Source organism: Rhizocola hellebori, from assembly GCF_016862955.1.
GTDB lineage: Bacteria > Actinomycetota > Actinomycetes > Mycobacteriales > Micromonosporaceae > Rhizocola > Rhizocola hellebori.
In genome coordinates this window covers 107,808-196,468 of the sequence record NZ_BONY01000011.1, presented here as the reverse complement: position 1 = coordinate 196,468, position 88,661 = coordinate 107,808, and the positions used below count along the sequence as shown (strand labels likewise).

Sequence of the window (88,661 nt, the reverse complement as noted above, 5' to 3'; positions counted from 1 at the left end):
TAGGTGCCGTGGGAGTAGTAGGCGAAGGCCGGTGGAAGCAGCGCAGCGCAGCGCTGCGGGGCGGCGAGGCCGGCGGCGGCAGGGAGATCCCACAGCACCTACATCTCTGCTTCACTGCCCTTACGCAGAGATGTAGGTGCCGTGGGAGTAGTAGGCGAAGGCCGGTAGAAGCGAGCGCGGCTCGGTGGGCGGCGAGGGCAGGCGGCAGCGGAAGGTGCACGGCAGCTACATCTCTGCCTCACTGCCCTTACGCAGAGATGTAGGTGCCGTGGGAGCAGTAGGCCAAGGCTGATCGAAGCAGAAGGAGCGGCTGGCGGCGAGGCCGACGGCGGCGGGGAGATTCCACGGCAGCTACGTCTCTGCCTCATTGTCCTCACGCAGAGATGTAGGTGCCGTGGGAGTAAGGGTCGGCACAAGCAGACGTGGCGCGGCGGGCGGCGAGGGGCCGGTGGCGGAAGGTCCGTGGCGGCTGCGTCTTGTCCCACGGCGGAAATCAACGATCTTAGATCACGCATCATTGACGTGATCGATGCGATGTCGCCCGGCTGGCAGTGGCTTTCGCTGTCCGCCAACAGCTTGTGCTTCGTCGGCGGACGATCCTCCGGCATGCGTACCGCCAAGTGCTGGGGAAGACTCGGGGTATGAGTGGTGAAGTGCGGCTGCGCGATGTGGAGCTGGCCGACCTGGAGACCTTCTGGCGACAGGAGCAAGACGAGGAGGCGACGCGGCGGTCGCAGTTTGCGCCGCGTGAGCACGACCGGTTCATGGACCATTGGGCGACCAAGGTGCTCGGCGAGCCTTCGGTCTTTGTGCAGGCGGTGACGGTTGATGGCGAGCTGGCTGGAAGCGTCGTGGCCTGGTGGCAGGAGGGCCGGCGTTATCTGGGCTATTGGCTTGGCCGCGAGTTCTGGGGCCGTGGCGTGGGCACCAGGGCGCTTGAGCTGTTCCTGGAGCGCGAGAAGGCGCGACCGCTTTACGCCGACCCGTTCATCGGTAACACGGCATCGGTGAAACTGCTTGAGCGGCATGGGTTTACCCGCGAAGGTTCCGTCTTCTACGACCAGACCGAGTGCGTTCTGCTGATGCTGCGCTAGTTGTCCAGGTTGATACGGATGGTGAGTGGAGCGGTGGCCATGCGGCGGCCGATCCAGGCGTCCCAGCGGTAGGGGAGCGCGCGGGAGCGCGCGTCGACGTCGTCGGCGGGCAGCGCTTCGGCGGTGCCGTCGCGCCAGATTCGGTTCACCTTGACCCGCACGCGTGGCTCGCGTAGCAGGTTGCGCACGTAGTCGGCCTGTTCGCCGTGGGCGGCCACGAGCCAGAAGGTGTTGCCGGAAAGGCCGTTGCCGACCGGGGTGTGCCGAGGCAGGCCGCTGACCCGGCCGGTGGTTTCGAGCAACGCGAAAGCCTTGGGCGCCAGGCCGCGGCGCAGGGCCCAGCGCGTGAGACGGTTGTTGACGCGTTCCATCCCGGTGATGAGGCGGTATTTCGAGGTGCGTTTCACGATGCGCATAGTAGTAGCCTGCCGGGATGCCGCAGACTCATCACCTAGAGCTGGCCGAGGGCGTGCTGGTCAAAACGTTCAGCTCGTGGGACAGGGGAGAGCACCGTCGGGAGTGGACGGTGCTACAGCTCCTTTCTTCTCATATTTCTCACCTGGTACCACGGCCAATCGATTGTGATCTTGAAGCGAACCCGCCGTGGGTGTCGATGACACGGCTGCCGGGCCAGCCGCTGACCGGCAAACTCACCGCGGCACAGCTCACCGGGCTGGAGAGTGCGCTGCGGCAGATGTGGGCGGTGCCGGCGCGTCAGCTGCCCCCGCGTCGCTACTCGCGGGCCGAAGCCTATGCGCTCGGCGAGGCCTGGTTCGCGCAGGCTGTCCGGCCGCCGGGGATAGCCGGGCAGGCCGTCGACGCGGTGCGAGCGTTTCTGCGGGAGCCGCCGCTGCCCGAGTCCGGCGAGGCGATCTGCGGGCACAGCGATCCCAACCTCGCCAACTATCTGTGGGACGGTGAGCGCGTGCGCATCGTGGACTTCGAGGATGCCGGACGTTCGGATGTCGCCTATGAGCTGGCCACCCTCATCGAGCACCTGAGCGCCCGCGACACGGACTGGACCGGTTTCGTGGCGCGCTGCGACGTCGACGCGCAGAGTTTGCGCCACGGGAGGATCCTGGTCGGGATGCTCTGGCTGAACCTGCTGCTGCCCGGCAACAAGGCCCACCAGCGCAACCCGCCGGGAACGCTGGAGGCGCAGGCGCGACGTTTGCTCGATCTGATCGCCGGCTAGGCCCGCGTCCACAAATTAGCCGAGCGAGCGAGGCAACCCAACCGATGCCCGGTCCGGTCAAGGAGGGGTGCAAGCAACCGGAATGAGGGGAGTCTGCGGGTGACCGAAGACCTCACACACGAGCTGAGCACCTTCATCGACGCAAGGTATGTCCACTTGCGACGGACGGCCTATCTGCTCTGCGGCGACTGGCATCGGGCCGAGGACCTGGTGCAGACGGCGCTGGCGCGGGTGGTGGTGGCCGCGCGGCGGCGCCGGGTGGACAGCCTTGACGCCTACACGCGGCGCACGCTGCTGCGCGTTTACCTCGACGACAGCGCCAAAGTGCGCTGGCGGCGCGAGCGGTCGTGGCCCGAGCTGGCCGAAACCGCTGCGCCGCAAGGTGATCGCGATGTGGCCATCACCGTGCTCGCGGCGCTGAAGGCGTTACCGGCCCGGCAGCGGGCGGTGGTCGTGCTGCGGTACTGGGAGGACCGCAGCGTGGAGGAAACCGCCGAGGCGCTGGGGGTCACCCCCGGCACGGTGAAGAGCCAGAGCGCGAAGGCGGTCGTGACGTTGCGTCAGCTGCTGACCGATCTCCCGGAGAAGACGTCGATGAGTGGAGGGGCGCAATGACACAGGAAAGTCCGATCAAAGCCGCGCTTGAGTCGGCGGTGCTGGTGGCCGAGCCACCGGCGCCGGACGTGAAGGCCGCGGTGTTCCGTCAGGCGGGCCGGATCCGGTTCCGGCAACGGCTCGCGGCCGGGGTGTCCGCGCTGGCGACGGTGGGGGTGGTGTCGGCGGTCGCGCTGAGTTTGGCGAACGGGGGCGGCGGGCAGGGCAGTGAGCCCTTGCTCATGCCCGCGGGCGATCCGCCTTCGGCCACGGCGACCCCCGGCTCGACGCCGGTGCCGGGTCTCAAGGACGGCGCGGCCATCCTCGCCGCGCTGCATTCCCTTGTCCCGCAAGGGATCACGGTCACCGACAAGGATTCCCAGGACGGCTACGGCCACGTGCTGCTGACCGAGCCGGGCGGGCAGACCACGCTCAAGGTGAACGTGGCGGCCAACTACCCCGAGCCGAGCCTCAAGCCGGACTTCTTCCACTGCGATGCGCAGAGCGAAGGGCCGGGGGTCACCTGCGAGCAGGTCACCCTGAGCGAGGGAAGCCTGATGGTGATCAGGCAGGGTCCGACCGGTGACCTGCCCCCGGCGCCGGGGGTGGTGTCCTGGACCGTCGCGGTGCTGCTGCACGGCGGCCTTCGGGTGGTGGTGACCGAGTTCAATGCGGTGCAGGTGAAGGCCGGTCCGGCCACCCGCCCCGAGCCGGTGCTGACCGTGAAGGATCTCAAGGCGCTGGCCCTGGACAAGGTGTGGCTGGGCTGACCCCGGGGTCAGATCAGCGAGAGGCGGTCGGCTGGATTCAGCCGGCCGCCTCTTTGCGTCGCGACCTGCGTAATAAACCAAAGGGTTGACAACGCGTTTCGGCGCGGAGCATACTCAACCTATCAGTTGATAAACCGATAGGTTGAATGTGATGACAGAGGCTACGGACCAGCTCAGCAATGTGTTCGCCGCCCTCGCCGACCCGACTCGCCGGGCCATCCTGGCGCGGCTTGCCGACGGCGAGGCCTCGGTGAACGAGCTGGCCGAGCCGTTCCCGGTCAGCCTTCAGGCGATCTCCAAGCACCTGAAGGTCCTGGAACGGGCCGGGCTGATCACCCGCGGCAAGGAGGCGCAATGGCGTCCCTGCCGGCTGGAGCCCAGCCCGCTCAGGGAGGTCGGGGAGTGGATGGAGCAATACCGGCGCTTCTGGGACGAGCGCTACGAACGGCTCGACACCTATCTGCGGCGCATGAAGCCGCGGGAAACCAAGGAGGAAAAGGAAAATGGGCACAAAGAATGAGCTGACCGTGACCATGCAGGGCGACACCGAAATCGTCATGACCCGGGTGTTCGATGCGCCGCGTCAGGCCGTTTTCGAGGCACACAGCTCCTGTGAGCACATCACCCAGTGGTGGGGGCAGCCCGGTGACAAGCTCGGTTGCGAGATGGACTTCCGTGAAGGTGGGCGCTACCGCTTCGTGCAGCACAAGCAGGACGGGTCGGAGCTTGCCTTCCGCGGGGAATATAGAGAAATCAAGCCGTTTGAGCTTCTGGTGCAGACCTTTGAGTTCGAGGGCATGCCCGGCCACATCGCCGTGGAGCGGCTGGTCTTCGAGGAGCACGATGGCAAGACCACGGTGATCTCCACAACCGACTACGGCACGACCGAGGACCGGGACGGCATCGTGGCTTCGGGCATGGAGACGGGCGCGGCGCAGGCCTACAACCAGCTTGAGGAATACCTGCTCGGCCGTCACTGAGCGGCGTCGGTCGAGCCTATGCTTCGCGGATGCAGATAGCGCTCGTCACCGGCGGTGGCGGCGGGATCGGGTCGGCTGTCGCGCGGCGGCTGGCACGTGAAGGCCAGCACGTTGTCGTGGCCGACATCGACCTGCCCGCGGCCACCCGCGTCGCGCATGCGGTACAGGGGACGCCCGTCCGGCTGAACGCGGGCGACTTCGACGACAACCACCGCCTGGCCGGCTGGATCACCGAGCACTTTGGACAGCTCGACGTGGCCGTGCTCAACGTCGGCATCAACTCGGGCCAACGCGGTGCCCAGCCGCTGGACCCGGCCAGGTATCGCGACTGTGTCAACGTCAACCTCGACAGCATCGTCTTCGGCATCGACGCCGTCACGCCGCTGATGGCAGCGGGCGGAGGCGGCCTGATCATGGTCACCTGCTCGCTGTCGAGCCTGTGGCCGGAGGTGTCGAACCCGGTCTACACCCTGACCAAAACCGGTGCGCTTGGCTACGTGCGGGCCATGGCCAGGCTGCTCGCCGAGCGCGGCATCGCGATCCACGCCCTGTGTCCCAGCTCGGTGGACACCCCGATGATGGGCCCCTCCCGGGGACGCGCGCTGGCGCAAGGATTCCCGCTCATCAGCCCGGATCAGGTAGCCGAGGCGATGATGACGATCGCGGAAACCCCGGGCGCCGCCACCACCTGGTCGCTGGTGGCCGGTCAGCCGCCGATGCCCTACGAGTTCGCGCCCGTGCCGCCGACACTGCGCCCGGACGGAACAGTGGTGCCCGTCAATTGAATCGGCAACCGCCTGCTGGTGATCTGGCTCGGGCTGCTGGCACTGGGCATCTACCTGCTGCGCACCCGGCCCGTTTACGTGCTGCTGGTGCCGGTCGCGTCGGCGGCCATCTGGTTCGGCGCGATCTCGGCCGGCGAGGCGTGGCTCAACTGGACGGCGTAGCCGCCTCGCTATAGCTCGGGGAAGATCACGGCGAAGAAGAACACCAGCGCCATCGCCCAGATCAGCGATCCGACGAAGGCGGTGACCCAGGGGGTCCGGCTCTTGACGATCAAGAACGGGGCGTGCACCAGGAAGGCGAACACCTGACCCAGCGGCCCGCCCAGCTCTTTGATGACGTTGAGCAGCTGGTCGGAAACGGTGTCCAGATGGGTGGTCTGCAGCTTGGCCTCCATCCGCTGGGCTACCAGGCCGTAATAGCCGAACACCGTCGGGAAGATCCAATATGGCGAGATCTGCACCAGCACGGTCTCGGACAGGCTGTTGAACATCACCGTGTAGATCACGACGGCTGAGCCCAGCCCCAAAACCATGAGCGTGACGTAGAACGCGCGCTGCAGCTTGTTGATCGGCCGGGGCGGCTCCGCATTGGCTTGCACCGCTGAGGATTGCACCGCTGAGGATGGCATCGCAGAGGGTGGTGCGGCCGGCGTCAGCGGCACGTGCGGGCAGCCGCAGCGGGGGCAGGCAACAGCCTCCACCGAGATCTGCCACTGGCACGCTCGGCACGGGCGAAACTGCGGTGCCGCCGCCGATGGTGGCGGAGATGGCGCTGCGTTGCCGGCCACCGAAGCGGACACCAGCTCGGTGACGGCGCGGCGACGGCGGGGCAGCAGCAGCACGACGCCCGCGCCGATTCCCATGACGGCGATGGCCAGCATCCAGTTGCGGTTCTTCTCCGCGCTCACCTGACGGTCCAAGGTGCTTTCGGCGTAGCGGGCGAAGTCTTCCCGGTCTTGTGGATCGGGCTCGGAAACGGATTGCCGGAGCTGCCACGCGCGGACATCGGCTTCGCGGGCCGCCTCCTGCCACGACGTTATTCCGAGCATCAACAGTGGAAAGCTCAGGACCAGCAACACAATGCCAGAAGCGCGGTGCGACATAGGTCTCCCCGGATGGACGGAAGGCCGAAGTATGTCAGCTTGCTCGATGCCTCGGAAGTGGCCGAAGGTACCGCCACGGGTGCTACGCCTGTCCGGCCCGAAGCGGTGACGGGTCGTCGCGCAGCCGGCTGTAGAGGTATCCGTCGCACCAGCGGCCGTCGCGGAACTCGCAGGCCCGGATCACGCCCTCCAGCTGAAATCCCGCTTTCACCAAGGATTTCTGCTCCGCGATATTTTCCGGATGGGTACCGGCTTGGATCCGCTGCAGCTGGGTATGCGTGAACAGGTAGTCGCACAGCATCGCCTGGGCCCGCCAGCCGATCCCCAGCCCCCGCCACTGGGGCAGCAGCGCGATGCCGATCTCCCAATGCTTGGTGGGGCCGCCGAAGTCGCGCAATGTCCAGCCGACGAACCCGGCGCAGACCTTCTCCTGCTCGACGTGAACCATGAGCCGGCTGCTGTCCGGCCCGAGGTAGCCGTCGAGCGCGAAGCGCCGCGCCGGCTGCTGGGCATCGGCGAACCCGGTCCAATCCAGACCGATCAGGTACGGCTCGGTCAGGAAACGGCGGAACATGGCCAGGTCCTCCTCGGCCACCGGCCTCAGGCTGATCGAAACGTCGCTCATCTCATGCCTCCGCTGCTCGATGCTGCCAGCCCACTATGCTGGGCGGGATGGCCAGGTACTTTGACGTCCACCCGGACAATCCTCAACCGCGGTTGCTAGCCCAGGTGGTCGATCTGCTGCGCTCGGGCGGCCTCATCGCCTACCCGACCGACTCCTGCTATGCGTTGGGGTGCCGGGTCGGCAACCGCGACGGGCTCGAGCGTATTCGCGAGATCCGCAAGCTCGACGACAAACACCATTTCACGCTGATCTGTCAGGACTTCGCTCAGCTGGGTCAGTACGTGCAGATCAGCAACGCGGTGTTCCGTCTGGTCAAGGCGAGCACGCCGGGTGGCTATACCTTCATCCTGCCGGCCACTCGCGAGGTGCCGCGCCAGTTGTGGCATCCCAAGAAGCGCACCATCGGGGTGAGGATTCCGTCCCACACGGTCACCCAGGCCCTGCTGGCCGAGCTGGGTGAGCCGCTGCTTTCGAGCACCCTGCTGCTGGCGGGCGAGGACGAGCCGATGACTCAGGGCTGGGAGATCAAGGAACGGCTCGACCATCTCCTCGACGCGGTCATCGACGCGGGCGAGTGCGGCACCACCATGACCACCGTCGTGGATCTCTCCGGTGACGACGGGCCTGAGATCGTGCGCCTGGGCACCGGCGACCCGGCGCCCTTCGAGTGACCGCCGCGCCCTAGCTGCCCTCGCCGTCGCTCCGGGAGTACTTCTCGAAGTAGCGCAGCAGCTCGATGGGGAAGGGCATCACCAGGGTCGAGTTCTTTTCGGCGGCCACCTCCACCACGGTCTGCAACAGGCGCAGCTGAAGCGCGCCCGGGGTGTCGGCCATGATGCGCGAGGCTTCGGCCAGGCTCTGCGCGGCCCGGTGTTCGCCGTCGGCGGTGATGACCCGGGCCCGGCGCTCACGTTCGGCTTCGGCCTGTTTGGACATTGACCGTTTCATCGACTCCGGCAGCTGGACATCCTTGATTTCCACCCGATCGATGTGGATGCCCCACGCGGTGACCGGCTCCTCCAGGATCACGGCAAGACTGCGGTGCAGCTCGTCGCGGTTGGCGAGCAGATCGTCGAGCTCGGCCTTGCCGATCGTGGATCTGAGCGAGGTCTGCGCCAGCAACTCGACGGCGAAGATGTAGTTCTGCACCTCGATCGCGGCCCGATAGGGGTCGGCCACCCGGAAGTAGACCACCGCGTCGACCCGGACCGAGACGTTGTCACGGGTGATGCCCTCCTGGGACGGTACCGGCAAAGTAATGATCTGGACGTTGATCTTCTGCATGCGGTCGATGAGCGGCACGATGATCGCCAGGCCGGGCTGGCGGATGCGGCGGCGTGCCTTGCCGAAGCGGAACACAATGCCGCGTTCCACCTGATTGACGATCCTTACCCCGCCAAGGATCACCCAGAGAAAAATCACCGCGAACAGTCCACAACAGACTGTTCCCACCACGCCGCCGGTCGTCAGGCCATCGATTAGCTCGGACACGCCTTCACCATACGAAGGCTGTCAATGCGCTATTTGGCGTAGTTGCTTGCGCCCCACCAGTCCACGACCACCACCGGCTCGTCGCCGACCACCCAGGCGTCGTGGCCCTGCGGCAGCGCGGTGACCTCACCCGGCTTGGCGTCGAACTCGGTGCCGTCGGCCATCTGCACGCGCAGGGTTCCGGCCACGTGGTACTGGAAATGGGGCGCCTCACACCACTGGGTGCCCGCCGCCGGTTTGACGTGAAGCGACCAGCGCCAGCCCGGCTGCAAGGTCAGCTGCCCGATCTGCGACCCACCTATCTCGAGCAGGTCCAGCCGGCCGTAGTCGAACTCCCGTGTCTCGTCCGGCTTGGTGAACGCTTTCTGCTCCGCGAGCGCCATTTCTCGTCACCTCTCCTAGTGCTTTGTGCTCTGGGTTGATCCTGCGCCGGTGACCTTGCACTAGGTTTGCACTGTGGCGGTACGGATCCGGCTGTTGGGCGGCCTGGACGTCGAGGGCGTGGATTTCGGCCAGCTCGGCAGCCGCAAGCAGCGGACCGTGCTGGCCCGCCTCGCCCTGGCCCGCGGCGTGCCGCTGGCCGCTGACGTCCTGGTGGAGGCGATCTGGCCGGGGCCGGATCGCCCGCAGCGTCCCGGTGATCAGCTTTCGGTGCTGGTGAGCCGATTGCGTTCGGTGCTGGGCGCCGATCGCCTGCCCAGAGTGGGACGCGGGTACGCCCTTCACGCCGATTGGCTCGATTGCGACGCGATGGCCGCTTTGGTGACCGAGGCTCGCCGCCGGCTGACCGCGCGCCAGCTGGCTCCGGCCCGTTCGGCGATCGACGCCGCCGTCGCGCTGGATCGCGGGCCGCTGCTGCCCGATGAGCCGCCGGGTGATTGGCTCGACGCGGAGCGGGCCGCCGCCGCCCGCACCGCGCTGACGGCCAGGCTGACCGCGGCCGAGGTGGCATTGGAGTCCGCCGATGCGTGGACGGCGGCCGAGGCGGCGTGGGCGGCGCTGGCTGCCGAGCCCTTCGCGGAGGAGGCGTTGCGTCTTCTGCTTGCCGCGCTTGGCCGATCCGGGCGCGCCGCGCAGGGGGTGACCGAGTATCTGGCCTTCGCCACCCGTCTGCGCGACGAGCTGGGCGTGGACCCGGCAGCCGAGACGACGGCCTGTTATGTGCAGCTGCTCAAGCAGCCCGCGCCGGTGGCCGTGGCGGAAGCGCGCAGCGCCCAGGCCGTGCTGCCGGGTCGCCTGGAACAGTTGCGCCAGCTGGATTCGGCCTGGGCGCAGGCGTGCGCGGGGCACACCGTCGTGGTACAGGTCCTTGGCGAGCCCGGCATCGGCAAGACCCGGCTGCTGGACTCGTGGGCGGCTAGCCTTCCCGGCGATCTGGTGCTGCTGCGCACGACCGCGCCCGAGCTGGGTGCTGTGCTGCCGCTGCAGCCGCTGCTGGATGCGTTCGCGCTCTGGCTGCGCGGCCAGCCCCCGCAACGCGAAGCGGACCTGCTGCGCGGGCCGGCCCGCTGGCTGGCGCCGCTGATCGCCAGCCATCACGACGACGAGACCGCCAGCGACCGGATGCTGACCATCTTCACGGGCCCGGCAAGCGCCGGATCGGGGCTGCTGCAGACCGCGGTCGACACGGTTCTCAGCCGGCTGGCCGGGCAGCTGCCGGTGGTGCTGCTCATCGACGACGCCCACTGGCTCGACCGGGCGACGACCGCCTGGCTGCACCGGGTACAGGCTCGGCTCGCCGATCTGCCGGTGCTCATCGTGGCCGCGTTGCGCCCGGACGAGAGCACGGCACGCTGGCCGCTGGCCAAGACCATCACGTTGGGCCCCTTGGATTTGGCGGCCGTCACCGAGGTCGCAGGCGCGGACGCGGCAGCCGAGCTCTATGCGCGCAGCGCGGGACATCCGCTGTTTCTGGTGGAGCTGATGCACGCCGGCGAGGGGGAGCTGCCGCAGTCCATTCGCGACGCGGTCGCCGATCGGTGCGACCGGGCCGGGCCGGCCGCCGCGGCGACCCTGCGCACGGCGGCGGTCCTTGGCACCGAGGTCGACCTGGACCTGATGGCGGCGGTCCTCACCGAGCCGCCCGAGGTGCTGCTCGACCACCTGGAAGAGGGCGTACGCCGGCACATGCTCACCGAGCACGTACAGGGCTTCCGCTTCCGCCATCAGCTGATCCGGGAAGCGCTGTGCGCGGCCACCGGGCCTAGCCGCACAGCGCTGCTGCACCGGCAGGCCGCGCGCTGTCTGCAGGCCCGCGGGCATCGGGCCGATCCGTGGGATGTGGCCCACCATGCCCGCCTCGGCGGCGACCTGCCGCTGGCGGCAACGGCTCTGGCCGAGGCGGGGGAGCGGGCCGCTGCCCGGTTCGACCACGGCGAGGCCTTGCGCCTGTTCGACGACGCTCTGTCCATTCAGGACGGTCCACAGCTGCGGCTGCGCCGGGCCAGGGTTGCCCTGCCCGCGGGCCGGTTCGAGCAGGCGGCCGGCGACGCCGGGGCGGCCCTGGCCGGTGGCGTGGGCGCGGAGGGGATGGAGGTGGCCGCCATCGCCGCGTACCTGTTGCGCGATTTCAAGCGCTGCCGCCGCCTCGGCGAGGACGGGGCCCGGCTCACCGACGATCCCCGGCTGCGTACCAGCTGCCTGGCGCTGGCCGGCCGGGTGTCGCATGTGGACGGAGAGCTGGCCGACGCGGCAGCCCTTCTGCGGCAAGCGATGCAGGAGGCTCCGCCGGAGATGCAGGCGCTGGCCCGCCTGTGGAGCGCGCCGCTGCACACCGATCTGGGCGATCCTGCCACCGCGCTGCAGCTGCTCGACCTGGGCGTGCAGGCGGCGGAACGGCACCCGTTCGTCCAGCCGCACCGGCACCTGGCCGCCGCCGAGGCGCTGGGCCAGCTGGGCCGCCCGGAAGCGGCGCTGGCCGAGCTGAAACTGGTCGACGAGGTCGCCGCCCAGCAGCGAACCGAGCGGTTCACGGCGCGGGCGGACAACTGCCGCGCCTGGATCCTGCGCAACATCGGCGCTTACGCGCAAGCCGATGAGCTCAACGAGGCGGCCTACGCCCGTTCCCTTGGCGCGCCAGGGATGAGCGAGCCGGTGGCCGACGCGCTGCTGGGCCTGGCCGAGGGACGCCTGCGCGCCGGGGAGCCGGGCCGGGCGCGGGAGCTGCTGCACCGCCTGGACAGCCAGGCCGGCGAGCCGCATCCGTTCGCCTGGCGGCATCAGCTGCAGATCAAGCTGTTGCAAGGGGCGTGCGCGCTGGCCGACGGCGACACCGAAACCGCCCGCACGCACGCCGACGAGGTGCGGGCCGAGGCCGATCGGCTGGCCCTGCCCCGATTCCAGGTGCTCGCCAGAACCCTTGCCGCACAAGCGAATGGGCAGCCATTGCCGGTGCAGGACCTGCAGCGGGTGACACCACTGGAAGGCGCCTGGCTACTCGACCCGGCCGGTCAGGATCGGTAGCGGCAGGGGCGCTGAAGCCGGTCGCGGCTCCGCCGCCGCAGTTAGCGTCCTGGTTTACTTGGGCCGGGCGGTCAGGATCAGTAGTGGCAGCGGCGGTGCCGGGATCGGCTGCAGCGCCGCAATGGTTTGCGCGCGCACCAGGTCGGCGGTGGCCGGCGGTAGGGTGGCCAGCCACGTCGCCACCGCTGCCATGCCAAGCCGCCACCCGGCCAGCGCGGGCGCGTCCAGATCGTCGAGGCCGACCCGCACCGCCACCACCTCAGCGGCCAGGCCCGCCTGCCGGGCCAGGGTGGCCAGCTTGCCCGGATCACCCACGCGCCCTTCGCCTTCGCGCTTCAGCTTCGTGTACCAGTCAGGTGCGCGATATCCCCAATCCGCCAGAACCGCGTCTGCGGCCTGCTTCACCGGATGTTCCGCGCCGGCCGGAAACGCGGTCGCCACCACCGACCGTCGTGCCACCCGGGCCAGTTCGGCCAGCGCCGCCTGTGGCCGGTCAACGTGCGAGAGCACCAGGCACGCCACGCACGCGTCGGCGGCGTTGGTGCGCAACGGCATCCGGCAGATGTCGCCGACCACGGCCGGTGGCGGCGCCAGCCTGAGCATGGAAGCCGAGGTGTCCAAAGCTATCGTGCGTGCGCCGCGGCCGCGCAGCTCGCTTGCGGCAGCGCCGGTTCCGGCCCCGGCGTCGACCACCACCGCGCCGCGCAGGTTCCCCGGCAGCAGGTCGAGGGCGGCCGCGGCCAGCCGCCGATAGACCCGTTCCGGCCCAGCCGCCCAGGCCGGGCCGGTGTCATAGCGGGAAGTCATAGCCGGGAGTCACAGCTCACGGGCCACCGGAACCACCCGCCGCACCCACCACTCCAGCTCGTCGGCATCACCCGTCTTGGACCAGCCCAGCTGGACGAAAGCGCCCAGCAGCGCGAGGTCGAGCTGGCGTTGCCACCACGAGCCGGTGGCTATGGCATTGCCCTCCAGCGCCGTCCGGTACGCCGCGATGGTGTCCTCTTTGGACTCCGGCAGCCGGTCGCAGTTCACGGCGAGGTACCAGGCCAGGTCCACCAGCGCGGCGGCGCGCCCGGGCCAGCCCCAGTCCAGCAGGATGGTCCGGCCGTCGGGATGGCTGCCCAGGTTGCCCGCCTTCCAGTCGCCGTGGATGAACGTGGCTGGGGTGCGTTCCAGCGCGGCCACCAGCGGCCGGGGATCCTGGGCCAGGGCCAGCGCGTGCCGGTGTGCTTCGGGCGCGGCGTCGGCGAGCGCCTGCCAGCCCCCGGCCAGCGCCCGTGGCACCGGATCGTCCAGCTCGCGGGCGCCGGTGGCCGGGGTCAGCGCGGTGTAGCGGTTTCCCGGCGGCAGCAACCCGATGTCGTCGGTGAAGCCCCAGAACGCGGTGTGAAAATCGGCCAGGTGAGCCAGGAAACGGCGATGCTGGTCCATCGGCAGCGGCGTCGATCCCGGCGGCACCAGCCACTGTCCCACGTCGCGCAGCAACAGGGCCGGCTCGTCGCAGACAGCGGCGATGGTGTGATCGATCTGCTTGGGCAGGGCGGCCAGCACACCGTGACGCCACAGCTTCACCACGAAGCATTCCCGATCGCCGAGCGCGCGGGCCAGCCAGTCGAGCTGGTAGCCCACATACTTGACCAGATAGGACTCCCCGCCGATGATCACCCGCTCGAAGGGCGATCCTGACAGCGAGTCGGCGGTTTTGGTCAGCGGCTCGCGCAGGCTGGCCCCGGCCACCATCTCCTGCACCGAGGCGTAGACGGGTTCCTCGCTAGGCATCGGCAGCCTCCGCCATCTGAGCCAACAGGTTCGCCGGCCACCTGCCCCCACAATAGACGGTGTGCTCGGCTATCCGGCCCGACAGCACCCGCAACACGTGCGCTTGATGCGCCGCGTGGGGCACTCCGTGCTCGGTCCAGGTGAGCAGGAACTCCACGAGTTCCCCGTCGGGCAGCGGCATCCGGCGCAGCTCGTCGTAGCGGCCCGGGTCGGCGTACCAGCCGGAGAACAACTTGCGGATGGCGTCGGCCCCGCGCACCTGCATGCGCCAGTTGGGTACCGTCGCGTCCACCACCGCGTCGCCGGCCCAGGCCTGGCAACTGTCTATACCGGCCGTCTGCGCGGCGGCCAGGAACTCGTCGATCGGCGTCATGGTCCCACCGTGCGGCCGGGGTTTGCAGCCGGTTTGCACCCCCGGCAGGATCGAGCACCGCGAAGTGCTCGATCCTGCCACCCCCGTTCAGTCCAGGACGGCGGTCACCTTGCCGGCGGCCACTGTCCGGTTGCCCTCGCGCACGGTGAAGCCCAGCCCCGGCGTGAGCGCCACCGGCGAGCCCAGCTGCACGCCGACCTCGAGCGTGTCACCGGGGCGCACCTCGGTGACGTCGCCGAGGTCCATCGAGCCGGGCACGTCCGTGGTGCGCAGGTAGAACTGTGGCCGGTAGTTGGCGTGAAACGGGCTGTGCCGCCCGCCTTCTTCCGTGCTCAGCGCGTAGAGCTGGGCGCGGAACCGCTGTCGCGGCAGCACGCTGCCGGGCGTGGCCACCACCTGCCCGCGGCGCACCTGGTCGCGCTTGACCCCGCGCAGCAGCACCGCGGCGTTGTCACCGGCCTGCGCCTGCTCCAGCGACCTGCCGAAGCTCTCCAGGCCGATGACCACCGTGGACAGGGTGTCGACGAGCCCGACCACTTCGACGGCCTCGCCCATCCGTATCACGCCGCGCTCGACCGCGCCGGTCACCACCGTGCCGCGGCCGGAGATGGTGAGCACGTTCTCGATCGGCATCAGGAACGGACCCTCCAGCTCGCGAGGCGGGACGGGAACGTAGCGGTCGACCGCGTCGAGAAGGTCCACAATGGACTGTTCCCAGCGCGGGTCGCCCTCCAGCGCCCGCAGCGCGGACACCCGGACCACGGGCACCTCCTCGCCCGGGAAGCCTTGCTGGGTAAGCAACTCCCGCACCTCGAGCTCGACCAGGTCGAGCAGTTCCGGGTCGGCCGCGGTGTCCGCCTTGTTCATGGCGACCACCAGGTACGGCACCCCGACCCGGCGCGCGAGCAGCACGTGCTCCCGGGTCTGCGGCATCGCGCCGTCCTGCGCCGACACGACCAGGATCGCGCCGTCCACCTGGGCCGCACCCGTGATCATGTTCTTCACGTAGTCGGAGTGGCCCGGCATGTCGACGTGGGCGTAGTGGCGATGGGTGGTCTCGTACTCGACGTGGGCGATGTTGATCGTGATCCCGCGCACGATCTCCTCCGGCGCCCGGTCGATGCCGTCGAAGGCCACGAACCGGTTGACGGCCGGGTCCTGTGCGGCGAGCACCTTGGTGATGGCGGCGGTGAGCGTGGTCTTGCCGTGGTCGACGTGACCTATCGTGCCGATGTTGAGGTGTGGCTTGGTGCGCAAAAACTGGCTCTTGGCCATGGGAAAGTCCTTTGACTGATTCGGCTGATGGGGACGCGAAGGCACCCTCCTGCGGCGCGGTGAGAAACGCGCGTGGTGCAGGAGGGTCAGCTATCCAGCCGGTCAGCGCACACGGCGGCGGCGGCGACCGGCGGGAAGACACCCGCGGTCACAGCGAACTCAGCCGTGGCGAACATGGCGATCAACCTAGCCAGCGAAACCGGGCCACGCAACCGAATTACGCAGAAGGGCCGAACGAAAGCAGCGGAATATCATACATTTGCGGGTCTCGCTTCCGCCGCAGATTTGGGCTCGTTACCTCAACGAAAATCAGTTCGGTGAGGAGCTGGACGCGCGCTTCGAGCAGGTGGCTGGTGTAACCGTTGGCACTGTGCTCCTTCAGACCGACCGCGACATGGATATGCGGCTCGATCTGGCCGCTTTCCGGGTTGTACGCGACAACGCCGCCGCCGATGGCCTCCGCGTTGGTCAGGTGCACATGCGACCGCACCGGTGCCACCGGGTCGTCGAGCTTCTCGCAGGTGCCGACCAGCTTCACTGCGGCGAAACCGGCGATGAAGGTGGGGATGTAGCCTTGGCGAACGCCGTTTTCGGTGCAGAACTCGGCCAGCGCGGTGAAAAAGTCGTCGCCGTGGTCGAATGCGACCGCGAAGGTGCGGCCGGTCTCCAGTTGGTGGGCACGCATTCCTTGCTCCTAGGGATGTTCGGCTGTTGGGTGGTCGGTGTATCCGGCTGCGACTGTGACGGCCTGGGTGATCACCACGCCGTCGGCCAAGGCAGCGGATATCGCCTCCGCGAGGGCAGTGATGTCATCGAAGCCGAGGGACGCGCCGGGCAGACGCCGGAAGTCGTCCACGCTGATCTCGATGCCGGTCTCGGCGAGACCCGGGACGGCGGCGATCAGATCCTCGGCGGACAGGGCCGGGATCACGCCGCCAGTTGAGGCCGGGGTCATCGCAATTGTTCCGCCGAGCGCGAAGACTGCTACTCGGCGGACCTCATCGGGCATGGGCTGATCCTTATCTGCGAGGGCCGGTGATGGTTAGAGCCTATCGACTCAGGCCGCGTCCGCCACAGGGCGCGATATTTGTCCACTTAGGATGATCGTCAGCTGGCACGTCGCCAGCGGGGCGTCGAAGTGCGCATTTGCTTGGCAGCCAAGCACATTGCGTTAGCCCGACGTTACGGTTGCCGGTCTTGTCCAATTAGTACATGCGTGCTAGCCTTGTTGCTGTGACTGGGGCGGGGGCCTTGTGGAGCATGTCGGACAATGAATTGTCCGACGAGCTCGTCCACCTGTGGGCCACCGAGCAAGCAGTCGCCGCACGTCGGCTTGGCGTGATCCGTGAGATCGATGGCCGTGACCTGGCCCGCCGTGACGGCGCCACGTCTGTGGCGGTGTGGTTGCGCGACAAGCTGCGCATCGCGGTCAGCTCGGCACGTCAGATGCTGGCCCTGGCCCACGCTTTGGACTCGTCCTGCCGGGCCACCGCCACCGCATTGGCCGATGGTGTGGTCAATCAGCAACAGGCTCAGGTTATCGCCAACGCGGTGACCGGCCTGGCCGAACACGGTCCGGCCGTGCAGGCCAAAGCCGAACAGGCGCTGCTCGACGAGAAATGCGTTGTGCTGGAGCCGGCGGCGCTGGCTGTGGCCGCCGATCGGGTCCTGGAACACGTCGCGCCCGAGCTGGCCGAGGAGCAGCAACGCAAAGACCTGGAAGCCGCCGAAAAGCGTGCCGCCCGAGACCGAGCCTTCACGATGAACCCCGATGGGACAGGCCGGGTCCGGCTATCGGGCTGGCTCGGGCACGAAGCCGCCGCCATCGTCGAAGCGGCCATCGACCCGCTGTGCACCCCGGCCGGCAAGCACGATGACCGCACGGCGACGCAGCGGCGCGCCGACGCGCTGACCGAGGTGTGCCGCCTAGCCAGTGCCACCGGGGAGCTGCCCGAAAACGGCGGCGACCGCGCTCAGCTGATCCTGACCATGCGCCACGACGACCTGCTGGCCCGCATCGGGCACGGCATGCTCGACACTGGCCTGACCGTGTCGCCAGACGTGGTGCGCCGCATCGCCTGCCAAGCCAGCATCATCGCTGCGGTGCTGGGCACGCCGGGTCAGGTCCTGGATTTGGGCCGGCAGCGGCGCCTGTTCACCGGACCCATCCGCCGCGCACTACCATAGACGGCCCTGATTGGGCCACCCTTGCCATCAGCAGCCGCAGCACCATCCATCGCGCCGAATCACTGCCGTCTGGCCACTAGCCGCCGCCCTGTGCCGCGCCGCCCACGCCATGGCGGCCGCGGCCGATGAGTTTGCCGCAACGGCCGGCGGGCAGTGGGCAGAATTCCAGCGGTGCAGGGCGGCGCGGTGGCCGCCCTGCACCGGTGCGCTAGAACCCGTCGCGGTGCAGGCGGGTCACATCTTCCGGCAGCCGTCCGGCTACGCCGAAACGGTTGCCCTGGTTGGCTTTCACGCCAGCGTAGCTGGGGCTGCCGCCCAGCCTGACGATCATCGCGTCGGCGTCGCGGATGAGGGTCGCGCGGACCTCGGCGTTGGGCACCAGGGCGGTGTCGGCGGCGAGCGCCTTGAACTGCTTGAGCAGGTTGATGGCTCTCGTGTCGTTGCCGCCCGCTTCGGCTTCGCGGACAGCGGTCAGCTTGTTGCTCAGTTTTTTGTGCGCGTTGGCCGGCAGCCAGCTCGTCGCCTTGAACCTGTCGAGCAGGAACTGCATGTCCCTAAACGATGTGGTGACGAAGAAACGCACCGTGGTGGTGGTGACATTGCCCGCCCGGTCGGTCGCCGTCACGGTCAGCTCGTGCAGGCCCAGGTACAGCTCGAACATGGCCTGCAAAGTGCCGCTGGCGTAGGGGTTTCCGTCCAGGCTGCCGATGGTGCTGGCGATGCCGGAGAGCGGGTCAACGGCCTGGAACGTGACCCGCACGTCCTGGCTGTCGCCGTAGAGCTGCCCGTCGGCCAGGCCGGAGACGATGACCGTGGGCCGGACGCTGTCGATCTTGATGATCGCCGACTTGAGCGTCTCGGCGTTGCCGGCGGCGTCGGTGGCACGGTAGAGCAGCTCGTGCTGCCCGTCGCCGGAGACCGGAACCGGTGCGGCGTAAGGCGTCCAGGCCCCGCCGTCGAGCGAGAACTCGACGACCGCGACCCCGGAGCCGGTGTCGCTGGCGTTGAGGGTGACCGGGACGGCCCCGTTGTGCCAGCCGGCGTCGGTGGGCGGGGCGAAGGTGGCCGTGGTGACCGGTGCCGTGGTGTCGATGCGCACCGGCACCGACTTGGTTTCCTCCACGTTGCCGGCGTCATCGGTGGACCGGAACGACACCGTGTGCACGCCGTCTACGGAGACCATAATCGGCTCTGTATAAGGCGTCCAGGCTCCGGTGTCGAGCTGGAACTCGGTCAGGGCCACCCCGCTGTCGTCGGTGGCGCTGAGCGTGACCGTGGCCGCGCCCGTGTACCAGCCGTTGCTCAGCGGGCCGGTCACGGTCGCCGTGGTCACCGGAGCGGTGTCGTCGCCCCCGGCGCTGAGATGGAAGTAGTCGAACGAGACCGTCTTGCGTTGCAGCTGGGCCGCGCCCAGGCTGAACAGGCCCACCTTGGCCGCGGTGGCGACCGCCGCGCTGGTGAGCGGCTCGAACGAGGTCCAGGCCACGCCGTCCATCGAGTAGGACGCGGTGTAAACGTTGCCGGACTTGGCAAGCCGCAGATGCCACACCGCGCTGGTGAGCGGCGTCGCCTGCGGTTGCGGGTTCTGCACGTTGCCACCGATCTCGCTGCGGAATTCGATGCGCCGGACCACCGGCTGCCCCGCCGTGTTGTCGGTGATGTAGTCGAGCTTCAGGTAGTTGTCGTCGTCGGTGTACACGATCAGGCCGGCCTGTTGATACTGCTCGTTCATCAGGCTGCCATCCACCTTGGTTTGAATGGTCCAGTCACCCTCGGGCGCGTTCTGCAGCATGAAGTTGGTCGGCCCGGAGTTAGGCGTCGCGTAGATGTCCCCATTCGAGATGTCGATGTTCAGCGATCCGCCCGAAACCCGGTAGGCCGAAGGATCCTCGCGAACGATGGCGCCCCAACGGCACTTGTCGAGCGTTGTTCCATCAAATTCATCATTTGGTACCGGGGAAGCGCCCGAAGAATCCGGGGTGACCTGGAACCAGTCGAAGGCCGCGTTGACCACCGGCGCGGCAGTGCCGCCGTTGACCGCGAACAGGCCCACCTTCGGGTTGGTGATGCCGGCAAGGTCGGCGCTGCGCCCGACCGGCGTGAACGTGACACCGTCGGCCGAGTAGGCCGCCGTCAGCATGGTGCCGTCGCTGGTCAGCCGCAGATAGATGACGTCGCCCGGTGGCGCGGTCGCGCTGTCGGCGCCTTCGTTGCGCGGCACGGCCGCGGTCTCGCGGATGAACTCGACCCGGCGCTGGCCGGAGAAGAGTACATCCAGCTTGGCGTAGTTGTCGTCATCCCCGTAGAGCAGGATACCGGCCTGTTGATAGTTGGCCGTCGTGGCCAGCGACACCTTCGTGGTGGTCTGCCAGACTGCGCCCGGAACAGGTTGCAGCACAAGGTTTGTCGCGTCGTTGCGCCCGCCGTAGAGGTCGCCAACGCCAGCCGGCAGCAGCAGGTTGCCCCCCGCGACCGAGTACATCTGGTTCTCGCGCACGATCGTGCTCCACCGGGTGCGGTCGAGCGTTGTGCCGTTGAAGTCGTCGGAACGCCCGCCAAGACACGACGGGTTGGGCGCCTGGACCCGGACTGTCACTGACGCGTAGGAGAACGCGCCGCGCGAGTCGGTCACGGTCAGGGTCGCCGTGAAGGTGCCGGCCGTGGTGTAGGTGTGGGTGGCATTGGGCGTGCTGGCCGTGCTGCCGTCGCCGAAGTCCCACGCGTAACCGAGCGGGAGATCGCCCTCTTCGTCGGCGGCTGTACCGGTGAGTGCCACCTCAAGCGGGAAGGTGCCGGCGGTCGGGCTGGCCGACACGGAGACCGCCGGCGGGGCGTTGTGGGTGATGCCGCGGCCCAGGAAGTCGACCCAGTTCACGTTGAACACCCCGCCGCCACCGGTGTCGCCCACCGGGTTGCGGGCCACGAAGAACAGCGGACCCGACGTCGTGCTCGGGGCGGGCAGCGTCACATTGGTGTCCACATAGGACTGCCAGTCGCCCGTCCCGGCAACGGTTGCCGTGGCAAGCAGCATGCCGTCGGGCGACCCGCTGCGCACCTCTATCCGCCCACCGTTGGCGCCCGAAGCCGTCCGGAACCGCAGACTGTCGATGTTGACCAGGCTGGTGGGGGTGAACGACCACCAGTCGCCGTCCTCGATGAACCCGATGTTCTGGAAGCCGCCCTGGGTGTCGCCGGTGGTTTCCCGGACCACACCCGGATCGCCGCCGCCCAGGCCGTCGGGCACCCGGCCGGTCGCGGCGAAGTACTCCGCCTGCTTTCGCTTGGGCTGCAACTGTTCCAAGGCCCGCCCGGTCAGCGGGGCCGACCCGGCCGCGCCGCCGTTGTCGGTGTAGGTGGCCTCGAAGACCGCGAACACGTTGGCCTCCGCGCCGTGCCCGGAGGACAGCGAGGTCTGCACTATCCCGGAACAGCCGGTATAGCTCTGCAGCGGGTGGGCGTGCGCATCGTGGCCAAGGTAGGTCTGCAGGGTGACCCGGTTGCAGTCGATCGTGCCGTCCTCGGGGTCGGTCACCGTCACCGTGTAGGCGACCTGATCTCCCCAGTTGAAGAAGCCGCCCTCGGGCGGGAAGGTGATCGTCACCGTGGGCGCGGTGTTGCCCACCGTGATCGGGACGTTGGCTATGCCGGTGCGGCCCGAGGTGTCGGTGACCGTCAGCTGGGCGGTGTAGTTGCCGGCCGCGGCGTAGGTGTGCGCCGGGTTGGCCTGCGTGGAGGTGGCGCCGTCGCCGAAGGCCCACGAGAACGTGATCTCCTGACCGTCCGGGTCACGCGAGCCCGCGCTGGAGAAGTTGACCGTCAACGGGTTCGGGCCCGAGGTCGGCTGGCCGCTGGCCACGGCGATGGGGGCGCGGTCGCCGGCGATGTAGTCGATCCGGTACACGCCGGAATCATCATTGTTGCCACCGAATCCGGTGCCCCACTCGATCAGGTAGAGCGCTCCGTCCGGGCCGAACTCGAAGTCCATCGGGCGCAGGAAGGTCATCCCGGTCAGCAGCTGGTTGATGTCGACCACCGAACGCACGTCGGGCGCGGTCTGGAAGGTGTACATCTTCGACTGGTTCCACTCCCCGAAGATCGCCTTGCCGTCGTAGTAGCCCGGCCACTTACGATCCGAGGTGCTCGCCGCGTTGAAGCGGTAGACCGGCCCGCCCATCGGCGCGCCGCCGCCCCCGATCTCGGGATAGAGGGGGTTGCCGCTGTAGTCGTAGTCGATCGTGGCCGACTTCGCGGGCGGCAGGTTGGCCAGACCGGTGTTGTTGGGGGAGTTGTTCACCGGAGCCGCGCAGTTGAACGGCGCACCGCTTGGGCCGGAAGGGAATTGGAAGTCGTTGTAGGCGTAGTTCGCGCCGTGGCAGTAGGGCCAGCCGTAGTTGCCCGGCGTGACGATGTTCCACTCCACGGTGCCTTCCGGGCCGCGGTTGGGATCGGCCATCTGCGCGTCCGGCCCGTAGTCGGCGACCACCAGCGTGTTGGTCAGCTTGTCCATGCCGATGCGGAACGGGTTGCGGAAGCCCATCGCGAAGATCTCCGGCCGGGTCTGCGCCATGCCCGGGGCGAAGAGGTTGCCCGCCGGAATGGTGTAGCTGCCGTCGGTTTCGGGGTGGATGCGCAGCACCTTGCCGCGCAGATCGTTGGTGTTGCCGGCGGTCCGCTGCGCGTCGTAGTCCTGCCTTCCGGCCCGCTCGTCGATCGGGGTGAACGAGCTGGACTCGAACGGGTTGGTGTTGTCACCCGTGGCCAGGTAAAGGTTTCCGGCCGAGTCGAAGACCATGCTGCCGCCCGCATGGCAGCAGGTGTTGCGCTGCGTGGTCACCTGCAGCACCCGCACTTCGGAGGCCAGGCTTATCGTGTCGCCGGTGACGGTGAACCGGGCCACGACGTTGCGGGCCATGCCGTCGTTGGGGGCGTAATACAGGTACACCCAATTGGTGGTGGCGAAATTCGGGTCCAGCCGGATGCCGATCAGGCCGTCCTCGTTGCCGGTGAACACATCCAGGTCGATCGCGGTCACGGTGAGCCCGGTCTGCGGCTTGATGATCTGCACTCGGCCGTCACGCTCGACGTAGAACACGCGCCCGTCCGGCGCGATGTCGAGCTCCATCGGGTTTTGTGTGTTGCTGTCCAGCGTCACTTTCTCGAAACTGCCGGTCAGCGAGGCCGAACAGTCGGCGTCGACGGCCCCGGCGGTGGTCTGGATCCCGCCGAGCACATGCGCCCGGAAGCTGGCTTCGGCATAGGACTCGATCGTGTGGCCGCTTCCCGTGTACCAGGCACGGCCGCCCTCGAAGTCATGACACCAGGCCGTGGGATGGTCCGCGCCCATCGCCCCGGTGCCCGGCGAGTAGCTGCGCTCGTCCAGGCTCGCCAGCACGTGCACGGCGGCGCGCGGGTTGGCTCGGAAGTTGTACCACTCGTCAAAGCGCGACCAGGTCGCGGGCAGGCCCACCGTCGACGGATGCGCCGGGTCCTCCACCTTGATGGTGGCCTGCTGGTTGTTGGGGTGGGCGTTGAAGTACGCGCCGACCAGCTGGCCGTACCAGGCCCAGTCGTACTCGGTGTCCGAGGCGGCGTGGATGCCCACATAGCCGCCGCCGGCGCGGATGTAACGCTCGAACGCGGCCTGCTGCGCCGAGTCGAGCACGTCGCCGGTGGTGGAAAGCCAGACCACGGTGGCGAACTGGGCCAGGAAGGCGTCGGTGAAGCTCGCCGCGTCCTCGGTGGCGGTGACCGAGAACCCGTTGGCAGCGCCCAATTCCGTGATGGCGGCGATGCCGGCCGGAATGGAGTCGTGGCGGAAACCGGCCGTCTTGGAGAACACGAGCACCGAATACGGCTCGGCGGCCACGGCCGGGGCGGGCCCGGCCACCAGCTGGCCGGCCAGAAGGATGAGGCTGGTGAGGAGGCCGCGCCAAAGCATGCGTCGGCGATGGTTGAACACTTGAGGGCTCCTTCGTCTGTCGCAGACAGTCACAGGGCCTGGGCCGGCTCGCCGAAAACCGACCCGGAGGCGTGCGCAGAGAATAGCAGCCCATCGATTGACGCGCTTCCCTTGGCAGGGCGTACTATCGCTTGACCTTTCCCTCGACCATATTGGACTTCTGACGTGGCATCGGATACGACTGAGACGCGAAGCGCGCGTCTGCTTGGATCTGGGGCGGGGACCCAGCTCTTCCTTGGCCTGCTCTGGCTTGGCATCACCGTGTGGACGACCAACGCCACCATCACCAACACCGAGCAAGACATTTCCGGCACCATCGGCCAGGCCGCCGAGGCGCTGCCCGGCATTGTGGCCACGACGATCGTGACCGGGGCGTCGATCGCCTCCGCGGCCGGGTCGCGATTCGATCGGGCCCTGTCCCGGCTGCTGATCGGCTTGATCGCGGGCGCCCTGTTCGGGGTGGCGGTCGCCTTCGGGTTGCGGCTGGCCTACGGCTCCGAGTCCTCGATCACCGTGCTCGCGGTCACCGTGGGCCTGGCCAGTGTCGTCGGCGGCGCGTTCGCCGTGCTGCCCAACGCGGTTCTCGAGTCGGGCCTGTGGGCGGTCTCGTGGGTCTTCTTCGCCTTCCTCATCCTGGGTGTCCTGCAACCCCAGCTGATGAAGTGGCTCGGCGGCGGCCCCACCGCTGACGAGGCCGCGCAGGCCACGGCTGGCACGCGGATCCTCTACCTGATCCCGATAGCCGCCGGCGTCTTCGCCGGCATGCACGCCTACCGCAGCCTTCGCATCGAGGGGGCGTCCGCGTTCTGGTACGTGGTGACCGGCGCGCTGCCCGGCATCATGCTGCTCGCGTCGGAGGGGCTGACCACCTTCGGCGGCCAGTCCCTGGTCGAGGTGGTGCACGGGTTCACCGCCAACGCCGCGCAGCTGCCCGACCTGACCAGCTGGCCCCGGGTACGCGACGGCCTGCTCGTGCTCGCCGCCGCCAGCTTCGTGAGCCTGCTCGGCGGGCTGCGCGCCATCCAGGTGGCCAAGCGGGAGGCGGCCGAAGAAGCCGCCAAGGAGGCCGAGGAAGCCGCCCGCGAGGCCGAGGAGGCCAGACGCGAAGCGGCCGAGGAAGCCGGATTCCGCTGAGGCAACAGCAAGTGCGGCCCGGTGCGCTGGCGCACCGGGCCGCTTAATCAATGCCGGGCGAAGTTACCTGGCCGTGCAGGTGGGTGTCATGCCGGCTCCGGTGCCGGTGGCCTGGAAGCCCCACTCGATGAACTGGCCGGCGCCGATCGCGCCGTTGAAACTGACATTGGTGAACTGAACCGCTCCCGTGTTCCCGGTGCGGTTGGCGTTCCACGCGTTGGTGATGGTGGCGCCCGCCGGGAGGGTCATCGCGACCGTCCAGCCGGTGATCGGCGCGGAACCCGCGGTGACGCGGATAGTGGCGACGAAACCACCGTTCCACTGGTTGAGCGACACCGACGCCGAGCAGCCGTTCGGCGGCGGGGTGGTGGGCGGCGGCGTGGTCGGTCCCGCGGTGGGGCTCGCCGTCGGCCCGGCCGTCGGGCTTGAGGTTGGACCGGAGGTCGGGGTCGGGCCGTCGGTCAGGGTTGGTGTGGTCCAGTCCCGCCACTCGGCCAGGTTGCCCGGCTTCCTGCTTGAGATCCTGAAGACCCCGGCGGTGTTGCCGGTCTTCAGCAGGAACTTCTGGATGTGCTGCGTCAGCGGGGTTCGCCATTCAGGCCTTGCGGCGCAATGGGTTCCGTCTGCGATGTCGGACCAGTAGGTGATGTTGGCACCCGCGCCGAGCGCCTTGTAGATCTCGGCGCCGCCCAGCGCGGCCACGCTCCCGGACCGGGCACTGAGCCAATCGATGTGCGGATTTTCCATGATGAACAGGCCGCGCGGCGCGATCATGCCCACCATTTCGTGGGTGTCGACCGGCAGCGCGCCCGGGTTGCCGGTGAACGAGCCGAACGCGTCACCCAGCCAGGGCTGCTCCCCGTAGGCGCTGCTCAGCGGCTGAGCGCCCGTCTCGCCGGGGATGCCGCGGAAGATGGGAGCGCCGCCGCTGCCCGACTCGATCGGCATGGTCAAAGCGATGCGCTGGTCGAAGGCGCCGATCACGAAGGTGCCCTTGCCATAGCGCGAGCAACCGGTGACGCCCATCGCGTCGGCTCGCAGGATGCTGCCGCCCGACTGCTCGATGACATCGATGATCCGGCTCACCCCCCAGGCCCAGGCCAGCAGCAGCCCCACACTGCTGGTCGCGCCGTAGATGCTGTAGAACGCGCCCTGCTTGTTGTTGCGTGGGGTGCCCTCGCGACCGACGGCTAGCGGGTCGTAGTTGATGATGGCCGCGCCGGCCGCCCGGATGGTGGCGGTGTCCGCGCCGAAGCCGCCGACCACGACCACGGCCGGGAACGGGCCGGTGCCGGTGGGCAGCTGGACGCTCGCCGAGAAGCTGGAGCTTCTGCCCTGGTCGGTCACGTTCACTGTGATGTTGGTACCGGAGACGGTCCCGGTGACACTGGCCGGCCCGGCCGGCTTCTGGCCGTAGACGGACCGTTCCGCCAGCTCTTTGATCTCAGCCCGGCGGCAGCGCCAGTCGGACTTCGCGGTGATGCGGTTGCCGTCCAGCTTGCGGAATGGGTCGGGAAGCCTTGCGCTGGAAGGCAATGAGCCCGGTACGGACACGGCGCAGTCGGCGCCCTCGTCCTCGACGGGGACGGCGGCCAAAGCGGCGGTGGTGAATCTGGCGACCACCGCCACGGCTCCGACGGTCGCAAACACCGCCACGGCCAACACTATGATCATTGAGCGAATCTTGGAGCGGCCTAAGGTAGTGATCACCAGAGTTCTCCTTCCGGAGCGGAATAGGGGGAGCGGGTGCGCGTCAAGGATGTTCCGGAAACTTTCGGTAATTCGCGCCTATTCAAAGGGTGCTCCTTCGTCAATCGCGGAACTCCGGGCAGCCACCGTCACGCCGCACCGGCCAGAGGCCGGCCCATGACGGGGAAGTGCTCGGATAGCCGGGTTCAAGGCGGTGCCCGTGGTGAGGGCAATGTGGACGGTCACCGCCTTGCCCGGCGGGGAATGGGCGTCGACGTCACGCGATGCGGACACAGCTCCCGGCGCTGTCCTCGATCAGGCTCCCGAAAGCCGCCCGCGGGAGTCGAAACGTTACCGGAAGAATACCGAAACAGTTCCAGAGGTTCAACTGCTGCCCGAAGGCGATCAAATTCGGTCTTGTCGGGAGTGGATGTTGCGTAGGATGCGACGATGACCAGGGAACTGATTGTGCTGGGGACGGCCAGTCAGGTGCCGACCCGGCAACGCAACCACAACGGTTACCTGTTGCGCTTCGACGATCAGGGCATCCTCTTCGACCCGGGCGAGGGCACCCAACGCCAGCTGCTGCTCGCCTCGGTGGCCGCCTCGGACATCACCCGGATCTGTATCACCCACTTCCACGGCGACCACTGCCTCGGCCTTCCCGGCGTGGTTCAGCGGCTGTCCCTGGACGGCGCGCCGCACGAGATTCCGGTTCACTATCCGCAATCGGGCGCTGAGTACTATGCGCGGCTTCGGAATGCGAGCATCTTCTACGACCGGGCCCACCTCACCGAGCAGCCCATCGACGCCGACGGTCCCATCGCGACCGGCCGGTTTGGACAGATCACGGCCCGCAAACTGCGCCATCCGGTGGACACCTACGGGTACAGGCTGGCCGAACCGGACGGCCGCACCATGCTGCCCGACCAGCTCGCCAGGGCCGGCGTCACCGGGCCCGACATCGGGCGGCTGCAACGCGAAGGAATCCTGCGCCGCCAGACCGGCGAGGTCACCCTCGACCAGGTGAGCAAGCCCCGCCGTGGCCAGATCGTCGCGTTCATCATGGACACCGGCGTGTGCGAGGCCGCCGTGGACCTCGCCGCCGACGCCGATCTGCTTGTCATCGAGTCGACGTTTCTGTCCACAGAGGAGGAAGTGGCCGCCGAGTCGGGTCACCTTACGGCCGCTCAGGCCGGGCAGATCGCCGCGCAGGCCGGGGTGCGCCGCCTGGTGCTGACCCACTTCTCGCAGCGGTACACCGAGCTTGGCCCCTTCGCGCAGGAGGCGGCCAAACACTTCAGCGGCGACATCCGCCTGGCCGAAGACCTAGCCCGGATCCCCCTTCCGCCCCGCTGACCCGCCTTATTCCAGATCGTCCTCGAAGCCTTGCTGGCGTCGGGACAGCCGCAGGCTGCGGCGGGTCGCCAGGGTGTCGGCGTGCATGGGGCCCAGGGTTTGCTGCTGCACGGCGAAAACGTGTTCAAGGATCATTTCCGCGTCGGCGTGGCGCCTGGCCAGGGACAGCAGGCCGGCCAGGTTGTAGTGGGCGGCCAGGGTGTGCGGGTGGCCTTCGCCGAGGACCCGGCCCATCTCCGAGGCGACCAGCTCCAGGAGGCTCAACGATTCTTCGACCCGGCCCTGGTGGAAACCGGCGATGGCGATGTTTTGCTGTGTGCCAAGCAGCTCCGGGTGCGGGTCGGGCAGGACCTGTTTCTGCGCGTTGAGTATCTCGTGATATTCGTGTTCCGCGCGCGCATAGTCGCCCGAGCTCGCCAGCAGGTTGGCGATGTTGTTTCGGGCGCCGAGGATGTCGGCGGAATCCACGGCGAACCCGAGCACGGTTCGCAGCTCCCGCTCCGCTTCGCTGGAGTGGCCCATGCTCGCGAGCACCACCGCCAGGTTGTTGCGGGTCAGCAACGTGTCGCGGTGGGCCGGACCGAGCAGGCGCATCCGTGCCGTGAGCACCTGCCGGAACACGGCTTCGGCCTGTGCGGGATGGCCCTGGCTGTGCAGGACGCGGGCCAGGCTGTGCATGGTGAGCAACACGTCGGCGTGCTCGTTACCCAGCTGGGCGCGTTGTGCCTGCAGCGTTGCCACCAGGTCTCGTTGCGCCTCATCGAATCGTCCCCGCCGCCAGGCGATGACCGCGAGATCGTGCCGCGCATGGCAGGTGTCGGGGTGGTCCACCCCGAGATGGCTTTGCCGCACCTCGATGACGTTTCGCAGCTCCGCCTCCGCCGCGGACGTCTCGCCCTGCTCGGCGAGGATCATCGACAGGGTATGGCCGGTATCCGCAGATTGAAGATCGTATGCGGCGGACTCGCGGCCCGCTTCGGTTTGGCTTGCCTCGCGGGGCTTGGGTGCGGTCGACGCCGCGGCCACATGCCACAGTGTGCCAAAGTGGTCAAGATCTCCGCCGAGCGCTTCCACGACGCCCTCGACAAACCCCCACCTCGGCAAAGAGTTACAGGACAGCACTCTGCCCACGGTCACGTGCGAGGTGGGCCTGGGCGCGGCCGGGCCACTGGTGCTGGTCGAGATCAACCGCGCGATGTGGCGAAGCGAAGGATTTCCAGCTTGAAGGTGCAGGTCTCGCAACTCGCGGCGCAATTTCTGCAGCGGTTCTTCTGCTGATCTTGCGATGTCAGCGAAGGTGTTCACTTCATGCTCCGCGTGGATTGAGTTCCGCCGGGATGACAGACTGCCATGGATTCTATGCATCGTCCACGATGCGGGCACGCACCACCAGCCGCAGACGGGAGTCCGCCAATTGGGCATGATGAGCACGTGACCCCAGACCAGCGACTCGGATCGATCGCCGGTCGCTATACGTTGCGCCGCCAGCTCGGCCACGGCGGTATGGGCCGGGTATGGCTGGCCCACGATGAGGTAGTAGATCGCGAGGTGGCGGTCAAGGAGGTCTCGCCACCGAGCGAAATGAGCCCCGAGGAAACCGATCTGCTCAGATTCCTGATCTACAAGGAGGCTCGGGCCGCGGGGCGGATCAACCATCCCCACGTCGTGAAGATCTACGACGTGATCCAGACCGAGCGGTGGCCTTGGCTGGTGATGGAGTACGTGCCGTCGATCAATCTGCATCGGCTGGTGCACGAGAGCGGCCCGCTGAGCCCGGTGGTGGTGGCCAACATCGGCCTGTCGGTGCTGGAAGCCCTGATCGCCGCGCACGACGCGGGCGTGTTGCACCGCGATGTCAAGCCGGGCAACGTTTTGCTCGCCAACGACGGCCGGGTGGTGCTGGGCGACTTCGGTCTGGCGTCCCTGGAGGTCGATGGTCAGGTGACCCGTACCGGCCAGCTGGGCACGCCGCAATATGTGTCGCCGGAACGGATCCGGCACGGGATCTCCAGCCGGGAGGCCGACTACTGGTCGCTGGGCGCCACCCTGTACACCGCGGTCGAGGGACGCGCCCCTTACGACCGGCCGACGGTGCTGGCCACCCTTGCCGCTCTTTCCGCTGAGGGGCCCGACCCGATGCGGCTCGCGGGCCCGCTGGCGCCGGTCATCGCGGGCTTGCTGCAGCGCAATCCCGCGCATCGCACAGACCCCGAACTCCTGGCCGAGCAGCTCAACGCCGTCGTCGCGGGTATCGCCCCGGCGGGGATCCTCACCCCAGCCCGCGCCGGTCGCCGGAGTTTGGCCCGCGTGTTGGGTGGCATCACCGGCAGGCTGCGCGGCCGCCGCGCGAGACCGGCGATCGCCCCCAGGGCCAATGATCGAGAGCCGCTAGCTCCTTTCTCGGCGGAGACCGGCGAGGCTCAGCCGATGAAACCGTGGTGGTGGGTGGGCTAGCCCGCGTGGTGTTGTCCACACAGGACGGTCCGGTCGCCGGGCCGGGCCGTCCTAGCCCTGCGCGGCCTGGCTGATCCTGCGCAGCAGACGGGCAACGACACTAGCGTGGATGCCCGAACCGATGACCAATTGCCGGTAGACACCGCCGCTGAATCCGGGGAATTCTGCTTGGGTACGGGCAAGCAGCATCGTGCCGTCGGGTTGCTCGGTCAGCGTGAGGATGAGGGCGTAACGCGAGAACCGATGCCGGCCGGTGAGCACCAGCCGGTGCCCGGGAACGACCTGTGCCACCTTGAACCCGGGCAGCGTCGCGCCCTGCTCCGGCGGCGTTCCCCACACCGCCTGCGGTTGAGCCCCCAGCAGCCTCGCGAAGGAGCCGGAGCTGGCGAAGCGGGGAATCTGCGCGGTGAGATGCCGCCACACCACCGGGGCCGGGGCCGGCACGAGCAGCCGATGCTCGTCGACGAAGGGCAGGTCGTTTTCCATGTCCAAAGAGTACGAAGGGTTCGCCCGCGCCGCGTTTCCCGGGCTGGCTCTGGCGACCTTCGGGCGTTGGCCCTAGCGTCACTTCATGGATATCGAGCTGCGTCACCTTCGTGTGGTCTGCGTCATCGCCGAGGCGGGTAGCCTCACCAAGGCGTCCGCTGTGCTCGGCCTGGCCCAGCCGGCGCTCACCGCTCAGCTGCAACGCATCGAGCGGGCTTTCGGCGGGCCGCTTTTCGAACGCGACCGCCGTGGCACGCGGCCCACGCCGCTGGGCGAGCTGGTGCTGGCCCGCGCCCGGCTGCTCATCCCGGCGGTCAAGGGGCTGCGGGAGGAAGCCGCTCGCCTTGCCAGCCTTGGCGAAGGCATGACCCGGTACCGCATAGGAGCCACCAACGGCCCGATCACCGGCGGTCTGGTGCAGCGGCTCAGCGACGCGCACCCGGATGCCCATGTCTCGACCTTCACCAGCTGGTCGGCGGAGGAGCTGGCCGACATGGTGTTCGACGGGCGGCTCGACTACGCGCTCGTCGGGGTCTGTGGCGACTCACCGCCGCCGCTGGAGGGCGGCCTGGTCTGGCATGCCGTCTGCGTCGACGCGGTGGGGGTGCTGATGTCCGATCAGCACCCGGTCGCGGCCTCCGACGAGGTCGAGCTGGCCCTGCTCGCGACCGAACAGTGGGCCAACGCGCCCGGTGACGGCTGCTTCAGCGACTGCTTCGCCGCCGCCTGCGCCCGCGCGGGTTTCACGCCGCGTCACGTGTTCGAAACCGATGTGGGCGGCTGCATCGACCTTTTGCAGAGCGGCGCGGCCGTGGTGCTGGCCCAGGGCACCTTCCGGCACCTGCCCGGCATCGTCATGATGCCCATCGCGGGCACGCCGCTGCGCTGGCGGCATCTGCTGGGTTGGCATCCCGACAGCGCCGCGGCGCAGGCGGCGGGCGAGGTGGTCGAGCACTCGATCGGGGCCTACCAGGAGACGGTGGCCCGGCGGCCCCGATACGAGAGCTGGTTGCGCGGTCATCCTCGGCTGGGTGCGCAGCCGGGGCTACACAGCAAGGGTCCAGGTGTCGAGGTAGCCGGTGTCGCCGGAAAAGACGTCCTGTACTCGTAGCTGCCAACCGCCGCCCGCGGTCTCGGTGGACAGGTTCACCGAGTAGGTGGCATTGACGTTGGCCGCGCTGTCGGAGGAGCTGGAAGCCTTGAGCGTGTAGGCGGATCCGTCCGGGGCCACCAGCGTCACGACAAGGTCGCCGCGGTAGGTGTGGACAATGTGGACTTCCACCGTCGAGCTTGCCGACGCCGGGCGCGAACATCCCGAGACGGTGATTGTGCTGGACACCACGGCGCCGGTGTCCGGGACGGTGACGTTGGTGCCGTTGGTGCCACCGCACCCGCTGGGCGGTGGTGTCGTGCCGCCGCCGCCACCACCGCCGAGGACGGTCTGCACCGTGATGGTGACGTTGCTGCACGAGGCGGCCCGCGACGTCAGCGAGCTCTTCTCCGCCGAGTCCACGGTCAGCCCCCAGCGGGTCTTGACCGCCGCCCACTCACCCAGGTAGCGGCAGTGCACGCTGGACACCGACGGCATCCACTCGGCCGGATCCTGGTCGCCCTTGGACTGGTTGACGTTGTCGGTCACCGCGGCCAGAGACCGGCTGTCACCCAGGTCGTTGGCGTAGGACTGGCGCTGTGCGGTGGTCCAGTTGCGTGCGCCCGAGTCCCACGCCTCGGCCAGTGGCACGAAGTGATCTATGTCGACATCAGCGGGAGCCGTCCAGGTGGCACCGTCGTAATAGGAGAACCAGCGCCCGCCCGACAGCGAGCAACCCGAGCCGATGGTCGGCGTGGTGGTCGATTCGGCGATCAGCACCTCGTAGCGGGTGTTACAGCCGTCCCCGTCGGCGTCTATCCAATGGGGAAACAGATCCCGGTTGTAGCCTGTGCGCACCTCCGAGGCCACCGGCAGATCGGCAATCATGGTGCGCAACGGCTTGGACACGGTGGCCGCCATCGCAGGTCTAGCCAGCACCAGACTGGTACCTGCCACGGCTAGCACGAGGGCGACGCCTAGGCAGGACCAGGCGGCACGATGGAGTCTTGGCATCGGGGGCTCCTTGAACGGCTGAAACTATAGGTGGGGGTCCGGTTGTTTCTAGCCGTTGCGAAGCGCGGGGCGATACTCCCAGCGCGGTCATACCACCCGTGCGGTGCCGGTCACGAAGGTCGTGGCCCGGGGTCGCCGGGACGGTGATTCTTGTTGGCGTACATGCGTTTGTCGGCCAGGTTGAGCAGCTCGGCGGCAGAGGCGGCGCCGTGGCTGCTGGCCACGCCGACGCTCACCGTGACCTCGATGTCGTGACCGGCGACCGTCATCGGTTCCGCCAGCACCTCCTCGAGCCGTGCCTGCAGCGCCGGCGCCGCCTCGGGTGGCAGCACCGCGCACACCACGAACTCGTCGCCTCCGATGCGACCGACAAAGTCGCCACCGCTTAGGCGAGACATGATGCGTTCGGTGATCCGCACCAGCACCTCGTCACCGGCGGCGTGGCCGTGGCGGTCGTTGAAGTCCTTGAACCGGTCGATGTCACAGAACGCGAGAACGCAGGGGCCGCTGGACACGGTGGCGGAGAGGCGTTGCGCGAAGGCGCGGCGGTTGAGCGCTCCGGTGAGCGGATCGTGGTCGGCCAGATGCCGCAGCTGAACCATGGCCCGGCGTCGCTGTTGGGCCAGCAGGCCGATGCGCAGCATCACCAGGGCCGCGATGAGGCAGCCGCAGATGGCGACCAGAACGGTGCTCGCGGGATGCCGGCTCACCGCGGGGACGGCGGCGGCGACGGGCATCGCGGCCAGCGCGAGCCCGAGCAACACCAGCCGTGGCAGGCTCAGGTGGTCGTCCGGTTCGAGGCCGGGGGTGATGATCTCTCCCACCGACGAGCCGGCACAGAACAGCCCGATGGCGGTGTAGGCGCCGATGAAGCACCAGTAGGCCCCGAAAAGCGCCTGCGGGCCGGAAATGGCCAGCACGCAGTTGCCGGCCAGGGCGAATCCCACTGCTACCAACAGAATTCCCAGGGCTCGCTGGTAGGCCCCGGCGGTGGTCCACAGCCGCATGAGCGCGCCGACGACCCCGAACAGCAGGACTATGTTGACGGCGACGAACATTCGCGAGGCCGGCGAGGTGGGGTTGTCGCGCTGGGCGGGCAGAATCACCGTCAAGCACAGCAGGCCCCCGACGCCCACGGAGAAGATCACGACCTCCAGCAAGCCCCCAAGATCGTGACTTCCGCGGCGGAACACGACGATCATCGCCGCCGCGAGCAACAGCGCGTTGCCCGCAGCGGCCGTGAGCGCCAGCGGCGGGCTCACCGGTTCCGGCTGAACCCCGAGGACGCGGATCAGCCAGGCCGCATTGCCGAGCAACAGCGCGGCCGCCAGCAACACGAACGGCAGGCCCTGCGGCAACGGAACCCTGCGCACAGCCGCGATGGCCCACAGGAACGCCGCCCACGCCGCGGCCATGAAGATGACCCCGCGCCAGGCGGGCGACACCACCAGATAGATCAGGGCGGCGGCCGCGGAGAGCACTGCGTAGGCCGTGACGATCGTGGCCGGGACGGCGTACGAGTTGCTGGGTTCACGCTGAGCCATCGCCCTCAAGCCTATAGATCCTCGGCCGAGCCGGTCCGTATGCTGGTAGGCGTGGCACAAATCGTGCAGCTTCTCGCGTCGCCGGTGCACCGGTTCGGCGGGCGGCCCGCTGACGGCCCTGCGCCCGCGCCTCCCCAGGAGCTTGTTGACGAGATCCACATCCGGGAGGGCATGGGCATCGTCGGCGACCGCTACTTCGGCAAGCAGGCCCACAGCGAGTCGGGCGTGACCATCATCGCCCAGGAGTCACTGCCCGCGGGCGCCGACCTGACCCAGGTGCGGCGCAACATCCTGGTCGCCGGGTTGGCCGTGGACGACCTCGTGGGCTCGGTGCTGGTGCTCGACTCGGGCGAGGGCCCGGTGCGGCTGCAGGTGGCGCGGCCCGCGCACCCGTGCGCTTGGATGGACGTGACCATCGCCCCGGGGGCGTGGCGCGCCTTGCGCGGCAAGGGCGGTGTCCGCTGCATTCCGCTCACCGACGGCGTCCTGCGGGTAGGCCCGGTCGAGGCGTGGGTCGCCGGCTAGCTGGTCCCGATTGGACAACTCGAAGTCCCTACCCGCGGCTGCGCCGCTGAAGACCGCCCCTCCCTAGATCATCAGCCGGTTTGCTCGTGTGCTCGCGATGCGAGAATCGTTTCGTGGGGATTGATGTCTGTGAACTGCTGGCCGTCATCGATGAGGCGCGGGTGCTGCTTGCCCAGCCGGACAACGACTTCACCTGGGCCTCGTTCAGGGACACCGAGGCGGCGCTGAGCGAGCTCGACGAGCTGGCCGCCAAGGTTCGCCGCGACGGCGAAGTGCCGTTCATGCTGACGGTCCTCTTCGCCCCCACCGGGCCCATCCAGGAGGTGTCGCTCTCCAGCGGCTGGGGCAGCGAGTTCCTCGCCCTCGCCAGCCGCTTCGACACCGCCCTCGGCGTCGCCAAACCCGTGTAACGGTGAAGCCGGGCGGGTCGGCCGTCACCGACTTTGCCGGCCGCCGCGATGCCGGGCGCGGCTGGCGCTCGCTGAGGGCAGCAGGCTGGCTGGTAGGGCGCTGACGAGGCAGGCGCTTACCACGGCGGCCAGGGCGGGCCAGGAGACGATCAGCGTGACGGGGTGACCGATCTGCTGCGACAACCCGGCTCGGATGGCGAGTAGGCCGGGCAGTGCGGTGGCGATGCCGAGCAGCGCGCCGAGCGCGACCACGAAGGTGGTCTCCAGGCAGACGAGCTGGATCAGCTGGCGGGCGGTCGCGCCTAGGCGGCTCAAGGCTGTCAGCTCGCGGCGGCGGGCCACTGCCGCCATGAGCAACGTGTTGGCGACCGCGATGATGGTGAAGCCGCCGGCCATGCCGACCAGGACGAGCGTGAACATCCAGACCAGACGATCCTCCTGCGCGTCGGCGAGGGCGGCGTATTCGGCGGCGCTGACCATCTTTGCGCCCGGTGTCGGCGAAATGACCTCCTCGGCGTGCAGATAGACCACCGAGGTGAGCGCGTCTGGGTCGAACGATCGTGCGCTGTCACGGGAAACCAGGATGTCGGCGGGCGCGGCGTCGGCGATCTCGCCGACGGTCAGCCGCACCATATGTCCACTCGCGACAGTCAACGGCACCACGGAGCCGACGGTCCAGCCGCGCTGCTGGGCCAGCGACCCGCGAACGACCATGCGGTCGGGCGCGCGCTGAGCGGAAAGGCCGAGCGCCGTCAGGGGAATGTCGCCGTGCCAGACGGTGGTGGGCAGGACAGAGGTCGCCCCGGCGGAAACGGCAGCATTGGTCAAGCCCGGGGTGCCGTCGGGAATCAGCGCCGCGGTGCCTGGGATCTGGGCCTCGCGGCGGGTGGCATAGGCCTCGGCGCCGGTCTGCACCATGCCGGTCACGAGAACAGTGAAGGCGACGGCGAGCATGACCGGGGCGGCGGTGGCCGAGGTGCGGCGCGCGGCGGTGAAGGCGCTTTGCCGCACGAGCAGGCCCAGCGGCCCGGAAGCGAAGGGGGACAGCAGGATTCGGGCGAGCGGAGGAACCAGGGCGGGGGAGAGCAGGGCGATCCCGGCGATGAGAGCCATCACTGTGCCACCGGCGAGGGTGGGAATGGACAGCGCATCCGCGGTCGCGGTGGCCAGGCCCAGCAGCGCGCTAAAGGCGATCGCCAGGAGGCCGAAGACCCAGCGGCTTCGGGTCATGGGACGGCGTTGCGCATCGGCGGCGCGCAAGGCGGCCAGCGGCGCGACCGAGGCCGCGCGGCGCGAGGCGAGGACGACGCCGGTGAGCGCGACCATTAATCCGGCGAGGAAGGCGCAAGCCATGGGCCAGAAGGTGAAGCGGACCGTGAACGACGGTGGCTCGAAGCCCGCGTGGACCAGAAGCGAGCCGAGCAGGGGAGCTGCGAGCGCCCCGAGGGCCACCCCGAGCGCCCCGGCGAGCAGGCCGATCAGCGTGGCCTCGCCGAACATCATGCGCCGCAGCCGGCCCGGGGTGGCGCCGATGACGCGCAGCAGGCCCAGTTCCCGCGTGCGCTGCAGCACGCTGAACGAAAACGTCGACGCGACAAGGAAAATGGCGACGAACCCGGTCAGCGCCGCCATCGCGGTGAGCACCTGCAAGCCGATCCAGCGGGTACGGGCGTCGGCCGGCGACTCCAGCGCAGCGCGGTCAGCACCGGTCAGCACCTTGCCCTCGCCGTTGACGGCGCGCTCGACCCGGGCCAGGTCGACCTTGCCGTGGGTGAGCAGGCCGATGGCCCGTACCCCGGCGAAAGGCTTGAAAAAATAGATGCCGTGAGCGGTTCCGGTGACGGTGTAGTCGTGCGGGCCGGCGGCGGTCAGGATGGTGACGCGCTCACCGGGCACCCGGCCGGGCATGACGACCTCATCGTCACGGGTTGGCGCGACCCCGGCGGTCAGCGGGTGACCGGCAAGGGCGGCGGCGGGCCACGAGTTGCCTTCGGTCGCCGCTGTGGGCTTGCCGTCGACGAGCGGCTGCGCGTAGACCGGCGTGTCCGGGATGGCCGCGACCACACCAGAAATGGCCGAAAGCTCGGCCACCAGACGCTCCACTTGCGACGGTGACCACGGCCGCCGGGGCAGAAAACTGTCGGCCGGGGCTAGCGGATCGGGGCTCTGCACGACGATCGCGGCGGCCGAAAACCGTTGCGGCATCTGCGGTTTGGCGGAGGTGAGCAAAAGCCCGGTCATGGTCAGCATGATCACCCCCAGCAGGAGCGCCACGAAGCTGCCGAAAAGGCTGGCCCAGCGGGCCTTGAGGGAAGCCAGGCTCAGCACGCGATCACCCCGTCGGCCATCTGCACCTTGCGGTCGGCGTAGCCCGCGGCCACCGGATCATGCGTGATTATGATGAGGGTCTGCCCTTCGTCATCGACGAGCTTGCGCAGCAACGTCAGCACCTCTCGGGAGGTCTGGCTGTCCAGAGCGCCGGTCGGCTCGTCGGCGAACAGCACCGCCGGGCGGGTGAGCAATGCCCGGGCGATCGCGACGCGTTGCTGCTCACCCCCGGAAAGCTCGGAGGGATAGTGCTCGCCGCGCGCCTGCAGCCCGACGGCGGCAAGCGCGGCAGCCAGCTCGCTACGCGAGGGCTTGCGCCCGGCCAGGCGTGCGGGCAGCGCCACATTCTGGGCCGCGGTCAGCGAGGGCACCAGGTTGAAAGCCTGGAAGACGAAACCCACCCGGTCGCGGCGCAGCAGGGTCAGCGCGGTCTCGCCCAGGCCGGTCAGGCTGGCCCCGGCCAGGATGATCTCGCCGCTGTCGGCGCGGTCCAGGCCGGCCGCGCAGTGCAGCAACGTCGACTTACCCGAACCGGAAGGCCCCATCACGGCGGTGAAGCTGCCCGCTTCGAAGCGGGCACTGACCCCGTTGAGGGCCACCACGCCCCGGCCATAGGTCTTGCGAACATCGCGAAGCTGCAAAGTCATGGCGCACAGTCAACGCCGGGCACCGGTGCTTGGCATTGGCGCAGCCGCGAGAGCTTGGGGTATACCCAGCACTACTGCCGGCGGGCCGCGGCCGCGCTACCGTCAACCCATGATCGCCCGCAGCTCGCTCGATGCCCTGACCCGGGCGCCGCTGCATTTCCTGCGCTCATCGTGGCCGTGGCGGTCGCTGGCCTACCTCTGCCTGAGCGCGCTGCCCGCGGCGGTGGTGGTGGGCGGCGTCGTGTTCGCCGAATCGGCGGGCATCGAGGCTTCGGGCCGGGGGCGTGAGCTGGGCGTGGCAGGCGCCGCGGCGCTTCTGCTCGTCACCCCGCTGATCGCCGGCTTCGAGCGCTGGCGAATCCGTTTCGTCGATGGCGATCCCGTGCCGGCAACGGCCAAAACCGGTCTGGCCGCCCGCCTGCGCGGCTCGGACATCTGGCGCGAGCTGGCCCATGCCCTGGTGGCGGCGCTGGCCCTGTGGTGGATAGACCTCGCTCTAGTGGCGATTTCCTTGGGGGTACCGGGAACGCTGCTCTCGGCTCCGTTGCAGCCCGGCGGCACCGGTCCCATCCCGGCCACCCTGCTGGCGCTGGCCGGCCTGCTGCTCATCCCGCTCGCCGCCTACCCGATCACGGCCTGGGCCGGGGCACGGGCCGCCATGACCCGGGCCATCGTCAGCCCGCGCGACGAGCTGGTCGAGGTGCGCCGCTCCCGGGCCCGCCTGGTCGGGGCGTTCGAGGTGGAGCGGCGGCGCATCGAGCGGGACCTGCATGACGGCGCGCAGCAGCGCCTGGTCGCGCTCACCATGAAGCTCGGCCTGGCCAAGCTGGCCGTCGAGCCCGGCTCGGCCGCGTTCCGGGAGATCGAGGAGGCCCACGAGCAGGCCAAGCTGGCGCTGGCCGAGCTGCGCGAGCTGATCCGGGGCGTGCACCCGCAGGTGCTCAGCGGGCGCGGCCTCGCGGCCGCCATCCGCGACGTCGCCGGAAGATCGCTGGTGCCGATCGCCGTGACCGCTCACGTGCCGCGCCTGAGCGAGCCGATCGAGGTCAACGCCTACTACGTGGTGGCCGAGGCGCTGGCCAACCTCGCCAAGCACAGCAAGGCGAGCCAAGGCTCGGTGAGTGCGGCCGTGTCCGGCGGCACCCTGCGCCTGGAAATCCGAGACGACGGCGTCGGCGGCGCGCTCGACCGCCCCGGCGGTGGCCTGGCTGGCCTGGCCGACCGAGTGTCCACTGTGGACGGAAAACTGTTCCTGTCCAGCCCCCCAGGCGGCCCAACCGTGCTCCGCGTGGAAATCCCATGCGAATAATGCTCACCCCCAGCCGATCCGGTGCCCGACCGCGGCGAAGGGTGGCGGTGCGGCTGATGCTTGCCTCCGGCCTCGGCGGCCGACCGCGGCGAAGGGTGGCGGTGCCGTGCGGATAGTGCTTGCCTCCGGCCTCGGCGGCCGACCGCTGCGAAGGGTGGCGGTGCCGTGCGGATAGTGCTTGCCGAGGATTCGGTGCTGCTGCGTGAGGGGTTGGCGGGGTTGCTGGCGCGCTTCGGGCATGAGGTGGTGGCCGCGGTCGGAGATGGCGCATCGCTTGTCGAGGCCGTCGCCGCCCACGAGCCGGATGTGGTCATCACCGATGTGCGGATGCCGCCCAGCTTCACCGACGAGGGCTTGCGCGCCGCGCTCGTCCTGCGCGCGGTGCGGCCCACGCTGCCGGTGCTCGTGCTCAGCCAGTACGTGGAGCAGACCTATGCCGCCGAGTTGCTCGGCTCCGGCCGCGATGCCGGGACAGGCTATCTGCTCAAGGACCGCATCGGCGATGTCACCGAGTTCGCCGAAGCGGTAGCCAAGATCGCGCAGGGCGGCACCGTCGTCGATCCCGAAGTGGTGCGCCAGCTGCTCGACCAGCGGCGAAGCGGCCTGGCCCGGCTCACCGCCCGTGAGCTCGAGGTGCTGGGCCTCATCGCCGAAGGCCGCTCCAACGCCGCGATAGCCCGTGCGCTCGTGGTGACGGAAGCGGCCGTCGCCAAACACATCGCCAGCATCCTGGCCAAGCTCGATCTGCCGCCCGATTCCGACGACCACCGCCGGGTCCTCGCCGTCCTCACCTATCTGCGCGGCAGGCCGTAGAAGCTTGTCCATGAATCCGGAAACCGTTCGCGGCCGGGGGTAGACTGCGTAAAGTTCGGTTTGAACTGTCCTGAAGCCACCGCATTCTTTGCTCTCAAAGGAGCCGCCATGTCGGACAAGTCTCCGCAGAAGGACAGCAACAAAAAGGTTGGCAAGTCGCTGAAAGAAAAGCGGGCCGTGAAGAAAGCCAAGAAGGAAAACAAGACCGACTTCCTGGACAAGTAACCGAGGCGCTCGCCGGCGCGGCGGCTCCTGTGCTGACGTGACGGCGGGCCAGTGGTCTGCCGAAGGCGGGCCGCCCCATTGCGCTTGACCTTAGGCGCTAGTCTTCGTTTCCATGACTGATCAAGGGACTCCCCGGCTTACCTGCCCCCTGTGCCAAGGCACCGACTTTCAGCAGGAGACCGGACGCCTCGACAGCACCTGGGGATTCACCTCGCACAAGATGACGCTGCTGATCTGCGTCAACTGCCGCTACATTCTGCACTTCTACGACCGCAACTCCATCTTTGACTTCGACTGATGGGGTTTCTGCGGCGTGAGATACCTGGCTACATGCTCCGGGCACACGTAAAGGGTGAGGTCCTCCGGAGTGGTGATCTTGGATAGGCCACCCCACTGTCTTTTCGGATCGAGAGCAGCGAGCAGCTGTTCAAGAACGCGGTACTGGGCGTCGGTCTCCGCCCGGGCCGACGGTGTGGACCAGCTGTCCTCGAGCAGGTCGCCGAGGTCTTGAAGGGCCGGGCGGTTGGTCTCGACCAGTGGCAGCGCCGGCGCCGGGATCCCCGTCGCTGCACCAGCGATCAATGTCGGCAAGCTTAGTGTCTTGGCGGCTCTGTTGTAGTTGCGGTTGAGGGCGTGGCGCCACTTGCTCAGATCGGCGATGCGGTAGCTTCCCGCGCCTTCGGGAAGCGGATGCCAGGCGCCGGGCTCTTCGCAGTAGAGCTGGAGCTGATACGTGGTCTGGCCCGGTTTGGCAAGACCGGCCACAGTGTCCTTCACCAGCGTCAAGGTGAACACGCACGGGCAGCGGGCGTGTTCGGCGTTGACCATCTTGATGAATTCCCGTTGCAGCAGCTCGGTTTGGCCTTGCATCTGGTGGGCGAGCTGGTCGAATCTGGCTTGCATCTGGGCTGGATCGTCGGTGCTGGCCGGGGTAAAGCCATAGAGCAACGCTGCGATACTGACCTGTTCGAGCGAGCTGTCACACTCGACATTCAAAATGCCACGTTCCGCGCGCAGCAACAGCTTGTCGTAGGCGTATTGGGTGGTGCAGTCTTCCGCGCAGTGACACGGCACGGCCGCGGTCAGCCGCAACCCCGGATAGCGGCTGAAGGTGACCTTCAGGCCATCGTCAAGGATCGAGAAGAACGCGGCGGGCAACGGCCCGCGCACGGTCAGGTCGATGGTATTCCTAGCGGTGTCAACGCTGATCAGTCCGAGATGCTTACCGTCGTGATGCTGGCGCAGCGCACCGGTCCGCCACGGACGGAAATGCTCGGTGCTGAAGCGGTGCGACCGAGCGATGAACCAGGTCGGGATGCCGGGTGGGATCGCGCCGTCGATGGTGTAACGCAGCCGGATTTGCCTGCTGTTGGGCGGCGCGAGCCGAGCCCAGGCCTCGTGATATGCCGGTGGATCCCACGGCAGCCGTTCCACCACGATCGCCGCGATCTCGGCATCGTCCACCCGATAGGACACGTCGAAGGTGTCCATCATGGACAGTAGATGGCGACGCAGATCCAAACCCAGATCCCGCCAATGGGCGGTGACGTCCTCGTGGTGCAGCAGCCCTGACCTTTCCTCGACCGGTTTGCTGTCAAGGATTTCACTCATCCGCACCCCTAGCCATTGCGGCTTCAGGATGACAAGCTCACTCAGCTCGCGGTCGTGGGTGTAGTGCAATATTTCGCCCAGCTGATGGAGCACGCCGGTGAACACCAATTGGTCTGACTCGGCGGTCATCCCCGCTTCCCCAAGCACCTTCTGGAATTCGGCCAGGCTTATATGGGTACCAGGCAAATCGCGGCATGCCTGAAGAGCAGCCAGCCACGCGGCCGGCCACGGGGCACCCATGAGCGGCAACCCTGCCGCATACTCGCCGATCAGGTCCCGCAGCTCGTCAATGCCGGCCCGGGTTTCGTTGTCGACGCTGACCCAGGCCCGCACGGCGGGATACGCCGCCGCCAGCTCCGCCTGGGGAAGGTCGGGCGCGCGTTCGGCGGTCTGGGTCGCCACAACGATAATCGGCGCTCCCGGCTCTCTCGCGCTGATGAGATCGAGCCAGTAACGCAGGCGGCTGTATTCATAGCCCGCGCCCGAGCTCCACACCAGCACGAAGAGCGACTGCCCGGTGAGGAAAAACTGGTGCGTCGCATAGTAAATCTCCTGCCCGCCAAAGTCCCACACGGCCAGCCGCATCCTCACCTCCTCGCCGACCACGTCCGGCAACGGGTGAGCAAGCTCCAGCTGGCTGACATTCAGCCCATGCGTAGTCGGCTCCTGAGCATCGTGGGGCTTGCCGGAAAGTGCCTTCACCAACGAGGTCTTACCCGCCCGGCCCTGCCCCACCACCAAAACCTTCGACCGCCACTGCCTCTCCGCCCGCTGCCGCCGCGCTCCCAGGAACGCCAGCACCGCCTTAGTTCCCTGTGCCAACACCGATGGCGGCGGACTGACGAGATCATCGTTTCCGCTGATTGCCAACCGATCGAGATGGGGGAGGTCGCCGATCCAATCTGGCAGCACGGTCAGGTGGTTGTCGTTGAGGTACAAGACGTTGAGTCGGGTGAGGGTGCCGAGCTGGTCGGGCAGGGCTGTCAGCTGGTTGCCGGTGAGGTACAGGAAGGCGAGTTCGGTGAGGGCACCGATTTCGTCGGGCAGAACGGTCAGGCGGTTGTTGCCTGCATTGAGGAAACCGAGCCCGACCAGGTTGCAGACTGCATCGGGTAATGCGGTCAGCTGGTTGTGGCTGAGTTCGAGGATGGTCAGGTTGGTGAGGTTGCGGAGCGTGTCGGGTAATGCGGTCAGCTGGTTGTCGCTGAGTCCGAGGGTGGCCAGGTTGGTGAGGTTGCCCAACCAGTCGGGTATGGCGCTCAGCTGGTTGTTGCCGAGTTCGAGGATGGTCAGGTTGGTGAGGTTGCCGAGCGTTTCGGGTAGTGCGGTGAGCTGGTTGGCGTCGAGTCCGAGGGTGGTCAGGTTGGTGAGGTTGCCGAGCGTTTCGGGTACTGCGGTCAGCTGGTTGCTGCCCAGTTCGAGGGTGGTCAGGTTGGTGAGGTTGCCCATCCAGTCGGGTAGCGCGGTCAGCTGGTTGCCGCCCAGTTCGAGGGTGGTCAGGCTGGTGAGGTTGCCGAGCCAGTCGGGTAGGACGCTCAGCCGGTTGTTGCGGAGGTTTAGTCGGGTCAGCGTGGTTACCGCCGCGAGCTCTGCAGGTATTTCGCGCAGCTCAAGACCAGACAGGCTGAGAGATGTCGCTCGCGTGCGTTGTGCCTTCTCGATGCGGAGGAGTGCTTCGCTTGACATGGGTCCCCACTATTGATCACCTAGTCGACCGGGCCGATGGGTATCGTGCCAGGATCGTCGGTGGGTGGGAATAGGGGGACCGTCCACATGTCACCCGTAGCGGTTACTGTCCTATGTAGAGGATTGCGTCGACTTCGATGTCGATTCCCTTGAGGGGGACCGGAATCGTGGTGCGCACCGGCAGGTTCTGCTCCCCGAAGAATTCGATGTAGATCTGGTTCATCGCGGCGAAGTCGTCCCAGTCGCGCAGGTACACGCCCACCCGCACCGCTTGGGACAGGCTCGCGCCGGCGGCTTGTGCCACGGTGGCCAGGTTGGCGAAGGCGGCGCGGGCCTGGTCGGCGAAGGGGGCGCCGCCCAGCCGGGTGCCGTCGGGAAGCACCGGGACGCTGCCGGCGAGGTAGACGTGGTCACCGGCGATGACGGCGTGCGAGTAGGGGCCGCCGGGAGGCGCGGCGTGCTCGGCGAAGACGGTCTTCTTGGGCATGGTGGGCGTCAACCTCCGTGTCGTGGGAACTGTTCTTCCAGGCCGTCCGGGTCGACCAGCGGCTCGGTCAGCAAGCGGCGCACGGCCTGCTGCTGGTGCGAGAAAGCCGAGCGCTGCGCCGAGGTTAACGGAACCCAGGGCGGCGGCGGCTCAGGCGCGACGGCCGGCAGCGGTTGCCCGGCCACATAGGTGGCCTCGTTGTGCAGGCGAAGTGGCGAGGTGCGCCGGTTGCCGTGCACGTCGACCAGCTCGAACCTGCCCTCCACCACCGTGAACACGGCCAGGTCGGCGCGCGAGCCGACGGCCAGGGTGCCCACATCGAGGTCGAGCAGGCGCGCCGGGCCGGCTGTGGCCGCTTGTACGACCTGTTCCAGCGGCATCCCGACCGCCAGCATCTTGGCCATCGTGGTGGGCATGTCGAAGACGGGCCCGTGCACGCAGCGGCTGTGCAGGTCGGTGGAGATCGAGTGCGGTGGCATCCCGGCGGCCAGTTGGGCTTCCAGCACGTCGAAGGCGAAACTGCCCGCGCCGTGGCCGATGTCGAAGGCGACGCCGCGCTGATAGGCCTCCCGCATCTGGGGCGTCAACAGGTTCGGCCCGGCGGCTATCCCGCTGGCGCAATGCGTGATGATGTCCCCCGGACGCAGCAGGGGGACCACATCCTCCGCGTTGGGTGGCCTGTCTCCAATGTGGACCATCACCGGCAGCTGGCACGCTGTGGCCACCTCGATTGCCCGGTGCAGCGGCTCCAATGCGTTGCCGCCGACCGTGCCGCGGGCCATCCGCACCTTGATGCCGACGATGTGCTCCCGATTGGCCTGGGCGGTGGCGATGGCGGCGGGCACGTCGAGGTGTTTGAGGTCTCGCGCCTCGCCCTCCTGGCCGGTGAGCCCGATCGCGGAGACATGAAGAAGGACAGGGACTTTCACTTGGTACCCAGAAAGGCGTTCCCGGAAAGCGGGAAAGTTGTAGGCGCCGCTGGAGCCGGCGTCGACCCATGTCGTCACCCCGCTGCGCCACGCGATCGGAGCCGGATCGATGCCCCAATAGCCGCCCCCGGCGAACACGTGGGTGTGCAGGTCGACCAGGCCAGGCGTGATCACCTTGCCGGTCAGGTCGAGGTGGCGCACGGCGTCGCCGGTCAGCCGCGGCGCGACCGCGGCCACCCGGCCCGACTGCACGGCGACGTCGAAACGGCCCACGTGACCACCGCCGACATCGATGACCTCGGCGCCGGTGAGCAGTAGATCCCAGCCCATGGTCTGCACGCTACCTTCGTCAGTCGCCCACAGCCGCCTCGGCCTCGCTGACCCGGCGGCGGGCGGCTGCGAGCGCTCGCTGCGCGGTGACGTGAGAAGCCTTGCGCTCGTTGAGTTCCTCCGCGGCCGCCTGCCTCGCCTGGCGCAGCCGGGTCAGCTGCTCGTCGATGTCCTCCAATGCGGAGGCGGCCTGCGACTCGGCCTGCGCCGCCGCCTCCATTTCGGCCTGTGCCGCCTGCTCGGCCTGGTGCGCCGCACGCAGATCCTTGCGGGCGGTGGCGCTGTCGGCAACCTCGGGCGTGGGCAGCTCGCCGAACCCGGCATAGGAGGCGGTCTTGAGCAGGCGGCCGGTGCGCAGCTGCCGGGCCACCTCCTCGTCGGCCAGCGCCGCGTTCAGCGTCGCCTCGATGTCGGCCAGCGGAGGTTTCAGCTTCGGCTGCTCCTTGGCCGCCAGCTCGACCGCGGCGTCGACCAGCGAGGTGACCACGGTGCGCCGCTGCCGGGCCAGCTCGCGAAGCTGGGCGCCCTTCAGCTCACGCTGGGCCGTGCGAAGCTCGCCGGCAAGCTTGGCCAAGCCGTCGACCAGCTCCGGTTTTCTGATCGCCATCAGGTTGATCACCCATGCGGCGACGGTGGGTTTGCGAAGCTTGGCGATCGCGGCCGCCTGCGCGGGATCGCTTGCGGCTTTGGCCGCCTGCTCCCTGGCGGCCACAAAGCCCTCGGGGGCGGTGGCGTAGAGCCGGTCGGCTACTTCGTCGGGTACCTGAGCCATCAGGCCATAATCTCAGGATGGAAGCCTTGATGCGGGAGCTTGCCCCTCAGGTGCTCGGCATCCTCGTGCGCCGCTACGGCCAGTTCGACAGCTGCGAGGACGCCGTCCAGGAAGCGCTGCTGGAAGCGGCCGTGCAATGGCCCCGCGACGGCCAGCCCGACAACCCGAAAGCGTGGCTGGTCACGGTCGCCACGAGGCGGCTGACCGACCTGTGGCGGGCCGACTCGGCGCGGCGGCGGCGGGAGGAGGCCGGCTTTGTCGAGACCGTCGCGCCCGCCGCGGACTCCGACCGCCCGGGTGACCGCGACGACACGCTGACCCTGCTCTACCTTTGCTGCCATCCCGCGCTGTCGCCCGCCTCGCAGGTGGCGCTCACCCTGCGCGCGGTCGGTGGGCTGACCACCGCCGAGATAGCGCGGGCCTTCCTGGTGCCCGAGGCCACCATGGCCCAGCGGATCAGCCGGGCCAAGCAGCGCATCAAGGCGACCGGGAGCGCGTTTCAGCTTCCGCCCGAGCCCGATCGCGAAGACCGTCTCCAGGTCGTGCTGCAGGTGCTCTACCTCATCTTCAACGAGGGCTACACCGCCACCTCCGGGCCGGACCTGCAACGCGGCGATCTCACCCTCGAGGCCATGCGGCTGACCCGCCTGGTGCATCGGCTGCTGCCGCACGACGGGGAGGTGTGCGGGTTGCTCGCGTTGATGCTGTTCACCAACGCGCGCCGGGCCGCTCGCTCCACACCGGACGGTTCCCTCGTCCCGCTGGCCGAACAAAACCGCGCGCTGTGGGACAGCGCTGCCATCGCCGAGGGCGCCCGGCTCATCACGTCGTCTTTGGCGACCTCCGCCCTCGGCCCGTACCAGGTACAGGCGGCCATCGCCGCGCTGCACTGCGAGGCTGAGAAGGCTTCCGCCACCGACTGGCCGCAAATCCTTGCCCTGTACCAGGTTTTGGAGCGCATCGCGCCCAACCCGATGGTGACGCTCAACCACGCGGTCGCGGTCGCCATGGTGCACGGCCCGTCGGCCGGCCTCGACCAGCTCGCCTCGGTACAGGAGGCGCTGAAGGGTCACCATCGCCTCGACGCCGTCCGCGCCCACCTTCTCGAGCTGGCCGGCGACGCTCCGGCCGCCCGCGACGCCTACCTGCTCGCGGCCCGCCGCACCACCAGCCTTCCCGAGCGCCGCTACCTGGAGTCGCGCGCCGCCCAGGTGTGTTCCTGACGCCCGGGCGGAGGCGTCATTCTTGCGGAGCGTCCGCGCCCAGGCTCAGCTCGGACGGCCGGGCGGCGAGGCCATTCTTGCGGCGCGGCCGCGCTCTGGCTCAAACCCTGACGGCTAGGCGTGGCCGAGGGGAGGGGACACCCTTGGGGCGCGGGCGAACAGCTCGACGATTGTTGCCAGGACGAGCACGGCGAACGTGGTCCACAGCACCGCCGCGATGCTGGGCCGGTCGGCCACGACCAGCAAGATGACCGCCAGCACCACTAGACCGCCGAGGATGTAGGGCCGGGCCGCTCCCAGCGACCGTCCCACCGCGCCCACCCACGATCCGGCGCGGGCCAGCAACCGTGCGATGGCGTCCAGCCCCCGGTTGACCAGCCGCCGGATCGCCTTGGCCGGATGGCTCGGACCGAACAGCAGCAGGGCGATCAGCGCGATCAGGCAGACCACGAGCAGCGTCTGCATGGCGGCCACCAGGTAGCGCAGCATGGTATTGACGATCACGGTAGCGGCCTCGGGCGATTGGATGCCGGCCGGCAGGTTGTCCAGGTAGTAGGACTTGGCGACGGAAAGCGCGCCGAGGAACAGCGCGGTCGCCAGGCCCAGCATCACCACGCCGACGAGCAGGCCGCGCCGCCGGTTCGGGGCGGTCAGCATGCCCAGCGCCAGCAGGGCCAGCGCCACGAAGGGCAGCCACGTGCCGGCGGTGTCGAGCCACTTGGTGTAGGTGCGCAGCTTCGGCAGCTGGTCGGAGTCGACCAGCTGATAGGGGATGGACACGTCGGGGATCTTGTCGACGAACGACATCCCTTGGGCGGCAAGCCGTTGTTTGATCGCGGTGAGGATGGCCCCCAGATCGACGGTGACGGTATCGCCTTTGCTGTTGAGGAATTGGCCCTCGCCGCCGGTGAGCACGGTGACCACACCCGTGTGCGCCACCCGGTTGATCTGATCCCAGACCTGCTGGAACTGGGGAGTGCCGAGCAGTTTGTAGATTTCGTTGTGCAGGAACGAGGTCAGGCCGCTCACGGCGGGGCCGACCAGGTCCTCGACGCGCTGCGGCGCGCCCTGGGCGACCAGCCGCTGAGCCAGATCGTTGGCGATGCCCTGGATGTCGGTACGGGTGATGACCTCCTGGGTGAGCCGGGTCGCCACGGCTTCGCGCACCGCCGGATCCTCGGCCAGCGGCGACACCGTACGCACATAGTGTTCGGTGTCGAGCACCTCCGACTTGAGGTAGACGGCCACCACGGCGAGCACCCCGACCAGTGCCCCGACCAGCAGCAGCACACAGGCGGCGGTCCATCTTCCGGCCCGCGCCCACGGGTTCGCGGAGGCCCGCGCGCGGAGCTGCTGCAGCTCCGCGCGCTCGTCGTCGCTCAGGTCATCGTTGGACATCGGCTCAGGAACCCAGCAGCCGGCTCTTCTGCGCCTCGAATTCGGCGTCGGTGAGCACTCCCTGTGCCTTCAGATCGGCCAGTTGCTTCAACTGTTCGATCTTCGCGTCCATGCCACCGGACTGCTGCTGGCTCGCCTGTTGCTGTGCTGCCTGTTGCTGCGCCGCTGCCTGTGCTGCCTGTTGCTGTTGGGCGGCCTGCTCCTGCTCCTGGTTGGCCCAGCGGCCGGCCTGCCGGCGGGACACCCGGTTGGAGACCGCCGTGGCCGTTCCGGCGATGACCGCAGTGCGCGCCACCCCTCGAATCAAACCCATCGCTCTGCCTTTCCCTAGACCGTTGCCTTCGCGCCATTGCTGGCTTTCTTGCCATTGCTGGCCTTCTTGCCGTTGCTGGCCTTGGTGCCATTGCCGGCCTTGGATTCGCTGGCTTCCAGCGCGGATTGCACATCCATCACCGAGAGCCGGCCGCTGGCCACGAGCTGACCGCCGGCGCGGCGCAGGGCTGCCGCGAAGGGGGCGGCCCAAGTGTTCTCGTAGACAAGAAGCCCTGCCGAGCTTCCCGGCTCGATCGCCGCGGCGGCGCTGGTGATGTCGTCCTCGTCGAGCATCCCGGAGGAGGCGCCTTCGAACAGCGCCAGGTCGAGCTGCTCATCGCCGTCGAGGTCGGCCAGGAGCATGCCCCTTACCGTCCCGTCCAGCTCCTTCTTGATGAAAACCATGTCCAGCAGGCGGATGATGCCCCGATCGACAAGATCGATCAGGATCGGCATCGCCTCACCTTTCAGCTTGCTTCCGGGGAACTCGACCACCACGTAGTCGATCGGACCCATGTCCACTTTTGTATTCGAACTGTTCATCGCAGCCTCCGTCGCCATCTCCAGCTACGGTAAGCCGCTATTCACGTTTATGCGGGCAAACTGCCAGAAACGGCGAAGCATAGACCAGGACACGGCATGGAGTTATGTTTGTGGATGTTTAGGGGAGGTATGGCAACGGAGTGGGACTGACGAATCTGGGGCTGTCGCCTGCAGCCGAAGCGGTGTACCGCGCCATGCTCGCCGAGCCGAGCATGCGCCCCGACGACCTCGCCGAACGCCTTGAGCTACCTCAGCGCACGGTGCGCCGAGCGCTCGACCGCCTGACCGCGCTGGATTTGCTCGTGGCCGCCGAATCCGGAGATCACTCGCCCGCCCCACCCGGAGCCGGGCTGACCGCGCTGCTGCGCGAGGCCGAGGAGCAACTGTCGCGCCGGCAGCGGGAGATCGCCGCCACCCGCGACGCGATCGCCGCGATCGTCGCTGTGCACGCCGACCGCGCCCCCGAAGGCGACGCCATGATCCGCCTGGAGGGCCTGGACACCGTGCGGCGGCGGCTGACCGAGCTGGCCCGGCACGCCTCGAAAGACTTCTGGCTGTTCAGCCCCGGCCGTGCCTTCCGGCTGGCCGCCATCACCATGGACGACGAGTTCAGCTTCGCGGCGATGGCCGGATCGGTGCGTTTCCGCGCTCTGCATCAGGACTCCTATCGAAGCGACCCGGAAACCCTGGCCTTCGCCCAGCGGATGACCGATCGCGGGGGCGAAATCCGCACGGTGCCGGTGGTGCCGATGCCGATGGTGGTGATGGACCGGCACATCGCGTTGTTGCCGATAAGCTCCGCCGACGTCCAGCTGGGCGCCTTCGAGGTGCACGCCGGGGGGATGCTGGCGGCCGTGTGCGCCCTCTTCGATCAGCTGTGGCACACCTCCAGCGCGCTGCACCAGCCGTTGCGCCGCAACGGCGACGGCCTGACCGCGCAGGAGGTGGAGGTGCTGCGGCTGCTGGCCGCCGGGCTGACCGACGAGGCGGTGGCGCGCAAGGTGGGGCTCTCGGCGCGTACGGTGCGGCGCACCATCGCCTCCCTCAACGACCGGTTGCGCGCCAACAGCCGCTTCCAGGCCGGGGTGCAGGCCTCCCGCAAGGGCTGGATCTGAAAGCGCCAAAGCAAAATCTGTGCAAAGTTTCCGGTCCCCGGCTGGAGGCGGTCGCAATGCCGTGCCAAGAATCACGCCGACGCCAACAGATTTGGGGAGACAAATGTATTTCGCCCATCGCCCGGCTCGGCGGGTGCTCGCCTGCGTGGCCGTAGCGGCGCTGCTGCTGGCGGCCGGCTGCACCGGACGGGCCACCTTACCCACCGCGATCACCAGCACGTCGGCCACGCTGCACGCCCAGACCGACTGCGTGGCCGACACCACCACCAATCCCTGTACGGGCTGGTTCCAGTACTGGGCCGAGGGCGCCACCACCGTGCTCACCACGCCGCGGGTCACCGTCAACGCCAAGACCGGGCCGATCGACTTCAACCAGGCGGTCACCGGGCTCACCCCCGACACGCTCTACCACGTCCAGTTCTGCGGATTCGGTGACAGCAACGTCGCCCAGCCCGGGCTGTGCATAGGCCAGGGCGGTGGCGGCGTCGTCACCAGCCCTGGGGTGCAACCGGATCCGGCCAACTTCAGCGCCACCCAGAACTTCCGGACGGCATCGGCGACCACCACGGCCACCGTCGACATCGGACGCGTCATGTCCACAGCGGACACCCTCGCCAACCCGATCGGCCGCGACGGCGGGCACAGCATCGCCTACTCCTCGTCCCAGGCGCTGTGGCTCTTCGGCGACACCGGCCAGCGCAACGGGCCGCCGTTCCTGGCCCTGGGCACGGCGGCGGCCGGCCCGTATACGGTCGGGGTGGCCCCCGACACGCTCAGCGAACTGCCCCGCCCGCCCGCGCCGCCCCAGCCGGGCCTCACCTCGCCTGCCAACTTCTTCCCGGTGGTGCAAGGCCTGGTCACCCCGGAGGATCCGCCGGTCGCGTGTGGCAGCGCCGGAAGCGCCAGCTATGCCGCGGCCTGGATATCCGGTGGCGCCCGCATCCCGGGCACCGGCCGGGCCCTGGTCATCTGGGCCGAAATCTGTGTCACCACAGGAGAAAAGCGGCCCTGGCCGGTCGAGCGGTGGCGGATGGCCGACTACGACCCGGCCACCAACCGGTTCCGCACCTTCTTCACCCCGTTCGTGGCCAACCCCATGCGGGCTGGGCTGCCCGAGACCCTGCGGCTGGGCAACCCGGTCTTCGGCAACGACGGCTTCCTGTACTTCTTGGGCGCCAAGCGAAACCCGGACACCATCTTCGCCGCGCGGGTCAGCGCCGACCCTGCCGCGTGGTCCGACCCGGCCAGCTACCGCTGGTGGGGCAGTCCCGATGGCGGGCCCGCGCAGTGGACCACCGACCACACCTCGGTGGTGTCGCTGGTGACCGGTGTGCAGCCGTGGGGCGTCTACGCCGCCGACTTCAGCGGTGTCGGCGGCGGCCGGAAGCTGGCCATGATGGTCAAGGACAACTACTTCGACCCGGCTCACTTCCGGCTCTACACCGCCGATTCGCCGCTGGGCCCATGGACAGCGGGCCCGGCCGGACGGGTGCCGGACCATTGCCGCGGCGGCCCCTTCGGCTGCTATGCGTTCAACGGCCATCCCGAGCTGAGCACGGCCGACACCTTCGTCTACTCCTGGTTCTCACCCGGTGACCGCCTCGCCGACGGCGGGCACGTCCGCCTCGGCACGATCGCCTGGTAGCCACCCGCTCGGGCACCCGTTTATCCTATCGCTAGGATAAACGGGTGCCCCGTCCGCTGACCGCCGCCGAGCTTGCCCTGCTGGGGTTGCTGGCCGAGCGCCCGCGGCACGGCTACGAGCTGGAAGAGGTCATCGTCGAGCGTGGCATGCGCGACTGGACCGAGATCGGTTTCAGCTCCATTTATTACGTGCTGGCCCGCCTGCACGAGCGCGGCCTGGTCGACGAGCGGGCCGCCCCGTCGGCGCGGGGCAAGCCGCGCAAGGTCTACGCGCCCACGCCGGCCGGGCTGCGCGCGCTCGCCGAGGCGGCGGAGGCGGTGCTGGCCAACCTGGTGCCCGTTCCCGCGCCGCTGTTGCTGGGGCTGGCCAACCAGCCGGCCTTGCCGCCGCAACGTTTCGCCGCCGCGTTGGCCCGCCGCGCCGACGCTCTTGCCGATCGCGTCGCCGCGGTGCAGGCGGCCGCCGATGCGCAGAGCGACGCCCCGGACTTCGTGCGGGCCATCTTCGACTTCAGTCTGGGCCAGCTCATGGCCGAACAGCGCTGGCTGACGGCGTACCGCGAAAGTTTAGGAGGCAAAAAGGTGACCGCATACGACGTCAAGAAAGAGCTGAAAAACCTTTACGCGCCAAGGAATGCCGATTGGGCGCTGGTCGACGTCCCGCCGCTGGCCTACCTGGCCGTCGATGGCGAGGGCGATCCCAACACGGCCCAGGCCTATCGGGAGGCGGTGGAGGCGCTCTACTCGGTGGCCTACACCATCAAATTCGCCAGCAAGGACAGGCCTTTCGTGGTGGCCCCGCTGGAGGGACTGTGGTGGGCCGACGATCCGAGCGTCTTCGTGAGCCGCGACAAGGCCGCCTGGAAGTGGACCATGCTCATCGGCCTGCCGCCCTGGATCACCCAGGAGCAGGTGCAGGAGTCGAAAAACCAGGCGCTGGCCAAGAAGAAGCTGCCCGCCATCGACCGGGTGCGGCTGGACCAGCTGCACGAAGGGACCAGCGCTCAGCTGCTGCACGTCGGTTCCTACGATGACGAGGCGCCGAAGCTGGCCGCCCTGCACAGCGAGTACCTGGCCGCACAGGGGCTGCAGCTCAATGGTCAGCATCACGAGATCTATCTGAGCGACCCGCGCCGCACCGAGCCCGCCAAGCTGAAAACCATCCTGCGCCAACCGGTCAAACCACGCGAATAGTTGACTGGATTCATTCCAATGTATAGATTTGTTGGTACCGGGCGGGAGCCGAGTTCGTCAGGCGCGGCAAGGGGCAGGGCCGCGCGAGGTGTCAACCTCTAGGAGACACTCGATGTCTTTCTCCCTATCCTCTCTCCGCGCGCTCCCAAGAAGAACCGTGACCGCCATGCTCGCCGCCATAGCGGCGGCGATGCTCCTCGCGACAGTGCTAGTCGTGAACTCGGTCTCCGCGCACGGCTCGATCGTCGACCCGGCCAGCCGCAACTACGGTTGCTGGGCGCGTTGGGGTTCAGACTTCCAGAACCCGAACATGGCCACCCTGGACCCGATGTGCTGGCAAGCCTGGCAGGCCAACCCGAACGCGATGTGGAACTGGAACGGCCTGTTCCGCGAAGGGCTGGCCGGCAACCATCAGGGCAACATCCCCGACGGCCAGCTGTGCAGCGGCGGGCACGCCGAAAGCGGCCGCTACAACGCGCTGGACGCCGTGGGCGCCTGGCAGACCACCTCGATCAGCAACAACTTCCGGGTCAAGCTCTACGACCAGGCCAGCCATGGTGCCGACTACATCATGGTGTTCGTGACCCGGCAGGGCTTCAACCCGCTCACCCAGCCGCTGCGCTGGGCCGACCTGGAGCTGGTCGGCCAGATCGGCAACACCCCGGCGTCACAGTGGACCCCGGAGTCCGCGGGCGGGGTCTCGATCCAGGTCGCCGGGTCGGCGCCGGGCCGTACCGGCCGGCACATGACCTTCACCATCTGGCAGGCCAGTCACCTGGACCAGTCCTACTACTTCTGCAGTGACGTGATGTTCGGCGGCAGCACGAACCCGCCGACCGGCTCGCCCACGCCAACCCGCACTCCGAGCTCCACCCCGTCGCCTTCCCCGTCGCCGACGAGTTCGCCGTTGCCGCCGGTCGGCAACTGCCTGGCCACCTACCGGGTGACCAACTCGTGGCAGGGCGGCTTCCAGGCCGAGGTCACGGTGACCGCCGGAAACGCGGCCACGCACAGCTGGGTGGTGCACTGGAACTACGCGGCGGCACAGACCGTCACCAACCTGTGGAACGGCGCGCTGCTGGCGCCCGGGCCGCATGTCATGGTGGGTAACGCCACCTGGAACGGGGCCTTGGCCGCCAACGGCTCCACGACGTTCGGGTTCCTCGGCTCGTGGAGTGGCACCAACCCCGTCCCGGCATTGACCTGTACCGCGACCTGACGAACAGTTCGCGGTAGGCGGAGCGGCATCCGCCTACCGCGACGATCCACCCCTGCGCAGCGGTATGCCGATTTGCCCACATGGCAGCGGCGCAACCACGAGTATGGAGCACGGAAACCGAAGCGCCGACGAAGCTTCGGCACTACTCGTGACAACCGAGCATGGGGGCAGACATGGCCAAAACCAAGAACGCGGAACAGAGCATCACAGGTCTCGCGCAGGGCGACCCGGACATACTCGAAACACTGACCCGGATGACCGAGGGCACGCTGGAGCGTTCCGGGCTCGACGAGAAGACTTTCATGCTGGTGAGGATCGCGGCGCTGGTCGCTTCCGACGCGGCACCCGTGTCCTACCTGGCCAACCTGGGGATCGCGGCGGAAACAGGGCTCAACCTCGACCAGGTAGTGGGCACGATGGTCGCGGTGGCGCCGGTCGTCGGCACCGCCCGCATCACCTCCGCCGCCTCCAACATGACCCGGGCCGGTGTCCTGGGCGAGAAACTCCGCGAAGCCGACCTGGCTTCAGCCCGCTAGCAGCAGCGCGGATACGCCAGGACGGCCGCGAAAGCCCGCCGCCCTGGCGTCGCCGCGTGCCCTGGCCGCTCGGTGCCTCCGGGTCGCGGCGCTGTGGGTGCTGGCCGCTCGCTACCTCAGGACTGCGGCCCTCGGAGGTGCCTGGGCGCTCGGTGGCTCAAGCCCGGGGCGTCGGGTGGGTGATGCGCCAGGGTGATCCAGCCCGGGGGTGGAGTGTGGTCTTGGGGCGGGGGTGCCAGGATCTAGCGCGTGATGGTGACGCGTCGGGCGGTGTTGGGGGCCGGGCTGGCGGCCGCGCTGAGCGGCTGCGCGAGCGAGCCGGCGGTGTGGAGCGAGGCGCCGCCGAGCGGATCGGCCGCCCCGGCCAGCGATGAGCCCAGCGCACAGCCGAGCGCCGGCGCCAGCCCATCGGCAGCGGGGCCGAGATCGCCCTATGAGGCCGAGGTGACCGCGGTCCTGAAGCGTTATCTGTCACCGACTCCGGCCAACCCCAAGCATCCGACCTACGCCGGGGCGGTGGCCATGGCGCTGGTCAACGGGAAGGTGACCGTGCACACGGCGGTCGGCGACGCGTTGCGTTACGGCGCCGGGCCGGTGGAGCTGCCGGTCTCGCAGCGGGTGCCGATGCGGCTGGACTCCGTCTTCGACCAGGCTTCCATCACCAAGGTCTACACGGCGATCCTGGTCATGCAGCTGGTTGAACAAGGCAAGATCGATCTCGCGGCGCCGGTGGTGAGCTACCTTCCGGAGTTCGCCGGGACGGGCAAGGCGGCGGTGACGGTGTCGATGCTGCTGTCGCATACCAGCGGCCTGCCGGTCGGGCCGAAGATCAGCGGACTGTCCACAGTGGAGCAGAGGTGGGCGGCGGTGCTGGCGACCCCGCTCGTCGACGGCGCTGTGCCCGGAAACACCTTCCGCTACACCAGCGTGGGCCTGATGGTGGCGGGCCGGATCGTGGAGAAGCTCACCGGCCAAGGGCTCGCCCAGGCGACGAAGTCGTTCATCACCGGCCCGCTTGGCCTGCGCGACACCGGATTCACCCCCAACAGCTGGATGTCCTCGGCCGACCGGGCGGCGCGCATGGTCGCCACCGACGCGCGCTCGTCGCGGGGGCTGCTGCGCGGCGTCGTGCACGACGACGTGTGCAACCAGCTCGGCGGCGTCGGCGGGCACGCCGGGACCTTCAGCAGCGCCTCCGATCTGGCGATCGTTGGCCAAATGCTGCTCGGCGGCGGCCAGTACCAAGGAAAACGTCTCCTCAATGAAGCAACCGTGCGGATGATGACCACCAACGTCAACCCGGGCCTGCCCGTGGTGGACGAAGAACGGCCGAACAGGCCACCCGACCACGGTCTTGGCGTCACCATCAACCAGCCGTGGCTGATGGGAAAGCTCGCCTCGGCCCAGGCTTACGGCCACAGCGGGTTCACCGGCACCTCGCTGGTAATCTGCCAGCGCCGCAAGCTGGTGCTGGTGGTGCTGACCAACCGCGCCCATCCAAACTGGAGCTGGGCCAACCCCGACCCGGTCCGCGAAGAGGTGGGCGACGTGCTGGCCAAAGCGCTCTAGTCTGGTGTGCGCCAGGCAGCTATCCATCGCCGACGGCCTCGGTTACCCTCGCTGGAGCATTTCACTCGGGAGAGGGCGACCCAAGCGTGACGACCAAGGCCGATCTGGCGACGGACGAATGGAACAGATTGGTGCAGCTGCCACGATGGGTGGTTGCCGCGGCAAGCGCGGCGCAGCACGACCTTCCATATCGCACCAACATCGAAGTCGAAAGCGGCCTCATCGCCTCAGCCCGCGGACGCGACACCGGAAATGCGTTCCTGGCCGAGGTGGCCAGCGACACCCTGCGGATCTTCGATGATCGTTCCCTGGCAGGCGCCATCGACCTGACCGACCGCGACGCGGGCATCGCGGCTGTGCTCGACCTGGTGCGCTCCGTGAACGAGATCCTCGACGCCCACGTCGACAACGGTGACGCGATGGCGTTCCGGCGCTGGCTGCTGACCATCACCGACGTGGTGATATCCGCCGCCCGAAGCGGCGACATCCTGGGCTTCGGCGGCAAGCTGATCACCGAGTCGGAGCAGAGCTTCCGCGACCGCCTCGCAGTCGTGCTGAAGGTCGCCTAGGGAAAGTTGAAGGGTCCACCGCCAGAATCGCGCCACTCTACATAGTGCACTAGGACTGCTAGGCTGGCGTTAGGCACACACGTGTGTGGCCTGGGGGTGGTCCAGGTGGTGCGTAGTCGTGGGCTTACCAAAGACAGTGCATTCGCTCTCGTTGAGGCAACTGTTTCCATCGGCGACGACGCGGCAATCAGGTCCGCGGTCCTGACTATCGCCAGCATCGGCACTAGCCCGGCCGCCTGGCGCGAGATCTCTCCGCTGCTGAATAAGTTCCTCGAACGACCGATGGCTCATCCCTCTCGCGGCGATTGGCTGGAGGTGATGGCTGCCACCCCTTTGGCCTCCGCCCTGCAGCGGCTTTCTGCGATCGCCACCACCGCAACAGATCCGCACGCTGAGCTGGCGGGGTGGTTGCTGGCCCGACGGGGAGTCGGACCGGTCGCCGCGGAGCAGATCCGGTCGCTTCTTTCAGTTTTGGCCAACCAAGATAGGGAGGCGCAGGCTTCGGCAGTCCGGACGCTAGCCATGATGCCCATCGAACTCCACGAGGTATCGCCAGATGCCTTCGCTTCCGCGCTGAACAGTGATGACCCGGATACGTCCCTGTTTGCTGCGATCGCTATGGCGAGGCTTGGCGACACAGCCCAGCTTGAGCGCATGCTGCGGGAGATGAATAGGGAGATTGACCCTGCCAAGCTTGAGGTTGTCTTTCCTGTACCGGCTAAGTTGCGTCTGTGGCTGCTAAAGCTCAACCCGCCGATCCACGACGGGTCGGCGCAGGTGGTGATTGAGGCACTGACCGGACCGCGGATGCCCACGGTCGCGGACGGGCTTGGGGAAGCACTGCCACCTAGTCGGCGTGCGGATGCTACGGAGGTGTTGGCCGCCAAGCGAACTGCCGACCGATTGCTTGCTGCGAACAGGTCCAAGGACTGGCGCGGCGTAGAGAAACTCGACCTGGCCGCACTCGGTTCGCTGCCCCCGGACACCACCGAACAGCTGATAGTCAACCTGATCGGGCTTGGCGACGCCAAGGAAACCCGGCTGCTCGACGTCCTGGACAATGCCGACACAAGTCAGCTGCAAGTCGCACGCATCATCCTCGACTTTGCCACCGGCGCAGGACCGACGGCGGATCACGCCGATCAGCTCGCCATCGTATTGGGCGCGTGCGATCCGCACGAGGTCATGCGGGCCCTGGGCGCACAGCTTTCTGCTGCTGACAGCCAGGCGCGTGACAGGCTAAGGCAACTGCTGCACTACACGCTGTCGCAGCCCGCCTTCTCACAACCACCTGAGCTAGGCCCGCCTACCGAAGTTGTGGACGATCGCCGGACACGATATGACTCGTCGTCGGAACAGCTGGAGGACGTCACCGAGGTCGAGAATTGGAGCGATGGGTTCTCTCGGAGTAGCAGGCGGCACCGGAGACTGAGAGCGGCCGCGCCGGCCGACGAGGCGGCTGAGCGTCCCAAGCGGCCTCCTCCGCCGGGAGCGACAGCACCGGGCGACGACATACCTGAACCCACAGCGCCTGCGCAGCTACCGTCCGAAGTGCTATCGCCTCTGCCGCCACCGCCTGTGCCGCCACCGCCATCGCCTGTGCCGCCACCGCTTTCGCCGGCAGACCGAAGCGGCCAGCGGAAGGTGTATCCGCGTATCACCTGCCCGCCAGCCGTTGTGGTGGAAACACCGTTCGAGTGTGTCGTCGGGCTGGCGGAAAGGGACGACCCGACATTGGTGATCGCCGGACCGATTGCTGTCGCAGGGGAGATGGCCACGTTCGACGTGTTGGTCACGGTCGACCCGGAGTCGCTGTCGGTGGCCGAGGGACATCAGCACACCCTGGTGATGAACGCCGACAATCCTTTCCCCGCCGTGACGCTGCACGTGACTGCGAAGAGCGGGCGGCAGCTGGCCAAGGAGCGCCGTATAGGCGTGCACTACTTCTGCAACGGCAAGCTGATCGGTGTCGCATGGCGGCGGCTCATCGCCGTCGCTACGGAAGCCGAACTCGACGACGACCGTCAGCTGGACACCAAGGAACAACGTCTGCTTGACCTGAGCCCGTTGCTAACCGACGAACCGCCCGATCTGGTGCTGGCGATTTACCGTGCGGACGATGCTGCGCACAACCAGTATGTGTGGGCCGCCTACCCTTGTGCGGCCGAGGTCGCTGTCCCTGATGTCAGGCGGGCCAAGGATCTCGGCGAAAGCGCCCGGGGATTCGCCAGCGCGGCGATGACATGGATCGAGTTCAGCAGCGTACCTGCGATCGCCGATTTCCTGCAGATGCAAGGGCTTGGAGTCGATGTGGCGCAGGCGATTCCGATAGGGATTCAGAGCGTACTGCGTTTGGTTGCCTGCCAGCCCGACCGCGCCTCGGCGGCGGCGGTGCTTCTGCTTACCGAGGAGCCCCACGTACCGTGGGAGATCGCGGTCTTACAGCCTCCGCTGGAGACGAAGTTCGGGCTCACCTCGCCATTTCTGGGTGCACACGTCGCTATCAGCCGGTGGCCGCTGGTCGAAGACAGCCCACTGAGTCCCCTGCAAACCAGCTTGGAGGTGCGACACCATGCGGTCGTCACCGCCGAATATGGAAAAGGCGCCACTGGCAATTGGGCGGAGCTGGTCCATGCCAGGAGAGAGGCCAAGTCCTTTGTCGACGACTATCCGCCTGCGGACGCGGTCGGTCCACGCTTCTCTGAAGTCGTCAAGTGCCTGGAGGGTATGCCGCGAGCTGATCTTCTTCACTTCGCTTTGCACGGCCGCTTCGATGCTCAGAACGCGCAGGGAGGGCTGGTCGTGCTCAAAGACGAAGCGAATCCCGCCAGCAACGACAACACGCAGTTTCTGACGGAGCCGATGATAAAGGGCTTGCAGCTGTGTCATAAACCATTCGTGTTCCTCAACGCCTGCCAGGTAGGCGCGGGCAACCAGATCCTAGGCGACTACGCAGGCATGGCCGCCTCCATCCTGCACGCGGGTGCGCGCGCTGTCGTCGCACCGCTCTGGAACATCGACGACAATGTGGCTGCCGAAATCAGCCTTCAGTTCTATGCCGCCGCGTATGGCGGCGAGCCGGTGCCGGTTGCGGAGATTCTTCGCCGGATCCGAGCTGGATACACCCGCGATGCCGCGGACACCGGTGGAGCGTCGCCCACACTCATTGCCTACCAACTATTCGGGCACCCGCGATTGAAGCTGCACCGCATCGCAAGCGTTCCTTAGGAGACAGTCATGGCCGAGTTGAATGCACAAGGCCTGTTGGTCGACGTCGGCAGCGGGGTGAGGATCAGCAGCCCGGGGCTTCAGGGCCAGGCGCAGGTGTATCTGCCGAGTAGTGGTGGGATGCGTGGGGCCGAGGACACGACCAGCGCATTCCTGGAGTCGATAGAGAACAATGAAATGCAACAGCAATTGACGGTAGTCATAGACCGTCACAATGAGGTCGGCGGGTCGGGGGGAGGAAGCAGAGCGGCCGGCGACGAAAATGACATCAAGGTGCAGGTGCCTGCACCCGGCGACGGGTGGGGCCAGGTCCTGCTCTACACGGCCGAAGACGGTTCGCTTTCATGGCATTTCCCGGACGGCGTTCGGCCGGAGGATGTGCCAAGCCGCGGTTCAGGCACCTTTACCTATCGCGTGCCTCGCGCGGTGATGTCCGCACAAGGTGAGACAGGACAGCGCGGGCTGACGGGCGCAATCGGCAAGAAGCTCCTCAAAGCACTGATCTTCAAGGTCGCGGAGAAGGCGCTCGGCCAGGCAGGGAACTTCTTTGCCCAAAAGCTGGAGGAGAAGTATCGGCCTTACCGGCTGCGATCGTTCACGCCGGACAACTATCAGGACGCAGACGGCGCTTCACTTGAGCCCGCCGACTGGCTTCGGCTGAGCCAGGGCCGTGCGCTGCTGTTTGTGCACGGCACCGCTAGCCGGGCACATGCCGGATTCTGTGGCATCCCACAGCAGACTATGCAAGAACTCCACGCACGTTACGACGGAAGGGTATTCGCCTTCGATCACCACACCATTTCGGCTACGCCGGACGAGAATGTGACCTGGTTGGCCAAGCAGTTGCCAGACGACCTCACCCTCAATCTCGACGTCGTTTCGCATTCGCGAGGGGGCCTGGTGAGCCGGGTATTGACCGAACAGGCGGCCCGCACGGGACTCGACGGACGAATCAAGGTGCGCAACCTTGTCATGGCTGCTTCACCCAATGCGGGAACCGCGCTGGCCGACATAGACCGGCTCGACCAGTTCCTCAACCGAATGACCAGCCTGCTTCAGCTGGTTCCGGACAATCCGGTAACCGACGTACTCGACATCGTGCTTGCGATCGTCAAACAAGTCGCGATCGGGGTGGTGCAGGGACTCGATGGGCTCATGGCCATGAACCCTCAGGGTGACTATCTGGTGAAATTCAACCAGACCGGCGTCGGGGCCGCGAAATACTTCGCGGTGGCGTCCAACTTCGACCCGCCACCGGGTTCCGCGCTGCACCATCTCGTCACCGACGGCGCCGCCGACCTGGTGTTCGGTGGCACTCCCAACGACCTGATCGTCCCCACGGCCGGGGTGTACACCGTGCCGAACGCGAAATGTTTCCCCGTTGGCGAGCCGCTGGTCTTCAACACGGATGCGCATATCAACCACTTCAGCTACTGGAGCAATCCGCAGCTGGCGAGCGCGTTCTCACAGTGGCTTCCGGGCTGAGCCGTGAATCGATATCCACGCGGTGACGGCCTCTGTGTCGACTGCGCGGGTGGTGTCTATCCGAAGCACAGGACCGATAGCTAGCGGTCGGGCAACCTGTTGCCAGCGTTCCCATTCGGCGTCGTTCGGGAGTTCTCCGTGGATGGGATGCCGTGGATGCCGGTTCTCGAAACGGCGCCGGGCGATTGCTAGCGGCAAGTCGCACCAGACCTCTAACGGCTGCCGAATGCCATTGCGCCGCAGGCCCTCGACGGCGAAATGATGGGAGTCCGTGGGCCAGCAGGACTCCAGCACCGCACCGCCTGAAGCTTCCGCGAGCAGTGCCCACATGGTGTGGCTTGCCGCTGCGCCGAGGGCGGCGCTCCAGTGTCGCTGGGGCCAGCCGGTTGGGGGTTCGGTGCCTAATACCTCTGCATGGGCCTCCTTGATCGTGTCCTTGCTGAACAGCGGCAACCCTATGGACTGTGACAGGGTGCGGGCCAGCGTTGTCTTGCCCGCCCCCGGCAGCCCGTTGACCAGCACCACAAGCTTGGTGGCCGGGGCCGATTCGATCGGATTCGAGGTGTTTGGCACGGCGCCTCCTACTCTGGTCCAATGTAGATATCTACGGTCTGCTTGATGTTGTGTCCGTTTGTTGCCGGGACCGCATATGGCCAGCTGGCAGTCATATCGATCACTCTTAATCTTCGCTGAAGATTTCCCCGACCTGATACGCAGGAAGGGGATTGTATGAAAAGGACAGTGACGGCCTCGGCATCGGCGGTGGTGGCGGGGCTGGTGGCGGGTTTGCTGCAGGTGCTGGTGAGTCCGGCGGCATCGCCCGGGGTGGCGACGGTGAGCGACTACGGCACATGTACCCGCGACATTGAAGGTGTTGCCTGGTTTTTTGATCCCTGTGTACCTGAGGGAGCGCCGCTGCCGCCCGATGTGATCACGGCGTTGGAGGAGGATCGGCTGGCGCGCGAGTGCGAGCCGTCCGCGTCGCCTGCGGCACGTGCGGCACGCCGCGCCCAGCCGAAGGTGGTGCCCGCCGCGGCGATCGTGCTGCCACCGACGGCCGAGCCCTCGCTGACGGCCGAGCCAACGGCTACGGCCGAGCCGACATCGCTCCCGATCGACCCCTCGGCCACGCCGACCTCGCTGCCGACCAACCCCTCGACGGGGCCGACCTCGCTGCCAAGCAACCCCTCGGCCACGCCGACATCGCTGCCGACGGCTCCCTCATCCGCGCCGACAGCGACGCCGATCGATCCTAGTGCCAGTCCGACCGCGACGGCGATCCCATGTCCGGAGCCGACGCCGGAGCCGACCCCGACCGAGCCCGAGCCGACGCCGACGGAACCGACGCCGACGCCGACAGAGCCGGAGCCGAGTCCGACGGTGCCGGAACCGACGCCGACCACGCCGCAACCGAGCCCGACGTTGCCGCAGCCAACCACGCCGCAGCCGACCACGCCGCAACCGACGCCGACGACGCCGCAGCCGAGTTCTACCGCGACGGATCCGGGGACCTGTCCGCTGCCGGCAGCGCAGCGGGAGGCCCGGCTTGATGTCACCGATCTGGAGGCCAAGCTCAGGGAGGCGGCCAAGGACAAGCTGTGCCCGCCGAACCGCAACCCGCAGACGCCGGTGGTGGTCGTCGCCACCGGGGACTCGGTGACGTCCGCGCACATTCAGATCAAGCACTACCACGTACCCAAAAAATGCAGTGTCAACCAGAACACCCAAGCTGACACCCGCGGGCTGCACGGCAACGACATGACGGCCAGCTATGTGGGCAAGTATGTGAGCAACCTCAACACTTCTGTCGTCGACTATTACAACTTCGCGCGCACGGGCATGGGTACCCCGGAAATCCTGGGAGCGCCGGCTATCTACCAGGATTCGTGTGAAAACCCATGGGCACGGGCGTTTCCGCCGATGGCGCTGGCCGAAGCGGCGCTCACCAAGGCCAAGCAGGACGGGCGTCAGGCCTACTACGTGACCACCGGCGGCATCAACAACACCAATTGGACCGAGGTGGCCAAGGGTGCGGCCTTCTGCGGCATGGCCGAGTTCCTGCGGATACAGGCGGTGCGCTACTTCGTGCGCAATACCCTGCCGTTCAACGCGGTCATGCGCTACTACGACACCCAGGGCCGGCCGACCGGCCGCGACAACGTGATCAGGGGCGGCGCGTGCCAGGTGGTGCTGCAGGAGGAGATCACCGGCAACCGGCCCCGGGACATCACCATCGAACGGTTGCGTTTCGACATCCCGGTCTTCGACGGGCCGACCCACTATCCAACGATCACCAGAGATGTCAACACCATCACCACCAAGGCGCTGGCCGCCGGGGCAAACAAGATCGTGTGGATGGGCTATTACGACATCACCCCGGCCAAGGTGTCGATCGGCACCTTCGCCAGCACCTGGGTGCAGAACACGGAACTGCCCGACGTCATCAAGGGCGCGCTGCCCAACATTCCCGACGTCGAGCTGGATCTGGTGACCGGACAGGCGTGGAAGACACAGGTGCAGACCTGGACCAACCAGCTCAACGCGGCCATCAAGGCGAGCATCCTTCCGGCCGACCCGAAGATCCGGTTCGTCAAACCGCCCGCGCTGGGCGCGGACAAGATTCAGAAGACGATGATCGGTGGCTGCCCGCATCCCAACCTCAGCGGGCATGACGATCTGGCCGGGGCGCTCAACACCGCCTTCCGGGCGCTCGGATAGCCCGCGACGGCATTACAGCCTCCTCACCAGCTCGATGTACCGCGCGTGTACCGGGGCCGCACCGCAGCCCACGATCATCGTGGATAGCCCAGGATGTCTATCGGGGGAAGTGATTGCTTTGCGGCAGATCTACATCGGCACGGTCAGGCAGGCGTTCAAACCGCCGCAAGCCGCTTGATCAGGTCGGCGGCGGCTTCGCGCAACGGGGCGAAGCCGCCGCCGTCGGCGAGCTCAAAAGCCTTGCGGGCGTGGGCAAGCGCGGCATCGCCGGGTTGCGGTCGCTGGCTGGCGACGGTGGCGATGTCAAGCAGCGCATCGATTTCGGCCCGGCGATTGGAGGACTGTTGTGCCATCCGCTGTGCGGAGCGCGCCAAGGTTTCGGCGAGTTCCAGGTTCCCCAGACATCGATGCGCCGACGCCACGACGCCGACGGCACGCGCCTTCACGTACAGGGAGACATCTTCGTGTCCGCAAAGCGCCAACGCGGTCTCGGCCTGACTGAGCGCCTCCGCCAGCCGGCCGCTGTCGCGCAGCACCGCCGCGACGCGCGCCAGCGACCACGACTGCGTCTCGTGGTCACCCAGCTCGGCGGCGATCGCGGCGGCCCGGGCGAATTCAGCCAGCGCTTCGTCGTAGCGGCCATAGCTGTGCAAAACGTTTCCGTGCCCATAGCGCACGATGCAGTCGGTGTGGGCGCTGCTGCGATGGCGGAACGCCTCGTTGATCATTTCCATGGCCTCATCCAGGCGCCCCATCTCGCGCAACACTGAGGCCCGGATGGTGAGCTGGTGCAGCAGGATCGAACCGTCGATCTGGCGGACGCCCTCGGCAGGGAGCCGGGTCAGCTGTTCGGCCTGGGGGAGGTTTCCTATTTTGTGATAGGTGTAAGCCAGGTTGAACCGGCTGGCGAGCTCTCCTCGCTCCCAGCCGCATTCGAGGCTGAGGCGGCGCGCCGCTTGCAGGTGGGCGATGGATTCCTCGAAGGCGCATCGTCTGGCATGGAAGTCGGAAGTACTCAAATGCGTGGCCGCTTGCGCTTGCGGGTTGTGCGCAGCGGTGGCGGCGGAAAGCGCGGCCTCGGCGGCCACCGCCCAATGGGTGAGATAGCCGCGGCGCATGAAGAAGTGGCGCAGTCCATCGGCCAGAAGCCAGGCGAATTCAGCCGGCCCGTGCTCGGCGGCATGCCTGATCGCCGCCACCAGATTGGCCAGCTCGGTGTCCAGCCAGGTGATGGCCTGCGATATGTCAGCAAAGACCACTCCCGGCGGAGAAGACCGGGCCTGGTCGTCGCGCGGCAGCCGCGTTGCGTAAGGGTAGAAGGTCATGGCCGCCAAATCGACAACGGCCTCATACCATGAATAGAGCCGATGGCTTGCGGTACGCGCCTCGGCGTCGGTGGCGGCCAGCTCCTGGGCATAGGCGCGTAGCAGGTCGTGAAAGCTGTAGCGGTCACCCTCACCGTGGCTGATCAGATGCGCATTGGTGAGCCGTGCCAACCCTTTGCAGGCCTCGGCCGGTGTGGTGCCAGCCAGCGCGGCGACCGTTTCAGGCGTGAAGTCGCGGCCGGGCACCAGGCCCAGCAAGCGGAACAATCGTTGTGCCGCAGGGTCAAGAGCGCGATAGGAAAGGTCGAACGCGGCCCGCACAGCCGAGTGCTCATCGCCCGCGACAGCCAGCGCGTCGAGCCTGCCCACCCCGTCGAGCTCGGCGGCCAGTGATTTCAGATCGCGGTGGGGGTGCTCGGCTATCCGTGCGGCGGCCACCCGCAGCGCGAGTGGAAGGTAGGCGCACAGCCGGGCGATCTGCGCCGCTGCCGCCGGCTCGGCCCGCACCCGGGCGTGCCCGACCGTGCGCTCCAGCAGAAGCTGCGCCTCGTCGGGGGTCAGCACGTCCAGCGTGAGGTGGTGGGCGCCCTCGCGGGCCATCAGCCCGCCCAGCCTTTCCCGGCTTGTCACCAGCACCAGGCATCCGGGCCCGCCGGGGATCAGGGGGCGCACCTGTTCCACCGAGTGGGCGTTGTCGAGCACTATCAGCATCCGCCGATCGGACAGCAGGGATCGGTAGAGTGCCGCCGCTTCCCCGGTGGCTTGGGGGATTCGCTCGGGCTTGATGTTCAGCGCGCCCAAGAGGCTTGTCAGAGCCTCGTCGGGCGACATGGCCCGGCCGGGGGCGTGGCCGCGCAGATCGAGAAAGAGCTGGCCGTCGGGGTACCGGTCGGTCGCCTGATGTGCCCATCGCACCGCCAACGCCGTCTTGCCCACGCCGGCGCTGCCGCCGATCGCCGTGATGACGAGCAGGCTGGACTGATCACCGAGCCGGTCGAAAGCGTGCAGCGCGTCGAGCTGGTCCTGGCGGCCGGTGAAACCGTTGACCTCGGCCGGCAGCTGCCGCGGCCGCACGAACTCGGGTGCTCTGCCGGCGGCATCCGGGACGGCGCCCGGCGCCCGCAGCAGATCCGGGTCGGCGCGCAGGATCGCGGCGTGCAGCCGCTGCAGGCCCGGCCCGGGCTCCACGCCCAGCTCGCTGACCATGAGCGCGTGGGTTCGGCGGTAGAGGTCCAGGGCATCGGCCTGGCGTCCGCTGCGGAAGAAGGCGAGCATCATGTGCTCCCGCAGCCGCTCGTGATAGGGATGCTCATCCATGATCGGCGACAGTGCTGCAATGATCTCGCTGTGCCGGCCGAGCTGCAGATCCACCTCGGCCATGGCTTCCAGCGCGGCCAGCCGCTGTTCCTCCAATCTGGACGCGGAAGTGACCACCAGGGCCGTCCCGGCGGCGTCGACGCAGGCGCACGGCCCGCGCCACAGGTTGAGGGCCCGGCTGAAAACCTCGCCTGCCTCGGCGAAGCGGCCCGCTTGTTTCGCGGTGAACGCCTGCCCGAGCAGATCGGTGAACTCCTGCGCGTCCAGCTCGCCCGGGGCCAGGGTGATGCTGTATCCGGTTGAGGTGAGCCGGATGCGTTCGCTTTCGTGCAGGGCTTGGCGTAGCCGCATCACGTAACCCTGGAGGTTCTTACGGGCGGACGGGGGTGGCCGGCCGTTCCAGATGGAATCGGCCAGCGCCTGCGGTGACACCGGCCGGTTCGCGTGGCACAGCAGGGTGACCAGCACCCTGCGCATCATCGTCGCCTTCAGGTCCAGGTTGCTCCCCATATGTGAGACCTCGAGCGGTCCCAGCACCCGAAACTCGTACACGCCAGGAAGGCTATACCGAACAGGCGAGCACGCCGACAAATCTATGTAAAGAATTCGATGAGGGCCGATTGCTGCCCCGGTCGGGGACCGCCTAATGGACGCCACCGGCATCCACCGGTGGATTCCCTTCAGGAGAGAGAACAATGACATCAGTCCGCATGCGAAGAACCACGCTCGTGGTTTGCGCTGTCATGCTGCCTGGACTCGTCGGTGTGGCGTCAGGTCCGCCACCGGCGCAGGCGGCCAAACCCGTTGCGGTGGCCCGGCCGTTGCTGGGCACCTCGCCTCCCGTGCGCCTGCCCGAACCGTCGATGCCGACCGGCAACGCGGCGACGGAACAAACAAGCCAGGCGGCCAAACCCAAACGTCCCGTGCCACGCGAGTTCGATCCCGCCCGCGAGATCATCCGGCGACGGGACGCACAGACCGAGGTCTATGCCAACGACGACGGGACAGAGACCGTCATCTTGCACACCGAACCGGTGAACTTCCAGCCGCGACCCGGTGCGGCGTGGGAGAAAATCGACAATACGTTGGTACCGGACCCGCAGCGCGACGGCTGGATCCGTAACCTGGCCAACTCCTGGAAGGTGGAGTTCGGGCCGATCATGTCGCAGGGTGGCGGGGTCGAGCTTTCGGCGGGTACAGGAAAAATTTGGTTTGCACCCGAGCTTGGCGATGTGCACCAGATGGTCCTGCCGGTGATAGACGAGGATCACCCCAACCGGCTTGTCTACTCCGACGTGTGGCCCGGCGTGGACGTGGTCTATTCGGTCACCTCCGCCCAGGTCAAGGAGTCGATAGTGGTCAGGTCGGGCGACCGGTCCGACTTCCCCTTCGCTGTCAGCGGTCTCGGCCTGGAAGAGCGGATGCTCTTGCCGCCGAGGGTGACCGCGGCTTCGGCGGGCACGTGGCAGTTGGGACCGCTGGAGGTCACCGGATCGCAGGGCACGGTCACCGACGGATCCGGCGTAAAGGCACGCGTCGAAACACTCGACGGGCGCAAGGATGGGCGGCAGCGGATGACGCTTTCGGTCGACAAGGCATGGCTTGCCACGCAATCGGGGGGCAAGCATCCCGTGGTGATCGACCCGTCTTTCTTGCTGCCTTCCACCGGGGCAGCCAACTGGGCGTGCTCTTACCTTCTGTTCGAGTCGCTCTACGAAGCGTCCTTTTGCGACGGTATTCGCACCGGAACCCATCACACACCAGGCACCCCTTGGGATCCCGCGAATGGCCGCTACTGGTGGCGCAGCATCGCCAGGTTCGACTATCGGCCCTACGTCGAAGGCGCCAACAAGGACCTCATCAGCGCCCAAGTCTGGGGCAACGAGTACGACGAGCTGGGCATCGGCGCCGACCCCGAGCTGATCGAGCTATGGGATGCCATCGCCCCCAACGCGGCGGGCGCCGTCGCCAACGGCGACCGGGTGTTCAACCTCGTCGACGCCAAGGTCGTACCCTCGGATCCTTGGTGCTACTGGGGTTTGGAGGTCTGCTGGGATGTCACCGACCGCATCCAGCTGTGGAAGGACATCGCCGCCTGGAACAGCCCTTGGGACGACGGCATGTTCGGCTTCGGCGGCGACGAGGAAGACCCGGACTACCTGTATCGTCTGTCCTACAAGCGATTCCTTCCCGGCGACATCAGGCTCGCCCTGAACGTCAACACCCGTCCGGGCAAGCCGGCGCAGGTGGGGCCGGCCGACGGTGCGCTGGCGATCGACACCCTCGAGCCCACCTTGACCTGGCAGACGGTCGACGACCCGGATGGGCAGGAGGTGCGTTACACGGTCAAGCTGGCGACCTCACCGGATGCGGAGTCTGGCATGGTGGCGCAGTCGGCCGAGCTGACCGAGCCCGCAGGTGCGGCGCAGATGTCCTGGGCGGTACCGGCCGGAGTGCTCCGCGACGGGGTCACCTACTACTGGAAGGTGCTGGCGCACGACATCGCGTTCGACAACGCCGGCGGTGCCTATGTCGCCTCGGATGTGCGCAAGCTGACCGTCGATCGGAAGCTGGGCATGGGTGGCCTGTCGCCGACCGACGAGCTGGGCGCGGTGACGACGAACATGGTGACCGGCAACCCGACTGTCCGCATCGATGGGCCGCAGCTACCCACCGTGGGCGGCGGAGTGGGCGTGGGCTTTGTCTACAATGGACGCGACACCCGCTATGGGCTCAAGGCCACCTACCGCAATGACGTCGACAAGGACCATGTGATCGAGCCGACCGATCCGGTCCAGCTCGTCCGGACCGACACGGTCATGCGGTTCGAGTGGGGCAACGAGTCGCCGTCGCCCGGGGTGCCGACCGACTACTTCACCGCCAGCTGGTCGGGGTCGATCCGGCTGCCCGCCAACCACAACTGGCAGTTCGGCATCCGCTCCGATGACGGGATTCGCCTGCGGTACAACGGGGTCACGGTGATGGACCTTTGGAACTCGCTGCAACCCGACCCGGTCTGGGAGGCGGGGTCGCACGCAGGCGGCACGACCAGGGCCTTCGCACTGGACTATTATGAGGTGACCGGCCCGGCCTATCTGCATCTGCTGGTCCGTGAGGATCTCGGGGGCAGCTTCGGCCCGGCTTCCGATGTGCCGGCCGACTGGCTGGCGCCCGAGTCACCCGCGTTGCCGTCGGGCTGGTCGCTTCAGGCCGCCGACGCCAACGCCGCCTACACCGCGGCGACAGTCAACGAGGGCTCGGTCACGCTGACCGCCGACGACGGGGAGACCTTCTCCTTCGCGCGCAACGCCTCCGGTACCTACACGCCGCCACCGGACAACGACGATCTAGTGGTCGTCAACAGCGACGGGACGGTGGCCGTCCATGACGAGGAGGGGCTTGACTACCTGTTCCGTCCCGACGGTGGCCTTTCCGCCGTGCGCACACCGCTGGACGACCGGCGGCCGGCCGCGGCCCGCAACGTCTTTGACAGCCTCGGACGCCTCGCCGCCATCGAGGATCCGGTGTCGGGAAGGCAGGTGACGCTGCGCTATGCGGCCACCGACGCGGACGTCAACTGTCCCAACAGCCCGCCCCTGGGCGGCACCGCCTACCAGGCCGAGGAGGGCATGCTGTGCCGGGTCACCTACTGGGACGGCACGACCACGGATCTGTTCTACTTCAGGGACACCGATCTGCTTTCCCATGTCGCCAATCCGGGCGACTCGTGGTGGACCTTCAGCTACGACTCCGAGGCGCGTATGGTGGGGATGGCCGATCCCAACGCGAGGGATGTGCTGTTCTCCGGCAACCGCACTGACACCGACCTCAACCGGCTGTTCACCCGGATCGATTACGATCCGTTGACCACCGGCTTGAAGTCTCGGGTCAAGACGGTGACGTTGCCCGCGGCGCAACAGATTGACGCCGCCCGGCCATCGCGCACGTACGACTACACGCAGAACAAGAGCGGCGGCATCCTCATCGACGGCTCCGCCACGGTCACCCGCGGCGGAATGGCCGGCATCTTCCGCACCCAGAAGTACGATTTCCGGGGGCGCCGGACCGAGGACACCAACTCCCTCGGGCAGACAGTGAAAACCTACTGGGACGCAAGGGATCTAGCCTATGCCACGCTGACACCCGACGGTCAGCTGACGGCGACGCTTTACGACCAGAAGCGAAACCCGGTCGAGTCCTGGGGCCCCGCGCCGGTGTCGATGTTCGACAAGATCTGGTACGGCAACGACTTCTACCTCCCCAAAGACGCGGACTGCATGAGCGCCACCGCATCGGCGACCGCGTGTGAGGTAGGCCGCACCCATACCGGCTTCGACGAGGGTGTCAACGGCCTTCAGGTGAAGTGGTGGAACAACACCAGCCGCCAGGGGCCGGTGGTCGCACACGCCTTCGACCCGGATACGTTGCGCGACAACGACTCCGGTCGGCCGCAGGGCGTCAACGCCAACGGCACCGGGGCCCTCTACACCGGTGACATCACGCTGCCCACCGCGGGCGTGTTCAAGTTGCAGATCTGCGTCGGGCAGGCCGACGCCGCGTGGCTGTTCGTGGACGGCAGGGAGGTGGTCTCGCGCTGGCTACCCGACACGTCTTTGCCCCACAGCTGCAGCGATCCCGAGAACAAGAGCACGTGGATCAACGCGGCCGGCCCGGGGGAGCGGCACAGCATCCAGATCAAGTACGCCGACTTCGACTTCGCGGATCTGTTGCACCTCAACTGGGTGCGCCCGGACGGCGGCTACGAGGCGGCGACCGGGCTCACCCCGGAGTTCAACCTCGTCACGTCGAAGATCGGGCCGGACGGCACCAAGACGAGCACCTTCTATTCCGACCCGGCCAACGGCATCGGGCCGCAGCACAACCTCGTGACCAAGACGATTGTCGACCCTGGCGGTCTCGGCCTGACCACCACGACGACCTATGAACCCGCCGACGGAACCAACGGCTTCCTGCGCCAGGTGGCCAGGACGCTGCCGGGCGGCGATGTCACGAGGACCACCATCGGTTACTACGGCGCGGACAACCCGGCCACCCCGGCCAACGAGGCGGAGACCCGGGACAATCCCTGCACGCCGGCGGTGGAGGCCATCAACCAGGGTGGCATGGCCAAGCTGTCCACCGATGCCGATCCGGACGGCGGCGGGATCCTCACGCCTGTGGTGCGCGAGTTCGTTTACGACGTGAGTGGGCGCATCTTGGCCTCGCGTGTCGGCAGCGAACAGTGGACTTGCGTGATCTACGACGCCCGGGGCAGGGCAACGGAGACACGGTATCCGGCCTTCGGCGGGCAGCCCGCGCGGACTGTGACGACGGCTTATGCGGTCGATCCGGATGGCGCGGCGGGGCCGAAGGGCCCCTCGCCGCTCATCCAGGCGGTGACCGACACCGCGGGCACGATCACCTCCGAGACCGATCTGCTGGGACAGGCGATCTCGTACCGGGACGTCTTCGGCAATGTGACGACCTCCGGGTACGACATCCTGGGAAGAGAGATCACCCAGTCGGGACCCGCTGGTGTCATCGAGAAGTCGTACGACTCCGGCGATCGTCTAACCCAGATCAAACGGGCGGGGGTGGTGCAGGCGAACGGCCTCGTCTACAACGCCACCAACGGCCGGCTGGAATCGGTGACCTATCCGGTCAACTCGACCAAGGGCGCCTTCGGTTACGACACCTTCGGCAGGCCCAGCAAGGTGACCTGGTCCAAGGTCGGGGGTGCGACGATCACCAGTGACGAGGTGACGCGCAACCTGATCGGGGATGTGGTCGGGCAGGTGGTCGACGGCGTGGACCATCACGCTGGCGACGACTTCCGCTACGACGCCGCCGGCCGGCTCTACGACGCTTACCTTCCGGGCCGGCGGGTGCAGTACGAGTTCGGCACCCTCACCACGGCCGCCTGTGGCGCAAGCGCTCTGCCGGCCGCCGGCGCCAACACCCACCGCACCAAGCAAACCGTTACGCCCACGGGTGGCGCGGCTACCGTGACCACCTATTGCTATGACCGGGCGGACCGCCTGACCTCCACTTCGGAAAGCGGTGTCGGGACTCCGGTTTACGACACGCATGGCAACGCCGGCTTCATCTTCGGCGAGACCCACAGTTATGACGCGGCTGACCGGCACATGTCGACCAGCAAGGCCACCACCACGGTCAGCTATGTCCGGGACGCCACCGATCGCATTGTTGAGCGGCGGGTCAACGGCGCCTTCTCGGCGCGTTATGGCTCAACGGGTTCCGGTGACACGCCTGACTTCGTCACGGGTGCCGGCAATCAGGTCGAGCAGGCGTATCTCGTGCTGCCGGGCGGGGCGTTGCTGACCGTTCAGCAGTCGGGAAGTGTCTGGTCTTACCCGAACCTGCACGGTGACGTGGTCGCCGTCGCCGGGGCGGACGGCCTGAAACAAGGCGCGACAACCGTTTACGACCCGTACGGCAACCCGATCGCGGGCACACTGCCCGACAACAGCCAGGGTGCCATGGACTATGGCTGGCTCGGCCGGCATCAGCGGCCGCTGGAGCACGAGAACGGTCTGCAGCCGATCGTCGAGATGGGCGCCCGGCAGTATTCGCCCCTGCTCGGCCAGTTCATCGAGGTCGATCCGGTGGAGGGCGGCAGCGCCAACGACTACGACTACGTCGGCGGTGACCCGGTCAACTCGTTCGACCTTGCGGGCGACTGCATGTTCGGCAGGCGAGGCAAAGACCATCGCAGAAGGGACAGGCACGGTCACCGCATAGGCAAAGACCGGCGTGGCTGTAAGGGCGGAAGTGTCGCTCACGCCGTCCACCATGTGACTGTGCGGCCCGTCCGGGCGGCAGCCGGCGTGGCGGGAAGAAACCTGAGCTGGCACGGGCTGGGCAACATGCGGCGATCGATCGGCGGTGCGATCCAGCGTGCGGCCGGCCGCTGCTGGGCGAAAGCCTGGCGAACAGCGGTAGTTTTCGCGGCGGCGGCGGCGATCGGCTCTCTCGTGGCGGGCCCCGAGGTCGGAGCGGGAATATTGGCAAGCGCCCCGAAGGCAGTGCTCATCGGCTGCCTCTATGGGGCATTCTTCGGATGATGTTGCCGGAGGGCGGCACGGGAAACGCACCACCCATGCCGCCCTCCGGCAAGGCTTTGCCAAGCGGCTGGGCAACGGCAAACCCATGCGACGTGCTAGCTAAAGCACTCTAGTTTGGAGGCATGGCTGAAGAGGTGGTCCTGCCACAGTTGCGCCGGATGTGGTGGGAGATGGGGGTGGAGGCGCGCGGTGAAGCGGGCTTCACCAAGGTGGCCAAAGCCTTGCCCGCTATGGTGATGGCGGCGATGCGGCTGGCCTGGCGGGCAGACAGGTTCGGCACGGCCGCCACTCTGGTATTGACGATCATTTCTGGGGTACTGGCCACAGTCGGCCTGTTGACCACCCAGCAGGTGTTGATCGAGGTGTTTGCGGCCGGCCCGACCGCCGATCGGCTCGCCTCGGCGTTTCCGGCGCTGGTGTTGCTGGCGGCGGTGACCGGCCTGCGAGCGGGCCTGGGCATAGCGGTGGGCTGGGTGCAGACCGGCTTGGAGCCCAAGGTGGTGCAGTCGGCGCAGCGGCAGCTGTTCGAGGTGACGACGAACGTCGATGTGAGCGCTTTCGATGAGGAGTCCTTCGCCGACGAGATGGAAAGGGCCACCGGTCGCGGCACCGATGCCACGATGGGCCTGGTGGAGTCGACCCTGAACCTGCTCGCCGGGTTGATCGGCATCGGTGCCGTGGCGGTGGCGCTCGGTCTGCTGCACCCGTTGCTGATCGTGGTGACGGTGGCCGCGATGATCCCGACCGGGTGGGCGGCGATGCATGCGGGACAACAGCAGTACCGCGCCTATCTGGCCTCGTCGATCCGGCGCAGGCGGCTGTGGATCCTGGCCCGGCTCATGGCCGATCGGCGGCCCGCGGTGGAGCTTCGCGCCTACGGCCTGAGAAGCTTTCTGCTGCACCAGTTCGATGTGGTGATGGGGGCCGAGACACGCCATCAGCTGCGGCTGGCGAAGAAGGTCACCACCACCAACACGATCGGCTCGATGATCGGCGGTGTCGCCGCGCTGGGCGTCTACGTCGTGTTGGCATGGCTGCTGGTCTCGGGCCGGATGCCGCTGGCGGCCGGGGCCACGGCGATCGTGGCGCTGCAGTCGGCCCGCCATTCGCTGGCGCTGGCCAGCTATCAGGTCGACGCCCTCTACTCGGAGGGCCGTCACTTCCGCGACTTCGAGACCTTCCTCAAACGCGCCCACACCCGGGTCACCACGGCGCACGGCCGTACCGTTCCGGGCGGGCTGCGCCTGCTTGAGCTTGACCGGGTGACTCTGGCCTATCCGGACAGGGAACAGCCGGCCGTGTCGGAGGTGAGCCTGACGCTGCGGTCGGGTCAGACGATCGCGCTGGTGGGGGAGAACGGCTCGGGCAAGACCACCCTGGCGGCCATGCTGTGCGGCCTGCGCAAGCCCGACACCGGCCGGGTGCTCTGGAACGGAGTCGATCTGTCCACTTTGGATATTGAGCTGCTGCGATCGCGGATAGCGGTCATCACCCAGGAACACCACCATTGGCCGTTCACCGCGACCGTCAACATCCGCCTGGGCGACACCGCACGCGACGCCGGGCACGAGACGATCGAGCAGGCCGCGCGCAGGGCGGCGGCCCACGACATGATCGTGGAGCTGCCCCGCGGCTACGACACCCTGCTCGACCGCACCTTCGAGGGTGGGCAGGACCTCTCCGGCGGGCAGTGGCAGCGGCTCATCGCGGCCCGCGGCTTCTTCCGCGACGCCGACCTGCTCATCATGGACGAGCCCTCCTCCGCCCTGGACGCCAAGGCCGAGGACCAGCTGTTCTCGGTGGTGCGGGAGCGCCGTGGGCAAGCGACCACCATCCTGATCACCCATCGCCTGGCCAATGTGCGCCACGCGGACCGCATCTACGTCATGGACCGCGGCCGGCTCATCGCCGAGGGCACCCATGACGAGCTGATGGACCACGCCGACCCGACCTACCGCGAGCTGTTCGAGCTTCAGGCCGCCGGCTACGCAGCCTGAAGCGCTTAGTCAATGCGGCCCCGGCCGCCTTCACCAAACGGTCTAAATCGGCCCTATTCTGGCGACGGTCAGGTGCGGGGTAGGTATACCTAGAGACCGGCCACGCCGGGAGCGACGGCGAAGATAGATAACTGCTGCGGATGGCACCAGACCCTTACCGGCCGACTATTAATGCATGTTCTTTCACCCAGACACGATGCTGATGATGGCCAACGAACACCGCCGCGAACTGATCGCCGAAGCCGACCGCTTCCGCCTTCTGAAGGCCGCACTGCGCACCCGCCGCGAGAACCTACGCCAAGACAAAGAGGTCGTCAGCGTACAGAGCGCCTCCGGGCGAGAACGTCCGGCCCCAGCCGCCCGGCCCGCCGCCGGTACCCTGGCGGGGTGCGGATCACGAGGGGTGGCGCCAGCCCGATGATGATTGGGCGTGAGCCCGAGCTGAGGCAGCTGTCTCAGCTCGCGGCTTCCGGCCAGTCTCATGTGGTGATGCTCGCCGGGGAGCCCGGCATCGGCAAGACCCGCCTGGTCCACGAGCTGACCGGCGCTCTGGACCCGGCGACGGTGGTGCTGATCGGGCAGGCCGTGCCGGGTTCGCTCGCCCGGCCGTACGAGGTCCTGCTCGACGCCATAGACAACCGCCCCGGGATAGGCGAGGACCAGCTGGAGGCCCTCTCCGATCCCCGGCGCAGCGCGGTGGAACGCCTGCACACCGGCCTGGCGATCATCTCCGAAGTGGTCGGCGACGCGCCGGCCGTGCTGGTCTTCGAGGACCTGCACTGGGCCGACTCGGAGAGCGCCGCTCTCTTCGAGCGCATCGCCGATCAGGGCGGGCCGCGTCTGCTCATCGGGACCTACCGGCCCGACGAGGTCACCATGCGCAAGCCGATCGCCGCTCTGCTGGCCCGTCTCGAGCGGCGGCATTCGGTGACCCATGTCCGCCTCGGCCGCCTCAGCGCCGCCCAGACCGCCGCGATGCTGGCCGCCGCCACCGGCAAACCGGCCCCGGTGCGGGCCGCCAACGCGCTGCATCAGCGCACCGGTGGCAACCCGTTCTTCCTCGAGGAGTTGTTGCGCAGCAGGCAAAGCGACGACCTCGAGGAGCTTTGCGAGCAGCCGCTGCCGTGGAGTCTGGTCGAGGTGCTGCGCCGTCAGGTGGAGGGTCTCGAGCCGGTGGGCCATCGGGTGGTCGAGGCCGCTGCGCTGCTGGGCCAGCGGATCCCCTTCGACCTGCTGGCCGGGGTCACCGCGATGGACGAGGGCGACCTCATCGAGGTGCTGCGCGAGCTGGTGACCAGCGGCGTGCTGGTGGAGGCGGATCAGGACGAGTTCGTCTTCCGCCACGCCCTGGTGCGCGAGGCCATCACCGACCAGATGCTGGGCCGTCAGCGGCGGCGCCTGCACGAGGCCGCGCTGGAGGTGCTGCTCGACTCGGGGGCGGCCGATCCGGCGCTGGTGGCCTATCACGCCCGGGGGGCCGGGCGCTACGACGACATGATCGACGCCGCGCAGCGGGGCACCCGGCTCTACCTTTCCATCGGCTCGGCGTATCAGGCTTTGCGTCTTGCGGAAATGGGGCTGGACGAGGTACCCGACGACATAGAGCTTTTATCGGGGGCTGCGAGAGCGGCTTGGCTGGCCGGGTTGCTCGATGACGCTGTCCGATATGGACGGTCGTGGCGCGCCCAGGCGGTCGACGCCCCGGCTCAGGCCGATGCGCTCTACCTGTTGGTGCGGCTGGCCTGGGAGGCCGACGAGCTCACCGAGATGCGCGAGCTGACCAGCGACATCGAGGCGCTCATCGCCGATCTGCCGCCCGGGGCCAGCCAGGCCCGCGCCATGACCGCGGTGGCGCAATCGAAGATGCTGCAAGACGAGCAGGAAGCCACCCTGCGGTGGGCAGACCGGGCGCTCGCCCTGGCCGACGAGTTCGACCTGCCGGTGGTGCGGCTGGCCGCCTTGGTGGAGAAGGGATCGGCGCTGGCCAACCTTCCCGCCACCGCCACCCAGGGCTGGGCGATGCTGCGCGGTCTGGTCGACGAGGCCGAGAAGCTGGGGGAGTGGGTGCTGGCCGCGCGGGCGCTGAACAATCTGGTGCAGGGCGTGCCGCCCGCCTCGGCCGCCGAACACGCCGAAATGCTTGAGCGGATGCGCGGCAACGCCGAGCGGGCGGGCTTCGAATCCCTTGCCGTGGCGGCATATTTCCAGGGCCGCGCCCGGCTGGCGATGCGTGCCGGCAACCTGCCCGAGGCGATCGAGGCCCTGGAGGAGGGCCGCAACCACGACCGCGGCTATCTGCGCCGCGGCCGGCGCGCCGACTACCACGCGGTGTTCCTGGGCGGCCTCTACCTGGAAGCCGGGCGGCTCGATGACATCGCCGAGATCATTGAAGACCTTTCCCATCTGGTACTGGAGGAAGCCAGCACGATTCCCGGCCTGGCCTTCCATCTGGCCTGCCGCCGGGGTGACCTGCCGCTGGCGCAACGCCTACTGGACGAGCTCTACGGCGCCTTGGCCGCTCAGCCCTGGCGCAGCGGATCGCAGGCGCACGACCTGGTCTCCGCCGCGCTCACGGCCGGGCTGCCACTGTCCAAGGTGGACTCGATGCGCGTCGAGCTGCTCGACAACTATGTGTGGGACGACTACCGGACCCTCGTCGACGCCCAGCTCGACGAGGCGCACGGACGCCACCAGGCCGCGCTGGCCGGCTATGTGACCACCGCGGGCTCGGTGATCCTGAGCCCACCGGTGCGGGGGACGGCCCACGTCGGCGCGGCCCGCTGCCTGCTGGCCGCCGACCGGGCGGGCGAAGCCGCCGCCCACGTCGACGCGGCCATGACCCTGCTCGGGTCCTGGGCGGGCTGGCGGGTGGCGCAGCTGGATCAGGTCCGGGCCCGGCTGGGCATGACCGCCGCGCCGAGCGCGGTCACCGGGCCTGCCGCGCTGACCCCCCGCGAACGCGAGGTGGCCTTGCTGATCGCCGATGGGCTCACCAACACCGACCTGGCCCGCCGCCTCTACATTTCGCCCAAGACCGCGGCCGTGCACGTGTCGAGCATCCTGCGCAAGCTGGGCGTGGCCTCGCGCACCGAAGTGGGAAGTGTCATCGAGCAGGCTTGAGGGTACCTGTGGGCACGTGACACTCAACGAGAACGCTGACATTGACACCAGCCAGGTCACCGATGCCCGGGGATCTGGCGGTGGCGGCGCCTTCGGCGGCGGTGGCGGCGGCATGGGCGGGATCCCGATCCCGGTCGGCGGTGGCCTGTTGGGCACGTTACTCGTCCTCGGACTCGTCGTGGCGGGCATGTTCCTCGGCCCCAAGCTGTATGGCGACGGCGACAACGGGGCCCTCAACGAGACCTGCTCGACCGCGAACCCCGATCGGCTGCAGCACGCCGAATGCCGCAACGCCTTATACATCAACTCGATTCAGGCCTACTGGCTCAAGGCGACACCGGAGACGTTCGGGCAGCCGTACCAGGCGACCGACACGGTCTTCTTCGCCCAGGCCGTGAACACCGGATGCGGCGCCGCCGACAGCGGGGTAGGCCCGTTCTACTGCCCGCTGGACAAGCTGGTCTACATCGACCTGACCTTCTACGACGAGCTGGCCAACCGGTTCGGGGCCAAGGGCCAGTTCGCCCAGCCCTATGTGCTCGCCCACGAGTACGGGCACCACCTGCAAAACCTTCTCGGCACCTCGGATCAGGTGCGCCGTCAGCAGGAACGTGACCCGGACAACGCCAACGCGCTGTCGGTGCGCCTGGAGCTTCAGGCCGACTGTCTGGCCGGAGTCTGGTCCAAGCACGCCACCGAGACCACCGCCGCCAACGGGCAGCCCATCTTCAAGAGCCTGACCCAGGAGGATGTGAACCAGGCGCTGGAAGCGGCGGCCGCCATCGGCGACGACGTGATCCAGCGCAAGTCGGGCCGCCCGGTCGACGAGACCCAGTTCACCCATGGGACAGCGGCCCAACGGCGGCAATGGTTCAACAACGGCTACTCCACCGGCGACGGGAAGCGTTGCGACACCTTCAGCGGCGCCATCTGACGCGGGTTTACCCGGCCGGCTGCGGCTGGCACTGCGGGCACCAGTAGGTGATCCGATCGCCCTGCTCGTCGAGGCGGATCGGGGTGCCGCAGCGCCGGCACGGCCGGCCTTTGCGGCCGTACACAAAAGTGGCCTCGCCCTTGAGAAGTGAGCCGGTGGTGCTCTGCGTCCACCGGCCCAGATTGGTGTCGAGCTGACGCTGCGCGATCGTCACCAGGCCGGGCAGATCGGCTACCTGGCGCACCGGCGTCCACGGCCACGTGCCGTGCACGAAAAGCGATTCGGCCTTGTAGAGGTTGCCTATCCCGGCCAGGTTGCGCTGATCGAGCAACGCCTCCGCGATGGCCTGATCGGGGTGGGAGTTCAAGCGGCTCACCGCTTCCAGCAGATCCCACTGCGGGCCGATCAGGTCGGGGCCGAGATGGCCGATCAGCTGCTTCTCGTCGGCAGTGCGCACCACCGACAGCTCGTGCAGGTGAAACCCGACGGCCACGGTGTCCTCGGTCTTGAGCACCACGCGGATGGTATGCCGGGGCCGGGCCCCCCAGCGCTCGCCGGGGGCGTAGACGCGCCACATCCCGTCCATGCGCAGGTGCGAGTGCAGGGTCACCGCCCGGGAATCCTTGCTCAGCCTCAGCAGCAGATGCTTTCCGTAGCAGGCGGACTCGACCACCGTCCACCCGGCCAGATCGACCGTGGCCAGCCTGGGCACCCGGAAGTCGGCCGCGGTCAGCTGCTTGCCGGCGAGGCCGGTCTCCAGCACCCGCGCGGTCATCCAGACGGTGTCGCCTTCCGGCATGCCCCCATCATGCCCGAGCTTTCCTCGCGTAGCCGACCATTTCCCTAGCGTCCTAGGACCGCTTAGCCGACGTGGCCCACCGCATGTCGGGCGCATAGCAGGTGCATACGAGACGCATATCGATCTCTGTCAGGGTGCGGGAAACCCCTTACCCACACGGAGGAGCCATGCTTCGAAGAATGCGCTGGGCTGCCCTGCTGCTGATGCCGTTGGCGCTGATCGCCTCACCCGTCAATGTGGCCGCGGCCGAGCCAACGACCTACGCCTATTTCGGGGATGGATATGTGGTCACCACAGTCGTTCATCCTGACGGAAGACGAGAGATCACCATCGGCGACTTGGTGGCGGGAGCCAAGACCCCCACTCCGCCGGCCGGCGTGATCATCGCCGAGCCCGGCGACTGCGACATCGAGGGCGCGTGGGCCGACGAGCACCGGTGCGGAACCAACCGGTTCCGCTGGCTCGGCTGGCATCCCACCATCTTTGTGGTCGACTACTCCGGAGCCAATTGGCCTGTCTACGAGGCGGCGGTGGTCTGGAACCAGTCCACCGTGCTCAATGTCGGCTACCGTGGTCCATATTGGTCCGGGTGCTACGACGGGCACTATTGCCTCAGCGTCTACTCCGACGACTACGAGAAGAAGTGTGGTGTCGCTGAGCCGAACACGTGGGTTGGCTGCACCCACATGGTCACTAATGGTGACATCTACTACGACTGGGGCACCATCGAGCTGGACGACTCCAATTCGGCCTCCTACCACCTGAACCAGGGCACCGCCTGCCACGAGATCGGCCACGGGCTCGGGCTGGACCACAACCTGTTCACGAGCAGCTGCGTTTACTACCAGCGTCTGCCCGACCGTTCCATCTATCCCGCGAACGGCGACTTTTTGATGCTGGAGAGCATCTACTACTGAGCCTCGAAGACCAAGCGCTCCCGGCGGCCGAGCTGCCGGGAGCGTCTTGGCGCTTATGATCAATTCCTAGCGTCCTAGGATGACTTACGCGGTGTGACCGCTTTAAAGAACCAATATGGCCTGGCGCTTCGCGCCAGCCTCACCAACTAAGAACATTTTCAGGAAAGCGGGACGGCTCAGGCCGCTCGCCAGATCGCGGCGAAGCCGGCTGCCTCGCCGGTGAGCCAGCGGTCGAGCTCGGAGGGGCTGCTTCGCAGCTCGGGGTCGCGGTGGGTCTCGGCGCGGCGCAGGTCGACCAGGACCGCTTCGGCGCCCGGCAGGATCTGGTCCATGTGGGTGTTGAGCAGGTGCAGGGTCACGGTGGTGGCTTCGGCCGTGGGTGGGTCCTCGTCGAAGTGCAGCCGCACGCATTCGCGGCGTCCGTTCTCGTAGAGCAGGCCGAAGTGGGCGGCAACTTTGACCGGCAGGCCGCCGACCACGCCGATGGCGTCGTGCACGGGCAGCAGGCTGACCTGGCCCGGGTCGCCAAGGGTTTCCAGGTAGCGGGCTGCGCCGTCGCTGAGTGCGGAGTAGAGGCGCTGGTAGCGAGGATTCACCGTCTTGACCACGTCGTTGGTGTGGCTGCCGCCGGTGCGGAAGCGGATGTCAGCCTTGAGCGCCTTGACGAATTGGCTGTGCGGGTTGAAGCCGCTGCCTGACTCGCGTTGTTTGCGCAGACCGCCGACGAAGTTGGCCCTGGCCGGGCCGGTGCGGTTCACGTAGCGGGTGAAAGCGAGCAAAGTCGCGTATGGCATGGAGGGGTCTCGGGTGGTCATCTTGGCTCCTCAACGCAGCGATTAGAACACACATTCTAATCGACGATGGCACGTATGTACCAGGTTGCTGTCGAGACTTTGACGAAGCCGAGAGATAGATAAAGCGGCTCGCCCGCGGTGGTGGCTACGAGTGCTATGTGCCGGTTTGGGTGGGCGGCGATCGCTGTCGTCATCATGGCTCGGCCGAGCCCGGCGGAGCGGTGCTCGGGCAGGGTGGCCAGCAGGTAGACGCCGGCGGCGGTGCCGTCGTCGTAGGTGTAGCCGGCGGCGGCCGCCACGCCGTCGCGGTGGGCGAGCCAGACCTTCCATTGGGGTTGCTGTAGCACGCTTTGCGGCAAAAGCGGGCTGCGCGGATTTGGCACAACCGGGAACCCGGCGACGATTATTCTTTCGGCCTCGGCCAGCGCTGCGGGGTCTGCGGCCTGGGTCACGGTGATCGCGGGTGGGCTGTTCGGGGCGATCGTGCCGGCGGCGCGCACCATGACCGGCATTTGCAGGACCCGTACCCCGTCGCCTGCTTCGCCGGTGAGGCTGGAGGTGGAGTCCTCGATGGTCAGCCGCCGGTCGGCCGGTTCGGCGTCGAGCAGCTGCGCGACATCGAGGTCGACCTCGCGGCGCAGGATGATCCGGGTGCCGTTGGGCCGGCTGATGCGGGTGATGCCGGGCCACGTCTCGGTAGCGTGGCCAATGCTGGCCGTCATCGCGGCGGCATTGTCGGAATAGATCTCCGGTCCACTCATCCGAGCCACTCTAATTCCGCCCACCCCCTGGTAAGGGGGTGGGCGGCTCGCCGGGGTCAGGTGATGGTGATGGTGGTGGAGGTGGTGGTGACGGCGGATACGCGGACCGAGACGGTGACGGTGCCTGGGCGCAGGGTGGTGAGGGCGCCGGTGGCGGGGTCGAGCCAGGCGATGTGCCAGGGTCGCAGTTCCCACCACGGTCCAATGTGGAGGTTGGCTGAGCCGGACCAGTCGGCGCTGACCGGGGCGGTGACCGGCACGAGGCGGGTGCCTTGGCCGAGGGTGGCGGTGACTGCGGCGGTCTGTCCGGCCGCGACGGTGGTGGGTGCGGTGAGGCTGAGCGTGTCTACGTGCGGGCGGGTTTGTGCGCGCAGGTCGGAGCCGAACATGGTCCAGCCGGTGAACCCGCCTTCGCCGGCCGGGGTGGCCGGGGCTTTGGCGGTGTTGCCGTTGATGAAGTAGGGCACGCCGTCGACGCGTTCGGCGTGGAAGGTGCCCACGTGCGCGCCGATGAACAGGGCCTGTTTGCCGCTGGCGGTTTCGAAGTCGGCGAGCCATTTTTCCAGCAGTGCGGCCTCTTTGCGGTCGCCGAGCTGGCTTCCTTTGTTGGGGGTGGGGTCGCGGTGCGGGTGGTGGTGCATCACCACGACGTTGGTGGTGGCGGTGGCCAGCGCGTCGCGCAGCAGTGCGAGCTGTGCCAGGTGCAGTGCGCCGTCGGAGGAGTTGAGCATCACGAAGCGGGTGCCGCGATGGTCGAGGACTCGGTTGGTGGCGCCGAAGGCGGTTTCGAAGTTGGTGATCGGTGCGCCCATGATTTCGTGGTTGCCGGGGATGTAGTAGTAGGGCAGCGCGCCGCCGAGTTCCTCGTCGAGGATCTTTTTGGCGAGGGCGAAGTCGGCGGGGAAGGCGGTGTCGACGAAGTCGCCGTTGATGACGAGGAAGTCGGGCGTGGCCGCTTTGATTTCGCGCAGGGTGCGGCGGGCGCCGGCGACCAGGTCGCTGTCGGGGTTGGCGGCGACGAATTGGGCGTCGGACATGACCGCGAAGCGCCATGGCGCATCGTCGAGGGTGCCGTCGGTGACCACGGTCCGGTCGGTGGGCGGTGCCGTCACGGGCAGCTCGATGCTGGGCGGCACCTTGGCCACGAGGTCGTCGATCACCAGCTCGGATTGGTAGCGGGCGTCGGCCTTGATTTCAGGGGCATAAAACCTTCTTACTTTTACCGGGTACCTGATACCGGCCGGCACGGTGAAGGTGACCTCCTGCCAGCCGGTCCAGGTGACGTTGCCGCCGCGCAGCACCTGCGCTGCGCCGTTAGCGTCGACCAGGTGCAGGCTGGCCCATTCGCCGTTGCCGGTGCCGTTGATCCACATGGTGAAGGCTTGGGGTTGGCCCGGCACGTCGATGAAGGTGGGCGGGTTGGCGTAGGCGGCGCGGGTGACGCTGTGGCGGGTGAAGTCGGCGGAGAGGCGAAGGCCGGTGCCGGTGTGGCCGGGGGCGGGGGAGACCGAGCCGGGGATGTCGGCGGGAATTGAGTTGTAGAACCATTGTGAGGCGTTGTCGAAGTCGGCCACCATCACGTCGGCCAGCCCGATGGTGACCGCGAGCACGGCCGTCGACGCTCCAACGTGGACGGTGATCAGCCCGGCTCCGACGTCCTTGAGCGCTTTGACGTTGAGCAGCCCGTCGGGTCGTGCGGTGACCGTCATGAGTGAGGTGTCGTAGTCCAGCCGCAGGTCCGCCGGCTCGATCGGGGCGCCGCGCGCCTCGGAGTCGAATCCCACGACGCCGAAGGTGGTTTCGCTGTTGGCCCCGGCCAGTGCGAGTTTGTCGGCGGTGGGGGAGATGCGTGTCAGCGGCCCGATCACGGTCAGCTTGACGGTGCCGGTGGCCGCCCCGGTGAATGCGGTGACGGTGGCGGCGCCGGGCAATGCCCCGCGAAACACCGCCTCGCGCCCGGTGCCTGCCGCCCCGGACCCGCCCGCACTGGCAGCGCCCGCCGCACCGCCACCCGCGCCGGGGCTGGGTGCGGTGGCGGGCAGGACGATGCCGTGCCAGGGGGTGGACACACGCCAGTGTGGGGTGCCGGCGGCTGGGCCGTAGGTTTCGTCGAAGCCGGCGGCGGTGAGGCGGCGGGTCAGGCCGGGGAAGACTCGGTCGGGTCGGCCGCCTCGGATGGGGCTTAGGCCGGGGGCGGTTTTTGGGTCGGTGGTGGTTTGCACCCAGTACCCAGAAAGGGATCCTGATCCGGCTGGGGCGTAGAGGGCCAGGCCGTTGGGCACGGGCCGCTCGCCGCCGTCGGAGGGCTGGTTTTCGACCTGCACTTGCGCCGAGCCGGGCTCGCGGGCCAGCAGGGTCGACGAGCCGCCGCCGTCGAGGTTGAGGGCGTGGTGGGCGCCCAGTTCGGCCATCAGCTGGCCCATTTCGGTGAGGGTGACGCCGCGGCTGTCGGCTTGGCGGCCGTCGATGGTGAGCAGGTGCATGGTGCGCCCGTCGGCGGAGAAGCCGACGGCGGTGCGTGGGGCGAGGGTGGGGTCGCCGTTGGGTTGCGGCACTCCGTCGCGGACGAGGACCACGTTGCCGCCGATGGCGGCGTTGAGCTGGCTGCCGTCGCTGGCGCGTGGCTGGTAGCGGACCTCGATGCGCTGCCCGATGGTCAGTGCGGCCAGGGTGTCGGCGGCGGCGTCGCGGCCGAGCAGGATCGAGGTTCCGGCTGGGATGGGGCCGCTGCCGGGGGTGGCCGACACGGTGGTGACGATTCCGTTGACCAGGCTCACCTCGGTGATCTTGGTGGCGCCTTCGACGGCGCGGCGGCGCGGGTAGCTGCCCCACAGCGGGGTGAACAGGCCCACTCCGCCGGGGGAGACCAGGTTGTTGAACTGGGTGAGCGCGATGTCGCCGGCGGTGCCTTCGAAGTAGACCTCGATCACCTTGCCGATGCCTTGGGCGGTGACGCCGATGGCTTTGGTGTGCCCGCTGACCGGTGATTGGATCAGCTGTCCATTTTGGATGCCGATGCCCTGGGCGGCGCTGGAGTTGTTGATGTCGAAGAAGTCGCCGTTGACCGCGGCGACGGCGTGTGCGCGGTTGGCCGGCCCGGACAGCGGCTCGGGCGTGGACACCGACCCGGAGTAAAGGTAGTCCACCGAGGTGCGGCCCAGGTCGGCGCTGAGCGCGTCGGCGCGCAGCCAGCCGGCCGAGTCGATGCGGTCGAACGAGGTCAGGGTCAGGCCGGGCGCGACCGGCCGGGTCACCTTGTCGGTCTCCAGGAACGCGGGGACGGCGGCGGCCGGGGCGGAGGTGGCCGGGGCGGGCGCGAGGAGGAAGGGCAGCAGCAGCGCGAGGCATACAAGTCGACGCATGCGCCGCAGTCAACCTCAGTTGGCTACAAGTTTCAAGGGTGGGGAGATGAACGAAGAAAAACTACATGGCCCGGGCTGATATACGATGCTGCCCATGAAAGCGACCGAAGTGGTCCAGTTGCTGGAAGATTTGTTGGCCGGCAACGGTGATCAGGCTGAGCTGGGCTCGCGTCTGCTCGCCGCGCGCAAAGAGGAGCTCGACCCGGAGGGGCTGGCGGCCGGCGTGGGCTTCCTGCGTTCCCGGGCCGTGCTGGTGCCGGGCTGTTCGGAGTCTCTGGACGTGGTGGGCACCGGCGGCGGCGAGTTTCGGCGCAAGGGCACCGTCAACATCTCCACGCTGACCGCCATGTTCACCGCCGCCTCCGGGGTGGCGGTCTGCAAGCAGGGCAACCGCAAGGCGTCCTCGACCAGCGGCTCGTCTGACCTGCTGGAGGCGCTGGGCATCCCGATCGGGCTAGGCCCCGACGAGGTCGCGGCGTGCCTGGCGCAGACCAATTTCGGCTACTGTTTCGCCCCGCGTTTCCACCCCGGCCTGGGCAGTGTGGCCCCGCTGCGGCGTTCGCTGGGCGTGGCGACGATGTTCAACTGGATGGCGCCGCTGGCCAACCCGGCCAGCCCGCGCTATGTGCTGCTGGGCGTGCACGACCCGCAGCTGGCCGAGCTGGAGGCCGGCACCCTGCTGCAGCTGGGCGTGGCCCGGGCGACCGTCGTGTGTGGACCCAACGGCCTGGATGAGCTGTCGGTGGTCTCACCCTCGACGATCTATCTCGTCGACGGCACGGCCAAGACCATCGAGCGGCGCGAGATCGTGCCGGGCGACGAGTTCGGGGTGCACTTCGACGCCGAGCCGGTGGGCGGGGACACCGACTGGAACGTCAAGCTCGCCAACGAAGTGATCAACGGCGGGGCGCCGTCGCCGCTGCGCGAGACGATCGCCGCCAACGTCGCGCTGGCACTTGTCACCCGAGGCGTGCACGGCG

At 68.0% G+C, this 88,661-nt stretch carries 69 protein-coding genes and 1 pseudogene (1 of these 70 only partly in view); 38 read left to right on the top strand and 32 right to left on the bottom strand.

Annotation, left to right across the window (positions count from 1 at the left end):
* The first annotated feature begins 641 nt into the window (after nt 1-641).
* On the top strand, nt 642-1,094 hold the full coding sequence (locus tag Rhe02_RS11530; RefSeq protein ID WP_203908133.1) for a GNAT family N-acetyltransferase: 453 nt from the start codon (nt 642-644) through the stop codon (nt 1,092-1,094).
* On the opposite strand, the gene Rhe02_RS11525 is transcribed toward Rhe02_RS11530, so the two are convergent.
* Nucleotides 1,091-1,501, bottom strand: a complete 411-nt coding sequence (locus Rhe02_RS11525; RefSeq protein ID WP_239123685.1) for a nitroreductase/quinone reductase family protein — start codon at nt 1,499-1,501, stop codon at nt 1,091-1,093. The genes Rhe02_RS11530 and Rhe02_RS11525 overlap by 4 nt on opposite strands.
* Before the next feature lie 26 nt (nt 1,502-1,527).
* Between Rhe02_RS11525 and Rhe02_RS11520 the strand changes: the two genes are divergently transcribed.
* The 7 genes from Rhe02_RS11520 to Rhe02_RS11490 all read left to right on the top strand — a co-directional run bounded on the left by Rhe02_RS11520 (nt 1,528) and on the right by Rhe02_RS11490 (nt 5,580).
* Nucleotides 1,528-2,289: a phosphotransferase family protein gene (locus Rhe02_RS11520; protein ID WP_203908131.1), complete on the top strand. Its 762-nt coding sequence runs from the start codon at nt 1,528-1,530 to the stop codon at nt 2,287-2,289.
* Nucleotides 2,290-2,388: 99 nt separating this feature from the next.
* Nucleotides 2,389-2,904 carry a SigE family RNA polymerase sigma factor gene (locus Rhe02_RS11515; RefSeq protein WP_203908130.1) on the top strand — a complete coding sequence of 172 codons (516 nt, stop codon included), beginning with the start codon at nt 2,389-2,391 and terminating at the stop codon, nt 2,902-2,904.
* On the top strand, nt 2,901-3,653 hold the full coding sequence (locus Rhe02_RS11510) for a hypothetical protein (protein WP_203908129.1): 753 nt from the start codon (nt 2,901-2,903) through the stop codon (nt 3,651-3,653). The genes Rhe02_RS11515 and Rhe02_RS11510 overlap by 4 nt, the downstream gene beginning before the upstream one ends.
* Before the next feature lie 151 nt (nt 3,654-3,804).
* The gene (locus Rhe02_RS11505) at nt 3,805-4,173 is read left to right on the top strand and encodes an ArsR/SmtB family transcription factor (RefSeq protein WP_203908128.1); all 369 of its coding nucleotides are present in this window, start codon (nt 3,805-3,807) and stop codon (nt 4,171-4,173) included.
* A complete protein-coding gene (locus tag Rhe02_RS11500; RefSeq protein WP_203908127.1) occupies nt 4,157-4,633 on the top strand; it encodes an SRPBCC family protein in 477 nt (158 codons plus the stop codon). Before Rhe02_RS11505 ends, Rhe02_RS11500 begins: the two co-directional genes overlap by 17 nt.
* Nucleotides 4,634-4,662: 29 nt before the next feature.
* Nucleotides 4,663-5,418 (top strand): SDR family oxidoreductase, encoded by a 756-nt coding sequence (locus Rhe02_RS11495; protein ID WP_203908126.1) that lies wholly within the window; start codon nt 4,663-4,665, stop codon nt 5,416-5,418.
* 18 nt (nt 5,419-5,436) lie between these two features.
* Nucleotides 5,437-5,580 (top strand): hypothetical protein, encoded by a 144-nt coding sequence (locus Rhe02_RS11490; protein WP_203908125.1) that lies wholly within the window; start codon nt 5,437-5,439, stop codon nt 5,578-5,580.
* Nucleotides 5,581-5,588: 8 nt separating this feature from the next.
* Here the strand turns inward: Rhe02_RS11490 and Rhe02_RS11485 are convergent, their stop codons facing one another.
* Nucleotides 5,589-6,521, bottom strand: coding sequence for a hypothetical protein (locus Rhe02_RS11485; RefSeq protein WP_203908124.1), 933 nt, complete (start codon nt 6,519-6,521; stop codon nt 5,589-5,591).
* An 82-nt stretch (nt 6,522-6,603) separates the two neighbouring features.
* Nucleotides 6,604-7,146 carry a GNAT family N-acetyltransferase gene (locus Rhe02_RS11480; protein WP_203908123.1) on the bottom strand — a complete coding sequence of 181 codons (543 nt, stop codon included), beginning with the start codon at nt 7,144-7,146 and terminating at the stop codon, nt 6,604-6,606.
* A gap of 47 nt (nt 7,147-7,193) precedes the next feature.
* Between Rhe02_RS11480 and Rhe02_RS11475 the strand changes: the two genes are divergently transcribed.
* Nucleotides 7,194-7,817 carry an L-threonylcarbamoyladenylate synthase gene (locus tag Rhe02_RS11475; RefSeq protein ID WP_203908122.1) on the top strand — a complete coding sequence of 208 codons (624 nt, stop codon included), beginning with the start codon at nt 7,194-7,196 and terminating at the stop codon, nt 7,815-7,817.
* 10 nt (nt 7,818-7,827) lie between these two features.
* On the opposite strand, the gene Rhe02_RS11470 is transcribed toward Rhe02_RS11475, so the two are convergent.
* On the bottom strand, nt 7,828-8,637 hold the full coding sequence (locus Rhe02_RS11470; RefSeq protein ID WP_239123684.1) for a slipin family protein: 810 nt from the start codon (nt 8,635-8,637) through the stop codon (nt 7,828-7,830).
* 29 nt (nt 8,638-8,666) lie between these two features.
* Complete coding sequence (locus Rhe02_RS11465; protein WP_203908121.1) at nt 8,667-9,020, bottom strand: cupin domain-containing protein; 354 nt, start codon at nt 9,018-9,020, stop codon at nt 8,667-8,669.
* Nucleotides 9,021-9,093: 73 nt separating this feature from the next.
* On the opposite strand from Rhe02_RS11465, the gene Rhe02_RS11460 reads away from it, so the two are divergent.
* On the top strand, nt 9,094-12,099 hold the full coding sequence (locus Rhe02_RS11460; protein WP_203908120.1) for an ATP-binding protein: 3,006 nt from the start codon (nt 9,094-9,096) through the stop codon (nt 12,097-12,099).
* Nucleotides 12,100-12,153: 54 nt separating this feature from the next.
* Here the strand turns inward: Rhe02_RS11460 and Rhe02_RS11455 are convergent, their stop codons facing one another.
* The 6 genes and pseudogenes from Rhe02_RS11455 to Rhe02_RS11430 form a co-directional block, all read right to left on the bottom strand.
* Nucleotides 12,154-12,906, bottom strand: coding sequence for a class I SAM-dependent methyltransferase (locus Rhe02_RS11455; protein ID WP_203908119.1), 753 nt, complete (start codon nt 12,904-12,906; stop codon nt 12,154-12,156).
* A 9-nt stretch (nt 12,907-12,915) separates the two neighbouring features.
* Nucleotides 12,916-13,881, bottom strand: coding sequence for a hypothetical protein (locus Rhe02_RS11450; RefSeq protein WP_203908118.1), 966 nt, complete (start codon nt 13,879-13,881; stop codon nt 12,916-12,918).
* The gene (locus tag Rhe02_RS11445) at nt 13,874-14,254 is read right to left on the bottom strand and encodes a nuclear transport factor 2-like protein (RefSeq protein ID WP_203908117.1); all 381 of its coding nucleotides are present in this window, start codon (nt 14,252-14,254) and stop codon (nt 13,874-13,876) included. The genes Rhe02_RS11450 and Rhe02_RS11445 overlap by 8 nt, the downstream gene beginning before the upstream one ends.
* A gap of 87 nt (nt 14,255-14,341) precedes the next feature.
* A complete protein-coding gene (gene tuf, locus Rhe02_RS11440; protein ID WP_203908116.1) occupies nt 14,342-15,529 on the bottom strand; it encodes an elongation factor Tu in 1,188 nt (395 codons plus the stop codon).
* A 217-nt stretch (nt 15,530-15,746) separates the two neighbouring features.
* On the bottom strand, nt 15,747-16,214 hold the full coding sequence (locus Rhe02_RS11435; RefSeq protein ID WP_203908115.1) for a PPC domain-containing DNA-binding protein: 468 nt from the start codon (nt 16,212-16,214) through the stop codon (nt 15,747-15,749).
* Between the two features lie 63 nt (nt 16,215-16,277).
* Nucleotides 16,278-16,538: pseudogene (locus Rhe02_RS11430) on the bottom strand (asparaginase domain-containing protein); the annotation flags it as partial.
* 224 nt (nt 16,539-16,762) lie between these two features.
* On the opposite strand from Rhe02_RS11430, the gene Rhe02_RS11425 reads away from it, so the two are divergent.
* Nucleotides 16,763-17,716 (top strand): DUF222 domain-containing protein, encoded by a 954-nt coding sequence (locus Rhe02_RS11425; protein WP_203908113.1) that lies wholly within the window; start codon nt 16,763-16,765, stop codon nt 17,714-17,716.
* Nucleotides 17,717-17,924: 208 nt separating this feature from the next.
* Here Rhe02_RS11425 and Rhe02_RS11420 read toward each other — a convergent pair whose 3' ends face one another.
* The gene (locus Rhe02_RS11420; RefSeq protein WP_203908152.1) at nt 17,925-23,654 is read right to left on the bottom strand and encodes a ThuA domain-containing protein; all 5,730 of its coding nucleotides are present in this window, start codon (nt 23,652-23,654) and stop codon (nt 17,925-17,927) included.
* A 186-nt stretch (nt 23,655-23,840) separates the two neighbouring features.
* On the opposite strand from Rhe02_RS11420, the gene Rhe02_RS11415 reads away from it, so the two are divergent.
* Nucleotides 23,841-24,809, top strand: a complete 969-nt coding sequence (locus Rhe02_RS11415) for a hypothetical protein (protein ID WP_203908112.1) — start codon at nt 23,841-23,843, stop codon at nt 24,807-24,809.
* A 63-nt stretch (nt 24,810-24,872) separates the two neighbouring features.
* On the opposite strand, the gene Rhe02_RS11410 is transcribed toward Rhe02_RS11415, so the two are convergent.
* Complete coding sequence (locus Rhe02_RS11410) at nt 24,873-26,483, bottom strand: glucuronyl esterase domain-containing protein (protein WP_203908111.1); 1,611 nt, start codon at nt 26,481-26,483, stop codon at nt 24,873-24,875.
* 465 nt (nt 26,484-26,948) lie between these two features.
* Between Rhe02_RS11410 and Rhe02_RS11405 the strand changes: the two genes are divergently transcribed.
* Nucleotides 26,949-27,857 carry a ribonuclease Z gene (locus Rhe02_RS11405; RefSeq protein WP_203908110.1) on the top strand — a complete coding sequence of 303 codons (909 nt, stop codon included), beginning with the start codon at nt 26,949-26,951 and terminating at the stop codon, nt 27,855-27,857.
* Nucleotides 27,858-27,863: 6 nt separating this feature from the next.
* On the opposite strand, the gene Rhe02_RS11400 is transcribed toward Rhe02_RS11405, so the two are convergent.
* The gene (locus Rhe02_RS11400) at nt 27,864-29,162 is read right to left on the bottom strand and encodes a tetratricopeptide repeat protein (RefSeq protein ID WP_203908109.1); all 1,299 of its coding nucleotides are present in this window, start codon (nt 29,160-29,162) and stop codon (nt 27,864-27,866) included.
* Nucleotides 29,163-29,288: 126 nt separating this feature from the next.
* Here Rhe02_RS11400 and Rhe02_RS11395 point away from each other — a divergent pair, with 126 nt between their 5' ends.
* Nucleotides 29,289-30,311, top strand: coding sequence for a serine/threonine-protein kinase (locus Rhe02_RS11395; RefSeq protein WP_239123676.1), 1,023 nt, complete (start codon nt 29,289-29,291; stop codon nt 30,309-30,311).
* A gap of 51 nt (nt 30,312-30,362) precedes the next feature.
* Here the strand turns inward: Rhe02_RS11395 and Rhe02_RS11390 are convergent, their stop codons facing one another.
* Nucleotides 30,363-30,797, bottom strand: coding sequence for an SRPBCC family protein (locus Rhe02_RS11390; protein ID WP_203908107.1), 435 nt, complete (start codon nt 30,795-30,797; stop codon nt 30,363-30,365).
* Between the two features lie 85 nt (nt 30,798-30,882).
* Here Rhe02_RS11390 and Rhe02_RS11385 point away from each other — a divergent pair, with 85 nt between their 5' ends.
* Nucleotides 30,883-31,908: a LysR family transcriptional regulator gene (locus Rhe02_RS11385; protein WP_203908106.1), complete on the top strand. Its 1,026-nt coding sequence runs from the start codon at nt 30,883-30,885 to the stop codon at nt 31,906-31,908.
* On the opposite strand, the gene Rhe02_RS50880 is transcribed toward Rhe02_RS11385, so the two are convergent.
* Complete coding sequence (locus Rhe02_RS50880; RefSeq protein ID WP_373320619.1) at nt 31,843-32,901, bottom strand: proprotein convertase P-domain-containing protein; 1,059 nt, start codon at nt 32,899-32,901, stop codon at nt 31,843-31,845. The genes Rhe02_RS11385 and Rhe02_RS50880 overlap by 66 nt on opposite strands.
* Before the next feature lie 110 nt (nt 32,902-33,011).
* The gene (locus Rhe02_RS11375; RefSeq protein WP_203908105.1) at nt 33,012-34,445 is read right to left on the bottom strand and encodes a GGDEF domain-containing protein; all 1,434 of its coding nucleotides are present in this window, start codon (nt 34,443-34,445) and stop codon (nt 33,012-33,014) included.
* Nucleotides 34,446-34,496: 51 nt separating this feature from the next.
* Between Rhe02_RS11375 and Rhe02_RS11370 the strand changes: the two genes are divergently transcribed.
* Both Rhe02_RS11370 and Rhe02_RS11365 read left to right on the top strand, forming a co-directional pair.
* Complete coding sequence (locus Rhe02_RS11370) at nt 34,497-34,970, top strand: MOSC domain-containing protein (RefSeq protein WP_203908104.1); 474 nt, start codon at nt 34,497-34,499, stop codon at nt 34,968-34,970.
* Nucleotides 34,971-35,083: 113 nt separating this feature from the next.
* Nucleotides 35,084-35,380 carry a hypothetical protein gene (locus Rhe02_RS11365; RefSeq protein ID WP_203908103.1) on the top strand — a complete coding sequence of 99 codons (297 nt, stop codon included), beginning with the start codon at nt 35,084-35,086 and terminating at the stop codon, nt 35,378-35,380.
* Between the two features lie 24 nt (nt 35,381-35,404).
* Here Rhe02_RS11365 and Rhe02_RS11360 read toward each other — a convergent pair whose 3' ends face one another.
* Complete coding sequence (locus Rhe02_RS11360) at nt 35,405-37,708, bottom strand: ABC transporter permease (protein ID WP_239123675.1); 2,304 nt, start codon at nt 37,706-37,708, stop codon at nt 35,405-35,407.
* On the bottom strand, nt 37,702-38,349 hold the full coding sequence (locus Rhe02_RS11355) for an ABC transporter ATP-binding protein (RefSeq protein WP_239123687.1): 648 nt from the start codon (nt 38,347-38,349) through the stop codon (nt 37,702-37,704). Before Rhe02_RS11355 ends, Rhe02_RS11360 begins: the two co-directional genes overlap by 7 nt.
* 115 nt (nt 38,350-38,464) lie before the next feature.
* Here Rhe02_RS11355 and Rhe02_RS11350 point away from each other — a divergent pair, with 115 nt between their 5' ends.
* The 3 genes from Rhe02_RS11350 (at nt 38,465) to Rhe02_RS11340 (ending at nt 41,000) form a co-directional block, all read left to right on the top strand.
* Nucleotides 38,465-39,664, top strand: a complete 1,200-nt coding sequence (locus Rhe02_RS11350; protein ID WP_203908101.1) for a sensor histidine kinase — start codon at nt 38,465-38,467, stop codon at nt 39,662-39,664.
* A gap of 165 nt (nt 39,665-39,829) precedes the next feature.
* Entirely contained in the window at nt 39,830-40,477 is a 648-nt protein-coding gene (locus Rhe02_RS11345) for a response regulator (protein WP_203908100.1), read from the top strand.
* 337 nt (nt 40,478-40,814) lie between these two features.
* Entirely contained in the window at nt 40,815-41,000 is a 186-nt protein-coding gene (locus Rhe02_RS11340) for a hypothetical protein (protein ID WP_203908099.1), read from the top strand.
* Here the strand turns inward: Rhe02_RS11340 and Rhe02_RS11335 are convergent.
* From Rhe02_RS11335 to Rhe02_RS11320, 4 genes are all read right to left on the bottom strand, one after another.
* The gene (locus Rhe02_RS11335; RefSeq protein ID WP_203908098.1) at nt 40,967-43,999 is read right to left on the bottom strand and encodes a leucine-rich repeat domain-containing protein; all 3,033 of its coding nucleotides are present in this window, start codon (nt 43,997-43,999) and stop codon (nt 40,967-40,969) included. The genes Rhe02_RS11340 and Rhe02_RS11335 overlap by 34 nt on opposite strands.
* A gap of 103 nt (nt 44,000-44,102) precedes the next feature.
* Nucleotides 44,103-44,486 carry a RidA family protein gene (locus Rhe02_RS11330; RefSeq protein WP_203908097.1) on the bottom strand — a complete coding sequence of 128 codons (384 nt, stop codon included), beginning with the start codon at nt 44,484-44,486 and terminating at the stop codon, nt 44,103-44,105.
* Nucleotides 44,487-44,494: 8 nt separating this feature from the next.
* Nucleotides 44,495-45,745 carry an amidohydrolase/deacetylase family metallohydrolase gene (locus Rhe02_RS11325; RefSeq protein ID WP_203908096.1) on the bottom strand — a complete coding sequence of 417 codons (1,251 nt, stop codon included), beginning with the start codon at nt 45,743-45,745 and terminating at the stop codon, nt 44,495-44,497.
* 19 nt (nt 45,746-45,764) lie between these two features.
* Nucleotides 45,765-46,517 (bottom strand): hypothetical protein, encoded by a 753-nt coding sequence (locus Rhe02_RS11320; protein WP_203908095.1) that lies wholly within the window; start codon nt 46,515-46,517, stop codon nt 45,765-45,767.
* Between the two features lie 17 nt (nt 46,518-46,534).
* Here Rhe02_RS11320 and Rhe02_RS11315 point away from each other — a divergent pair, with 17 nt between their 5' ends.
* Complete coding sequence (locus Rhe02_RS11315; RefSeq protein WP_203908094.1) at nt 46,535-47,740, top strand: RNA polymerase sigma factor; 1,206 nt, start codon at nt 46,535-46,537, stop codon at nt 47,738-47,740.
* A 114-nt stretch (nt 47,741-47,854) separates the two neighbouring features.
* Here the strand turns inward: Rhe02_RS11315 and Rhe02_RS11310 are convergent, their stop codons facing one another.
* From Rhe02_RS11310 to Rhe02_RS11300, 3 genes are read right to left on the bottom strand one after another with little or no spacing between them, the layout of a single operon-like run.
* Nucleotides 47,855-49,138, bottom strand: coding sequence for a hypothetical protein (locus tag Rhe02_RS11310; protein WP_203908093.1), 1,284 nt, complete (start codon nt 49,136-49,138; stop codon nt 47,855-47,857).
* Nucleotides 49,139-49,142: 4 nt separating this feature from the next.
* The gene (locus tag Rhe02_RS11305) at nt 49,143-49,451 is read right to left on the bottom strand and encodes an SHOCT domain-containing protein (RefSeq protein WP_203908092.1); all 309 of its coding nucleotides are present in this window, start codon (nt 49,449-49,451) and stop codon (nt 49,143-49,145) included.
* Nucleotides 49,452-49,465: 14 nt separating this feature from the next.
* A complete protein-coding gene (locus Rhe02_RS11300) occupies nt 49,466-49,993 on the bottom strand; it encodes a DUF6325 family protein (protein WP_203908091.1) in 528 nt (175 codons plus the stop codon).
* A gap of 140 nt (nt 49,994-50,133) precedes the next feature.
* Here Rhe02_RS11300 and Rhe02_RS11295 point away from each other — a divergent pair, with 140 nt between their 5' ends.
* From Rhe02_RS11295 to Rhe02_RS11255, 9 genes are all read left to right on the top strand, one after another.
* Nucleotides 50,134-51,108 (top strand): helix-turn-helix transcriptional regulator, encoded by a 975-nt coding sequence (locus Rhe02_RS11295; protein ID WP_203908090.1) that lies wholly within the window; start codon nt 50,134-50,136, stop codon nt 51,106-51,108.
* Nucleotides 51,109-51,211: 103 nt separating this feature from the next.
* On the top strand, nt 51,212-52,753 hold the full coding sequence (locus Rhe02_RS11290) for a hypothetical protein (RefSeq protein ID WP_203908089.1): 1,542 nt from the start codon (nt 51,212-51,214) through the stop codon (nt 52,751-52,753).
* 44 nt (nt 52,754-52,797) lie between these two features.
* On the top strand, nt 52,798-53,946 hold the full coding sequence (locus Rhe02_RS11285) for a GyrI-like domain-containing protein (RefSeq protein ID WP_239123674.1): 1,149 nt from the start codon (nt 52,798-52,800) through the stop codon (nt 53,944-53,946).
* Between the two features lie 166 nt (nt 53,947-54,112).
* On the top strand, nt 54,113-55,165 hold the full coding sequence (locus Rhe02_RS11280; protein ID WP_203908149.1) for a lytic polysaccharide monooxygenase auxiliary activity family 9 protein: 1,053 nt from the start codon (nt 54,113-54,115) through the stop codon (nt 55,163-55,165).
* A gap of 173 nt (nt 55,166-55,338) precedes the next feature.
* Nucleotides 55,339-55,701: a carboxymuconolactone decarboxylase family protein gene (locus Rhe02_RS11275; RefSeq protein WP_203908088.1), complete on the top strand. Its 363-nt coding sequence runs from the start codon at nt 55,339-55,341 to the stop codon at nt 55,699-55,701.
* Nucleotides 55,702-55,953: 252 nt separating this feature from the next.
* A complete protein-coding gene (locus Rhe02_RS11270; protein WP_203908148.1) occupies nt 55,954-57,270 on the top strand; it encodes a serine hydrolase domain-containing protein in 1,317 nt (438 codons plus the stop codon).
* A gap of 86 nt (nt 57,271-57,356) precedes the next feature.
* On the top strand, nt 57,357-57,839 hold the full coding sequence (locus Rhe02_RS11265; protein ID WP_203908087.1) for a hypothetical protein: 483 nt from the start codon (nt 57,357-57,359) through the stop codon (nt 57,837-57,839).
* Nucleotides 57,840-57,944: 105 nt separating this feature from the next.
* Complete coding sequence (locus Rhe02_RS11260; RefSeq protein WP_203908086.1) at nt 57,945-61,067, top strand: CHAT domain-containing protein; 3,123 nt, start codon at nt 57,945-57,947, stop codon at nt 61,065-61,067.
* 9 nt (nt 61,068-61,076) lie between these two features.
* Nucleotides 61,077-62,552, top strand: coding sequence for an esterase/lipase family protein (locus tag Rhe02_RS11255; RefSeq protein ID WP_203908085.1), 1,476 nt, complete (start codon nt 61,077-61,079; stop codon nt 62,550-62,552).
* Here the strand turns inward: Rhe02_RS11255 and Rhe02_RS11250 are convergent.
* Nucleotides 62,532-63,125, bottom strand: coding sequence for a P-loop nucleotide/nucleoside kinase family protein (locus Rhe02_RS11250; protein WP_239123671.1), 594 nt, complete (start codon nt 63,123-63,125; stop codon nt 62,532-62,534). The two genes, Rhe02_RS11255 and Rhe02_RS11250, sit on opposite strands and share 21 nt — an antisense overlap.
* Before the next feature lie 156 nt (nt 63,126-63,281).
* Here Rhe02_RS11250 and Rhe02_RS11245 point away from each other — a divergent pair, with 156 nt between their 5' ends.
* Nucleotides 63,282-65,270: a hypothetical protein gene (locus Rhe02_RS11245; RefSeq protein WP_203908084.1), complete on the top strand. Its 1,989-nt coding sequence runs from the start codon at nt 63,282-63,284 to the stop codon at nt 65,268-65,270.
* A gap of 155 nt (nt 65,271-65,425) precedes the next feature.
* Here the strand turns inward: Rhe02_RS11245 and Rhe02_RS11240 are convergent, their stop codons facing one another.
* A complete protein-coding gene (locus Rhe02_RS11240) occupies nt 65,426-68,464 on the bottom strand; it encodes an AfsR/SARP family transcriptional regulator (RefSeq protein ID WP_203908083.1) in 3,039 nt (1,012 codons plus the stop codon).
* A 158-nt stretch (nt 68,465-68,622) separates the two neighbouring features.
* On the opposite strand from Rhe02_RS11240, the gene Rhe02_RS11235 reads away from it, so the two are divergent.
* From Rhe02_RS11235 to ypfJ, 5 genes are all read left to right on the top strand, one after another.
* Entirely contained in the window at nt 68,623-74,997 is a 6,375-nt protein-coding gene (locus Rhe02_RS11235) for a PA14 domain-containing protein (protein WP_203908082.1), read from the top strand.
* Between the two features lie 122 nt (nt 74,998-75,119).
* The gene (locus Rhe02_RS11230) at nt 75,120-76,994 is read left to right on the top strand and encodes an ABC transporter ATP-binding protein (protein ID WP_203908081.1); all 1,875 of its coding nucleotides are present in this window, start codon (nt 75,120-75,122) and stop codon (nt 76,992-76,994) included.
* Nucleotides 76,995-77,169: 175 nt separating this feature from the next.
* The gene (locus Rhe02_RS11225; RefSeq protein ID WP_203908080.1) at nt 77,170-77,415 is read left to right on the top strand and encodes a hypothetical protein; all 246 of its coding nucleotides are present in this window, start codon (nt 77,170-77,172) and stop codon (nt 77,413-77,415) included.
* Nucleotides 77,382-80,114 carry a LuxR family transcriptional regulator gene (locus Rhe02_RS11220; protein ID WP_239123664.1) on the top strand — a complete coding sequence of 911 codons (2,733 nt, stop codon included), beginning with the start codon at nt 77,382-77,384 and terminating at the stop codon, nt 80,112-80,114. Before Rhe02_RS11225 ends, Rhe02_RS11220 begins: the two co-directional genes overlap by 34 nt.
* 16 nt (nt 80,115-80,130) lie before the next feature.
* Nucleotides 80,131-81,048 carry a KPN_02809 family neutral zinc metallopeptidase gene (gene ypfJ / locus Rhe02_RS11215; RefSeq protein ID WP_203908079.1) on the top strand — a complete coding sequence of 306 codons (918 nt, stop codon included), beginning with the start codon at nt 80,131-80,133 and terminating at the stop codon, nt 81,046-81,048.
* A 7-nt stretch (nt 81,049-81,055) separates the two neighbouring features.
* Here ypfJ and Rhe02_RS11210 read toward each other — a convergent pair whose 3' ends face one another.
* Nucleotides 81,056-81,847 carry a DNA-formamidopyrimidine glycosylase family protein gene (locus Rhe02_RS11210; protein ID WP_203908078.1) on the bottom strand — a complete coding sequence of 264 codons (792 nt, stop codon included), beginning with the start codon at nt 81,845-81,847 and terminating at the stop codon, nt 81,056-81,058.
* Nucleotides 81,848-82,014: 167 nt separating this feature from the next.
* Between Rhe02_RS11210 and Rhe02_RS11205 the strand changes: the two genes are divergently transcribed.
* The gene (locus tag Rhe02_RS11205) at nt 82,015-82,764 is read left to right on the top strand and encodes a zinc-dependent metalloprotease (RefSeq protein ID WP_203908077.1); all 750 of its coding nucleotides are present in this window, start codon (nt 82,015-82,017) and stop codon (nt 82,762-82,764) included.
* Between the two features lie 176 nt (nt 82,765-82,940).
* Here the strand turns inward: Rhe02_RS11205 and Rhe02_RS11200 are convergent, their stop codons facing one another.
* From Rhe02_RS11200 to Rhe02_RS11190, 3 genes are read right to left on the bottom strand one after another with little or no spacing between them, the layout of a single operon-like run.
* Complete coding sequence (locus tag Rhe02_RS11200) at nt 82,941-83,579, bottom strand: hypothetical protein (protein ID WP_203908076.1); 639 nt, start codon at nt 83,577-83,579, stop codon at nt 82,941-82,943.
* A gap of 35 nt (nt 83,580-83,614) precedes the next feature.
* Nucleotides 83,615-84,319 (bottom strand): GNAT family N-acetyltransferase, encoded by a 705-nt coding sequence (locus Rhe02_RS11195; protein WP_203908075.1) that lies wholly within the window; start codon nt 84,317-84,319, stop codon nt 83,615-83,617.
* A 56-nt stretch (nt 84,320-84,375) separates the two neighbouring features.
* Nucleotides 84,376-87,681 (bottom strand): phosphodiester glycosidase family protein, encoded by a 3,306-nt coding sequence (locus tag Rhe02_RS11190; RefSeq protein ID WP_203908074.1) that lies wholly within the window; start codon nt 87,679-87,681, stop codon nt 84,376-84,378.
* A gap of 94 nt (nt 87,682-87,775) precedes the next feature.
* Here Rhe02_RS11190 and trpD point away from each other — a divergent pair, with 94 nt between their 5' ends.
* On the top strand, nt 87,776-88,661 hold the 5' portion of the coding sequence (gene trpD / locus Rhe02_RS11185) for an anthranilate phosphoribosyltransferase (RefSeq protein ID WP_203908073.1). The gene runs 104 nt beyond the window's last position; only the first 886 of its 990 coding nucleotides appear in the window; it begins with the start codon at nt 87,776-87,778; its stop codon lies off the right edge, out of view.

Bases quoted from the DNA above. Each gene is read 5' to 3' on its own strand.
- Rhe02_RS11300 (WP_203908091.1), bottom strand. From the start codon at position 49,993: ATGAACAGTTCGAATACAAAAGTGGACATGGGTCCGATCGACTACGTG.
- Rhe02_RS11280 (WP_203908149.1), top strand. From the start codon at position 54,113: ATGCTCGCCGCCATAGCGGCGGCGATGCTCCTCGCGACAGTGCTAGTC.
- Rhe02_RS11350 (WP_203908101.1), top strand. From the start codon at position 38,465: ATGATCGCCCGCAGCTCGCTCGATGCCCTGACCCGGGCGCCGCTGCAT.
- tuf (WP_203908116.1), bottom strand. From the start codon at position 15,529: ATGGCCAAGAGCCAGTTTTTGCGCACCAAGCCACACCTCAACATCGGC.
- Rhe02_RS11505 (WP_203908128.1), top strand. From the start codon at position 3,805: ATGACAGAGGCTACGGACCAGCTCAGCAATGTGTTCGCCGCCCTCGCC.
- Rhe02_RS11230 (WP_203908081.1), top strand. From the start codon at position 75,120: ATGGCTGAAGAGGTGGTCCTGCCACAGTTGCGCCGGATGTGGTGGGAG.
- Rhe02_RS11485 (WP_203908124.1), bottom strand. From the start codon at position 6,521: ATGTCGCACCGCGCTTCTGGCATTGTGTTGCTGGTCCTGAGCTTTCCA.
- Rhe02_RS11510 (WP_203908129.1), top strand. From the start codon at position 2,901: ATGACACAGGAAAGTCCGATCAAAGCCGCGCTTGAGTCGGCGGTGCTG.
- Rhe02_RS11305 (WP_203908092.1), bottom strand. From the start codon at position 49,451: ATGGGTTTGATTCGAGGGGTGGCGCGCACTGCGGTCATCGCCGGAACG.
- Rhe02_RS11495 (WP_203908126.1), top strand. From the start codon at position 4,663: ATGCAGATAGCGCTCGTCACCGGCGGTGGCGGCGGGATCGGGTCGGCT.
- Rhe02_RS11290 (WP_203908089.1), top strand. From the start codon at position 51,212: ATGTATTTCGCCCATCGCCCGGCTCGGCGGGTGCTCGCCTGCGTGGCC.
- Rhe02_RS11475 (WP_203908122.1), top strand. From the start codon at position 7,194: ATGGCCAGGTACTTTGACGTCCACCCGGACAATCCTCAACCGCGGTTG.
- Rhe02_RS11335 (WP_203908098.1), bottom strand. From the start codon at position 43,999: ATGTCAAGCGAAGCACTCCTCCGCATCGAGAAGGCACAACGCACGCGA.
- Rhe02_RS11310 (WP_203908093.1), bottom strand. From the start codon at position 49,138: ATGTCCAACGATGACCTGAGCGACGACGAGCGCGCGGAGCTGCAGCAG.
- Rhe02_RS11455 (WP_203908119.1), bottom strand. From the start codon at position 12,906: ATGACTTCCCGCTATGACACCGGCCCGGCCTGGGCGGCTGGGCCGGAA.
- Rhe02_RS11385 (WP_203908106.1), top strand. From the start codon at position 30,883: ATGGATATCGAGCTGCGTCACCTTCGTGTGGTCTGCGTCATCGCCGAG.
- Rhe02_RS11480 (WP_203908123.1), bottom strand. From the start codon at position 7,146: ATGAGCGACGTTTCGATCAGCCTGAGGCCGGTGGCCGAGGAGGACCTG.
- Rhe02_RS11405 (WP_203908110.1), top strand. From the start codon at position 26,949: ATGACCAGGGAACTGATTGTGCTGGGGACGGCCAGTCAGGTGCCGACC.
- Rhe02_RS11445 (WP_203908117.1), bottom strand. From the start codon at position 14,254: ATGACGCCGATCGACGAGTTCCTGGCCGCCGCGCAGACGGCCGGTATA.
- Rhe02_RS11235 (WP_203908082.1), top strand. From the start codon at position 68,623: ATGCGAAGAACCACGCTCGTGGTTTGCGCTGTCATGCTGCCTGGACTC.
- Rhe02_RS11225 (WP_203908080.1), top strand. From the start codon at position 77,170: ATGTTCTTTCACCCAGACACGATGCTGATGATGGCCAACGAACACCGC.
- Rhe02_RS11410 (WP_203908111.1), bottom strand. From the start codon at position 26,483: ATGATCATAGTGTTGGCCGTGGCGGTGTTTGCGACCGTCGGAGCCGTG.
- Rhe02_RS11195 (WP_203908075.1), bottom strand. From the start codon at position 84,319: ATGAGTGGACCGGAGATCTATTCCGACAATGCCGCCGCGATGACGGCC.
- Rhe02_RS50880 (WP_373320619.1), bottom strand. From the start codon at position 32,901: ATGCCAAGACTCCATCGTGCCGCCTGGTCCTGCCTAGGCGTCGCCCTC.
- Rhe02_RS11210 (WP_203908078.1), bottom strand. From the start codon at position 81,847: ATGCCGGAAGGCGACACCGTCTGGATGACCGCGCGGGTGCTGGAGACC.
- Rhe02_RS11275 (WP_203908088.1), top strand. From the start codon at position 55,339: ATGGCCAAAACCAAGAACGCGGAACAGAGCATCACAGGTCTCGCGCAG.
- Rhe02_RS11530 (WP_203908133.1), top strand. From the start codon at position 642: ATGAGTGGTGAAGTGCGGCTGCGCGATGTGGAGCTGGCCGACCTGGAG.
- Rhe02_RS11190 (WP_203908074.1), bottom strand. From the start codon at position 87,681: ATGCGTCGACTTGTATGCCTCGCGCTGCTGCTGCCCTTCCTCCTCGCG.
- Rhe02_RS11450 (WP_203908118.1), bottom strand. From the start codon at position 13,881: ATGCCTAGCGAGGAACCCGTCTACGCCTCGGTGCAGGAGATGGTGGCC.
- Rhe02_RS11390 (WP_203908107.1), bottom strand. From the start codon at position 30,797: ATGGAAAACGACCTGCCCTTCGTCGACGAGCATCGGCTGCTCGTGCCG.
- Rhe02_RS11205 (WP_203908077.1), top strand. From the start codon at position 82,015: ATGCTTCGAAGAATGCGCTGGGCTGCCCTGCTGCTGATGCCGTTGGCG.
- Rhe02_RS11245 (WP_203908084.1), top strand. From the start codon at position 63,282: ATGAAAAGGACAGTGACGGCCTCGGCATCGGCGGTGGTGGCGGGGCTG.
- Rhe02_RS11320 (WP_203908095.1), bottom strand. From the start codon at position 46,517: ATGGCTCAGGTACCCGACGAAGTAGCCGACCGGCTCTACGCCACCGCC.
- Rhe02_RS11520 (WP_203908131.1), top strand. From the start codon at position 1,528: ATGCCGCAGACTCATCACCTAGAGCTGGCCGAGGGCGTGCTGGTCAAA.
- Rhe02_RS11500 (WP_203908127.1), top strand. From the start codon at position 4,157: ATGGGCACAAAGAATGAGCTGACCGTGACCATGCAGGGCGACACCGAA.
- Rhe02_RS11315 (WP_203908094.1), top strand. From the start codon at position 46,535: ATGGAAGCCTTGATGCGGGAGCTTGCCCCTCAGGTGCTCGGCATCCTC.
- Rhe02_RS11200 (WP_203908076.1), bottom strand. From the start codon at position 83,579: ATGACCACCCGAGACCCCTCCATGCCATACGCGACTTTGCTCGCTTTC.
- Rhe02_RS11330 (WP_203908097.1), bottom strand. From the start codon at position 44,486: ATGCCCAAGAAGACCGTCTTCGCCGAGCACGCCGCGCCTCCCGGCGGC.
- Rhe02_RS11325 (WP_203908096.1), bottom strand. From the start codon at position 45,745: ATGGGCTGGGATCTACTGCTCACCGGCGCCGAGGTCATCGATGTCGGC.
- Rhe02_RS11375 (WP_203908105.1), bottom strand. From the start codon at position 34,445: ATGGCTCAGCGTGAACCCAGCAACTCGTACGCCGTCCCGGCCACGATC.
- Rhe02_RS11420 (WP_203908152.1), bottom strand. From the start codon at position 23,654: ATGCTTTGGCGCGGCCTCCTCACCAGCCTCATCCTTCTGGCCGGCCAG.
- Rhe02_RS11270 (WP_203908148.1), top strand. From the start codon at position 55,954: ATGGTGACGCGTCGGGCGGTGTTGGGGGCCGGGCTGGCGGCCGCGCTG.
- Rhe02_RS11340 (WP_203908099.1), top strand. From the start codon at position 40,815: ATGACTGATCAAGGGACTCCCCGGCTTACCTGCCCCCTGTGCCAAGGC.
- Rhe02_RS11435 (WP_203908115.1), bottom strand. From the start codon at position 16,214: ATGCGTGCCCACCAACTGGAGACCGGCCGCACCTTCGCGGTCGCATTC.
- Rhe02_RS11255 (WP_203908085.1), top strand. From the start codon at position 61,077: ATGGCCGAGTTGAATGCACAAGGCCTGTTGGTCGACGTCGGCAGCGGG.
- Rhe02_RS11465 (WP_203908121.1), bottom strand. From the start codon at position 9,020: ATGGCGCTCGCGGAGCAGAAAGCGTTCACCAAGCCGGACGAGACACGG.